Origin of the sequence: Rhodanobacter sp. MP1X3, assembly GCF_014207165.1 — a bacterium.
GTDB lineage: Bacteria > Pseudomonadota > Gammaproteobacteria > Xanthomonadales > Rhodanobacteraceae > Rhodanobacter.
On the sequence record NZ_JACHCO010000001.1, the window covers coordinates 1,187,774 to 1,303,116 of the forward strand.

At 61.1% G+C, this 115,343-nt stretch carries 94 protein-coding genes, 2 pseudogenes and 1 riboswitch (2 of these 97 running past the window's edge); of the genes and pseudogenes, 53 read left to right on the forward strand and 43 right to left on the reverse strand.

All coding sequences use genetic code 11. The annotated features are described in order from the left end of the window. Positions 1–45 carry the 5' end (the start) of a 1-deoxy-D-xylulose-5-phosphate synthase gene (gene dxs, locus HDE79_RS04895; protein WP_184600759.1) on the reverse strand. Its footprint begins 1,842 nt before the window's first position, so 45 of the gene's 1,887 nt are visible here — the first part of the coding sequence; the start codon lies at positions 43–45; the stop codon falls past the left edge of the window. 148 nt (positions 46–193) lie between these two features. On the opposite strand from dxs, the pseudogene HDE79_RS04900 reads away from it, so the two are divergent. Beyond that, a pseudogene (locus HDE79_RS04900) lies at positions 194–418 on the forward strand (low affinity iron permease family protein); the annotation flags it as partial. Positions 419–552: 134 nt separating this feature from the next. Here HDE79_RS04900 and HDE79_RS04905 read toward each other — a convergent pair. After that, positions 553–1,179 (reverse strand): HNH endonuclease, encoded by a 627-nt coding sequence (locus HDE79_RS04905; RefSeq protein WP_184600760.1) that lies wholly within the window; start codon positions 1,177–1,179, stop codon positions 553–555. Between the two features lie 283 nt (positions 1,180–1,462). Here HDE79_RS04905 and HDE79_RS04910 point away from each other — a divergent pair, with 283 nt between their 5' ends. Next, on the forward strand, positions 1,463–2,245 hold the full coding sequence (locus HDE79_RS04910; RefSeq protein WP_184600761.1) for a SapC family protein: 783 nt from the start codon (positions 1,463–1,465) through the stop codon (positions 2,243–2,245). A gap of 57 nt (positions 2,246–2,302) precedes the next feature. Here HDE79_RS04910 and HDE79_RS04915 read toward each other — a convergent pair whose 3' ends face one another. Further along, positions 2,303–2,776 (reverse strand): GNAT family N-acetyltransferase, encoded by a 474-nt coding sequence (locus HDE79_RS04915; RefSeq protein ID WP_184600762.1) that lies wholly within the window; start codon positions 2,774–2,776, stop codon positions 2,303–2,305. A 277-nt stretch (positions 2,777–3,053) separates the two neighbouring features. Here HDE79_RS04915 and HDE79_RS04920 point away from each other — a divergent pair, with 277 nt between their 5' ends. Further along, positions 3,054–3,284: a hypothetical protein gene (locus HDE79_RS04920; RefSeq protein WP_184600763.1), complete on the forward strand. Its 231-nt coding sequence runs from the start codon at positions 3,054–3,056 to the stop codon at positions 3,282–3,284. A 247-nt stretch (positions 3,285–3,531) separates the two neighbouring features. Here HDE79_RS04920 and HDE79_RS04925 read toward each other — a convergent pair whose 3' ends face one another. From HDE79_RS04925 to HDE79_RS04935, 3 genes are all read right to left on the reverse strand, one after another. Continuing rightward, positions 3,532–5,505, reverse strand: a complete 1,974-nt coding sequence (locus HDE79_RS04925) for a CocE/NonD family hydrolase (RefSeq protein ID WP_184600764.1) — start codon at positions 5,503–5,505, stop codon at positions 3,532–3,534. Positions 5,506–5,659: 154 nt separating this feature from the next. Further along, positions 5,660–7,447 (reverse strand): acyl-CoA dehydrogenase C-terminal domain-containing protein, encoded by a 1,788-nt coding sequence (locus HDE79_RS04930; protein WP_184600765.1) that lies wholly within the window; start codon positions 7,445–7,447, stop codon positions 5,660–5,662. 88 nt (positions 7,448–7,535) lie between these two features. Beyond that, entirely contained in the window at positions 7,536–8,018 is a 483-nt protein-coding gene (locus HDE79_RS04935; protein ID WP_184600766.1) for a hypothetical protein, read from the reverse strand. Positions 8,019–8,180: 162 nt separating this feature from the next. Here HDE79_RS04935 and HDE79_RS04940 point away from each other — a divergent pair, with 162 nt between their 5' ends. After that, on the forward strand, positions 8,181–8,657 hold the full coding sequence (locus tag HDE79_RS04940) for an SET domain-containing protein-lysine N-methyltransferase (protein ID WP_184600767.1): 477 nt from the start codon (positions 8,181–8,183) through the stop codon (positions 8,655–8,657). A 240-nt stretch (positions 8,658–8,897) separates the two neighbouring features. Here HDE79_RS04940 and HDE79_RS04945 read toward each other — a convergent pair. Then, positions 8,898–10,295: pseudogene (locus HDE79_RS04945) on the reverse strand (GTP-binding protein); the annotation flags it as partial. Between the two features lie 471 nt (positions 10,296–10,766). Here HDE79_RS04945 and HDE79_RS04950 point away from each other — a divergent pair. The 9 genes from HDE79_RS04950 (at position 10,767) to HDE79_RS04990 (ending at position 18,324) form a co-directional block, all read left to right on the forward strand. Continuing rightward, entirely contained in the window at positions 10,767–11,672 is a 906-nt protein-coding gene (locus tag HDE79_RS04950; RefSeq protein WP_184600769.1) for a hypothetical protein, read from the forward strand. A gap of 53 nt (positions 11,673–11,725) precedes the next feature. Beyond that, positions 11,726–13,768: a hypothetical protein gene (locus HDE79_RS04955; protein WP_255488243.1), complete on the forward strand. Its 2,043-nt coding sequence runs from the start codon at positions 11,726–11,728 to the stop codon at positions 13,766–13,768. Positions 13,769–14,222: 454 nt separating this feature from the next. Beyond that, a complete protein-coding gene (locus tag HDE79_RS04960; RefSeq protein ID WP_184600770.1) occupies positions 14,223–14,648 on the forward strand; it encodes a hypothetical protein in 426 nt (141 codons plus the stop codon). A gap of 56 nt (positions 14,649–14,704) precedes the next feature. Then, positions 14,705–15,115, forward strand: coding sequence for a DUF4304 domain-containing protein (locus HDE79_RS04965; protein WP_184600771.1), 411 nt, complete (start codon positions 14,705–14,707; stop codon positions 15,113–15,115). Positions 15,116–15,550: 435 nt separating this feature from the next. Continuing rightward, positions 15,551–15,943 carry a transposase gene (locus HDE79_RS04970; RefSeq protein ID WP_184600772.1) on the forward strand — a complete coding sequence of 131 codons (393 nt, stop codon included), beginning with the start codon at positions 15,551–15,553 and terminating at the stop codon, positions 15,941–15,943. Then, entirely contained in the window at positions 15,913–16,749 is an 837-nt protein-coding gene (locus tag HDE79_RS04975) for an IS3 family transposase (RefSeq protein ID WP_343205914.1), read from the forward strand. The genes HDE79_RS04970 and HDE79_RS04975 overlap by 31 nt, the downstream gene beginning before the upstream one ends. A 72-nt stretch (positions 16,750–16,821) precedes the next feature. Then, positions 16,822–17,310, forward strand: coding sequence for a hypothetical protein (locus HDE79_RS04980; protein ID WP_184600773.1), 489 nt, complete (start codon positions 16,822–16,824; stop codon positions 17,308–17,310). Positions 17,311–17,365: 55 nt separating this feature from the next. Further along, a complete protein-coding gene (locus tag HDE79_RS04985; protein ID WP_184600774.1) occupies positions 17,366–17,788 on the forward strand; it encodes a hypothetical protein in 423 nt (140 codons plus the stop codon). A gap of 59 nt (positions 17,789–17,847) precedes the next feature. Beyond that, the gene (locus tag HDE79_RS04990) at positions 17,848–18,324 is read left to right on the forward strand and encodes a hypothetical protein (protein WP_184600775.1); all 477 of its coding nucleotides are present in this window, start codon (positions 17,848–17,850) and stop codon (positions 18,322–18,324) included. A 109-nt stretch (positions 18,325–18,433) separates the two neighbouring features. Here the strand turns inward: HDE79_RS04990 and HDE79_RS04995 are convergent, their stop codons facing one another. From HDE79_RS04995 to HDE79_RS05005, 3 genes are all read right to left on the reverse strand, one after another. Beyond that, positions 18,434–19,852, reverse strand: a complete 1,419-nt coding sequence (locus HDE79_RS04995; protein ID WP_221440006.1) for a PepSY domain-containing protein — start codon at positions 19,850–19,852, stop codon at positions 18,434–18,436. Further along, on the reverse strand, positions 19,849–22,176 hold the full coding sequence (locus HDE79_RS05000) for a TonB-dependent receptor (RefSeq protein WP_184600776.1): 2,328 nt from the start codon (positions 22,174–22,176) through the stop codon (positions 19,849–19,851). Before HDE79_RS05000 ends, HDE79_RS04995 begins: the two co-directional genes overlap by 4 nt. A 175-nt stretch (positions 22,177–22,351) precedes the next feature. Further along, on the reverse strand, positions 22,352–22,729 hold the full coding sequence (locus HDE79_RS05005) for a DUF2946 domain-containing protein (RefSeq protein WP_184600777.1): 378 nt from the start codon (positions 22,727–22,729) through the stop codon (positions 22,352–22,354). A 267-nt stretch (positions 22,730–22,996) separates the two neighbouring features. Then, a riboswitch (cobalamin riboswitch) is annotated at positions 22,997–23,217 on the forward strand. 129 nt (positions 23,218–23,346) lie between these two features. Here HDE79_RS05005 and HDE79_RS05010 point away from each other — a divergent pair. The 6 genes from HDE79_RS05010 to HDE79_RS05035 are packed head-to-tail and all read left to right on the forward strand — an operon-like array spanning position 23,347 to position 29,579. Next, positions 23,347–24,870 carry a CoA-acylating methylmalonate-semialdehyde dehydrogenase gene (locus HDE79_RS05010; protein ID WP_184600778.1) on the forward strand — a complete coding sequence of 508 codons (1,524 nt, stop codon included), beginning with the start codon at positions 23,347–23,349 and terminating at the stop codon, positions 24,868–24,870. A gap of 11 nt (positions 24,871–24,881) precedes the next feature. Next, positions 24,882–26,060 carry an acyl-CoA dehydrogenase family protein gene (locus HDE79_RS05015; RefSeq protein WP_184600779.1) on the forward strand — a complete coding sequence of 393 codons (1,179 nt, stop codon included), beginning with the start codon at positions 24,882–24,884 and terminating at the stop codon, positions 26,058–26,060. Continuing rightward, positions 26,057–26,851 carry an enoyl-CoA hydratase gene (locus HDE79_RS05020; RefSeq protein WP_184600780.1) on the forward strand — a complete coding sequence of 265 codons (795 nt, stop codon included), beginning with the start codon at positions 26,057–26,059 and terminating at the stop codon, positions 26,849–26,851. Before HDE79_RS05015 ends, HDE79_RS05020 begins: the two co-directional genes overlap by 4 nt. Next, positions 26,848–28,020 (forward strand): enoyl-CoA hydratase/isomerase family protein, encoded by a 1,173-nt coding sequence (locus HDE79_RS05025; protein WP_184600781.1) that lies wholly within the window; start codon positions 26,848–26,850, stop codon positions 28,018–28,020. The genes HDE79_RS05020 and HDE79_RS05025 overlap by 4 nt, the downstream gene beginning before the upstream one ends. Positions 28,021–28,023: 3 nt before the next feature. Further along, complete coding sequence (mmsB, locus tag HDE79_RS05030) at positions 28,024–28,917, forward strand: 3-hydroxyisobutyrate dehydrogenase (protein ID WP_184600782.1); 894 nt, start codon at positions 28,024–28,026, stop codon at positions 28,915–28,917. Next, the gene (locus HDE79_RS05035; protein ID WP_184600783.1) at positions 28,914–29,579 is read left to right on the forward strand and encodes an epoxyqueuosine reductase QueH; all 666 of its coding nucleotides are present in this window, start codon (positions 28,914–28,916) and stop codon (positions 29,577–29,579) included. The genes mmsB and HDE79_RS05035 overlap by 4 nt, the downstream gene beginning before the upstream one ends. Before the next feature lie 15 nt (positions 29,580–29,594). On the opposite strand, the gene HDE79_RS05040 is transcribed toward HDE79_RS05035, so the two are convergent. The 7 genes from HDE79_RS05040 to HDE79_RS05070 all read right to left on the reverse strand — a co-directional run bounded on the left by HDE79_RS05040 (position 29,595) and on the right by HDE79_RS05070 (position 40,098). Continuing rightward, entirely contained in the window at positions 29,595–29,789 is a 195-nt protein-coding gene (locus tag HDE79_RS05040) for a hypothetical protein (RefSeq protein ID WP_184600784.1), read from the reverse strand. Beyond that, entirely contained in the window at positions 29,786–30,976 is a 1,191-nt protein-coding gene (locus HDE79_RS05045; RefSeq protein ID WP_184600785.1) for a PepSY-associated TM helix domain-containing protein, read from the reverse strand. The genes HDE79_RS05040 and HDE79_RS05045 overlap by 4 nt, the downstream gene beginning before the upstream one ends. Before the next feature lie 6 nt (positions 30,977–30,982). After that, entirely contained in the window at positions 30,983–33,157 is a 2,175-nt protein-coding gene (locus HDE79_RS05050; protein WP_184600786.1) for a TonB-dependent siderophore receptor, read from the reverse strand. A gap of 515 nt (positions 33,158–33,672) precedes the next feature. Next, positions 33,673–35,967: a molybdopterin cofactor-binding domain-containing protein gene (locus tag HDE79_RS05055; RefSeq protein WP_221440007.1), complete on the reverse strand. Its 2,295-nt coding sequence runs from the start codon at positions 35,965–35,967 to the stop codon at positions 33,673–33,675. Next, complete coding sequence (locus HDE79_RS05060) at positions 35,964–36,497, reverse strand: (2Fe-2S)-binding protein (protein WP_184600787.1); 534 nt, start codon at positions 36,495–36,497, stop codon at positions 35,964–35,966. Before HDE79_RS05060 ends, HDE79_RS05055 begins: the two co-directional genes overlap by 4 nt. A 161-nt stretch (positions 36,498–36,658) precedes the next feature. Further along, positions 36,659–37,984 carry an amino acid permease gene (locus tag HDE79_RS05065; RefSeq protein WP_184600788.1) on the reverse strand — a complete coding sequence of 442 codons (1,326 nt, stop codon included), beginning with the start codon at positions 37,982–37,984 and terminating at the stop codon, positions 36,659–36,661. Positions 37,985–38,142: 158 nt separating this feature from the next. After that, positions 38,143–40,098, reverse strand: coding sequence for a S53 family peptidase (locus HDE79_RS05070; RefSeq protein WP_184600789.1), 1,956 nt, complete (start codon positions 40,096–40,098; stop codon positions 38,143–38,145). A 424-nt stretch (positions 40,099–40,522) separates the two neighbouring features. Between HDE79_RS05070 and HDE79_RS05075 the strand changes: the two genes are divergently transcribed. Beyond that, a complete protein-coding gene (locus HDE79_RS05075) occupies positions 40,523–41,107 on the forward strand; it encodes an outer membrane beta-barrel protein (protein WP_255488244.1) in 585 nt (194 codons plus the stop codon). A gap of 80 nt (positions 41,108–41,187) precedes the next feature. On the opposite strand, the gene HDE79_RS05080 is transcribed toward HDE79_RS05075, so the two are convergent. Then, on the reverse strand, positions 41,188–42,069 hold the full coding sequence (locus HDE79_RS05080) for a PhzF family phenazine biosynthesis protein (protein ID WP_184600791.1): 882 nt from the start codon (positions 42,067–42,069) through the stop codon (positions 41,188–41,190). Positions 42,070–42,274: 205 nt separating this feature from the next. On the opposite strand from HDE79_RS05080, the gene HDE79_RS05085 reads away from it, so the two are divergent. The 4 genes from HDE79_RS05085 (at position 42,275) to murD (ending at position 49,285) form a co-directional block, all read left to right on the forward strand. Beyond that, positions 42,275–43,789, forward strand: a complete 1,515-nt coding sequence (locus tag HDE79_RS05085; protein WP_184600792.1) for a fumarate hydratase — start codon at positions 42,275–42,277, stop codon at positions 43,787–43,789. Positions 43,790–43,928: 139 nt separating this feature from the next. Next, entirely contained in the window at positions 43,929–46,553 is a 2,625-nt protein-coding gene (locus HDE79_RS05090) for a bifunctional aspartate kinase/diaminopimelate decarboxylase (protein ID WP_343205905.1), read from the forward strand. A gap of 30 nt (positions 46,554–46,583) precedes the next feature. Then, entirely contained in the window at positions 46,584–47,927 is a 1,344-nt protein-coding gene (murL, locus tag HDE79_RS05095) for a UDP-N-acetyl-alpha-D-muramoyl-L-alanyl-L-glutamate epimerase (RefSeq protein WP_184600793.1), read from the forward strand. Continuing rightward, a complete protein-coding gene (gene murD, locus HDE79_RS05100; protein WP_184601123.1) occupies positions 47,927–49,285 on the forward strand; it encodes a UDP-N-acetylmuramoyl-L-alanine--D-glutamate ligase in 1,359 nt (452 codons plus the stop codon). Before murL ends, murD begins: the two co-directional genes overlap by 1 nt. Positions 49,286–49,341: 56 nt before the next feature. Here the strand turns inward: murD and HDE79_RS05105 are convergent, their stop codons facing one another. From HDE79_RS05105 to HDE79_RS05115, 3 genes are all read right to left on the reverse strand, one after another. After that, positions 49,342–49,857, reverse strand: a complete 516-nt coding sequence (locus HDE79_RS05105; protein WP_184600794.1) for a DUF4019 domain-containing protein — start codon at positions 49,855–49,857, stop codon at positions 49,342–49,344. A 576-nt stretch (positions 49,858–50,433) separates the two neighbouring features. Further along, entirely contained in the window at positions 50,434–52,494 is a 2,061-nt protein-coding gene (locus tag HDE79_RS05110) for a M13 family metallopeptidase (protein WP_184600795.1), read from the reverse strand. A 98-nt stretch (positions 52,495–52,592) separates the two neighbouring features. After that, positions 52,593–54,170, reverse strand: coding sequence for a DHA2 family efflux MFS transporter permease subunit (locus tag HDE79_RS05115; RefSeq protein ID WP_184600796.1), 1,578 nt, complete (start codon positions 54,168–54,170; stop codon positions 52,593–52,595). A 65-nt stretch (positions 54,171–54,235) separates the two neighbouring features. Between HDE79_RS05115 and HDE79_RS05120 the strand changes: the two genes are divergently transcribed. The 4 genes from HDE79_RS05120 to HDE79_RS05135 all read left to right on the forward strand — a co-directional run bounded on the left by HDE79_RS05120 (position 54,236) and on the right by HDE79_RS05135 (position 57,262). Continuing rightward, positions 54,236–54,859 (forward strand): TetR/AcrR family transcriptional regulator, encoded by a 624-nt coding sequence (locus HDE79_RS05120; protein ID WP_184600797.1) that lies wholly within the window; start codon positions 54,236–54,238, stop codon positions 54,857–54,859. Then, positions 54,856–55,305, forward strand: a complete 450-nt coding sequence (locus tag HDE79_RS05125) for a PaaI family thioesterase (RefSeq protein ID WP_184600798.1) — start codon at positions 54,856–54,858, stop codon at positions 55,303–55,305. The genes HDE79_RS05120 and HDE79_RS05125 overlap by 4 nt, the downstream gene beginning before the upstream one ends. Continuing rightward, a complete protein-coding gene (locus tag HDE79_RS05130; protein ID WP_184600799.1) occupies positions 55,302–56,432 on the forward strand; it encodes an HlyD family secretion protein in 1,131 nt (376 codons plus the stop codon). The genes HDE79_RS05125 and HDE79_RS05130 overlap by 4 nt, the downstream gene beginning before the upstream one ends. Positions 56,433–56,542: 110 nt before the next feature. Next, positions 56,543–57,262 (forward strand): SDR family oxidoreductase, encoded by a 720-nt coding sequence (locus tag HDE79_RS05135; protein ID WP_184600800.1) that lies wholly within the window; start codon positions 56,543–56,545, stop codon positions 57,260–57,262. 171 nt (positions 57,263–57,433) lie between these two features. On the opposite strand, the gene HDE79_RS05140 is transcribed toward HDE79_RS05135, so the two are convergent. The 5 genes from HDE79_RS05140 to HDE79_RS05160 form a co-directional block, all read right to left on the reverse strand. Next, the gene (locus HDE79_RS05140; protein WP_184600801.1) at positions 57,434–59,149 is read right to left on the reverse strand and encodes a DUF3300 domain-containing protein; all 1,716 of its coding nucleotides are present in this window, start codon (positions 59,147–59,149) and stop codon (positions 57,434–57,436) included. A 226-nt stretch (positions 59,150–59,375) separates the two neighbouring features. Beyond that, positions 59,376–63,176 carry a translocation/assembly module TamB domain-containing protein gene (locus HDE79_RS05145; RefSeq protein ID WP_255488245.1) on the reverse strand — a complete coding sequence of 1,267 codons (3,801 nt, stop codon included), beginning with the start codon at positions 63,174–63,176 and terminating at the stop codon, positions 59,376–59,378. Positions 63,177–63,190: 14 nt separating this feature from the next. Continuing rightward, entirely contained in the window at positions 63,191–64,969 is a 1,779-nt protein-coding gene (locus HDE79_RS05150; RefSeq protein ID WP_184600803.1) for an autotransporter assembly complex family protein, read from the reverse strand. Positions 64,970–65,172: 203 nt separating this feature from the next. Continuing rightward, positions 65,173–67,794 (reverse strand): glycosyltransferase, encoded by a 2,622-nt coding sequence (locus HDE79_RS05155; protein ID WP_184600804.1) that lies wholly within the window; start codon positions 67,792–67,794, stop codon positions 65,173–65,175. Positions 67,795–68,035: 241 nt separating this feature from the next. Next, on the reverse strand, positions 68,036–68,503 hold the full coding sequence (locus tag HDE79_RS05160; RefSeq protein WP_184600805.1) for a Dps family protein: 468 nt from the start codon (positions 68,501–68,503) through the stop codon (positions 68,036–68,038). 130 nt (positions 68,504–68,633) lie between these two features. On the opposite strand from HDE79_RS05160, the gene hrpA reads away from it, so the two are divergent. Continuing rightward, positions 68,634–72,788, forward strand: coding sequence for an ATP-dependent RNA helicase HrpA (gene hrpA / locus HDE79_RS05165; RefSeq protein WP_184601124.1), 4,155 nt, complete (start codon positions 68,634–68,636; stop codon positions 72,786–72,788). Between the two features lie 11 nt (positions 72,789–72,799). On the opposite strand, the gene HDE79_RS05170 is transcribed toward hrpA, so the two are convergent. Next, positions 72,800–73,285, reverse strand: coding sequence for a hypothetical protein (locus HDE79_RS05170; protein WP_184600806.1), 486 nt, complete (start codon positions 73,283–73,285; stop codon positions 72,800–72,802). A gap of 167 nt (positions 73,286–73,452) precedes the next feature. On the opposite strand from HDE79_RS05170, the gene HDE79_RS05175 reads away from it, so the two are divergent. The 8 genes from HDE79_RS05175 (at position 73,453) to HDE79_RS05210 (ending at position 85,676) form a co-directional block, all read left to right on the forward strand. Beyond that, a complete protein-coding gene (locus tag HDE79_RS05175; RefSeq protein ID WP_184600807.1) occupies positions 73,453–75,612 on the forward strand; it encodes a bifunctional (p)ppGpp synthetase/guanosine-3',5'-bis(diphosphate) 3'-pyrophosphohydrolase in 2,160 nt (719 codons plus the stop codon). Between the two features lie 147 nt (positions 75,613–75,759). Then, positions 75,760–77,493: a tetratricopeptide repeat protein gene (locus tag HDE79_RS05180; RefSeq protein ID WP_184600808.1), complete on the forward strand. Its 1,734-nt coding sequence runs from the start codon at positions 75,760–75,762 to the stop codon at positions 77,491–77,493. A 237-nt stretch (positions 77,494–77,730) separates the two neighbouring features. Further along, positions 77,731–78,573 (forward strand): NAD-dependent epimerase/dehydratase family protein, encoded by an 843-nt coding sequence (locus HDE79_RS05185; protein WP_184600809.1) that lies wholly within the window; start codon positions 77,731–77,733, stop codon positions 78,571–78,573. 166 nt (positions 78,574–78,739) lie between these two features. Beyond that, positions 78,740–81,100: a penicillin-binding protein 1B gene (gene mrcB / locus HDE79_RS05190; protein WP_255488246.1), complete on the forward strand. Its 2,361-nt coding sequence runs from the start codon at positions 78,740–78,742 to the stop codon at positions 81,098–81,100. 2 nt (positions 81,101–81,102) lie between these two features. Then, positions 81,103–81,639 carry a tetratricopeptide repeat protein gene (locus HDE79_RS05195; RefSeq protein ID WP_184600810.1) on the forward strand — a complete coding sequence of 179 codons (537 nt, stop codon included), beginning with the start codon at positions 81,103–81,105 and terminating at the stop codon, positions 81,637–81,639. 57 nt (positions 81,640–81,696) lie between these two features. Further along, complete coding sequence (locus HDE79_RS05200) at positions 81,697–83,652, forward strand: ATP-dependent DNA helicase (protein WP_184600811.1); 1,956 nt, start codon at positions 81,697–81,699, stop codon at positions 83,650–83,652. Positions 83,653–84,001: 349 nt separating this feature from the next. Then, entirely contained in the window at positions 84,002–84,694 is a 693-nt protein-coding gene (gene tsaB / locus HDE79_RS05205) for a tRNA (adenosine(37)-N6)-threonylcarbamoyltransferase complex dimerization subunit type 1 TsaB (protein ID WP_184600812.1), read from the forward strand. 142 nt (positions 84,695–84,836) lie between these two features. After that, entirely contained in the window at positions 84,837–85,676 is an 840-nt protein-coding gene (locus HDE79_RS05210; RefSeq protein ID WP_184600813.1) for a hypothetical protein, read from the forward strand. 102 nt (positions 85,677–85,778) lie between these two features. On the opposite strand, the gene HDE79_RS05215 is transcribed toward HDE79_RS05210, so the two are convergent. Then, positions 85,779–86,816: a YeiH family protein gene (locus tag HDE79_RS05215; RefSeq protein WP_184600814.1), complete on the reverse strand. Its 1,038-nt coding sequence runs from the start codon at positions 86,814–86,816 to the stop codon at positions 85,779–85,781. Between the two features lie 86 nt (positions 86,817–86,902). On the opposite strand from HDE79_RS05215, the gene HDE79_RS05220 reads away from it, so the two are divergent. Further along, a complete protein-coding gene (locus HDE79_RS05220) occupies positions 86,903–87,784 on the forward strand; it encodes a LysR family transcriptional regulator (protein WP_184600815.1) in 882 nt (293 codons plus the stop codon). 84 nt (positions 87,785–87,868) lie between these two features. Here the strand turns inward: HDE79_RS05220 and ptsP are convergent, their stop codons facing one another. The 12 genes from ptsP to HDE79_RS05280 all read right to left on the reverse strand — a co-directional run bounded on the left by ptsP (position 87,869) and on the right by HDE79_RS05280 (position 98,238). Continuing rightward, positions 87,869–89,614 carry a phosphoenolpyruvate--protein phosphotransferase gene (gene ptsP, locus HDE79_RS05225; protein ID WP_184600816.1) on the reverse strand — a complete coding sequence of 582 codons (1,746 nt, stop codon included), beginning with the start codon at positions 89,612–89,614 and terminating at the stop codon, positions 87,869–87,871. A gap of 139 nt (positions 89,615–89,753) precedes the next feature. Next, the gene (locus HDE79_RS05230) at positions 89,754–90,023 is read right to left on the reverse strand and encodes an HPr family phosphocarrier protein (RefSeq protein ID WP_184600817.1); all 270 of its coding nucleotides are present in this window, start codon (positions 90,021–90,023) and stop codon (positions 89,754–89,756) included. Between the two features lie 8 nt (positions 90,024–90,031). Continuing rightward, the gene (locus HDE79_RS05235) at positions 90,032–90,424 is read right to left on the reverse strand and encodes a PTS fructose IIA subunit family protein (protein WP_184600818.1); all 393 of its coding nucleotides are present in this window, start codon (positions 90,422–90,424) and stop codon (positions 90,032–90,034) included. A 37-nt stretch (positions 90,425–90,461) separates the two neighbouring features. Further along, complete coding sequence (gene rapZ, locus HDE79_RS05240) at positions 90,462–91,367, reverse strand: RNase adapter RapZ (protein ID WP_184600819.1); 906 nt, start codon at positions 91,365–91,367, stop codon at positions 90,462–90,464. Between the two features lie 4 nt (positions 91,368–91,371). Beyond that, positions 91,372–92,322, reverse strand: a complete 951-nt coding sequence (gene hprK / locus HDE79_RS05245) for an HPr(Ser) kinase/phosphatase (protein ID WP_184600820.1) — start codon at positions 92,320–92,322, stop codon at positions 91,372–91,374. A gap of 184 nt (positions 92,323–92,506) precedes the next feature. After that, entirely contained in the window at positions 92,507–92,830 is a 324-nt protein-coding gene (gene raiA, locus HDE79_RS05250; protein ID WP_184600821.1) for a ribosome-associated translation inhibitor RaiA, read from the reverse strand. 150 nt (positions 92,831–92,980) lie between these two features. Next, positions 92,981–94,453, reverse strand: coding sequence for an RNA polymerase factor sigma-54 (locus HDE79_RS05255; protein ID WP_184600822.1), 1,473 nt, complete (start codon positions 94,451–94,453; stop codon positions 92,981–92,983). Positions 94,454–94,553: 100 nt separating this feature from the next. Further along, complete coding sequence (gene lptB, locus HDE79_RS05260; RefSeq protein WP_184600823.1) at positions 94,554–95,273, reverse strand: LPS export ABC transporter ATP-binding protein; 720 nt, start codon at positions 95,271–95,273, stop codon at positions 94,554–94,556. A gap of 3 nt (positions 95,274–95,276) precedes the next feature. Next, positions 95,277–95,930: a lipopolysaccharide transport periplasmic protein LptA gene (lptA, locus tag HDE79_RS05265; protein WP_255488247.1), complete on the reverse strand. Its 654-nt coding sequence runs from the start codon at positions 95,928–95,930 to the stop codon at positions 95,277–95,279. A gap of 22 nt (positions 95,931–95,952) precedes the next feature. After that, a complete protein-coding gene (gene lptC / locus HDE79_RS05270) occupies positions 95,953–96,570 on the reverse strand; it encodes an LPS export ABC transporter periplasmic protein LptC (RefSeq protein WP_184600825.1) in 618 nt (205 codons plus the stop codon). Further along, positions 96,567–97,112 (reverse strand): HAD hydrolase family protein, encoded by a 546-nt coding sequence (locus HDE79_RS05275; protein ID WP_184674284.1) that lies wholly within the window; start codon positions 97,110–97,112, stop codon positions 96,567–96,569. Before HDE79_RS05275 ends, lptC begins: the two co-directional genes overlap by 4 nt. Before the next feature lie 115 nt (positions 97,113–97,227). Beyond that, on the reverse strand, positions 97,228–98,238 hold the full coding sequence (locus HDE79_RS05280; RefSeq protein ID WP_184600827.1) for a KpsF/GutQ family sugar-phosphate isomerase: 1,011 nt from the start codon (positions 98,236–98,238) through the stop codon (positions 97,228–97,230). Positions 98,239–98,479: 241 nt separating this feature from the next. On the opposite strand from HDE79_RS05280, the gene HDE79_RS05285 reads away from it, so the two are divergent. Together HDE79_RS05285 and murA are read left to right on the forward strand one after the other, a co-directional pair. Beyond that, positions 98,480–98,737: a BolA/IbaG family iron-sulfur metabolism protein gene (locus tag HDE79_RS05285; protein ID WP_184600828.1), complete on the forward strand. Its 258-nt coding sequence runs from the start codon at positions 98,480–98,482 to the stop codon at positions 98,735–98,737. Positions 98,738–98,778: 41 nt separating this feature from the next. Beyond that, positions 98,779–100,038 carry a UDP-N-acetylglucosamine 1-carboxyvinyltransferase gene (gene murA, locus HDE79_RS05290; RefSeq protein WP_184600829.1) on the forward strand — a complete coding sequence of 420 codons (1,260 nt, stop codon included), beginning with the start codon at positions 98,779–98,781 and terminating at the stop codon, positions 100,036–100,038. A gap of 111 nt (positions 100,039–100,149) precedes the next feature. Here murA and HDE79_RS05295 read toward each other — a convergent pair whose 3' ends face one another. Genes HDE79_RS05295 through purM form a run of 3 tightly spaced genes read right to left on the reverse strand, consistent with a single transcriptional unit; the run spans position 100,150 to position 102,640 of the window. Continuing rightward, positions 100,150–100,863 carry a DUF3108 domain-containing protein gene (locus tag HDE79_RS05295; RefSeq protein ID WP_184600830.1) on the reverse strand — a complete coding sequence of 238 codons (714 nt, stop codon included), beginning with the start codon at positions 100,861–100,863 and terminating at the stop codon, positions 100,150–100,152. Between the two features lie 42 nt (positions 100,864–100,905). After that, on the reverse strand, positions 100,906–101,574 hold the full coding sequence (gene purN, locus HDE79_RS05300; protein ID WP_184600831.1) for a phosphoribosylglycinamide formyltransferase: 669 nt from the start codon (positions 101,572–101,574) through the stop codon (positions 100,906–100,908). Positions 101,575–101,596: 22 nt separating this feature from the next. Further along, positions 101,597–102,640, reverse strand: a complete 1,044-nt coding sequence (purM, locus tag HDE79_RS05305; RefSeq protein WP_184600832.1) for a phosphoribosylformylglycinamidine cyclo-ligase — start codon at positions 102,638–102,640, stop codon at positions 101,597–101,599. 49 nt (positions 102,641–102,689) lie between these two features. Here purM and HDE79_RS05310 point away from each other — a divergent pair, with 49 nt between their 5' ends. The 13 genes from HDE79_RS05310 to HDE79_RS05370 all read left to right on the forward strand — a co-directional run. Beyond that, on the forward strand, positions 102,690–103,772 hold the full coding sequence (locus HDE79_RS05310; RefSeq protein WP_255488306.1) for a DUF2066 domain-containing protein: 1,083 nt from the start codon (positions 102,690–102,692) through the stop codon (positions 103,770–103,772). 139 nt (positions 103,773–103,911) lie between these two features. Continuing rightward, positions 103,912–105,099, forward strand: a complete 1,188-nt coding sequence (locus HDE79_RS05315) for an AI-2E family transporter (protein WP_255488307.1) — start codon at positions 103,912–103,914, stop codon at positions 105,097–105,099. Further along, positions 105,096–105,803: a DnaA regulatory inactivator Hda gene (gene hda, locus HDE79_RS05320; RefSeq protein ID WP_184600833.1), complete on the forward strand. Its 708-nt coding sequence runs from the start codon at positions 105,096–105,098 to the stop codon at positions 105,801–105,803. The genes HDE79_RS05315 and hda overlap by 4 nt, the downstream gene beginning before the upstream one ends. 845 nt (positions 105,804–106,648) lie before the next feature. Continuing rightward, positions 106,649–106,837 (forward strand): Flp family type IVb pilin, encoded by a 189-nt coding sequence (locus HDE79_RS05325; RefSeq protein ID WP_184600834.1) that lies wholly within the window; start codon positions 106,649–106,651, stop codon positions 106,835–106,837. Positions 106,838–106,949: 112 nt separating this feature from the next. Continuing rightward, complete coding sequence (locus HDE79_RS05330) at positions 106,950–107,486, forward strand: prepilin peptidase (protein ID WP_184600835.1); 537 nt, start codon at positions 106,950–106,952, stop codon at positions 107,484–107,486. 5 nt (positions 107,487–107,491) lie between these two features. Then, positions 107,492–108,004 (forward strand): TadE/TadG family type IV pilus assembly protein, encoded by a 513-nt coding sequence (locus tag HDE79_RS05335; RefSeq protein ID WP_343205906.1) that lies wholly within the window; start codon positions 107,492–107,494, stop codon positions 108,002–108,004. A 30-nt stretch (positions 108,005–108,034) separates the two neighbouring features. Further along, positions 108,035–109,099 carry a Flp pilus assembly protein CpaB gene (gene cpaB, locus HDE79_RS05340; protein ID WP_184600836.1) on the forward strand — a complete coding sequence of 355 codons (1,065 nt, stop codon included), beginning with the start codon at positions 108,035–108,037 and terminating at the stop codon, positions 109,097–109,099. A 22-nt stretch (positions 109,100–109,121) separates the two neighbouring features. Then, positions 109,122–110,444, forward strand: coding sequence for a type II and III secretion system protein family protein (locus HDE79_RS05345; protein ID WP_184601129.1), 1,323 nt, complete (start codon positions 109,122–109,124; stop codon positions 110,442–110,444). Between the two features lie 18 nt (positions 110,445–110,462). Continuing rightward, the gene (locus tag HDE79_RS05350) at positions 110,463–111,752 is read left to right on the forward strand and encodes a fimbrial protein (protein ID WP_184600837.1); all 1,290 of its coding nucleotides are present in this window, start codon (positions 110,463–110,465) and stop codon (positions 111,750–111,752) included. Then, entirely contained in the window at positions 111,752–113,047 is a 1,296-nt protein-coding gene (locus HDE79_RS05355) for a CpaF family protein (protein ID WP_255484070.1), read from the forward strand. Before HDE79_RS05350 ends, HDE79_RS05355 begins: the two co-directional genes overlap by 1 nt. Then, on the forward strand, positions 113,044–113,973 hold the full coding sequence (locus tag HDE79_RS05360) for a type II secretion system F family protein (RefSeq protein WP_184600839.1): 930 nt from the start codon (positions 113,044–113,046) through the stop codon (positions 113,971–113,973). Before HDE79_RS05355 ends, HDE79_RS05360 begins: the two co-directional genes overlap by 4 nt. Before the next feature lie 34 nt (positions 113,974–114,007). Then, a complete protein-coding gene (locus HDE79_RS05365) occupies positions 114,008–114,967 on the forward strand; it encodes a type II secretion system F family protein (RefSeq protein ID WP_343205907.1) in 960 nt (319 codons plus the stop codon). A gap of 86 nt (positions 114,968–115,053) precedes the next feature. Further along, positions 115,054–115,343, forward strand: the start of a protein-coding gene (locus HDE79_RS05370) for a Flp pilus assembly protein TadD (RefSeq protein WP_184600840.1). The gene runs 544 nt beyond the window's last position; 290 of the gene's 834 nt are visible here — the first part of the coding sequence; the start codon lies at positions 115,054–115,056; its stop codon lies beyond the right edge, outside the window.

Below are 115,343 nucleotides of genomic sequence, written 5' to 3' on the forward strand. Positions count from 1 at the left end.
CGTGTCGATTTTGTCGAGATGGGGGTAGCGGGAAAGCTCAGTCATCTGCGTATTGTTGGTCCAGCGGCATGGCGGAGCAAGGGCGGGACGGGGTAAATGCCCGGGCAGGCACTATGTGAGGCCTGAACCTCGACGGCCCCAATGACCGTTGGCTACCCGGTTATCGGGTTTTACCACTTTTAAAGAACCCAGCATGAGCGCTTCGTCAATGTTCCGCCGGTTTGCCGCCGTCACCGGTCTCCCATTCCACTTTGCTGATACGTGGCAGCTGGTTATCAATACTGCCACCACCAAATCACTTTCCTGATGATGTTTCTGATCCAGAACGACGCAGAGCCGCGACGGCGCGGCGGTGCAAATCAAGCTTGATGAGCTGATTCGCAGCAGCCGGGCGCACAACGTCCTGCTCAACCTGGAATAACTCGACGACGAGATGCTGGCGCGAATTCGGCAGCATTACTGCCGGCTGGCGGACATGGGACGCGGCGAACTGGGCAATCTGGAAGAGGCTTTGGCGGCAGATTCTGACTAATCCGGGGCGCAGATCAGGTTTTACGCAAATGCCTCAGCCGTCGCCGGTCGCCGATTCCTCGGCAGGTGGTTGACCAGAAACTCCATCTGATCGGCCAGGATGTTGCGGTTGGACAGGATCAGGTGTTCGACCCAGCTCGGGCGATACGGTACGGCCAGCAGCGGCATATTGGCCTGTTGCGGGGTACGGTTGCTCTTTTTCAGGTTGCAGTGGAGGCAGGCACTGACCACATTTTCCCATGCATCCGCGCCGTGCTTGGAGATCGGCAACACATGGTCGCGGGTGAGTTCGCCGCGGGTGAAGTGGTTGCCGCAGTAGAGGCACAGATGGCGGTCGCGGGCGAACAATGCGGTATTGGTCAGCGCAGGCGCAGGATCGATCGCATGGTCGCGGCAGTGACCGGTACTGGCGATGATCGGATGCAGGTGCATCAGGCTCTGTTCGCCGTGCAGGCGGTTGATGCCGCCATGGACGGTGAGACAGGGATCGCCCAGGGTCCAGGCCACCGCGTCGCGCACGTAGAGGCAAACCGCCTCCTGCCAGCTGATCCAGTCCAGGATGCGACCGCTGGCGTCAAGCGACAGCATTCGGGTCGCGTTGATATCGGCCCGGGTTGGAACTTCCGTCAGCGGGACTTCCATAAGCATGCAGATCGTCCTTCAGCCAAAGCGTCAGAGAGCGTTAAACAATGCACGGTGCGTCATTCCCGCCAGCATAGAACACTTTGATTGCAATTCGCATGCTAGCGATCGGGGGCTCTTGCCGGGCTTCCTGGGCCGTGCGGATTATTGCGATGGAGCCCAGTCACCGAAGGCGAGTCGCCCACCCGCTGCGGCGCTGATATAGTTGCCAATCACATAGACCCGACGCCGGGTTCTGAGAGGGGACGCTTCGGTGGCGACCCCGGCACGGCGGGGCAGAGGTATCAACGTGGCTGAAGTCCTTTTTTACGAGCGCCCGGTGCCGCTCAATCGTATCGACCACAAAGATATGCGCCTGAAAGGCGTGCCGAATCTGAAGTATGCGATGAAGGCGCACTCGGTGCCGCTCACCGGCACGGAATTCGCCATCGCTGCGCGCGATCTGTTGATCGTGTTTGCGGGCAATGAGGCGAAAGATGCCGGCCCCGTGGCGCTGCTCGGCCTTCGTCAGGACGAGAACCTGTACATCGATGCAGAGGGCCAGTGGGCGCCCGACATCTACGTTCCTGCGTTTGTCCGTCGGTATCCGTTTGTCTTGGCCGAAAAGCCGGATGGTCAACCGGGTGAAGAGCTGACCGTGTTTCTCGACGAGGATTATGTCGGTTTCAACAAGACCGAAGGCGAGCGTCTGTTCAAGGAAGACGGCACCGATACCGAGCTGTTGACCAAGGCAGTGGGCTTTCTTGGCGAGTTCCAGCAGAACATTGCCCGGACGCGCTGGTTCCTTGAGCAACTCAACAAGCATGACCTGCTGCAGCCGCGCAATATCCGCCTGCAGCGTGGCGCGCCCGACAGCGCAGATAGTCGCTCGATCAACCTCAACGGCTTGTTTGTGGTCAACGAGGAAAAGCTGCGCACGCTGGACGAAAAAACCACGCAAGAGTTTGCGAAGGAAGGCGTGTTCGGCTGGATCTACGCGCACTTGCTGTCGCTCTCGAATATCGACCGCCTGGCCCGTCGGCTGGAGCTGCGTGAGCTGGCTGAAACCCCGGCAAGCGACACGCGAAACTGAGGTAAGCACGCCAGAGGCCGGCGCGACGCCTAGGGCGTTGCGCCGGCCTCTGGTTTTTCAGCGCACCGGTTTGGCCAGTCGCAGCAGGTCCGGTGCATAGCCGCTCGCTTCATATAGCGCCCGCGCACCCTCGTTCCCCGGAAATACCGCCAGCGTCACCAGCTGGCAGTGGTGTTCGCGTGCCCATGCTTCGGCATGCGCCAACAGGGCTTTGCCGACGCCGCCGCGCTCGTGTTGCGGCATCACGGCCAGATCGGAGATATGGCAATTGCTGCGTCCGGTAAAAAAATCCGCCGTGCGCTGCAGGTGGATAAAACCGACCCTCTCGCCATCGGCATTCTCGGCCACAAACAGGTAGCTGTTCGCCGGCTGATCCTCCAGATGCTTCAGCAGATCGTTACGAATGCCCTCGATGCATTCGTGTCGTCGTCGCCACGGCGGCAGCGTGAAGTCCACGAAACGGGGTACCAGCGCGAGAATGAAATCGTCATCGTCTTCGGCAAGACGGATCAGCAAGGTTGGTTCGGTCATCGGGCAGTTGCGTAGCGGAGATTCCGATATCTTTTCTACACCTTGCGCCAAGATGACGGAAGGCCTAGGGCATCCATTTTCACTGAATATCGCTCGCGCTGGTCTTATTGGTGACTGCGCATCAGGTTCGGCAGGTCGATCTGCCCACTGCGTGTTTGGCCGCCGGTGTCAGCGTTTCGATCAACGGGTTGCCCCGTGCCACACAATAACGCACTGAAAAAGTCGTCAGATGTACTGGCCAGGTGGTGGTTGGCAAGCCTATTGCTTTGCTTGTCACATGAACGAATCAGCCTACGACATCACCTATCTGCTTGAGGCCGAGCTGGCCCAATTCAGTGCGCCGGCTGCGCCGGCAACTCGAACGGAAAAGGCGGCGGCAGCGTCCGCTGTGACTGAACCCGACGCGGTGGCGATACAAGCCGCTACGGCCAGGGAACTGCTGGACCTGGACGGCGCGCATGAGGCATTGATCCAGCAATACATGCAGATCAGCAACCGTTTTTCGTAAGGCTGTCCTTGGTGACAAGTGGTGTCCGTTGTCAGTACGTTGCCACTCCGGAACCAGAACTGACCAAGTTCGGCACTTTGGTTCATGGCGGAGTCTCCGCTGACAATTTGTGACGCAGGTTCCTGGAATGGTCCTGCGGACTCAGTGAAAAAAGCCCGGGCTAATAATGCCGGGCTTTTTTGCTGGGCGGTTCGGTAATGCCTCATGCGATGGCAGATGCCGAACCAAAGAAGACTTTTCCTTGTTTTCAGCCCCCGACCACCGGCAAAGCGATATAGCTGGCTTGTTCGGGTGAGTGGTAAATCCGTTGGGTGGCCTTCTGATAGTCCGTGGGCTTCGCCTCGAAGATGCTGGGCACGAAGGTTTGCGGATTGCGGTCGTACAGCGGAAACCAGCTGGACTGCACCTGCACCATGATGCGATGGCCGGGCAGGAACACGTGGTTAGTCGCGGGCAGGGCAAACTGATACGCCAGCGGCTGATTAGCGACAAGGGCTTTCGGTGCGGCGAAGCTCTCGCGGTAGCGGCCACGGAAAATGTCCATCGCCACGGCCAGCTGATAGCCGCCCAGATCGGGCCGTTCGGCCACCTGGTCGGGATACACGTCAATCAATTTGACGACCCAGTCGCTGTCCGTACCGCTGGTGGAGGCGGCCAGGTGCACCTCGGGTACGCCACTGATCTTCAGCGGGGCGGTGAGCACTTCGCCGGTATAGGTCAGCACGTCGGTGCGGCCCGAGGCTTCGCGCTGGTCATCGACAAGCCACTGCGACCACGTCTGGCCGGGGTCATAGCCGACCGGCTGAATCGGCCGCGCGCGGAACGGCACAGGATGCGCCGGGTCGGAAACGTATTCGTCATAGGCCGCACCAGTGGCGGGTGCGTTGAAGCCAAGCTTTTGTCCGGGTTCGAGGTAGAGCGGGCGGCTCTTGGTCGAACAATCGCTCTCGCAGGCCAGCGGCCAGCGGTCGAGTCGGCGCCACTGGTTGGTGCCGGTTTCGAACGCGGAGACCGGTGCGAGATCGGCCCTGGGTGCGCCATCTTTCAAATACTGCGCAAGGAACGGGCGCAGGATGTGTTCGCGAAAATACTGGCCGGTGTCGCTGCCGAAGTTGATCGCGCCAAGCGAGCTGGCTTCCTCGATTTCCTGGCCGTGATGCCAGGGGCCCATCACGAGTTTGACCATGTCGCCGCGGCTGTCCTTGGGCTTGATCGCGCGGTAGACGGCCAGTGCGCCGTAGCTGTCCTCCTGATCCCACAGGCTGTGCACCAGCATCACCGGCACCTTCAGCGGCAACGTGCCCAGCAGCTTGTCAACGGCCTGGTCGCTCCAGAACGCATCGTACGCAGGATGCGCCAATACCTTGTTCCAGAAGCCCAGCTGAGTCATGCCGTACTGGCGGCCCAGCTCGCCTGCCGAGCCGGCCTGCATGAAAAGGTCGTACTCATCGTGGTAACTGCTCCACCATTTGATGGTGTTGTCGCGGCTGGCAGTCTGTTCGTAGATGTAGCTCATGTTCTGTTGGCGGAATGCGCCGTTGTGGAACCAATCGTCGCCTATCCAGCCATCGACCATCGGGTTCATCGGCACCGAGACTTTCAACGCGGGATGCGGATTGACCAACGCCATCAGCGGCTCGAAGCCATCGTACGAAATACCCAGCGTGCCGACCTTGCCGTTGGACTCGTGGACATTCTTCACGAGCCAGTCGATGGTGTCGTAAGTGTCGGTGGCATCGTCGACCGGCGTCGGATTCTGCGGGCCATGCACCGGGCGGTTCATCACGTAGTCGCCCTCCGAGCCGTACTTGCCGCGCACGTCTTGAACTACGCGGATATAGCCGTCCTCGATGATCACGTCGGTGGCGTTGTCGTAGCCTTCCAGCATCGGACCGAGATGGCCACTCGGGCTGTGGGTAGTCAGTTCCTTGGCATCGTAGGGTGTGCGCGTGAGCAGCATGCCGGCATGAGCCGCGCCTTTGGGAATCAGGATGATCGTGTGCAGCTTCACGCCGTCACGCATCGGGATCATCACCTCGCGTCGCGTGTAGTCGTAGCTGTCGGTAGCGGGCGTAAAGTTGGTCGGCGTCTCGCTCGGGTATTTCGGATATTTTGCGGTCGGCGGGTCCGTGGCCAGCAAGGCACCACTCATCGTGAGCAGCAAGGTAAACAGTGCAGGCTTCAGCCCGCACCACGCAATAGCGGCACGACTCGACTTCATGGCAACTCCCCGTTGGATAAGCTCGCCTAGAGTAGCCTCTTGTTGCGGCGGCGGATCAGGTCAACGCCAAGACCTTCATGAGCTGAACGTCGTGCATAAAAAAAGCCCGGGTATGACCCCGGGCTTTTGGGTTCAGCAGTTATGTCGCAATGACTCAGGCGATTTCGGGCACCGACGCAATGCCTGCTTCGATCACGGCCTGATGCATCAGGCAACGCGGCAGCAGGCGGGCGAAGTAGAAGCTGGCGGTGTCGCGCTTGGCCTGCTTGAAGGCTTCGGACTGCGTGCTGGTTTCCGCAGCGGCCACACCTTTGGCCAGTAGATAGGCGATGGCCACGTAGCCGGAGTAGTAGAGGTAGTCGTTCGCCGCGGCGCCGAGTTCTTCCGGATTGGCCTGCACGCGCTGGGCGAGTTTCATGGTGAGATCGCCCCACTGCTTGGTGGCAATGGCGAGCGGGCCGATCAGCGAGCGCAGTGCTTCGTTGCCACTCTGCTTTTGGCAGAACGCGCTGATCTCTTCGAGGAAGTGCTTCAAGCCCACACCCTGCAGTTGGAGAATCTTGCGACCGAGCAGGTCCGCCGCCTGGATGCCGGTGGTGCCTTCGTACAAGGTGATGATGCGTGCGTCGCGGACGAACTGCTCCATGCCGTTCTCGGCGATGAAACCGTGGCCGCCATACACCTGCAGCGCTTCCTTGGTGCATTCCTGCGCCAGTTCGGTAACCACACCCTTGGCGATCGGAATCAGGAAAGCCACCAGCTCGCCGGCCTTCTTGCGCACGGCCTCATCGGTGGCACGTGCCTCGACGTCGGTCTGCAATGCGGTGTACAGCAGTAGCGTACGCGAGCCTTCCACGAAGGCGCGCTGGGTCAGCAGCATGCGGCGCACGTCCGGCTGCACCAGCAGGTTGTCAGCGACCTTGTCGGGGAACTTGGGGCCGGACAGCGCGCGCGACTGCAGGCGCTCGCGCGCATAGTTGAGGCTGTTTTGCAGTGCACGTTCGGCCAGTGCCAGGCCCTGCACGCCGACGGAGAGGCGTGCAGCATTCATCATGGTGAACATGGCCGCCAGGCCCTTGTGCGGCTTGCCGATCAAGAAACCTTCGGCATTGTCGAAGTTCATCACACAGGTGGAGCACGCGTGGATGCCCATCTTGTGTTCGATCGAGCCGGCGGCCACGGCGTTGCGCTCGCCGAGGGAACCGTCCGCGTTGACCTTGAATTTCGGCACGATGAACATCGAGATGCCGCGGCTGCCGGCCGGTGCGTCGGGCAGGCGAGCCAGCACCAGATGCACGATGTTCTCAGTGAGATCGTGCTCGCCGGCGCTGATGAAGATCTTGGTGCCGCTGATCTTGTACGTATCGTGTTCGCCGGATTTTTCGCCCGGCTCGGCGCGCGTCTTGATCATGCCCAGGTCGGAACCGGCCTGCGGTTCGGTCAGGCACATGGTGCCGGTCCAGCGACCTTCGACGATCGGCTTCATGTACAGCTGGCGCTGCCACTCTTCACCGTGCATTTCCATCGCGTGGGTCGAGCCCTCCGACAGCAGCGGATACAGGCTCCAAGCCAGGTTGCCGGACTGGAAAATCTCGGTGGTAGCGGTGCCCAGCACGGCAGGCAGCGCTTGGCCGCCGTATTCCTCAGGGTTGGTCAGTCCAGTCCAGCCGCCGTCGGCGAACTGCTTGAACGCTTCCTTGAAGCCCTTTGGCGTGGTCACTGTCTGGGTGGCCTTGTCGAAGTGGCAGCCTTCCTGGTCGGCGGGCCCGTTGGTGGGCGCCAGCAGCTGTTCGCTGAGGCGGCCCGCTTCTTCCAGCACGGCGTCGAACAGATCGCGGCTGTGCGCTTCGCCGCCGCTCAGAGCGGTAAGCGTCTTCTCGGCGTCCAGCACGTCGAAGAGGGTGAAACGCAGATCGTCGAGCGGAGCCTTGTAAGCAGTCATGGTGATTCCTTGGTCGAAAGGGCGTCGTGTGAAAGTGTTTTATGAGAGCGAGGTTTTATGAAAGCGGTGTCGTAATGAAAGAAGACGATCAGCGAAAAGTGTTGGGTATGCCTGGTGCAGGCGAGAGAAAGTCGTTGCCGGAGAAATCGAAATCGCGCGTCTGCTTTTCCTGTTCGGGCTTGGCATTGGCGCTGCCGTTGACGCGATAAGCCAGCGAGCCGGCGCTGCCTTTGGCATTGACCGCTTGCAGCGTCTTCACCATTTGCGCTGTGGGCAGCACCTCGATCGTGATCACATCGCCAACCAGTGCGGGGACGTCCAGCTCGAACGCTGCATGCAGTCGAACCGGAACCAGTTCTGCGACTTGCAGCTGGCCGTCGAGCGACTTGAAGTCCATCTCGCCATAGCTGTTGTTCTGGATGCGCACAGTCAACTGCCACTCACCGTCGGGCAACACCTTGAGCTGCTGAATGCTTACCGTAGGCGGGAACACACTCTTCTTCGGCGGCCCGCAGGCAACCAGCCCGGCCGTCAACAAAAGCAGAAAAGAACCGCGTAGCAGTCGTTTCATCGGAATCATCTCAAACGATTGTTTGAATATTAGCAGGAACTCGGAAAAGTGCTGTGTAGCTTTGCGCGAACGTTTTGGCGCAACCGAGACGCTCACCGGTGGTTCCCATGGCGCGATGCAGCAGGCATCATCGCCATTTTCCCCATTATCGGCAGACCCTTCATGACACGTCGCATCATCGCCCGTCGCTCGCCCATCCATGGCAACGGTGTTTTCGCCGTCGAAACCCTGGCCAAGGGCGAGGAAGTGATCCAGTACAAGGGCAAGTTGCTGACCAATGACGAGGCCGACGATCTGTACGGTGATGGTGGCGAGACCGGCCACACGTTTCTGTTTACGCTCAACGACGAATACATCATCGACGCTAATCAGAACGGCAACGGCGCGCGCTGGATCAACCACAGCTGCGAGCCGAACTGCCGCGCGCTGGTCGAGGAAAGCCCCGGCGGCAATCCGCGCAGGGACAAGGTGGTGATCGAAACTATCCGTCGCATCAAGCCCGGCGAAGAGTTGACCTACGACTACGGCATCGTGCTGGAAGTGGTACACACGGCGCGGCTGAAAAAATTGTGGAAGTGTCTGTGCGGTTCACCCAAGTGCACCGGCACCTTGCTCAAGTCGAAAACGCAGCCGGCTTGAACAGACCTTCGTTGACGCTCACACATAGCGTATGCAGGGCTCGTCATAGCTGATGTTCGTCCCTTTGGAGACGGTCATGAGCAAACGGGATTTGAACGACCGTCGTTGCCACTGACGTCTTTGAGCAGTGGCAATTGAAAGAGCTCGTTTCGCCGCGCTGTTCCATGCGGCGCTTTTCCTTCAACATCCAGCCATCCAAACGCCTGTGAGGCTACGCTTTCAAGCCGTGCTCATGTCCAACGGATGCGTCGTTACCTCGACGCCGTAGCGTTCCCGCACGCGCTCCAGCATCACGCGCAGATGCAATTCCGAAAGACCGCGTACCACCGTGGCGTTGGGTGCCTTGTGATGTTCGACGCTGAAACAAGGCTCCTCCTCGATCAACCGTGCGAGCGCAACGGCCAGTTTCTGTTCTTGCCCCCTGGGTTTGGTCTCCAGTGCCAGGCAATAGGTCGGCGATGGAAACGTCGGCGGCGCCAATGTGATGCGGTCTTCGTCGTGCGAGTCGTGCAGCACCGCATCGAAGTGGATGTCCTCGACCTTGGCCACGGCGGCAATATCGCCAGGCATGGCCATGTCGATTTCCGTATACGTTTTGCCCTGTACGCGAAACAGATGGTTGACCTTGAACGGCTTGCGACCGTCATCGATCAGCAACTGGCTATCGCGGCGGATCGTGCCCTGCCACACGCGGAAGATGCCGAGCTTGCCCATGAATGGATCGTTGACGATCTTGAACACGTCGGCGATCACATGGCTGGACGGGTTGGCATCGATCACCAGCGGTTCGTCATTGCCGTTAACAAAAGGCGGTGGATTCCCCTCGGCTGGATTCGGCAGCAGTCGAGCCGCCAGCTCCAGTAGTTCGTGTATGCCTGCACCGGTTCGTGCGCTGACGAAACAGATCGGCACCAGATGGCCTTCGCGCAGGCACTGCTCGAACGCATCGTGTAACTGCCGTGGTGTGAGTGCCGCTTCGCCCGATTCGAGGTACTGGCCCATCGTGGTTTCGTTGATCTCCACCACTTGATCGAGGATGCGTTGATGCGCCTCGGCCAGCGACGAAAAGTCGGTGTTGCCTTCACTGTGAAAGAAGCAGTCCAGTACACGCTTGCCGTGGCCAGCGGGCAGGTTCACCGGCAGGCATTCGCTGCCAAACTCCTCGCGGAGTGCCTCGACCAATGCACGCAGATCGGCACCGTCGAAATCGATCTTGTTGATCACCAGCAGTCGGGCCAGTCCGCGTTCGCGCGCATGTTTCATCAGCTCGCGGGTACCGTGCTCGATACCGTTGATGGCATTGACCACCACCGCCACGGTTTCCACGGCAGCCAGTGCGGACAGCGTGGCGCCGAAAAATTCGGCATGGCCGGCGGTATCGATCAGGTTGAGATGGCAGCCGCCGTGATCGAGGTGTGCGACGCAGCTGTCGATCGAATGGGCGCGCGCTTTTTCCTGGCTGTCGGTATCGGACACCGTGTTGCCGCGATCGATGCTACCTGCCGTCTGGATCGCGCCACCGGCCAGCAATAACGCTTCAAGCAACAGGGTCTTGCCCGCGCCGGCGTGACCGGCGAGCGCGATATTGCGGATCTGTTCGGTGCGGGTGCCTTTGGCATCTGCGGTCTTGCCAGTGATATTTTCGGTACGGATGTGTTCTGAAGTGTGCGGCACGATGCAGCCCTCCTTGAGATGATGCGGCGGCGTGTCGGCATGAGGCCATGCCGCACGGGGTCGCATCAGGCGACGAATGGCGGGCCGTCACGGCCGTCCCCCTGAACACGCATGGAAAGATGCGCTGAGGGCGGTCATGGCGGGGCGGCGAGATACGCCGCTACCCAGCCTTGAGCCAACGCCTGTTGGGGTCAAGCTGCAGTGCGGGGAACCGTGGCCATATCCCGTGGTCTGCAATGGGCGCCCGAATCTTTCAGGCCACACGCATGGTCAGTCCCCCACGGTTCAAGCGCCATGCAGCATGCTTTGCCGTCAACTCATTCTTGAGGCACCGTCATCGTTCATCCGCCGCAGGTCGAGCATCATCGCTGGACGTCGCCCGCCGCCGATCAGCCCGTTCACGGACTGACCCTGCTGGACGAGCCAACGCGCGCGATGTTGCGACAATTGCGCTGGCGCGAACCGCCACGCGATCCCCGACGGCTATGGCTGGCGGTGACTGTCGCCATGCTCCTGCACGTGCTGTTCGGTTGGGTGATCTGGCGCCAGATGCGTCCCGCGTACGTGGCTCTGGTCACGCCGCAACGGCAAGACGACGCCATCGAAATCCGCTTTATTCCACGCAGCTCGCCAATCGCCGCGCCGCCACCACCCACCATGCCGGCACCACCACCGCCGCCGCAAAAAACGGCTGCGCCGCGTCCGCGTGTCATCGCTCCACGTGTCATCGCAGCACCGGAGCCAGTGTCGAAGGATGCGATGACCGTGCAGCTGCCTGAGACCAAGCCTGCCGATGCGCCGCCGCCGAAGCTTTTCGATAATAACGGCCAGCCGCTATTGCCCGCCGCGGCAACCAGTACGCCACCGGCGCCCGCCGCGGACTATGTGCAGCGCATGCCGACGGATAGCGACAAGGTCATGCAGCACACCACGCCGATCAAATACACGCCAACGCGCTTCGACAAGTACTGGCACAAGGGCAGCACGGTGGATGACGGTCTGCAGAAAGCCGTCGATGCCACCACCGTGTCGCATACCATCAACTTGCCCAGGGGGGTACGCATCCACTGCAGCATTTCGCTGGCCATGCTGGCCGGTGGCTGCGGTGGTGATCCGCCGCCGCCGCCGTCCAAGAAAGATGGTGACGAGCGCCTGAGCATGGCGCCGTCGCAGCCGCTGGCGAAAGATCCGCGCCCACCAACGCCGCCGACCATCGAAGCGTGTATCGCGATGTACCGCGCCGAGAAACCACTGGCCTACGGCTGCCCGGTCGACACGCCCAATCGTTCGATCGATGCGGAGAAGAGTGATCGTGCCAAGGCGGCAGCGGGCAAGCCTTGAGACGTAAGCCCTGAGCTATCGGCGAAAGCCTGGGTCGCCGCTACACTGGCCCCATGCCTTTGCCGCCCACCGATTCCTCTGCCGCCGGCGATCCCGCCAGTCGTCCTGCGCGGGTCTTGATGGATTCGCCGCTGGCCATGTCCACCCGCGTCATTTTTCGCCGCCGGCTCACCCGCCAGTCGCCGCGCGAACGCTGGCGGCGCGTACTCGGCCTCGTTGGTGCGCTGCTGGTACATATTTTGTTTTTGCTGAGCTTCGTGCTGGGGCCAGTGTATGAACCCTTGTTGCCGCCCGAGCCCAAAGTGGTGGCGCTGCATGTCCGCCTGATCGACGCGCCCGAACCGCCACCGCCGCCGCCCGTGCGTGGTACGCCGCCCAGGGAAAAAGGCCCAAGGCACAAAGGTCATGCCAGCCAGCTTGCCAACATCGCTCAACGCACCAGCGAGCCGTCGACGATGGCCGTCGCGCAGGCGAGCCCCGCCACGGCGCCACCGGTCATGGCACAGGTCGCAAGAACCAGCGCGCCCAAACCCAAGCCGGTTGCCGCGCCAAAGCCACCGGTGAGCTTGCCCAAGCCTGCGCCAACGCCACAGCTGCAGCCGATTCCGGTGTCTGGTGTGCCGCCGGTGGTGGTTCTCGCCACACCTACCATGCAGCCGCCGGTGCCGCCCAAATTCCAGCCCGAGCCGGTGCGCGCGCCGCAGGCCGAAGGCAATCAGCCGATGCCGCCACCCGCCTCGCTGGCGCTGCCGGATGTGCCGGCACAGGCCATGCCGGCTATCGACAAACCTGTTATTGCCCTGACCAGCGTGATGCCCAAATCTAGCGCGCCGCCCAGCGTGACGCCGGTTCGCGCCGAGGTGCCTGCCGCACCGCCCGTACCCGAGTTGCAAGCCGTCCCGTTACCGGCGCAGCCCGCACCGACAGTGAACCTCAAGTCATCCGTGAGCGTGCCTGCCCCCAGCGTGCCGCGCGAGCTGCCGCAGGTGCAGGCGCCCACCGTCGAACCAGTTGAAGCCCAACTCGAAGCCGTGCCTGTGTCACCCATGACAAAGCCGAACGTGCCTTCGATCGCACCGACGGTGAAAATCAACGTCGCCGACAAGGCATCGGCATCAGCCGTCCAGACGTCCATACAAAGGCCTGAGCTAAACACGCAGCCGGCAGTTACTGATGCAACCCAGGCGACTGCTCAGCCATCCAGTAGCAGCCAGACTGCCGAATCGCCGAGCAAGTCGGACACGACGACAAAATCAGCCGATACAAAATCAGCCAGCACCAGTCCGAGCGCAAGTTCGAATCAGCTCAGCAGCGATCGCGATGTCAGCACTGCGCCGAACGCCACGCCGCAGGGCAGCGACACCGCTACCCCAGGGGAGCCCAATGGTGTCGCCAATGCACCGGATAGCAACGGCAAGCAGGGCTCGCCGCTGTCGTCAGCGCAGGGGCACGGTGCCGACCAGTCAGCCAAGGCCAGCGGCAAGGGCAACGAGGGCGGCAAATCCGATACCGGCCAGATCGGCACCACGGCTCAGGCGGGCGCAGCACAAGGCGACAAGCAGGGCGAGATCGGCAGCTATGTGCAGGTGACGCCGCACGGGGATACCAAGATCATGGATCACGGCACACCCAATATCGGCTACAAGGCCACACGTTTCGACAAGGACTGGACCCCGCTCGGCGAAAGCTCAGTCGACACGGCGCTGCGTCATGCAGTGGAAAAAACCACCGCTACGCACACCTTCAATCTGCCACGCGGTCTGCGCATCAAGTGCGCACTCACGCCACTGCTGCCGATGGCGCTCCTGAGCTGCGGGAATGGCGATCCACCGCCTGCACCGGTCGCCGACAAGGTTTACGACCGCATGCACCTGGCGCCAGCCAATCCAGTCGCGCCCCCGGCGCCATCAAGCAGCACGGCATCCGTCGCCAGCGCGCCCATCCAACTGAATAACGACGCCGAATGCGCCACCGCCCGCGTCAGCGGTGGCCCACCACCGCCCGGCTGTGCGTCGATCATTCTGCCGGTGAAGCTGGCGCATCCCGCGTCATCGTCATCCAGTTCATGGGTGCCGGCGAGTGATCAGTTTCATTGAGTTCTGCGGCGCTGAACAGACGCAGGCCGCATCGCGCCGCCTTCGAATAGACGGCACTTGATATGGACGGCTTCAACATCGATCCAGCGGACTGAGTACGTCGTGTCCACCACAATCGACTACGTGCGTGTAGATCTGTGCCGCACACGGATGTGCCAATGCCACAGGCGCATGGGTGTGGAAGAGCAGCGATGGCGGACATCAAGCAACTTTGGCGGCTGTAGCGGCGAATCACTTGCTCCGTATCGGGCTTCATGGAAGGCCGGCACCGGCATCCTCGCCTCAATTCGATATGGCGAGATTAGGCTGCAGGATTAGATGGCAAAAGATTGCACAAGTCATTGATTCATATAGTCCGATGGCGCAATGAAGAAATTGAGAAGACGATGATAGGCTGCAGGATTAGACTGCATTTTGAAATCTATATTTGGTTAGACGTTTCTTGGAGGCTTCCGTGAAATCTGACAATTTTTTCCTGGCGGCCCCAATTGCGCTTGCCTTGGGCGCTTTGCAAACGATTCTTCTGCTCTATTCGTGGAACTACTTGGCAGTCTATTCGCCAATTCCTTCCTGGCTAGCCACGCATGGCATTACGGGCTTTTCATGGAAAGCGATCCTGTACGCTCAGGATTGGCTAATCAACATTACGCTCTGCCTGCCAGCTGCCTACGTTCTATGCAAATTGCGTCCGCGCAAGATATTCGTCTACGCGGTTCTTGCAGTTGTGCCCAGCTTTCTGTGGCAATACCGTCTCGTCTTCGTTGACCGTGCAGCGTTTAGCAATACCATGGCTTTTCTTCCCGGCATCCTATCAACAGCGTTCATGCTGCCAGCAGCAGTAGCGCTCGTTCGTTTAGCCCAACGCCGCAGAAACGTCTAACTACTCGTTCAAGGCGGACGGCTACGCCGCCGCTTAACTCCAGCGTTAGGCAGCGCATGTCCCCACCCTCAGATTCCAAAGTAGACATCCGTGCGATGCTCAAGGAGCACGTAGCTCCATCCCTTCGTTTGCGTGGCTTTACCGGATCGTTCCCTCATTTTCGCCGTACGGCTGATTCATCGGTTTATCTCATTACTTTCCAACTGGACAAGTGGGGCAGCGGCAACTTCGTGGTCGAGCTAGCTAAAGCTCCATACGGACCTTTCTCAATGCCTTGGGGCGAGCTGGTCCCACCAAACAAGTTGACCGCGCAGCACATCAATAAGCGCTATCGTCTTGGAGCCACATCCAGTAGTCATGACTACTGGTTTCAGTCTCAAGATTTCGTCACTGACGCAGCCAAAGCATCAAATCGCCTTCTGGCACTACTAGACTCACAGGGCGCGCGTTGGTGGGCGGACGCCTAACAATTCGTTCAAGGCGGACGCCTTTGGCGCCGCTTAACTCCAGCGTTAGGCCCAATGAGCAACCACATGACACATGAGGAATATGTGCTGTCTTGCCGCCAGCGAGCGGCCGAATTGGCCACGGGCATCCTCACCGGCAGTGTGCAGGTTCTAGAAGGGTGTCATGAGCTTGCGTCACTTCGCTGGGAAGTCGAAGTGGACGAGTGGGACAAAGATTTTGTTACTTTTGCAGCCATTTCTTCCGAGACCGATTCTTTGCCTGTTGGGCAAGTTAGAGCTCATTGGTCGTCGGAGGCGTTAGCGAGGCTTGAGCCACAAATACAATCCGCTGTAGCGTGGGCAACAGCGCAAGCCACAGCGGCCTGTCGGTCCGTCGTCCAGCGGTTCGGGGCCTAACAATTCGTTCAAGGCGGACGGGAGACTTCCTACGCTTTAGTGGACACCCTGAACTATCACTTCAGGAGTGTTCTCATGCCCAGACCTGGTCCGCGCACGACGTACCGATATACCCAGGAATTCAAGGCGACAGCCGTCCGTTTAAGTGAGTTGCCTGGCGTGGCCGTGCAAGACGTGGCCGCATCGCTTTACATCCATCCTTTCATGTTGTCTCGTTGGCGCAAACAAGCGCGCGAGGGATTGATCATGACAAAGGGTGTGGCTGTCGACAAAGCGATGGCAGCGGAGCTCAAGGAACTGCGTCGGGTGAAAAAGGCCTACGAGCAACTGAAGATCGAGCATGACCTTTTAAAAAAAGCGATCGCGTTCACTTCGGCTCGAAAAGCGAACGCTTTGCCTTCATCGAGCAGCAGCAAGCGCACTACCCGGTGAGGCCACTGTGCCGCCTGCTCGGTGTCAGTGCCAGTGGCTATTATGCTTGGCGAGATCGCCCCGCCAGTATCCGCGCGCAGAACGATGTGCACCTGCTTGAACGCATTCGCCAGCTGCACAACGACAGCCAACAGACCTATGGCAGCCCGCGCGTGCACGCTGAGCTACGGCGCCAGGATGGCTCGGTCGGCCGCCGTCGGATCGAGCGGCTGATGCGAGACCACGCCATCCGCGGGTGCTCGACTGATCTGTATCGACGGTGTCCCGGCGTGGATCGTTTCTTTTCCAGCGTCGACAATCAGATCCATGAGTTGACGGTAGACAGGATCGATCAGGTGTGGGTCACCGATGTGACGTATTTGAAGGTATCGGGACAGTGGCGGTATCTGGCCACGGTGATGGATCGCTATTCACGCCGATTGCTGGGGTGGTCGCTGGGTTTGGACAGAACGGTTCGCCTGACCCGACGAGCACTGACCGCCGCCTTGCGCCAACGCAAGCCAGCGCCGGGCACGTTGCTGCACAGCGATCGCGGCGTGGAATTTCTGGCCAGTGACTTCAAGAAGGCCCTGGCGAAAGCCGGGCTGATACAGAGCGTGAATCGCCCGCGCCGAGTGACCGATAACGCGCATATGGAGTCGTGGAACAAATCCATGAAATCAGATATGTATCACCGGCGGGGTTTCGCCAGCGACAGCGCGCTGCGAAACGCTGTGCGCGGCTACATCGATTTCTACAACAGCAAGCGCTTACACTGCGCCCTGAGCTATCGTTCTCCTATCGAATTCGAAGCCCAGTGCGGCTAACCAGTCGGTGTCCACTTTTTCGTAGGAACTCTCCGCCTCCGCCGCCGCTCAATTCCAGCGTTAGGCCGTAAAATGAAAGTGGGAAAGCCTCCTTTTTTGTATCGTTTTCGCCGCGCGTCTTTCACTGCGCTCGCAAAAGCTGGAAGAATTTTTGCAATCTTTTTCCGCCTTTTATCGGCCGCGATCTTGTGTGCTTTTGCGTTCGCTCCGGGATGGGTTGCTTTCGGCATCCTGTCCCAAGTAGTAGCTAAGCCAAGCGAGCTCGACCTATCGACCATTGTTGTTCTAGCAGTCTGCCTTGCGCTACTGTACTTTTTGCTAATGCTGGCCTATCGCGGATTCACCGGCAGCGGACGCAAGGCAGATGGTGGCTTGCTTCCACCGTGGGCAATGAAAGTGTTCGTGGCATCATTTGGTGTCATAGCGATTTTTACGGTTGCCTCTGGCATCTATTCGGGCAAATGGTTCCCTGTACTCGGTGGACTCACGTATCTTTTCACTGCATTGTCAGTTTACGGAGCTTTAAAAAAGCGGCAGATGCGCGGCAAGCTTGTCGCCTAACATTTCGTTCAAGGCGGACGGCTACGCCGCCGCTTAACTCCAGCGTTAGGCACCCATGTTAATCATCGCACTATGCATCGCTATCGTTCTGTTCCTTGCTTTGCTTGTCATTGCGGTCCGTGCTTTCGCAGCCCTGCGTCGTGAGTCATCCGTTCGGCGCGAGTTTGGTCAATCATCCCTTTTGGACGGCTTGGTGTTGTTGTATCCACTAGGTCCGCTCTGTCTTCTTATTGGGCGACGCTTTATGCCTATTCCTTTAGCTTTCCTGTTCGTTGCTGCGTTCTTTCTCAGCACGCTATTAGTCGCCTCGAAGCAACGGAATGCGCTGGAACGTGCAGGCACTGACAGAGTTAGCAGGGCCTTGGAGGCGACCTCGTTCGCGACATTGGAGGCAATTGTGGGCATCATTTATCTAGTGCTCGCCGGCATGTTTGTGTTACTTACTCAGGCGCTCAGCTCTCAGGAGCTGGGTGCCTAACTACTCGTTCAAGGCGGACGGCTATGCCGCCGCTTAACTCCAGCGTTCGGGCGCATATCATGCAACTCATCTTTACGAAAGGATCCGGAAAACACGACAAGATGGAAGTGATCAGAGATGACTCCCTTACCGATCTTGCTGAAAGTATTGAATGCCCCAAGCAAGGCATCATTCCTCATGACATGGTTCACTACGCTGTCGAGCATACGCTCCACAAGAGGGGCTTTGTCGGTCGCGTTCTTGATGGTGAGACAGCCTCATTCCATATGGAGGCCGAGTCTGAGAGCGATGGAGTGGAGCGCCTCGTCGAGGTATTTCAAGCTGACGGCTGGTCAGGCTGGAGCAGCTCTTCGACAGACATGCTCGACTTGTATCAAGTCACTTGTAGAGCTCGTCAATGCGAACCTTTGGCATTAGAAGCTGATGACATTGATGCCGTGCGCAAGAGAATCTTGGAGCTTACGGAACAATGGCAGTCAACTCCTGTGGGCAAGTCGCTGGCTTTGCAGTTCGAGCATAGCCAGCATGCGCCCTGACATTTCGTCCGTGGAAGTGGTCATCATTTTTCATGCGACATATGTCCCAGTCACTCGATCTGCATCGGGTGGCATCAAAGGTCGTCCAGTGTCTTTTTACTTAAGCTCCTCAGTCAGCAGGCAGGTTTGACGCCGAGGCGAGACCCAGGAACTGTCGTGCTGTCGCAAATCGATTGAGCACCAGGCGTTCGAGCAGGAGGACGATCAGCATGGTGGCTCCCAGCAGTGGCAGTAAGAGTCCAAGTAAGACCAGTAGGCCGATCATGACGAACGGATAGCGCACGCCAGCATGCGCAGGTGGGGCGCCGATCGAGCCGGTAGGTCGGCGCCGCCACCAGAGCACGACGGCGCTTGAGGACAACGTGAGCATGCCGAGCGCGGTGAACACGCCCAGGATCTGGTTGAGTGGCGGAAACAGCTGGCCTTCGTGGATGGCCACGCCGTAGCCAATGATCCGGTCGAGCAGTGGACGCTGTGAAAATGCGGTGCGACTGACCATGGTGCCGGTAGCGCCATCGAGCACAAGATCAACACGCAAGGGGCGATCACCCGCATCGGAACGCGCGGCCCAGGTGGGTGCGAATTTGGACGGTGGTGAAATCAGAATCGGTGGTGCCAGCTTTTGTGCAGTGACCGTCGGCACCAGGCGATCGAGTGCCGAGTAGTCCATACCGATAAGGCCTCCATCAGCATCGCCTGGCATGGTCATGCCCGGCATGGAAGGCGCTCGTGCAGGAGCATTTTGCAGGGCGGCGATCGCCCGGTCGTGTGCGCTGCCGATGCTCCAGTCCTGCGTGGTAACGGTGCTGGCATAAGTCTGCCGCAGTGTATGCAGCATGCCGCCCCAGGATTTGCTCCACGGTAGCCCCGACACCAGCAGAAACAGTGCGAAGCACGACACCCAGACGCCGGTTACCGCATGCATATCGCGCCAGAACGTGCGCGAGCCGTGGCGCAAACGTGGATACAGCACGCCGCCGAGGTGGCGCGTTCGAGGCCACCACAGATAGAGTCCACTCAACAGCATCAGGATGGTCCACGAGGCCGCCAGTTCCACCAGCATCGAACCTGCTGTGCCTAGAAGCAGCTCGCCATGCAAATAGAAAATCACTCGCATGAAGCGATCGCTCTCGCCTACAACATGCAACACGCGAAGGCTGGACGGATCGACAAACACGCGAATGATTTCCGGGCCTTTACCGACCAGGACGCGCGTCGCCGCGTCGCGTGAGGTAGGCAACTCGTAGGCGTTCAGCACCCCGCCGGGTACTGCTTTCAGTGCGGCGACGACCTGAGCAGATGCTGGCTGCGATGTGCCGGTGGTGACGTGGGCATACTGTCGTTCCAGCAGTGGTTCGATCTGCGGCTTGAACAGGTAGATCATCCCTGTGATCGATAGCCACACGATAAACGGCAGACAGAACAGACCAGCATAGAAATGCCAACGCCAGATCAGGCGGTAAATCTGCTGTCGCCGCGTCGTCGTGGTCGCCTTGGGAAGGTCGGCCATTGCAGGTATGGCATTCACAGATGCACCTCGGCTTTGACATAGATGGTGCGCGACGGATACGGGTAGTAAACGTAGTAGCGACGATTGGTGAGATTGTCCATGCCGACCCCGACATTCCAGTGCGCATTCACCGTCCAGTTGAAGCCGGTATCCCAAGTCAGAAAATCGCTGACGCCACCGAAAGTATCGGGGTTGATATCACTGTGGTTGAGCGTGTTGTATTGGCGGCTGGAATAACGTCCGGCCAGGGTCAGCGACGTACTCTCACTGCTGTGCCAGGTGCCAATCACATTGGCGCGCCATCGAGGCACGCGATAGAACTGCTTGCCCTCGGCGGTCGGGTTTTGCGGATCGCTCACGGTGGTGGCTTGCGTATACGCACCGTTGGCCGTCAGATCCAGACGGTCGAACAGCACGCCCTGGCCTTGATAACTGACTTCCGCACCGCGGGTGCGCACTAGTCCCACATTCTGCACATTGGTGACCGTGGGAAATACGCTGTAGTCAGTCTGATTGAAAAGCGTATCGCGGGTGTCGCTGCGGTAGAGGGAAAAGCGGGTCAGGCCGCGCGCGGTCGTCCATTCGGCAGAAAGTTCTCGGGAGAGATCGTTTTCCGGTTTGAGGTAGGGATTGTTGTTGACCAGACTCAAGCCACTGAACGATCCCTGGAACAATTCGCCTACCGTCGGAAAGCGATACGCGCGTGCACCAGACAATCGCAGCAGCCATGCATCGTCCAGTTGGAAGGCGAGCGAGGCCTTTGGCGACAGATGTTTCTCTTTGCGCGGAAGCAGCGCGGCGTAGCTCGTTGTCGCGCCGTTCGTTTTGCTGATGAAGCCATCGAAGGCTCGCCATTGCTCGTAGCGTGCTCCGTAAGTGAGCTGCCAACGGGCACTCAGCTGCCAGGCATCCTGCAGATAGATTGCCTGGGTTTGGGTGCTGCCCCCGGTTGCGCTGATTGGCGCACCGGCGGATCCGTCAAGCCACTGGCTCAGGGCAAAGGTGTTGTTGACCAGCGCATAGCCATCGTAGTGATAGCCCATGCTGACCCAGTGGCTGCCAGCGTCGATCTGATCGGGACGGTAGCTGCTGCGCAGGTCGAACGTACGCCAGCGGCTGCCGTCACCAAGGGTGATCTGACCTGGACCGTCGTTCGTCAGCGCACTGCTCGCGGAGCGATCCTGACTCTTGTCGCGATCGAAGTAGGATGCCTGCGCCTGTACGTTCCAGCCGCTCTCGCGGTGCGTACCCAGTGATATGCCGTAGAGATAGTTTTCACTGCGGCGCGTGCTCGGCGCAAAAAAGCTGGCCGGTATGACGTATTGCTGGCCATCGATCGCCACCGTTCCCGCCAGCACCGTCTGGCCGCTGGCATCGCGAAGATAGCTCTCTGTTCGATGGCTGAGATCCTGGCTCCAATAGCCGATGTCCAGCCCGCCTCGCAGGTCCGGGGTGAAGTCGTAGGTGAGTTTGAGATTGGCCTGATCCTGCGAGGTGGCTTCCTGTCCTTCGCTATTGATGCCCAAGGTGGTTCGCGGCTGACCATTCGGGCCGACATCGGTGAGCGCGCCGGTGACTGGAATCGCCGTGTTGCTGGCTACGGTGCCTGAGAGGTTCTGCGTGGCGAATACCAGTGGCTGACCGTTGCTTTGCAGATGCGCGAATCCGACCAGAAACGACAACTTGCCCACGCGATCACCTAGCGTGACGCTGTTGCGGCTACCGCCGTAGTTGCCGTCGACGCCGTCGTTGTCGACATGCTGGGTGAACAGTTGCGTTTGCGCAGACAGTTCCAGTTTGTCTGGCATGCGGGTGGTCATCAGTACCGTGGCGCCGATCGCGTTGCCTGGATACAGCGCCGAGTAGGCGCCATACAGCACATCGACCCGTGCCAGATGATCGGGAAACACCATCGACCAGCGTGGTGGCGTGCTGAACGCGTTGTTCGAAAAATCGCTCAGCAACAAACCATCCAGATACACCAGGCCACGGGCGCTTTGCGAATTGCTGGTGCCTCGCACCGCAAACGTGGCGTTTTCATCGCCGATGAAACGTTTGCGTATGCCCATAGCTGGCATGTATTTCAGTGAGTCCTCGGCATTGACGATGTTGAGATCGTGCAACTGCGCCGCGCTGATGGTTTCGACTACCACGGGTATGTTGGGATCGAACGGCGGCGAAGCTGGCTTCACCCCATTCACCTCAACGGCTTTGAGTGTCTTGGCGGTAGTCGATGGTGACGTGTATGCGTCATCCGTCGCGCCCTGCGCCGTCGCAAAGCAAGGAAAGAGCAAAACAAGCGGCAGTGCGATGAATGCACTGTTCGAAGGAGAAAATCGCATGAATAACTTCCGGTCTATGACGCGCCGCGGTGGCGGCAGCAATCAAGTTAGGCAGGCACCACGAGGCATAGACGGCCGACAGCGCGCGCACGATTTATGCGCACCTGTCTTGGCGAATGCCTTGTGGAGCAATAACGATCGACGCGTGCACGACGGCGACGCGCGATCCGCAGGATCAGCCGTGGCGAAGTGTCGGTGGACCGCGTGGATTGGCGCTGAGAACCGGCTCGACGTAAGTCGCGCCGGAAGCCCACAGGCGCGGCATAGAAGTTGCCGGCAGCACCGGTGTCGAAAAGACGATGGTATGGCTCGACAGCAGCGGGCTGTGGCCGAGCAGCGTGCAGTAACCGCAGTGGTCGACATGCAGCGCCGGATCAGATGGTGCGGACGGATGATGGGCGCCAAGCCCATGTCCGGTACACCACGCACCCAAGTCAGGCATGGATTGCGCATCAGGCAATGCTCGCGACACCATCGGTGTCACGATCGTCAGCCACATGGCGGCCATGGCCAGCCATGCGACGAACCGCTGATGCGTCAACTTACGAGACATGGCTTCCCAATCCTGCGTCAACGAGCGGCGCATAGTCGTAAATAATTGCACATCAACGTCGAGCGGAGTCCAACGTGTGATGCGGCAAAAAGTCTCGTGAACCGGATTTCTCGAACAGTCAGTCCGTGACCTCCATTGGCAGCGCTACGCGATCACCGTGAAACATGGCTGCAGGCAAGTGACAGCGCGTCACTCACTTTCCAACGGATGCCTGCATATCGATGCTGACGCTTGCGCACCGCAACATGTTCGAAAGATGCACCGCGCTACACTGACTGGGCTAAAGGTGTCCTGCCGCCGCCATTCCGGTGCGCAGGGTGAAACGGGAAGCCGGTGCGGATGAATTCATCCCAGGCCGGCGCTGCCCCCGCAACGGTAAGCGAGAAAACCCGACTCAGAACCACTGCGCTAGTCGCGGGAAGGTGTCGGGGTGATGCTTTGAGCATCGCTCGCAAGCCCGGAGACCGGCCTATGGCGGACATCCTTAGGGATGGCCTTCTCGGGCGTTGCGGTGGGCAACCAGACGAGCTGATTCGGCGCGGCTGTGTGCTGTCCTGATTGGTCTTGTCCTGCTCCTCAATGCCTCCTCGCGGGTGAGCGATATGGAGACAGGACACATGAATAAGCTGGACCACGCTGCGACTGATATCGCAACCGTCAAACTGCTGATCGATGGCGCATTCGTCGAATCGGCTTCCAAGCAATGGCGCGACGTCGTCAATCCGGCTACGCAAACGGTATTGGCACGCGTGCCCTTCGCCACCATCGATGAAGTAGATGCTGCCGTGGCCGCGGCGAAACAGGCATTCAAGAGCTGGCGCAAGACACCCATCGGCACGCGTGCTCGCATCTTCTTGAAGTACCAGCAGCTCATCCGCGAGCACATGCAGGAACTCGCCGCGATCCTCACGGCCGAACAGGGCAAGACCTTGCCAGACGCCGAAGGCGACGTGTTCCGCGGGCTGGAAGTGGTCGAGCACGCGGCCGCCATCGGCAACCTGCAGCTTGGCGAACTGGCCAACAATGTGGCTGGCGGTGTCGACACCTATACATTGCTGCAGCCAATCGGCGTTTGCGCAGGCATCACACCGTTCAACTTCCCCGCCATGATTCCGCTGTGGATGTTCCCGATGGCGATTGCCACCGGCAACACCTTCGTGTTGAAGCCTTCCGAACAAGATCCGATGGTGACCATGCGCTTGGTTGAACTGGCACTGGAAGCCGGGATTCCGAAGGGCGTGCTCAACGTCGTCCACGGCGGCGAAGAAGTCGTCAACGCCATTTGCGATCACTCGGATATCAAGGCCGTGTCGTTCGTGGGTTCCACCAAAGTCGGCACGCACGTCTATCACCGTGCATCGCAGGCGGGCAAGCGTGTGCAATGCATGATGGGTGCGAAGAATCATGCCGTGGTATTGCCGGACGCCAACAAGGAGCAGACGCTCAATGCCATGGCTGGTGCGGCGTTCGGTGCCGCTGGGCAGCGGTGCATGGCCGCTTCCACTGCTGTCTTGGTGGGTGAAGCGCAGTCGTGGATTCCCGAGCTGGTGGCCAAGGCAAAGACGCTCAAAGTCAACGCGGGCAACGTCAGCGGCACCGATGTCGGCCCGTTGATTTCCTGTGCGGCGCGCGAACGTGTCGAGGCGCTGATCGCATCAGGTATTGAACAGGGCGCGACACTGGAACTCGATGGCTGCCAGCCGCAGGTACCCGGCTATGAACAAGGTAACTTCGTCGGACCGACCATCTTTTCCGGCGTGAAGCCGGGCATGCGCATCTACGACGAGGAAATTTTCGGTCCAGTGTTGGTGATTCTGGCCGCCGATTCGCTTGCTGAAGCCATCGACATCGTCAACGCCAACCCGAACGGCAACGGCACGGCCGTATTCACGCAATCGGGTGCGGCGGCCCGGAAGTTTCAGGAAGAGATCGACGTCGGCCAGGTCGGTATCAATGTGCCGATCCCCGTGCCGGTGCCGCTGTTCTCCTTCACCGGCTCGCGCGCGTCCAAGCTCGGTGATCTCGGACCGTATGGCAAGCAAGTCGTTATGTTCTACACGCAGACCAAGACGGTGACACAGCGCTGGTTCGACGACGACAGCTTGCATGTCGGGGTCAATACCACGATCAGTCTGAAGTGACGGCGGCGGTCATGGATATCCATGCAACTCGGTCGTCACCGACGGATTTGAGCGAGGAGCAGCTGGCCTTTCGCGAAGCCGCACACGATTTCGCGCAGGCCGAGTTCGCTCCCCATGCGGCGCATTGGGATGCAGACAGCGAATTTCCGCGCGAGGCCATCAGCAAAGCCGGCGAGCTAGGCTTTTGCGGGTTGTACGTGGATGAAGCCGCTGGCGGATCGGGGTTGACGCGCCTGGATGCGGCTATCGTCTTCGAGGAACTGGCTGCCATCGATCCGTCCACCGCGGCATTCATCAGCATCCACAACATGGCGACCTGGATGCTCACCGCGCACGCGCAACCGGCGTTGCGCAATGCATGGGGGCCGGTACTCGCGTGCGGCGAAAAACTGGCGTCATACTGTCTGACCGAACCCGGTGCGGGTTCCGACGCCGCATCGCTGAAAACCCGAGCCGAACGCGATGGCGACAGCTACGTAGTGAACGGCAGCAAAGCTTTTATCTCAGGCGCAGGTGTCACCGACGTGCTGGTGGTGATGGCACGCACCGGCGAAGGCGGCGCACGCGGCATCAGTGCCTTTGCCGTGCCTTCCGATACGCCAGGCATCGGCTATGGGCGCAAGGAAGACAAACTCGGCTGGCATAGCCAACCGACGCGCGGCGTCAGCTTCGATGGCGTCCGTGTGCCCGCCGATCATCTTCTCGGCGAAGAGGGGGACGGTTTCAAGATAGCAATGAAGGGACTCGATGGCGGCCGTATCAACATTGCGGCCTGTTCGCTGGGCGCTGCGCAAGGTGCGCTCGATGCAGCTCGCCGCTACATGGGCGAACGCAAGCAATTCGGCAAGAAGCTGGCCGAGTTCCAGGCGTTGCAATTCAAGCTGGCGGATATGGCTACGCAACTGGTCGCCGCTCGGCAGATGGTGCATACCGCTGCGCGCAAGCTCGATGCGCACACCAGCGATGCCACCGTATGGTGCGCGATGGCCAAGCGGTTTGCCACCGATGCGGGCTTCGCCATCTGCAATGAAGCCCTGCAGATTCACGGAGGTTATGGTTACATTCGCGAATATCCCATTGAACGGCTGCTGCGCGATTGTCGTGTGCATCAGATTCTGGAAGGGACCAACGAAATCATGCGCGTGATCATTGCGCGCCACCTGCTCAACACCCATGAGGAATTGCGATGAGCCATGTAGGCAAGCTCTACACCGGATTGGCACTGGAAATCGACGGTCACGTCGCCGTGGTCACGCTAAGTAATCCGCCCGCCAATACCTGGACTCGCGACAGTCTCGCTGCGTTGCGCGATCTGGTTCGCGATCTGGATGCGGACCGCAGCGTCTATGCGTTGGTCATCACTGGTGAAGGCGAGAAGTTCTTTTCCGCGGGTGCGGACCTCAAGCAGTTCGCCGAGGGTGACAAGGCGCTAGCGCGCGAGACAGCCCGCCGGTTCGGTGAGGCGTTCGAAGCGCTATCGGCCTTCCGTGGCGTAAGCATTGCCGCGATCAATGGCTATGCCATGGGCGGCGGACTGGAATGCGCGCTGGCCTGCGATCTGCGCATCGTCGAAGAGCAGGCACAACTGGCGTTGCCGGAAGCCGGTGTTGGTCTGCTGCCCTGCGCCGGCGGCACGCAGAACCTGCCGCGCCTGGTTGGCGAGGGTTGGGCCAAACGCATGATTCTGCTGGGCGAGCGCGTCGATGCTGCGACGGCTCTACGCATTGGTCTGGTCGAAGATGTCGCGCCAAAAGGCGAAGCGAAGGCACGCGCGATCGCCTGGGCCCGCCAGGCCGAAAAGCAGAGCCCGACCAGCGTCGCCGCGTGCAAGAAAATGGTACAGGCCACGCGCATGCAAACGCATGCCACCGCGCTGGTTGCGGAGCGTGAGGCGTTTGTGGATCTGTTCGACAGCGCCGACCAGAAAGAAGGCGTCCAGGCGTTTCTCGAAAAACGCACGCCGCAATGGAAGAACGCATGAGCTCAGAAACCGCCCAAGCGATCGAGGCGCCCGTCCTTTTCGAGGAGCGCGCGACTGCCAATGGCCGACGCATTGGCATTGCCACCCTCAACGCACCCAAGACGCTCAATGGCCTCTCGTTGGAGATGGCGCGTTTGCTGGATGCGCAACTGCAGGCGTGGGCGTCGGATGCTGCCATCGTAATGGTGGTGCTGCAAGGGGCGGGGGAGAAGGCGTTCTGTGCCGGCGGTGATCTGCACGGTCTTTATCGCTCGATGCTCGATTACCGTGCCAGTGGCAGCCACGACATCCGTGGCAACAGCTACGCAAGCAACTTCTTCGCGGTCGAATATCGCCTCGATTATCGCATCCATACCTATCCGAAGCCGTTCTTGTGCTGGGGCCACGGCATCGTGATGGGTGGCGGCATCGGCCTGATGGCGGGCGCCAGTCACCGCGTGGTCACCGAGCGCTCGAAGCTGGCATTTCCGGAGATCACCATCGGCCTCTATCCGGATGTGGGCGGCAGCTGGCTGTTGAACCGCGTGCCAGACCGAGCCGGTCTGTTCCTGGCATTGACGGGAGCGCCGTTGAATGCCGGCGATGCGATCCATGCTGGCCTCGCGGATTGGTCTTTGCGTGAAGAACAACGCAGCGCCGTCTATGACGCCTTGATCGACATGCCATGGTCGGATGATGCCGCTGCCGCCCACAACCAACTTAGTGGTTTGCTGAAACACCATGCGAGCACGCCGGGCGACGGTCCGCTCCAGCGCCATCACACACTTGTCGCGCAGGTCTGTGCGCACGAGGCTCTTGAGCTGATTGCCGCAGCGCTTGCAAATATCGACCAGTATGATCCCTGGCTCGAGACAGCGAAGCAGACGCTGGCAGCCGGTGCGCCCAGTTCGGCGCGGCTGGCCTTCGAACTGCAACGACGCACGACTTCGATGTCGCTGGCCGACGTGTTCCGGCTTGAATACCTGGCGTCGCTGCAGTGTGCTGCTCACGGTGATTTCGCCGAAGGCATCCGTGCCTTGCTGATCGACAAAGACCGTCAGCCACATTGGCGCCCCGGAACGTTGGCCGAGGCATCGCATGCCTGGGTCGATGATTTCTTTTTGGCACCCTGGCCGGACAGCGAACATCCGCTGGCCAACCTGGGCGATGACACGGATTCAAGGAGATAGCGTATGAGCCGAATTGCTTTTATCGGCCTGGGAAACATGGGCGCGCCCATGGCCGCCAACCTTCTGAAGGCCGGCCACGCACTGCGTGTCTTCGATCTCACACCCGCGGCGGTCGACGCTGCTGTCGCAGCGGGCGGCGTGGCCGCCACCAGTGCGATCGATGCGGTGGTCGATGCCGACATCGTCATCTCGATGTTGCCGGCCAGCCGTCATGTCGAGGGTCTGTATCTGGACGCGAGCAGCGGTTTGCTCCCGCACATTCCGACCCATGCGCTGGTGATTGATTGCAGCACTATCGCTCCCGCTACTGCGCGCAAGGTCGCCGAAGCCGCGGCGAAACACGGTCTGGCAATGATCGATGCTCCCGTATCGGGCGGTACCGCGGGCGCGGCTGCAGGCACTCTGACTTTCATTGTCGGTGGCGAGGTCACAGCTCTGGAGCGCGCACGCCCGATTCTGGCGAATATGAGCAAGAACATCTTTCATGTGGGCAGCAGTGGCGCTGGCCAGGTTGCCAAACTGTGCAACAACATGGCGCTTGGCGTGATCATGGCAGTCACCGGCGAAGCCCTTGCATTGGGCGTCTCACATGGCCTGGATGCGAAGGTGTTGTCGCAGATGATGGCGGTGAGTACGGCTCGCAGCTGGGCCACCGAAGTATGCAATCCGTGGCCGGGTGTGCTGGAGAACGCACCGGCATCGCGGGGTTATACCGGTGGCTTCGGCAACGATCTCATGCTGAAGGATCTTGGCCTGGCGGCCGAAGCGGCGATGTCGGTGGGAGCTTCGATTCCGCTGGGCGAGTTGGCGCGGAATCTGTATGCGATGAATAGCCGTGCCGGCCATGGCGGCCTGGATTTCTCCAGCGTGGTGAAGCTGGTGGCGAAGGACGTATGAGCGAGTCTGTGCGTGAGACGTTGGTTTTACCGAATGGCGGCGACAAGCTGCTGATGCACTCGTGCTGCGCGCCGTGCTCGGGAGAGGTGATGGAGGCGTTCCTCGAATCAGGCATCGACTACACGATCTTTTTCTACAACCCCAATATTCATCCGTTGAAGGAATATCTGCTACGCAAGGAGGAAAACATCCGCTTTGTCAGCAATCACGGCGTCCCGTTCGTGGATGCCGATTACGACACCGACAACTGGTTTGCGCGTGCGAAAGGCATGGAGAACGAACCCGAACGTGGTATTCGCTGCACGATGTGCTTCGACATGCGCTTTGAGCGAACGGCGCTGTACGCCCATGAACATGGTTTTCCCGTCATTACCAGTTCGCTCGGCATTTCGCGCTGGAAAAACATGGCACAGATCACTGATAGCGGCGTCCGCGCCGCCGCACCTTACAGTGGCCTCGTCTACTGGGATTACAACTGGCGCAAGGGCGGTGGAAGTCAGCGCATGATCGAGATCAGCAAGCGCGAACACTTCTATCAGCAAGAATACTGTGGCTGCGTCTATTCGTTGCGTGACACCAATCGCCATCGACGTGATCAGGGACGCGAGCGCATCCACATGGGCGTCAAGTTCTATGGCGACGAGAGCGGTGGAACGACGTAAGCAAGAGATGATGGGCTACGTTCGCTTCCACCGCGCGTACCAGATCGACGTTGCGACCGGTACCATCAATGCAACCCATGCGACCACTTTCCAGCCGAGCTGTTCACCCAGTAACGCGGACAGCAACCCCAGCATCGTGATCACGGCAAGCAGCAAAGGAATCGTCCATGTGTGCCGCAAGCCACGTGTGGCAGATCGCGTAGGGTTCATACCAGCGACGCCGCAGGCTGTTGGTCGTCACCGTGATGCACAGCGATGATGCGCGCCAGGCGCGCCGACTGTGTCTTGCGCCGAGCAATCCACAGATACAGGCCGCTGATCAGGATCACGATGGTGATCACATCCAGCAGCGCCCAGAGAATCTTCAGCGGAAGGCCACCGTAATCACCGAAGTGAAGCGGCCGCGATACTTCCAGCGCGCGCAGATACCACGGCATCTTGACGACGGCACTCAGCCTGCCCGAACGCGCATCCACTAGAACGGGCGTGAGCAAACGCGAGGTCAGCGTGCTGGAGCCCTTGGCCCAGAACAGATAGTGATAAGGACTGCCGAACGGATTGCCGGGATAGACCGCACTGGTCACGGTCATCCCTGGCACCGCATGACTGGCCGTCTCCAACGCCGTCTGCAAGGATGGCAAAGCGATCTGCGGTGGCGCCGACGTACCCTGGTAGGACGCGAGCAGACTTTTGACGTCGGTCTGTTGCCACAGCGCGAACAGCGGCGTGGATAGTTCGTTCATCACGCCTGTTGCGCCGACCACCAGCGTCCACGCCATGACGGTGATGCCAAGCAGATTGTGCAGGTCCAGCCACTTCAAACGTGACGAGCGATCGGCTCTTACCGTGCCGAACGCCAGCTTCTTCATGAAGGGGCCATACAACACGACGCCGGACACGATCGCCAACACAAACAACAACGCCATCGAGCCAAGGAAGAGCTCGCCCGGCAAGTCCACGAATAGATCGGTATGCAGGGCCAGCATGATGTCGATGAAAGTCTTTGGCTGCTCAGCCGCGGACTTTGTTGTTTCCAGAACCTCCCCCGTGCGTGCGTCGAAGCGGACGAAATGCATCGTTTCGGGTTGCGCGCGCATCTGCGCAAACGAGGGTGCCATCCAGACATAGATTTGTGGTTCGTCATCGTCGGCGAACATGGAGGCGATCACTTCCCCTGGATACAAACGATGGCTTGCCGTGGCCAGGCGGTCGAGACTGACCTGGGGTGTGTCAGCGGGCAGCGTCACATAGTGATGTGGCTGCAGCCACTGATCGATCTCGTCGCGAAAGACCAAGGGCAAACCGGTCAGACAGATCAGCAACAGGAACCCCGTGCAAATCAGGCTGCTCCACTTGTGGATGAGATACCAGCGTTTGAGCGAATGCGAGGCGATCACGGTCGTTTACCAGTCGTAGGTTGCGCTGGCGTAGATGGTGCGGCGAACACCGAAATTGCAGGTGGTGCTGCTGTCGCACGCCGACACATAGGACTTGTCCAGCAGATTGGAAATATTGAGCTGCAGTTTCAACCCACGCAGCGCCGGATCAATCGCACCGACGTCATAGCGAATGGCGGCATCGAGCAGCGTGAAGGCTGGCACCTTGAACGAGTTGACATCGTCGCCGTAGGACGAGCCGACGTAGCGCACGCCGGCGGACATGCCCAGACCCTGCAACACATGGCCATGCAAGGTGTAATCAAGCCATAACGATGCGGTCTGTTTCGGCACCGCGTATTGGTAGTTGCCTTGCACCGCGGCCGAGACGCCGTTGTAACCTGTATCCGTAGCCGGAGTCTTGGTGTAGCGCGAATCGGTGTAAGCGTAGCTGGCGATCAGATTCAGATCATTGGTGAGGCTGGTGCGATCGGACAACTCCAGCCCGCGCGAACGGATCTCGCCGACCTGGATCACAAAACCCGGATCGAGCGGATCGGATTCGGGCACGTTCTGCTCGGTCAGGTTATAGACCGCCGCGGTAAGCAGACTGTTACTCCCCGCAGGCTGAAACTTCAGCCCCGCTTCGTATTGCTGGCCGGTGGTCGGCACCGCCGGCGCACCGCTCGTGGTGATCGAGCCAAATTGTGGCTGGAACGATGTGGCATAGCTCACGTAAGGTGCCAGGCCGTTATCGAACAGATAGACCAGGCCCGTGCGCCAGGTGAACTTGTTGCTGGGTTGATTGGGGATGACCAGACTGGGCTCATTGCTTGTCTGATCTTCCTTTACCCAGTCTTGGCGAACGCCGAGCAGCAAGCGCCAATGATCCAGGCTCATCTGATCTTGCAGATACACGCCCGTTTGGCTGGCGTGATTGTTCTCCGCGCTGAACGTGTCCGGATTGGGCCCTTGTACCGATACGCCGTACACCGGGTCGAAAATATTGATCGGTGGTACGTCCTCGCTGCTGCCGTAGACCCAGTTTTCGTTGAAGCGCGAATACGAGGCGCCCAGCAGCATGGTGTTCTGTATGGCACCCAGATCGAACTGCGCCGTGAGACGGTTATCGATAAGGTAGGAGCGTGCACTCATGTGCCGAACGAACGCGTAGCGATCGAGTGTCTCGCCATCGGCTTCCAGGCCATCTGGCCAGATCATGTTGGCTTCGTTGCGGTTATCGGTGAAGCGCGCGTTCTGCTGAAACGTCCAGGTGTCGTTGAAATGATGTTCGAACTGATAGCCGATCATGCCCATGCGCTGTTCGGCTTTGTTGAAACTCGGATCGCCGGGATTGAAGTCGGCGGAGACCTTGCCCAATGGACTGGGCAGCACCGATCCGACAGCGGGGCTATTGGAATAGTCGCCCATGTCCGGGCTGTAGGTGAAATTAGCCCGCAGGGTCAGTGAGGTGTTTTCGTCGGGGCGCCACGTGAGCGCAGGCGCAATGCCGTAACGCTTGTGTTTGATCCACGGCGTCTGCGTGGCCTGTGTGAGTCCGATGCCGGTTAGTCGGTAGAGCCAGTGATCGTCCTGGTCGAGCGGGCCACTGAAGTCGAAGCCAGCCTGGTAGCGATCGTAGTTGCTCAGGCCGAGCGTGATTTCGTGCAGCGGTGTCGCGGTGGGCTGCTTGCTGACGACATCGATGATGCCGCCCGGGCTGGCTTCCCCGTACAACACCGAAGGCGGTCCACTGAGCACCTCCACACTTTGGTAGAAATAGGGATCGACCATGTCATTGGTTGAGCTGTCGTCTTGCAGGCCATCCAGAAAGACGCCCGGTGTAAATCCGCGCAATTGCAGACTGTTGGCACCCCAGAAGTTGGAGGCGGTTCCTTGCGTTTCCGGCACTACGCCGGGGGAATAGCGCAGCGCCTCGTTGAGACTTTGCGGTTGCTGGTCGTCGATCTGTTGTCGCGTGACGATCGAAATGGACTGCGGTGTTTCGATGATCGGCGTATCGGTTTTTGTCGCTGCGCTGCCGTCATTGGCGATGTACCCCGTGGCGCTCTGCGCTGTCACGGTAACCTTGGAAAGTGTCTTTGCGTGTGCGCTGGCGCTGGTCTTTACGTCGGCTGGAGCGGCGTCGACAGTCGTTTGCGGTGCGGTGTCGCTGGCATGCCCTGCCATGGCGATCGTCATGGCAGCCGCCAATAGGCACATGCGGTGCGCGCGAGCGTGGGGAACGTAGCGGTTGTGGCGGTTGAACGAACAAGCAAACGGCGCAAAGCGACGCTGAGGCGTAGCGTTTTTCACGAGAGGAAATCCCTGGCAAGTCAGCACGGTTGATCGCCAGGCCCGTGGGGGTGGCCAAGGCGAGCAACGCCATCAGGCTGCTGGCGTTGGCTGGCCACCTGTTAATACGAATAAGTATCGTTTAGTTCCGTTCAGCTGACAAGTTGCCCGACTTCATCTACCGAGGCGGGCCAATCATCGGCAGGAAGTGTTTGCGGCTCCTGTAGCAGGGCGCGCTGCAGCGTCTGGAGGAACACGTACGTTGGCGCTGTCTTGCCTTTCACTGATCTGACTAAGCGGTATCGACAGCGGGAAAGGTACCTGTCGTAACGTCTCAATGCCGGCGTCGCAAAAAGAAAGCGGGTCTCCAAGACCCGCTTTCCCAAATGAAACTATCAACAGATTTATCGCGCTGACAGATATTACGACAGTCGCGACAGTTCCTTGGTCAGCGGCAATCGGCGGATGCGTACGGCGGTGGCGCGGAACACGGCGTTGGCGAGCGCCGGGGCGGCGGTGGGCATGGCCAGGAAGCTGGCGCCGGCGGGGTCGCGGTCACCGGGCACGGTAATCACTTCTACCGCATCGGGTAGCTGCGCCATGCTGGCAAGCGGGTAATCCTTGCCGCTGTGCTGCTGGATCTGGCCATCCTTGAAGGTGATGGAAAGATTCAGCGCAGTGGATAGCGCATCGAGCGTGGCGCCGGCGACCTGACCTTCCAGACCCATCGGGTTGATGATGCGGCCGACATCGACGGCGCAGACCACGCGCTGGATGACGAGCTTCTGATCTTTCGACGCCACTTCGATGGCGTGCGCCACATAGGCACCGTTGAAATGCCAGCAGGCGATACCGAGACCGTTGACGCTGTGCAGCCAGTTTTTCCATTCGATGCGATCGGCGACCAGCTTGAGCACATTGATCAGCCGGCCGGTATCGAACGTGCCGCCGCCGCTGAGCGGCACCTCGCGCGCTTCGCCGAGCAGGCGCAGATGTGTGTCGAGCGGATCCTCTTTCATGCTGTGCGCAATTTCGTCGATGAAGCTTTCCACCGCGAAGGCGTTGCTCAGGTGCGGCATGCTGCGGGCCGGTCCGCGAGGAATCGCCGAGGTTTGTCCGTACCAGTCGCTGCGGTAGTTGGGCACCAGTGCGGCGGGCAATTGATCGACGTCGACCTCGGATGTCCACAGCCGGCTGTCGGGCACGCCGCGGTTGACCAGTGTGGAGGCGCTGGCCATGCGTTGATTCCAGCCGGTGATCTGGCGCTTGTGATCGATCACGACGCTGAGTTGATGCACGCTGCCGGAGCGGTAGTAGTCGTGGTCCAGATCCTGCTCGTGCGTCCACATCAGCCGCACGGATTTATTGATGTCCTTGTTGGTTGCGAGCATGACCGCTTCGGCCACGTAATCGTGATCGAGTCGGCGACCGTAACCGCCGCCGACACGCGGTACGCTGATCTGGATCTGGTCTGGCGTAAGGCCGGTGAGGCGATGTACCACTGCCCATGCTTTTTGTGGTGCTTGCGTCGGCACGACCAGGGTGGCCTTGTCCTTTTCCACGCGGACCAGACAGTTCATGGGCTCGGCCGTGGCATGCGCCAGCCACGGCTGAAAATAAGTGGCTTCCAGCCGGCGTGCGGCCTTTTTGCCGGCGGCATCGACGTCGCCATCGTTGCGCACGCGGGTGGTTGGGTCGGTATTGCCGGCGAGTAGTGCACCAGCCTGTTGCTCCAGCGCATCGCTGCTTTCGCTGTTGCTCGCGCCGGGCTTCCATTTGAGCTTGAGCTTCTGGCGACCCTTCAGGGCGGACCAGGTGTCTTCGGCAACCACGGCCACGGTGATCGTGCTCAGTGTGGTGCCAGTCTGCTGGCCAGCCTCGGGATTGAGCTGCAGCACCTTCACCACGCCCTTGACCGCGAGCGTGTCGGTGAAGTCGATGCCCTCCAGCGTGCCGTCCGGCCAGGGGCAATGCACCACCACGGCGGTCAGCGTGTCGCCGTACTGCTGATCGATCGCAAAACGCGTCTGGCCGGTGACGATTTCGCGGGCGTCAACATCACCGGCCGGCTTGCCGATCAGCTGATAGCGCTCACCGGTTTTCAGCGGCGGTACGCTGTTGGGCATGTCGATCTTGCTGGCGTCTTCGATCAGGCTGCCGTAAGTAAAACGGCGGCCGTCCAGCGCGATCACGGTGCCCGATTCGCAGCGCAGTCGGTCGGCCGGTACGCCGAGTCGACGCGCGGCAGCTTGCAGCAGTAGCCAACGTGCCACTGCACCAGCCTGGCGCAGGTCGGCCCACGCAGCGGAAATCGATCCACCAGTGCCACCCACCTGGCGCCCGTAGATCCAGCTCGGCTCACCATTGTTGTTGGTTACGCCCAGGCCTAGCGACACCACGCTGACGCGGTTCCAGTCGGCGTCGAGTTCGTCGGCGATGATGCGTGGCAGTGAGGTGGCCACGCCGGTGCCGGTGTCCGGATCGCGTACACCGATCAGCACGTTGCCGTCGGTATCAATGCGCACGTAGGCACCGATGCCGTAAAAGGTGTCGCCGAGCAGCGATGGTGGCAGCGGTACGTCGACATCGGCCGCGTCAGCCATGCGGATGCCGATCATCAGCGCACCAGCGCCACCGGCCAGCACCTGAAGAAAGCGGCGGCGTGACAGTTGAATGCCGCGATTGCTGATGTGATTGCTCAGGAGATCGTCGCTCATGGCAGGCCCGCCTTGCCGGCGGCCACGCGCTTGATCGCGCGGCGCACGCGAGTCTGGCAGCCGCAGCGGCAGACGTTGGGTAGCGTGTCGATGTCATCGTCGCTGGGCTGCTTCTTGCGCTTGAGCAGATCGACCGAGGCAATGATCCAGCCTGGCGTGCAGTAGCCGCAGCCGATCGCATCCTCGTCGATGAAGGCCTGCTGCATGGGATGCAGGGTGCCGTCGTTGGCGGCGAGGCCTTCGATGGTGACGATATCCATACCGCTGGCTTTGGCGACGGTCACCGAAATCGCGGAGGTCGCCTTGCCCTTGAGCAGTATCAGGTCGGCGCCGTTCTCGCCGTGGTCGCCGCCGTACTTGGTGCCGGTGAGTCGCAGTACGTCACGCAGGTACCATAGCAGCGGCATCTGCGGATCACCCGTGTGGCGGTAGTTCTCGCCGTTGATCAGCAGGTCGATGCCGTCACGGATTTTGTCGGGCACGATGGTGCCGGTGGTTGCCGGCAGAGCCTGGGCTTGCGCAAGCGCCATTCAAAATCTCCTCAAAAGCTGTCCGCGCATTGTCGCATTGCTTAGGCGGCTACCGCTGAACAAACGGCACCACGTGTGGCAAGCATTGCGGAACAGCTGACGCCACTTGTGGCAAACACTACGACCTGAAGCCGAATAGACGACGCCACTTGTGGCAAGCATTACGGCTTGAGGCCGAATAGACGACGCCAGATGAAATACGCCGGCACGCCTGCGGCAATGATCGCCAGCCCGATGCCTGCGTTCATGGGGTTGTCGCGCATCGTCGCCAGTACCACCCATGCGATCACGGCAATGAATATCAGCGGCATCAAGGGATAGCCAGGCACTCGAAAGCGCGCTGTAGCATCGTCGTGGCGGCGATACCAGAACAGCGTGGACACACCCACTGCGCAGGCCAGCCAATCGCCGAAGGTGGCGTAATCGAGCAACTGGCCGTAGGTGCCCGAGAGGGTCAGTACGATGGACCATGCGATCAGCAGCAGCAGCGCGATGTTCGGCGTGTGATAGCGCGGATGCAGTCGTGCCACCGAGCGGAAAAACAGCCCGTCCTCGCCCATGACCTGCAGCACGCGCGCACCGGCAACCAAGGTGATGTTGCAGAAGCCCAGTGCGGAAATCGCTACGCCAAGCGCGATCACCCGAGCACCGATCGGGCCGAACACCTGTTGCATGACGTCCGCCGCGGGCGCGTGACTGGCGGCCAGTCCGGCATGTCCCAGCACGGCCAGATAAGCCACGTTGACCAGCACATAGGCCACGATCACCAGCAGCATGCCCAGCATCAGCGCGCGGGGCAGGGTACGCTGGGGATCGCGGATTTCGCCGGCCAGATTGTTGAGGTAGGTGAAACCCGAGTAGGCGAAGAGCACCGGCAGCGCCGCACCCATGAAGCCCACGCCGTGACGCGCAGGGTCCGCCGCCAGCACCTGGCCGTGACCCGCGCCAGCAAGAAACAGTCCGCACACCACCAGCGCAGCCACTGCCAGCAGCTTGAGTAAGGCGAATAGGTTCTGGATCTGCGCGCCCAACTTCAATCCAAATAGATTCAGGCCGGCCACGATAACCAATGCGCCAACCGTCAGCGGCAGTCCCCACGCCGCCGGAGGCAGGCCAAACAGGGCACACGCATAGCTGGCGAATATCGTCGCCACAGCGGCACTCGACCCCGAATAGATCACCAGCAGCATCGTCCAGCCAAACAGGAAGCCGGCCAGCGGGCCAAACGCCTCGCGCATATAGACATAGCTGCCGCCTGCCTGCGGTCGCCGTGCCCCCAGCTCGGCATAGCAGAGCGCACCAATTAGCGTGAGCACGCCGGCACCCACCCACATCAGTAAAAGCGTCAGCCCCGAATCAGTGCGCTGCGCGGCAATGCCGGGATTGAGAAAAATGCCGCCGCCGATAATGCCGCCCACCACAATCAGGGCGGCGTCCCACGGGCGCAGGCTGCGGAGATAACCGGTGGGTATCGGAGAGGAACTCATTCACCAGGCCATGGTTGAAAACAACGCAAGAGCATGGCGTTTCAATGGAGTGGCAGCAAGTCCCTGCAACGCCGTCGTTACGCACGAATCAGCGCACGTCCTGCAAGTCGCTGACGGCGGCGATATCACCACCGTCAGCGTCCCGCTTTCACGACTAATCAGCGACGAAAGCTGAAGAGCCCACTTTTCAGGTACAGATCCAGATTGGCGACGTCCAGCGTGCCGATGCCGGCGCCTGGCTCATAGCCATGTTTCCCCTGGTAGAACCAGTTGTCGCCTGCACGGATGTCAGTGAACGGTGTGTATTTGCCGTAGCCGAAGATGTTCTGCATTGCATAGACCTGCGGATTCCACAGACCGATGCGATGATGATTGCTCTGTGTCAGCAGGGCGCTGATACCGTTGAGCTGCGGCGCCACGAAGCTGGTGCCGCCTTCGGAAATCACGCCGCCGTCGTAGGTCGATACCACCGTGTAGCCGGTTTCCGGATCCGCGTTGAGCGCGATATCCGGCACGTTGCGGCCACGGAAGTGGGCGGGCAATTCCAGCAGCGTGGTGGGACCGGCGCTGGGGTCGTCATACACCAGCGACTGCTTGGTTTCGCTGGTACGGATGCCCGACGTGAACAGCTGATAGAACGGCGTGTGCCAGTAGACACTGACGCCGCCGCCGCCGCCGACCGAAAACAGGTCGATGGCCCCAGCCCCGAAGTTGGTGTCAAAGTAGTTTTGTATGTAATCCCAGCCCCAGACACTTTCCTGTGTGATCGAGGCGGTGGGTCCGCCGCTGAAGCTGTAGGTATAAGGGCGCGTGGTGCCACCGGCCGCGGTGATGTACGGATCGGAAGCGGGCGAGTCCACCGTCAGTGGCGCCGTGTAGGTACCTGGTGTGGTGCCCACGCCGAGGCCGCGCACGGTGTCATAGGCGCCGGAGTCACCGCTGGCAGCGAATACCGACTGCCCTTGCACGGCCGCCTCGAGGAAGATCTGGTGGAACGTCTGCAGGTCGCCTACGTCGCTGGTGTCGGTGACGCTGGCGCCGTCGACATTGAGTGCCGCGAAGTTGTAGATTTCCGGGCCGCCCCAGCTGGTAGAGATGCTATCGGCCTTGTTGTCAGAGACGGCCTGCGCGAATGCGTCGACAAAACCGTTGCCTGCGTTGGGCGCGTCATACACGATGATGTTGGCATCTGGTGCAAGGCCGCCAGACTGCTCCACGTCAAGCGCGGTTTCGCCGCTGCCATCGTCGATCACGCTGCCACCGTCGACATGCACCTGGGTGATGCGATTGGGCTTGGTGGTCAGGCCGATGCCGGTCCAGTATGTCTGCGCATCGGCCGGATAAAAGTTGGATAGCGTCACGATGGCGACGGTACTGCCCTTGCCGGTAACGCCATGCTTGTACAACGGATTGATGTTGTAAAAATTGGCGACATCGCCGACGGTGAAACTGCCGGGCTCGCCAGTGGCGGTGGGGTTGCCGGTGGAAGCGCTGGCGGTTTCTGTCAGTGCCGTGGTGGCAAGCTTCGATTTCAGGCTTGGCTTGGTGGGTACGCCGGATACGTTCAGTGCCTGGATCCGGTGCGACAGATATTTTTTCTCACTGTTCAGGCCGGACGTCGCCACGACCAGATTGGCCACCGCGGATGGCAGCAGGACAGTGGACGAAGGGCGATGAAACCGCTGCCCGGACGCCGTCGATACGTAGCTGTGGATCGGCGTACTGAACGCTGCACCAAACTGGGCGAGCGTGCCGGTGGCGCGGATCGTCATGTGGTTGTCCAGCACCTGGCTGGTCAATCCTTTCTGCTTGAGGAACGTCTGCACCTGCGCAATTTCCGCCGCAGTGGCGCCGTACTGGCTGGCAAACTGGCTGGTGGTCAGAAATTGCTGAAAATGGGCGCTTCCCGGTGTCACGGTGTCCTGGATGTATTGCTCCAGTGCCGGCTGGTTATGCAACTTGAGCGTCAGCGTGACGGTGGTCGTCTGGCTGCCGGAAGCCACTCCCATGTCGACATCGGGTTGTGCGTTGGCGGCAAGGGAGGCGCTGCTGAAACTGGCGAATGCCACTGCGAGGGAGGTTGCCAGGGCCGTGCGATGAAAATGGCGGGTCATCGGAGTTCCTTTCTTAGGATAGAAAACGCTGACACTTATCCACGACACCACCCTGGTTTATCGCTGCCAGGCGGCATCGCTTCCGGTCAGGCTGTAAGCGCTACATCAAGAAATACCCTATAAGCGGCGAAACACGTCCCCCCTGTCGTTCGGTGCCACGCCTCGTCGCAAATTACCGCAGTCCGATGTGAAAGTGGGTAAGGTTGAAGTCGAAAGTTCTTGCGAAATTGTCCGTGCCGGGAGAAGTCTGCGTTTTCAACGGGACAGAGAGTGATGGCGGCATCACGGCGTGATGCGCAATATCGTCGATGCCATCAGAACCCCTGCCATAAACATGAATTCCTTAATTTGACCCGAATTTGTAATATGCGTCGCCTGCATGCATGAGGCGGCGGGCTGGAAGCAACAACACAGGGGAAACATGATGAAGCAGATTCAAATCATCGCCGTTGCTGGCGTGCTGGCGGCTGTCTCGGGTAGCGCTTTGGCTACCGATCAGGGAGCATTTTTCATCAACGGCAATCTTGGCCAGTCGACCTATCACGAAAGCGGATTCAGCGACAACACGGACACCAGCGGTGCAATCCGCGCCGGCTACAGCTGGCAGAGCTACAAGGTCGATTTCGGCGTGGAAGCCGGCTATGTCGGTCTGGGTACGGCCACAACCAATCTGTCCACGGGTCTGCCGGGTGTGACCGAGAAATTCAGCGTGAAAGTCAGGGGGCCGCTGGTGGGTCTGAACATCAAGTACAAGTTCGAGAACCAGATGTTTGTCTCCGCGCGCGGAGGTCTTTTTCATTCATCGGTAGATGCCAACGTCGAAGACTTCGGTTCGGAGCGTTTCCATGGCAACGGCGGTTATGTCGGTGCCGCGGTGGGCTACGATTTCAACCAGCATTTCAGCCTGGGTCTGGCGTACGACGGCTATCACGCTCGTATCAATAGCGGCGAAGTGAAAGGCAACGAGAGCATTGGCGTGTATTCCGGTTTTGCTGAATACCGCTTCTAAGGCAGCGTCTTTGTACAAACAACAGCGGCCGCATTCGCGGCCGTTGTTGTTTTTAACCTGGTTGTGAATGCACGGCCGGTTCAGTTCAGCCGTAGTTCTCCGTGTACGCCGATCACACAGGCGCCGCCAATCGTGATCGCCGATGTGGCGATATCGACGTTGACTTCCACGAGGCCATTGCGGCCCACCTCGCGGCCCTGGCTTGCGCGATAGCGTTGGCCATAAGCGGCGAGTCCGTTCGTTTCCTGCAGATACGCCGCTATCGCAGCATTTGCGCTGCCGGTGACAGGATCTTCGGGCATGCCGTCAGCTGGGCAGAATGCGCGCACGGCCATCGCGGTATTACTGTTGCGCTCGCGCCCGAATACGCAGACACCGACAGCGGGCACGTGCTCGCAGATCGCTGCGATGGCACGTAAGTCTGGACTTAGCGTGCGCACGGCACCGGCCTCGTTGAGATCGCAAACGATCCATACAGGGCCGTTGTCGACTTTGCGCATCGCTGCTGCGTCCACTATGGTGTGCAGCGCACCAGCCACGCGATTCGCGAACGCCTCATCGCAGCGACCGATCGTTGCCGATGGCGCCTGTACATGGATGATGCGCGATGCGCTTTCGCCGTCGACCCACACGGGCAACAGCCCGGCCGTGCATTCCTGCACCAGCGAGCGCTTGCCGATCCGGACCTTGCCCGATTCGATCGCCACATACGCGCTGCCGACACTGGGATGCCCGGCGAAGGGCAGTTCCTGCCGGGTGGTAAAAATGCGCACGCGATAGTCTGCGTGTGGCTGTGTCGGAGTCAGCAGAAAGGCGGTTTCGGAGAGGTTGGTCCAGCGCGCGATGCGCTGCATGGTATCGGTATCCAGCCCGTCAGCATCGATCACCACGGCCAGCGGATTGCCGTCGAACAGTCGGTCGGAAAAGACGTCGAGCTGGGTGTATTGGAAACGACGGGGCATGGCGATGGCGGTTGCGGGGAAAGGCCCGGAACCATGCCACTGGCATGCCTTGAGTGGCAAGCGCCTCGCCCTTGCCACCACACAGTCAGATTCGCATGGCCCGCTTGCGGCACAATAGGCGGGTGGTGCGCGGCAGATCACGCCAGCGCATGGCACCTTTTCCATCAACGTTGGCCAGTACCGGCCAACCACCAAAAGCCGCCCCATGACCATCATCAAGCAAGACGATCTGATCCAGTCCGTTGCCGATGCGTTGCAGTACATCAGCTACTACCACCCGGTCGACTACATCAAGGGGCTCGCTGCTGCCTATGAGCGCGAAGAAAGCCCTGCCGCCAAAGACGCGATGGCGCAGATCCTGATCAACTCGCGCATGGCCGCCGAAGGGCATCGACCGTTGTGCCAGGACACCGGCATCGTGACGGTGTTCATCAAGCTCGGCATGAACGTGCAGTGGGACGCGACGATGTCGCTGGACGACATGATCAACGAGGGCGTGCGTCGTGCCTACAACGACCCGGACAATAAGCTGCGTGCCAGCATCCTGGCCGACCCGGCCGGCAAGCGCATCAACACGAAAGACAACACGCCGGCGGTGATCAACGTCAGCATCGTGCCGGGCGACAAGCTCGATGTCATCGTCGCGGCCAAGGGCGGTGGTTCCGAGGCGAAGTCGAAGTTCGCCATGCTCAACCCGTCCGACTCCATCGTTGACTGGGTGCTGAAGACGGTGCCGACGATGGGCGCGGGCTGGTGCCCGCCGGGCATGCTGGGCATCGGCATCGGCGGCACGGCCGAAAAGGCGATGCTGATGGCGAAAGAGGCGCTGATGGAGCCGATCGACATCCAGGAGCTGATTGCACGCGGTGCGAGCAATCGCGGCGAAGAGCTGCGCGTCGAACTGTACGACAAGGTCAACGCGCTGGGCATTGGCGCGCAGGGTCTGGGCGGACTCACCACCGTGCTCGATATCAAGGTGAAGGAATACCCGACCCATGCGGCGAACCTGCCCGTGGCGCTGATCCCAAACTGCGCGGCTACGCGCCATGCGCACTTCACGCTGGACGGTTCTGGTCCGGTGATGCTCGATCCGCCATCGCTGGAAGACTGGCCGAAGCTTACCTACGACACCTCGAAGGGTCGTCGCGTCGACCTGGACACCGTGACCAAGGAAGACGTCGCCAGCTGGAAACCCGGCGATGTGCTCCTGCTCAACGGCAAGCTGTTGACCGGTCGCGATGCGGCACACAAGCGCATGGTCGAGATGTTGAACAAGGGCGAGGCGTTGCCGGTCGATTTCAAGGGGCGCTTCATTTACTACGTCGGCCCGGTCGACCCGGTACGCGACGAAGTGGTCGGTCCCGCGGGTCCGACCACAGCGACGCGCATGGACAAGTTCACCGAACAGGTGCTTGCCGAAACCGGTTTGCTTGGCATGGTTGGCAAGGCCGAGCGTGGCCCGGCCGCCATCGAGGCGATCAAGAAACACCAGTCGGTGTATCTGATGGCGGTGGGTGGCGCGGCGTATCTCGTTTCCAAGGCAATCAAGGCCTCGCGGGTGGTCGGCTTTGCCGATCTCGGCATGGAGGCGATTTACGAGTTCACCGTGCAGGACATGCCGGTCACCGTGGCGGTCGATTCGCTCGGCAGCTCGGTGCACCAGACGGGGCCGAAGGAATGGCAGGCGAAGATCGGGCGAATTCCCGTCGCGGTGGTGTAAGCGTTTGGATGGATTTCCATGGCAGGGACCTATGGAAGTCTAAACGTCTAAACATCCAATAATCAAAGACCATTGCCATTTTTGTTCTGCAGCGCAACACTGGCTGGATGACTTTCCCCCTCGCTGACAACCAACGCCCGTGACCCAGACCAATCTTGTACCTTTGCCTGCGGGCGCCCCCTGGATCGTGATGAAGTTCGGGGGCACCAGCGTGGCGACGCTGCCACGCTGGCAGAACATTCTCGAACTGGTCGCCAGTCGTCGTGCCGAGGGCGCGCGTGTGCTGGTGGTGGTGTCCGCACTGACCGGCATCACCGATGCACTGAAGAATCTCTGTGTACAGACCACATCGGATGCGCGTATCGACTCAGCGCAGGCCATCGCGCAGCGCCATCACGATCTGCTGGAACACATGCAGTTGAGCCTGCCCGACACGCTGGCGGCGAGGCTGCATGATCTCGCGGGTCTTGCTGCTCACGGCAGTGGTGATCTGGCCTGGCAGGCGCAAGTGCAGGCGCATGGCGAGCTGATGTCCAGCGCGCTCGGCGCGGCCTTTCTCAGCGCGAATGGCTTGGCAACCGAGTGGCTGGACGCGCGTGAGTGTCTGGAGGCGGTCACTCTGCCGAACCAGAACGAACGCACGCGGTTGCTTTCAGCCATCGTCGATTCGCAGCCGGATCCGGTATTGGCAGCCCATCTCGCTGCACGCGGCGACGTGTTCATCACCCAGGGTTTCATTGCGCGTGAAGGCGTCGATCCGGACGATGCATCGAACAAGGGCGGTCGCACCGTGCTGCTGGGTCGCGGCGGCTCGGATACCTCGGCATCGTATTTCGGTGCGCTGCTCAAGGCCCTGCGGGTCGAAATCTGGACCGACGTAGCCGGCATGTTTACCGCCAACCCGCGGCAAGTGCCGGGTGCGCGCCTGCTGCGACGGCTCGATTACGAAGAGGCACAGGAAATCGCCACCACCGGTGCCAAGGTGCTGCATCCACGTTGCCTTTCGCCGTTGCGCCTGCCGCGTGTGCCGCTGCTGATCAAGGACACCAATCGACCGGAGCTGGCCGGCACGCGGATCGGGCCGGAGCTGCGCGAGGAAGCGGCGAGCATCAAGGCGATCAGCACGCGCAAAGGCATCACCCTGGTGTCGATGGAGTCGGTCGGCATGTGGCAGCAGGTCGGCTTTCTGGCCGACGTGTTCAACCAGTTCAAGCAGCACGGCCTGTCGGTGGACCTGATCGGCTCGGCCGAGACCAACGTGACCGTGTCGCTGGACCCTACGGAAAACCTGCTCGATTCCGATGTTCTGGCCGCGCTGGCCACCGATTTGGCCAAGGTCTGCCGGGTCAAGGTGATCGCGCCATGCGCAGCGGTGACCATGGTGGGACGCGGCATGCGCTCGATGCTGCATCGGTTGAATCCGGTAATGGCCGAATTCGGCCAGCATCGCGTACACATGATTTCGCAGTCGTCGAATAACCTCAACCTGACCTTCGTGGTCGATGAAAATGTCGTGGACGACTTGCTGCCGCAGTTGCACGAGCAACTGGTGCGCGCCGGCGCCATGCGCACCGACGATGCCGACCTGTTCGGTCCGACTTGGGAGCGGCTCTACGGTGCCGAGGCCGCAGCGCATGATGAAGCGTGGTGGTTGCACGCGCGCACGCAGCTGATGCAACTGGCCGAGCAGCGCAGCCCTCGCTATGTCTATCACCTCGGCACCGTACGGGAACGCGCTCGTGCTTTGAAGGCCAAGCTGCCAGTGGATCGCCTGTTCTATGCGATCAAGGCCAACTCGCATCCGGCGATCCTGCGCGTTCTGGCGGAGGAAGGGCTGGGGCTGGAGTGTGTGTCGCCAGGCGAACTGGCGCGTGTTGCTGAGACCGTGCCTGCCTCGACACCGAGGTTGTTCACGCCCAACTTCGCGCCGCGCAGCGACTACCGCGATGCGCTGGAGGCTGGTGTGATGGTGACGCTGGACTCGCTGCATCCGATGGAGCACTGGGTCGAAACGTTCGACGGCCATGACATCAGCCTGCGCATCGATCTGGGTCGCGGCTCCGGCCACCACGACAAGGTACGTACCGGCGGCAGTACCAGCAAGTTCGGTCTGCCACTGGATCAGCTCGATGCCTTCGTGCATCTGGCTACCGCACGTCACGCGCGCATCGTCGGCCTGCATGCACACCTGGGCTCGGGCGTGTTGGAGCCGGGCCATTGGGCCGAGGTTTACGCGCAGCTGGCCAGTCTCGCCGAGCGAATTCCTTCGGTGGAGTTTCTCAATATCGGCGGTGGCCTCGGGGTGCCATCGCATCCCGGCGAGCAGCCGCTGGATCTCGACGCTGTCGGTGAAGCGCTGGCCGAGGTGAAGCGGCTGTATCCGCGCTACCAGTTGTGGATGGAACCGGGCCGTTTTCTGGTGGCCGAGGCGGGCGTGCTGCTGGCCAAGGTCACCCAACTCAAGGGCAAGGGCAGCTGGCGCTATCTGGGCGTGGATGCGGGCATGCACAACCTGATCCGTCCCGCGCTGTACGACGCCTGGCACGAAATCGTCAATCTCACCCGCTTCAACGAGCCGGCCACGGCGATGTACCAGGTCGTGGGGCCAATCTGTGAATCCGGCGACGTGCTGGGCAATGATCGCCGCCTGCCGGAAAGTCATGAGGGTGATGTGGTGCTGATTGCCACCACCGGCGCCTACGGCCAAGTGATGTCCTCGCCATATAATCTGCGTGGTCCGGCAGAAGAGATCATTCTTGATTGATGTCGTACTCGGGCTAGGAAACAACAGCAGGTGATAAACGTGATTCAACCCCGCCTGACCCAGGTGTTTCGTTTCGTCCGTCACGCCTATGCCGATGGCGTGGTCGAGCTGGTCTATGCGTTCGATGACGGTGATGAGCTGATCGAGAAGATTTACTTTCCCGATGTGCCGGTGCTGCCGCCCGAGCGAGCCGAAGCCTTTGGACGTGCGCTGCGGCTGCTGCACCTGATCGCCGGCGTCAGCTACTACAAGGCAGGCGTGCCGCCAACGATCGAAGTGGCTGATGGCTCATTGGACGACGCAACCGCCGATGTACTTGATGCGCTGTACCTGCACGGGCTGGCCGAATTCGCGTATCGCAACGCTCTGGATCTGCGCGGACGCATCATCTTTCCGCGAGGTGGTTCCACACAGTCGGCAGCAGCATCTCTCGGCCTGCCGAAGCGCACCTTGGTGCCGATTGGCGGTGGCAAGGATTCGCTGGTGGCGGTTGAGGCGATCAAGGCCATCGGCGGCGAGGCGACCGCGGTATGGGTCGGCAACTCGCCGTTGATCGCGGCCTGCGCCGAGCGTACTGGCCTGCCCATGCTCAATATTCAGCGCGAACTTGCACCGGGCCTGTTCGAGTTGAACCGGCTCGGTGCATGGAACGGTCATATCCCGGTGACGGCGGTGAACTCGGCGATCCTCGCGGTGGCAGCGATTCTCTATGGCTACGATTCCATTGCGTTCGCCAACGAGCGTTCGGCTTCGGTGGCTACGCTGGAGTACGACGGTCTGCAGGTGAATCACCAGTGGAGCAAGGGCTACGCGTTCGAGCAGCTATTGGGCGACTGGCTGCACACGCACGTTGCTGCTGATCTGGATTACTGCTCGCTGCTGCGTCCGTATTCGGAGCTGGCAATCACGCGCGCGTTTGCCAAACTTACGCCGTATTTCGACACGTTTTCCAGCTGCAACCGCAACTTCAAGCTGCTCGGCCCCAAGCCGGCCGATCGCTGGTGCGGGCACTGCCCGAAGTGCCACTTCGTGTTTCTTGCACTGGCGCCGTTCCTTTCCAAGCCACGGCTACTGGGTATTTTTGGACGCAACCTGCTCGATGACGAAACGCAGTCGGCCGGCTTCGATGCGCTGATGGAGTACCAGGACCACAAGCCGTTCGAATGCGTGGGCGAAGGTGCCGAGGCGCGTGCCGCAATGTTCGCGCTGAGCCAGCGACCGGAGTGGCAGGAGGATGCACTGGTTGCACGCTTCCGCAGTGAAATTTTGCCGCAGCTCGATGCCTCACAGCTGGCTTTGGAATCATGGCTGCAGCCGGATACCGAGCATCGCGTGCCGGCACGTTTGCAGCCGGCGCTGGCAACCATCGGCTGATGCGTATTGCCGAACTGGCGGATCGGCGCGTCGCGGTCTGGGGTTTTGGTCGCGAGGGCCGGGCGACGATCGCCGCGGTGCGCGAGCAATTGCCTCACCTGCCGCTGACGCTGTATTGCAGTGAATCGGAAATCGACGCTGCGCATCGCTTCGACAATGCACTCATCGTCCGTGGCCAGGAGCCGGATGCCATCGCGTTGAGTGTTTTTGACGTAGTGGTGAAATCGCCGGGCATTTCCGCGTACAAGCCGGCCATCCTCGCCGCGCAGGCGCACGGTACGCAGTTCACCTCGGGTACCGCGCTGTGGTTTGCGGAAAACCCCGGTGCACACGTGATCGCCGTGACCGGTACCAAGGGCAAGAGCACCACCAGTGCGATGATCGCTCACCTCGCGCGATCGCTCGGCGTGCGTACGGCGTTGGCCGGCAATATCGGTTTGCCTCTGCTTGAGTTGCGCGGACAATCCGCCGAACTCTGGGTTATCGAGCTGTCCAGTTTCCAGACCGGCGAAGCCGCCTCGCTGGAGCTGGGCGTCATAACCAGCCTGTACGAAGAGCACCTCGACTGGCACGGCTCGCGCGAGCAGTACGTCATCGACAAGCTGCGACTCGTCGATGCCTCTCGCCAGCTATTGGTCAATGCGCTGCAGCCCGTGCTGATGGAGCGTACGCAGGAGCATCCGCACCGCCTGCTGTTCGGACAGCTATCCGGCTGGCATGTGGCCGATGGTTTTATCCGTCGCGGTGCCGACGAAGTTTTTCCGACCGCCCAGCTCGCTGCGCCCGGTTTGCACAATGCGCTGAACGCCTGCGCCGCGCTCGCGGCATTGGCTGATATCGGCATGGATGCGCTGGCGGCGGCGCCCTCGCTGGCGAATTTTCTTCCCTTGCCGCATCGCCTGCAGCCGCTGGGTGAACGCGGGGGATTTCACTGGATCAACGATTCCATCAGCACCACGCCACAAGCAACGCTGGCCGCTCTGGAAAGCCTGCGCGGTCAGTCGGTGACGGTACTTGTCGGCGGCTACGATCGCGGTGTCGACTGGACCGCTTTCGTCGAGGCAATGAGCGCCACGCCACCCCATGCGATTATCTGCATGGGCAGCAATGGCACGCGCATTGAAGCCGCGCTGCGTACCGTTGACGTCTGCTGTCCGATGGTGCGTGTCGATGATCTTGTCACTGCGATCACCGAGGCAAAAGCGCGAACCAGCAACGGTGGCGTGATTCTGCTCTCGCCCGGCGCACCAAGCTTTGATCAATTCCAGGATTACGCAGAGCGCGGCCGCCGTTTCACCGAGCTGGCCGGCTTCGATAGGGTGGCTATTACAGGCATCGACGGCTTGGGCATTGGCTAGCGTAGCGCGCAAACAATAGGTGCGCTTGTCTCGGCACTCTTATTGCGACGAGTGACTTAGCGCAGCGTATAGCCGGTCACTCGCCATCGCTGGTCGGTGTCGAGATGGAACGACACCCGTTCGCGTACAGGCTTTGGGTCGGTACCGAACTGGGTTGCAAAGGCTACGTTGATGTAAATGCCGGCCGGAGTGGTGGGTCCGCCCTTGGCGGCCACGCGACCGTCGGAGACGAGGCTTCCAAGTCCGCTGAGTTGCCGCAATTTGACCGCGCCGAGCGGCGCACGTTCTGCGGTGATCTGGCTCACGAAGACGTCTTTGGTAACGATGGCCTTGGTAATCCCGGATGCGTTGTCCCAAACCTCGTCGGCCTTGTTCTTGTCGATCAGTTCGGCGACCTGGGTAGCGAGAGCGACTAGCTGCGGACCTACATTGCTGAGCTCTGCCTGCAACGCCTTCTGTTGCGGCGTCAGTGTTTCAGCTGTTGGCGGTTTGATGGCCGGCGCTGGGTTTTGCGCCTGTGCTGCAGTGGCGACAATCAGCAGCATTGCAGGGAAAAAGAATTTGGCGAACATCAGACAATCTCCGTCAAGGACCATGTCGATTCAGCAGCCTGAGTTGACGTTAGCACGACCGCGTGCGTAGCGCAGTCTGCTGAATCGCTACTTGCGGATGGCTCGCGGTGAGCGCATTGATTCGTTTTTGCTGACTTGGTGCAAGGGGATTTCGCGATTCGAGAGTTGCCGAATGTCAGAAATCCACCGCATCAAACTCCGCAAACATGTGATGTGATTCCTTCAGTTGCGCCAGCGGCGTGTAATCACAGGTTTCGCCTAACTCGGCCATAGCACGCCTGCCGCGGCATTCGTGTGCGCTTGTGTGAGCGCTTCCGCTTAGCACCATTCAAACACTTCGACGATCGTGTCATCGCCAGCACGCATCACGTAGCCGTGTCGGTCGGTGATCAGATCCTCGGCGTCGAGTACATCAAGATGTTTTCACTGCGGCAAGCAGCTGCTTTTCCTTGCCGGGTTTGGACGTGTAGAGAACGAAGGCGAAGCGTTCCAAGTGATTCCTTAGCGGGTGATGTGCAACAAAGTCATGAACAACAATGTGAGGCACGACGGCATGCCTCACGTTGTCCATGATTTTTACCAGATGCGTACACGATCATCTGGCGCGAGATACAACTTCTCGTCGGGCTTGGGTGCAAACGCGTCGTACCACGCATCGATATTGCGCACGGTCTGCGCGCGAAAATTTCCCGGCGCGTGGCCATCGGAAATCACCTGCGCACGCATGGCCGCATCGCGGGTTTTTTCCCGCCACGATTGCGCGAACGCGAGAAAGAAACGCTGGTCGCCGGTGAGTCCGTCGATCACGGGTGCCGGCTTGCCGCGCAGCGACTTGTGATAGGCGATATAGGCGACCGTGAGACCGGAGACGTCGGCGATGTTCTCACCCAGCGTCTGCTGACCGTTGATATGCAGGCCGGGCAGCGCCTCGTAGGCACTGTATTGAGTCACCAGTTTCTGCGTGGCGGCCTTGAAGTGCGCCTGGTCGGCTGGCGTCCACCAGTTGGCCAGTTTGCCGTTAGCATCGAACTCGGCGCCGGTATTGTCGAAGCTGTGGCTGATCTCATGGCCAATCACTGCGCCGATCGAGCCGTAGTTGGCGGCGGGGTCGGCTTTGGGATCGAAGAACGGTGCCTCGAGAATCGCGGCCGGGAAGTTCAGTGCATTCTGTAGCGGCAGGTTGACCGCATTGACGGTCTGCGGCGTCATCCACCATTCGTTGCGATCGACCGGCGCGTCCAATTTGGCCTTCTGGTGCTGGTATTCGTGCTGCTCGGCACGCAGGTGGTTGCCGACCGGATCATCTGCCTTGATGGTGAGGTCGGCGTAATTGCGCCAGGTTTCCGGGTAGCCCACGCCGACATGGGTGGTGGCGATCTTGGCTTTGGCCTTGGCCTTGGTCGACGGCGTCATCCAGGTCAGTTCATCCACGCGGCTGTCGAACGCCGCCAGGATATTGTTGACCATCTGCTGCACTTCGATTTTGGACGAGGCAGGGAAGTACTGCTTGACGTAGAGCTGGCCGACAGCATCACCGAGATCGCGATTCACCGCGCCGAGCGCGCGCTTCCAGCGCTCGCTCTGCTTGGGAGTGCCCTGCAAGGCATGGCTGTAGAACTCGAAGCTGGCATCGGCATACGCCTTGGGCAGCAGGCTGGCGACATGGTTGATCGTGTGGAAGGTGAGATAGGCCTTCCAGGTATCCAGCGGTTCGCTGGCCACGAGCGCCGACTCGGCGGTGATCGCGGCGGGTTGCCAGACCACGATCTGCTTCTGGGTATCTAGACCGGCCGCTTTGAAATAGATCGCCCAGTCGAGGCCAGGCGCTTTGCTGGCGAAGTCGGTCAGCGCCCAGGGATTGTTGGCCTTGTGTACGTCCTCGCTGTCGACCAGGCTTTCCTGTGCCTTGGCGATCTTGATCTCCAGATCGAAGACGGCTTTAGCTTTCTCGTCTGCATCGGCGATGCCGGCGTTTTTCAGCTGAGTGGCGATATAGACCTGGTACTGGGAGCGAAAACCCGCCATGTCCTTGTCGGTGTCGAGGTAGTAGTCGCGGTTGGGCATGCCCAGGCCGCCTTGCAGCAGGTAAGGCATGCTGCGCGAGGGGTCTTCCAACCCCTGCGTCACGAACAGACCGAACAGGTGCTCGGTGCTGAAATTGGTTGCGTTGATCGGGTCCACGTCGGCGCGCAGTTCGGCGCCAAGCTGTGTCGCCAGCGCTGCTTTCGTGGTGATCGCGGCGATCGCGCCTAGCTGCGGCTGCAGCGGCGCCAGGCCGTGCTTCTCAATACTGGCGGTGTCCATGAAAGCGGCGTAATAGTCGGCGATCTTGCGCTGGCTGGTGCCAGCCGGCGCCTTGCTGGCCGCGATCGTCTTGATCAGTTCGGCGTTGCGCTTCTCCGCCTTCTCGAACACGTGCAAGAACACGCCGGTGCTGGAGCGGTCGGCGGGAATCACCGCGGTCTTGCGCCAGTTTTCGTTGGCATAGCCGTCAAAGTCATCGCCCGGCTTGATGCTGTGATCGATGCCGACCAGGTCGATACCCGAGGGGCTGCGTGGGGCATCCACGGCGCCGGTGGTCGTGACGCCGAGGCTGCAGAGAATTGCAGCAGCAAGAATCCATCGTTCGGTCGACATGGCTGAGTACACCTCGAAGAAAAGTACCCCACGATAAACCGCCCGGCGGTGTTTGTGTGCATGACGGATGGGCCACTGGTGCCATACGTCAAGTTGTTTCAATGGGCTTCGGCCGGGGGCGCTGCTGCGGCACTGGAGGCAGGCCGGCAGAACGGTACCATCACTAGTGCTGCGATGAAGATCCATGCCATCAGGCGAAACACGTCGTTGAAGGCCAGCGTCAACGATTCGCGGCCCACCACGCGGGCGATCTCGCCTTGCGCCATCAGCAGCGCGTGTGCCGAATCGCTGGTGACGTTACCGATGCGCGCGGCCAGCGCGGCCAGGAAATCCGGCGCGACGCGTCCGGATTCACCTAGGCTTTCGCCGATACGCAAGGCGTGGATCCGAGTTTGATCCTGCAGCCAAGTATTGACCAGTGCGATGCCGATCGCACCACCGAGATTGCGCATCAAGTTGAACAGGCCGGAGGCGTAGCGCAGTTCGGTCATGGCGAAGCCACCCAGGGCCATGTTCACACTGGGCACGATGCACAGCATGATTGCAAAACCGCGCAGCAGTTGCGGTGCCAACAGCGAAACGAAGCCCCACTCCGGCGTCATGTAGGAGGCAAGCCACAAGCTGGTAGCGAATAGCGGCAGGCCGGCGGAAATCATCCAACGTGGGTCGAACCGTTGCGACAGTCGCGCCGCCAGCACCGTGCTGAAAACCTGTGCCAGCCCGGTGACGAAAACCGTGGTGCCGATCTGCAGGCTGTTGAAATCACGCACTCTGCCGAGGAACACCGGTATCAGATACGTTGCCGAATACAGCCCGAAGCCGATTACCAGATTGAACAGGCAGGCAAAAGCGAAGGTGGGCTTGCGAAACGGCGACAGCTTCACTACTGGCATCGCCGAGCGGAATGAGCGCTCGAGAAAAAGCATGAAACCAACGAAAGACAGCCATGCCGCCGTGGCGATGGTAGGGTCGCCTAACCAGTCATGCCGTGGGCCTTCTTCCAGCACGTATTCCAGGCCACCAAGAAACGTTGCCATGGCCGCAAGGTGCACGTAGTCAATGCGCTTGAGCATCGACAGGTTGGGCTTGTCGACCTTGACGAACAGGATCGACATTCCGGTGACAATGATGCCGGGCACGATATTGATATAAAAAATCGAGCGCCAGCCGATCGCTGCGGTGAGCCATCCGCCTACCGTCGGTCCCAGCGTCGGCGCAAGCACCGAAACCATGCCCAGGATGGCGGGAATCATTGCGCGATCCTTGCCGGTAAATAGGTAAAAGCCGGTGGCAAACACGGTGGGCACCATCGCGCCACCGACGAAGCCCTGGATTACTCGGAAGGCAATCATCGACTGGATATCCCACGCCATGCCGCACAGGGCGCTTGCTGTCGTGAACAGGCCAGCCGAGAGCGCAAACAGCCAGCGCGTGGACAGCGCCTGCGCCAGAAACGCGGCGAATGGAATCATCACGAGTTCCGCCATCAGGTAACCGGTCTGTACCCAGCTGATTTCATCCGGCCCGGCTGAAAGCCCGGCCTGCACGTCGTTGAGCGAGGCAGCCACGATCTGGATATCGATCAGCGCCATGAACTGGCCGAACGCCAGGATCCCGAATATCAGGTATTTGCGCGCCAGCGGCAGGCTGGCTGGCGAAGTTGATGCAGTATTCATTAGGTGACTTGCATTGGTTGGCGTTTATTATATGATGATAATCATATAAACAGAGCGACAAGTCCATGCGCTATGACACCGAGCACAAGCAGCAGACCCGCATGAAGGTGCTGCAGGCCGCCGCCAAAGCCATTCGCGCTGAGGGCCCCCACCGCGTCGGCGTAGCCGGTGTGATGGCCGAGGCCGGACTGACGCACGGTGGTTTCTACGCGCACTTCGCCTCCAAGGATGAATTGGTCGCCGCGGCCATCGGCCAGATGTTCGACGACGCGCGCCACCGCGTGCAGCATGAGATGAAGGACCGCACACCTGCCGAAGGTCTGGTTGCCTATATCGATTTCTATCTTTCGAAAAGGCATCGCGACGCCCGAGGCGCGGGCTGCCCGATGGCCGCACTGGCATCGGACCTGCCGCGCCTGGACGATGCCGCTCGCGAACAGTTTGCGACCGGGGTACGTCGGCTCACGGTTGCCTTGGGCGAGAAGCTTGCCGCGCTGGATGGCGCCAACATCAAGCATACCGTTGCAAAGAATGCGGCCATCGGCGCACAGGCGCGCTCGATGATCGCCGAACTGATTGGCGCGCTGTCGCTGGCGCGCATCGAGCCCGAGGCGAAGTGTTCGGATGAAATCCTCGCCGCTTCGCGTCGGTCGCTCAAGCAGCGGCTCGGACTGGAGTCAGTGCAATGAGCATGGTCGAGGAGATCGGCAAGGGGCTAAGCGGGCTGGAGCAGTTGCGCGTGGTCATGGCATGTGGAAAACGGCCCGGTATTGCCGAATCGCTGGACTTCGATCTGGTCGAGGTAGACGAGGGGCGCGCGGTGTTCGCTGGCGTACCGGGGCCGCATGCGTACAACCCGATGGGCATGGTGCACGGCGGTTATTTCGCCACGCTGCTGGACTCGGCGCTGGGTTGTGCGGTGCATTCGCGGATGACCGCCCAGCAGACATACACCACGCTGGAACTGAAAGTGGCATACCACAAAGCGCTGACGGCACAGTCGGGTCTCGTACGCGCCGAGGGCCGGGTTATTTCAATGGGGCGTCGAGTGGCGTTCGTCGAGGGTAGCCTCACCGATGCCAATGGCAAACTTTACGCGACGGCTAGCTCCACCTTGCTGGTCATGGACCGATGAGCGCCGAAGCTTCGGCGGTCGAAGCATCACCACATCGACTGGCATGGTCACGTCGGCCGCTGCTGGTCGCAACGGTCGCCATCCTGATTGCTGTTGCTGGCGTGCTCTATATCGCTTCACCCAGGGGGAGCGAATCGACCGACAACGCCTATCTGCAGGCGGACAGCTCGATCGTCGCACCCAAGGTGCGCGGCTTGGTGGCCGCCGTATTGGTGCAGCACGATCAGCGCGTGCATCGTGGTGACCCGCTGGTGCACATCGATGCCGAGGAATTCGATGCGCGCGTTGCCTCTTCCACGGCCGCTTTGCAGAACGCGCAAGCTGCGGTGCAGGCGGCGCAGGCAGCACTGGTTGCGCTCGATGCGGAAGAAAAACTGGCCGGGTCCAACGTGCGCGTCGCGCAGTCGACAATCCGTTCCTTCGATGCGCAGCGCTCGCTGGCCGAAGCCGATCGCCGACGCTACGACCAGTTGATCGCCAGCGGCGCTGTGGCGAAACGCGATGCTGAGCAGTTCCGCACTGCAGAGGTGACCGCGCAGGCCAATGCCGATCACAGCCGCGCCGAATTTGCAGTGAGTCGCGATCAGGCCTTAGTGACTTATGCGAAGCGGCTCACGCTGCAGGCACAGTTGGCGCAGGCCGAGGCTGCCGTCGCCAGCGCAAAAGCGGCCATGGATCTGGCTCGACAGGATCAGACCAACACGCTGATCCGCTCGCCGATTGACGGCGTGGTCGGTGATCGCCAAGTCGAGCCAGGGGACTACGTACAGCCGGGTACGCGCTTGCTCAGCGTCGTGCCGTTGCAGGCGCTTTACGTGATCGCCAATTTCAAGGAGACACAGACCGCTCGTATGGTTGTCGGCCAATTGGCCAGCATCGAAGTGGATGCCTTGCCTGGCCACACGCTCACCGGTCATGTGGAAAGTTTTGCGCCCGGCTCGGGTTCGCAGTTCTCGCTGCTGCCGTTCGAGCCGGGTACCGGCAACTTCACCAAGATCGTGCAGCGGGTGCCCGTGCGCATTCGCTTCGATGCGAACCAATCGGCACTGGAACAGCTGCGTCCCGGGCTGTCCAGCACGGTGACCGTGCGATTGCGCAAGACAATTCCTCAGCAGGTATCGCGCTGAGCAGACTGCTCTTTTGCCACTCACTGAAATGCTTTAGCAGCCGGTTCAACACTTTCAGGCGCGATGAGAAACCGCGCCATCTTCCATAGCAACTCTTGAGGCGTGCATCTATGAAAATCAAAGGCAGTACGGCATTCGTGACCGGAGCCAATCGCGGACTCGGTCTGGCTTACGCCAAGGCGCTGCTGGCCGCTGGTGCGATAAAGGTCTACGCCAGCGCGCGTGATCCTTCATCGGTCACGCTGGATGGTGTCGTTCCGATAAAGCTCGACGTGACTAACGCCGATGATATTGCTGCAGCGGCCGCCCAGTGCAGTGATGTGGATCTGCTGATCAACAACGCAGGCATCACGGTGCGTGGCGAAGCGCTGTTGTCCGATCTCGGCGTGGATTCACTGCGCTTACTGATGGAAACCAACGTCTATGGTGTGCTGGCCGTGAGCCGCGCGTTCGCACCGGTGCTCGCCAGGAACGGTGGTGGTGTGCTGGTCAACATGCTTTCGGTGTTGAGCTGGATCAGTTTGCCCGGCACGAGTATTTACCCGGTGACCAAGGCCGCCGCGTGGGTGGTAACCAATGGCCTGCGCAATGAGCTCAGCAGGCAAGGCACTTTGGTGGTTGGTGTGCACGCGGGGCTGATCGAGACCGACATGATCAAGGGCATTGGGAACGCCACGTTGCCGAGGTCACGCCCCGAGGATATTGCCAAGGCTGTCATGAAAGGCATCGAGGCGGGGGACAGCGAAGTGATTGCCGACGACACCTCGCGGAACGTCAAAGCTGGCTTTGGAAAAACGCCAGCGGCTTATCTGGCGACCAGCGCGCAGTGAAATAAAAACGGCCGACGAGTCTGGATCCGATGCTTTCATGCATCGTCCGAACAGTCAGCCGTTTCAGGTAAATCGATCGCTGCTCAGGACAAGGCAGTGATCGTAGTTAAGCCGCGATGCCGTCCTTGGCGCCTCACTTGAGCGGTCGGTGAGCTGCTCAATCAAGAACGATCAGCGGTGCTTATCGTCATCCTTGTGCTTTGCGGCGGGATGTGGCGCAGGGTGAGCAGCACCGCTGTTGTGCGGCTGCGGACGCGGTGCGGCTTGCTCGTGGCGGGCCACTTCCTGCGGACGCGGCTGCGCCATTGGACGCGGCGCAGCCGTCTCGCGAGGAGCTACGGCCTGCCGTTGCTGCGGCGCTTGCTGCCGCTCCGGCTGATTGACATGTTGCGGCTGGTTGAAATGTTGTGCTTCGGCCGGTCGTGCGGCTGCGTGTTGCTGCGCTGATGCATTCACGTGCTGCTGGGGTGCAAATGCGGCATGAGTCTGTGCCGCCGTATGTTGTTCGGCACCGTTGGCGCGATTCACTGCCTCACGATTTTGCTGAGCGCCGGGCAAGCCGTGCTGCGTGTTTGCCACGTTGGAATGTGCGAGGTTGTTCGGCGCTGCATGTCCCACGGCGCGCTCGCTTTGCGCCGTGGTCACACCGCGTTGCGGTACGCCGTTGAAGTGCGGCATGCTCATCGGGGCGTGTGCTGCAGCGGCCACATTTGCATGAGCCACGGCCGGGTTGCCGGCGATGCCGCGCGCGCCCTGCTGACCCGGAAGAGCACGCTGGGCGGCGGCGTTAGCGCCGAAGTTAGGAGTTGCGGCTGCACCTGGGCGATTGTTGACCACGGTGTTGCCAACGTTCCGGTTGTTGTTGATGTTGTTGACCGTACGGTTGTTGCCGTAATTGTTATTGGTGACGTTGTTGTGATTGATCACCGTGGTGGAACGCGAGACGTAGGTGTTGTTGTTGTAGACCACAGCCGGACGGCCGCCACCGTAGCCGCCGCCATAGCCACCACCGCCGCCGCCGTGACCACCCCAGTTCATGCCCCAATTGTTCCAGCCATAACCACCACCGCCGCCATAACCACCATCATGGTGGTGACCGAATAGCGAGCCGACCAGGATCGCTGCGCCGAAACCGATGGCACCAGCGGCAATGAGATCGCCACCGCTGTATCCGCGCGGTTGCTCATAGACATAACCGGGATAATAGGGGACCTCTTCACCGTAGACGACCTGCGGGTTGTACTCCGGCACATAAACGGTGTCCGGATTGCTCGGCTGGATTTCGATCACCTGGGTCGGTGCGGGCACGACGGAATACACCGGCTGGCCGCCATCGCTCTGATAATCGACGGGCGTTGCCGTCTGTGTCTGCACAGTCAGCTGCGTGGAGCTGCGTAGGCTGCCGTGCGACGACGCACGCTGGCGCATGACCTGGATCGCATTCATCACGTCAGTCGGATCGTTGACGTACGCCTCACCGAGCGAAGTCGTCCAGTCAACGTTCTTCGCCATCTGATCGAGCACGCTGGGGAAAACGGTCAGGCCTTTGACGCTGGGATCCCATGGCTGCTGGGCGATGGCGGTCTGCAGCGCGTCACCTTTCAGGTTCGGATTCTGGTCGACCACGCCATCGGCGGCGGTGATCTGGTCAGGATAGGTCGAGCCGGCCAGCACCTGCGCCACGAGCTTGTCCGGGAACAGCGCGATCGGCGCGACCATTTGATAAAGCTGATCGGCGGACGGCGGTGTGTAGGCCGCCTGTTGGGCGCCGGCGGCTGTCTGTGCCGGTGCGGGGGCCGATGCGGAACTAGCAAGAGGCTGCGCCGGCGTGGCCGGCTGATTGCAGCCTGCTATCACTACGAAGCCTGCGCAGAGCAGGGTGTACATCGTGTTTCGTGCAAGCGGCATACGGGTCACGGGGCAACCTCTCAGGTAAATGGGTGAAAGTACGGAAATCCAAATCCTTCCTGCAATTCCTTTCGGAGACGTTCTGTTCGAAGACGCTTCCTGTCGAGAACTTGCAGCTTTCTTAGTCCGCACTCGTGATTTCAAGCGGAAGTGTGGCGTGAGGTGGATTATCAGGGCGTGATTTGAACGGTTGCTGTCGCGACAGTTACCGTTCGTAGCGATAGTTCAGGCTGGCGCGGTTGAAGTCGGTAGCGTTCTGCGCCTCGAAGTTCCAGCGTTGGGTGAGGCGATAACGCAGCGTAATTACCTGGCCGGATTCAAACAGGCCAACGCCATAGCTGAGATAAAGCCGCGGTGACAGATACTTACCCACGGTAAACGCGGAGTTGCCGTTCAGTGCGTCGCTGCTGCTGACGCCGATATCGTCCACACCCAAGCGCGATCCGATCCGCTTTGCCAGGAAATTACCGCCGGCCGAGCCCAGTGCCTGCGCAGCGGAACTGACGGCACTGCCTTCGCCACCTTTCACATCCGATAGCGGCTTGCCAGTGATCAGGTATGACAGTGCGTCGGATTGTTCCATCACCGGATTGGAGAACACGGTAACGCTCGGGCGCTGCGCGGTGCCGGCAATCAGCAATCCGACCACTTGCCCGTCATCGACGGTGGCGTTCGGGTTGATCTTGCGCACGGCGCGGATGTTGAGGCCGGGGTTGTCGATCGGCGTACTGGCGAACAGCAGCTGACCGCGCTCGATCTGCAGATTCTGACCGTAGGCTTTATAGGTGCCGTTCACACCGATCTGGCCGCGACCGGTAGTGGCGCGTCCGGGTATTTCGCTGACCGTGAGCTGGCCACTGAGGTGGCCATCCAGACCCTTGCCGATCAGGTGGGTCTTGGAGCCGAGATCAACTTTCACCTGCGCACTGATCGGCAGCCCTTTGGCAGCTTGCTCCGGCTGTTCCTGATCGACCACCACGATGTCTGGCGAGGCTTTGCTGGCACCGGTGCCGGGCAGCTTGTCGAGATTGACGTCAGCGCTGTCCAGCGTGACACCGCCGCCAACATCGATGCCCTTGGCATCCTGCTTGATGGTCAGATCCGGTGAGACCACAACCTTGGCGGCAGGAATGTCTGCGGCGGTGAACTGGCTTCCCTTGAGCGTGATCGTCGTTTGCGCGCTGGCACCAAGGTCACCGCTCCCATCGATCGCCAACGTGCCCTTGCCGGACTGCACGTTGCCCGTGATACGGAAGTGCTGCGCATCCAGCGCACTGACCACCACCTTGCCCTGCGTGAGCTTGAGACCGGCGGCGGGCACTTCGGCGGCAAAGTCGCTGAGGGTGGCGTTGCCGAGAACAGACGGCTGTTTCAACGTGCCGCCGATACGGAAACTGCCGCCTAGCGCGCCCTTCACGTTGGCTACCTGACTGGTCAGCAGCTCGATGAAACCGAGTTTGTTGAGGCGCAGATCGAGCTGGCCGTTGAGCGACTGCTGCGCACCGCTGACGATGATTTGGCCGTCCAGACGTCCACCGCCGTCGAGGCCGCCGTGCAGCTCGACGCGCTGGCTGTCCGGCGAGAGCGTAGCGTTGATGCCCAACTGGTTATAGGTCAGCAGCGGCTCGTCGGCGTGGTCGGTATAGGTCACGCTGCCGTTTGCCGAGGTGATTGATGCGGTGCCGCTCAGCGCTCCAGCCGCGTTGCGACGGATGTTGCCGCTGCCTTCCAGCGTACCGTCAGCGCGCACCGGCAGATTGGCTTCACCGGCAGCATTCATCAGCAGCGCGAGTGGCAGCTGGCGCAAGCGGTAGCTGGCATCGAGGTTGCCTGCCTTGTCCTGTTTGGCCTGCACGCATAGCAGCGGATCGCCAGCACTCAGGCACATTTCCGAAATGCTCATTGCACCGCCAACGTAGGCGAGCTGCGCCGGTTGCTGCAAGCGCAGTCCAGGCAAGCCTTGCGGCTCCAGTGTCAGCGTGGATAGCGTGCCGCGCCAGTCGGAGCCTTTCAGCGCACCGTTCAACACCAGCATTGCTGAAAGCTGCGTGCCGCGTGCATCGAGATTCAGACTGTGCTGCGCTGCTGTGCCGCTGGCCAGCAGGCTGATCTGCGAAAACAGCAGACCGCTGGCATTCACGTCGTGCAGCTGCAGGTTGAACTTGCCGCCGGGGTTGCTGATGTCCGGCACGTTGGCATCGAGCTGCAGGCTGGCGACGCGCTGCTGCTGGTAGGCGATAGACTGCCCCTGCAACTGGCCGTCGACGCTGAGCTTCGGCTGCCGGCCGCGCACATGGAACGCGCCATTCAATCGACCGCTGGCATCGGGCAGCCAATCCCCCAGCGAGGTGACGGCAAGATCCAGCGCAATATTGTTGGCAGCACTGTCGCCGCCGCCTGAACTTTTCGCGGCGACGCGCACGGTGCTGCCCCCCGAGGAGAGATTGAGTTGACCATCGACGACTTCGTTGGGCGAAAGGTGCAGCGTGCCATCACCCTTGATCGCGCGCTTGCGCAGCGTGCCGTTGAGTTTGCGGATTTCCAGCGTCACGTCGGGACGGTTCTGCGGCAGCGTGCCGTGGCTGGCGATGTCGAAGTTCAGCGCGCCGCTCCAGCCAGCTAGCAACTGGCCGGGATCGAGCTGATCGGCGGTGGCATCGACCTGCCAGGTCAGTGCGGGATGTAGGCTCAACGTGCCATTGACCTGCATTCCGCCGTGCACCTGCTTCAGCGCTAGCGTATGCAAAGCAATCTGCTGCGGTGTGCCGTCGAGATTCAGCGCCAGTGACGCCAGCTTGCCGGGTGGGCCGATCGCGACATCGCCTTCCGCGTGATAGTTGTTGGAACTGCCACTGGCTTTCAGTGTGCCGTGACTGGTCAGCGGCTGGCCGACCAACTCTGCCGGTAGTTGCAGGTCGTTCCACTGGATGGCCAGCTCGGCGCTTACTGGCTGCGCATCGAGTTGCACGGTGCCGCTGGCCGCCACACTCCCCTTGATCTGCGGTGAACCCAGGTTGAGCTGGCGCAGGGTCAGCGTCTTGAAGTCGTGATCGAACTGCACGCTGAGCGGTTGCAACAGCAGCTTGTAGTCGTTGAGGTTGAGCGTGCCATTGAGAACAGCGCTGTAGCGGTCGCCGTGGCCTTGCAGCGACAACGCGAGCGCCTTCAGCGAACTCTCGCCGAGCAGCGGTTTGGGATCGAAAGTTGGCGCATCGAGTTTGGCCGTCCAGACGTAGTCGCCGCTCTGGCTCAGATCGAGTTGCAACTGCGCGACCGTTGGCTGCTGAAGTTTTAAATCCACATGCGCGCGCTGGCCGTCGCTGTGCACGGTGAGGCTGCCGGCATAGTCCGTGGTGTCGACCTTCCACGCGAAGCTGGCGCTGCCGTTGCCCTGGTAATTCTTGCCCACGGCCAGCTTGCCGCCGAGCATGGCGTGGCCATCCGGTGCCTGCAGATCGAGCTGGCGCAGTTCGATGCCCTTGCTGGTCCAGCTGCCGGCGAGATCGAGCTTGTTCGAGGCGAACACGGTCTGCTTGGCCTGGGTGATTGTTACGGAACCGACATGCACGCGATCCAGCAACAGATCCAGCGGCGGTCTCAATGAAAAGGTCGAGTCGCTTTTTTCCGTTGGTGGTGCGTTCGACGGCAGGGCTACGTTGACGCCATCGACATCGAGGTCCAGCACGTGTAACCGTTTGCCCAACAGCGGCCAGATGCGCAGATCGAGATGGACGGTGGCGACCTGTGCATCAAGCCCGGTGCCGTCGCGATAGCGCACGCCGGAGAGATCGAGCGGTCCGATCAGACGTCCGTCGGCTTGTTGTACCTGCAGTGCACCATGAGTCATCGATTGCGCGTGTGCCAGCGCAAAGCGCAGACCGGATGAGGTGCCGAGCAGCCATGCGGCGGCCGCGACGATCAATACAAAGAGCAGCAATAAAATCGCGCCGATCCAACGCAGCCGGTGACGCAGTGGCGGCTTGGCAGAAGAAGCAGACGGGTTCATGGCATTCACATCACTCATAGATCCGGTCCGATCACGAGGTGCAATTCAAAGCCGCTTTCGCGCGAGTTGTGAATCGGTGTGCCGACATCAACGCGGATCATGCCCACCGGCGACAGCCAGCGTACGCCGAGACCGGCGCCGATGACCGGGCTGTAATTGGTGCCGGTGAACGCGTTGCCGGCGTCGACAAATGCCGCCATGCCCCAGGTGCGGGTGAAGTAATGCTCCACTTCGGTGCTGGCGACCAGCAGATTTTCGCCACCAATGACGCGACCGAAACTGTTGAGCGGACCGACTTCCTGAAACCCATAGCCTCGGATCGAGCGATCGCCACCAGCGAAAAAGCGCAGTTGCGGAGGCAGTGCAGTGAAGTCGTTGGTCCAGGTGACGCCAGCCGTGCCACGCAGGATCAGTCGGTTACGATCGTTGGCGCCAAACGCGTCGATCCATTTGGCATCGGCCATCAGCTGGCTGAAGCGCGCATCGGAGAGCAGTGTGCCGGCGGTGCTGCGTGCGGTCAGGCTCAGTGACCAGCCGTGATGGACGAAGTTGGGATTGTCGGCCTTCTTGCGCGACAGCGACGCTTCGCCAAATACCTCGGTACTGCGGCCGTGCTCGATGCCGGGCGTGCTGTCCGGCTCGTTGCCGATCTTGCCCACGGTGAACGTACCAGACAGCGCATGCACGCCGAGCGTTCGAGTCCAGCCGTGCCACAGTTCGGTTTCGTTGGCGACCAGCTCGAGCGTACGCGACTGCGAGGTATCGGTATTGGAGTCGCGATAAGTGGCGCCATAGTTGAGGCTACGCTGGTTGGTGCCGGGCAGGGGAACGGAATACAGCGTGGACACCGTTTTCAATCGTTGCGCCAGCACCACTTCGTTCTTCCACTTGTGCCCGCGGCGGTTGACCCAGCGACGCTCGATGCCGCCGCGTACGCCTACGCCGGTGTCTGTGCCAATGAACGGACCGCCGCTGTAGATCGTGCGCTTGGCCGGCGCCAGTTGCACACTGATATCGACGACACCATTTTTCGCGCTGTCCACATCGGGCAGCACGTTGACTACTGAAAAATAATCCGCGCCGTTCAAGGCTTGCTGCAGTTCCAGCAGCTGATCCTGTGAGAAATAATCGCCGGGTTTAAACGGTATATAGCGATCGAGGAAATCCTCGCGGAACTGCGAGTTGTCAAAGTGCACCTGACCGTAGCGGTAGCGTTCTCCAGCTTCCCATGCCAGCGTGATGACGGCGTGGTGCTCCGCCCGATTCACTTCGACACGATGAGTCACCAACCTGGCATCGAGAAAACCATTCGCAGTGAGCGCGCCGCTGACGCGATCACGCAGATCATCGTAGGCGCCATCGTTCAGTGGCTGGTCCTTGAGCTTTTCCAGTGCGCGCATGGCGCGACGGATCGGTGCGATGGCCGCGGCCTGCTTGTCCATGGTCAGATTGACGGTGGTGATTTTCACCGGCTCGCCCGCCGTCACGTGCAGGGTGACTTTCCAGTCCTTGCCGATCTGCTGAATGTCACCGGTGGTGGTGGCTTCGTAGTAACCGTAAGGTTGGAGCGCCGTTTTCACCTGATCCGGCGCGCGTTCGTAGAGACGGCGCGCTTGGGCCTCGCTCACGTCGCGTGCCGCGTATTGCGATAACTCCACGCTCGAGGTTACTGCGTTCTTGAGCGTGTCATCCACGCCATCCACCACCAGCTGCACACCAGCATGCGCCAGCGGCGTCAGCAGCAGAAAATTCAGCGTCAGCAGCAATCGCTGACGTTGGGCAAATCGGCGCATGCGTGGGGGTTCCGTCCTCAAGGGCGTGTGCACGTAACTAAGCCGGAAGCTTAATTCAGAGAAATGTTCGCGGAGTATGAAAGTACCGCACCGATGCAGCACTGATCAGTACAGTGTTATTGGCATCGTACCGATCAGCACCTGAAAAGTAGTGTTGTAGTGTTTCCAGGCAACGCACGAGTAGATCGCCACGGCCGGCTTTATCAGCCAGCCTTGTCACCCGCCCGGTGAGCGATCCATGCGCCGGCGACCGCTGAAAAATACGGAATCGACTGCGCGCAAAGGATGAATATCCACAGGCGGCCCTCGATGAGGTGCGAGGCGTAACCCATGGCGATGCCAACCACGCACATGCTGATGGCGAAGGCCATCATCATTTCCTCGCGCACCGGCGCGAAGGCGGCAAAGCTCGATTCGCCCAGGCGGCGGCTTTTTGCAGTCACCACGAACGAGGTCTTCTCGCGTGTCAGCCCGTGCAGGATGCCGCGCGCGATCGCATGGCTCAGACCCATGCTGGCCAACGAAGCCATCAGCGTGTCGTACCAGCTGCACGGCACGCGGGCGCGGTACAGCACGATGCCGAAGATCGCCTTGGCAAAAAAGAAGCCGATGATCGGAATCAGGAACAGCTGCATCGGCAGGCTGAAAAGTTCGGGGTAGGCCACCATGCCGGCGGTCCAGAAAATCGCCATCAGGCTGAATAGCAGATGCAGCGCGTCGGCGAACCAGCTGAACCAACCGGTGAGGAAGTGGAAGCGTTGGCCACCCGACAGCGGGCCGGCCTTGGTCATCCAGCGCCAGCGGCCCTTGAGGATCTGCATCGCGCCGAAGGCCCAGCGATAGCGCTGGCTCTTGTACGCCTTGAAGTCGGCTGGGGTCAGGCCCTTGCCCATCAGTTCGTCGACGTAGACCAGGTCGTAACCGGAGTGCATCAGGCGCAGGCCCAGCTCGGCGTCTTCGCAGATCGTCCACTCCGACCAGCCACCGGTGCCTTCCAGCGCCGAGCGCCGCACCATGGTCATGGTGCCGTGCTGGATGATCGCGTTGCGTTCGTTGCGATGATGCATGCCGATGCGGAAGAAGCCGTCGTATTCCCAGGCGGTCATGCGGCGGAACGTGTTGTTCTCGAATTCGCGATGCGCTTGCGGGCACTGCACCACGGCGACCTTCGGATCGTGGAAGTGGCCGGTCAGCGTGGAGAGCCAGTCGTGACGTACTTCGTAGTCGGCGTCGATCACTGCGACAACATCGGCACGCGGATCGGTTTCTTTCAAACCAAAATTCAGTGCGCCGGCCTTGAAGCCGGGCCACGGTTCGAGATGGAAAAAGCGGAAGCGCTTGCCGAGCTGTTCGCAATACGCCTGCACCGGTTTCCACACGTCCGGGTTCTTGGTGTTGTTGTCGATTACCAGCACTTCGTAGTTCTCGTAATCGAGTGCGGCCAGCGAATCGAGCGTGATGATCACCATCTCCGGCGGTTCGTTGTAGCAGGCCAGGTGGATCGATACGAACGGCTGCTTCTCCGGGCGGTCTGGCCGCAGCATGCCAGCATTACGCACCCAGCTTCGGCGCCATAGCACTTCGGTGAACTCGAAACCGTTGATCAGCAGGATGGCAAGAATCGCGATCTGCGCCGGGAACAACAGCACCAGCATGGTCCAGTCGATCCAGCTCAGATAGAAATTGAACGGCAAGGTGGCCGACCAGGTCAGCAGGCCACAGGCGAGCTGGATCAGCATGCAGAAAAACAGCCGGCCCATCGGTTTGAATCGGCTGAATCGGCGCGCAAACCAGATCATCGGCAGCAGCGCGAGCAGGCTGGCGGCGATCGCCTTCCACGGCCAGTTGGTGTCCTCGATGATCGGGCCGGTCAGCGGAAACTTCAGCTGGCGGTCGGCGTTGAATACGCCCCAGTAGGCGCCGGTGCGGCCTTCGCCGAGATCCTCTTTCCATGGCTGGTCGAAGGCTTCGAACAGGTAGTAATCGATATTTTCTTTTTTGGCCTCGTTCAGCCATACCCTGTCGAAGATCGCCTCGTTGGAGATCGACGGATAGGACTGTTTTTGACGGTCGCCGTTGGATGGCCAGCCAATTTCACCGACCACAATGTGCTTGTTCGGAAAACGATGTTGTATGGCATGGTAGGCGCCCAACGCCTGGCCAACGGCGTCGGACTTGCCGTCTTCTCCGCTGGATACGGTTACGCCGTTCCAGAAGGGGAACAGATGGATGGTGATGAAATCGACGTGGTCAGCCAGCTCGGGATACTTCAGCCAGATGTAGTCTGGCTCGGCAATCGATACCGGCTGATGCAGCGCGGCGCGCACCCGGTCGGCGTAAGCCATCATCTGTTCGGGCGAGAGGTCATTGCGGTATAGCACCTCGTTGCCCACGATCACGCGGTTGATGGTGCCCGGGTAGCGTCTGGCTTGGGCGATGAGCGCGTCGATTTCCTTTTCGTTGTTGTCCAGCCGCTTGTCGATCTCGGCGCCGGCCATTACTTTGAGGCCCTGCTTTTCCGCCAGGCGCAAGACCTGCGGGTTTACTTGCATTGAGTACGTGCTGATGCTGTCCGTGTACCGCCCGAGCAGCTTCAAATCTCCTGCGATCTGGTCATCGGTGGGAAAGTCGTGATTGAGCGGGTTCTGGTAGCGCTGAAACCCCGAGTAGGCAAAGCCGCCGATCTGGCCATGCCAGTCACCTGGCCCATTAGGCAGGTTGCCCCACCACCACAGTCCGATATTCAGCGCGGCCACGACCAGCGCAATCGCCAGGGCGGAGAGAAGCGGGTACTTGCTGTCTTGGTTTGCTGCCGTGGCGCTCAAAAAAATTCCCGGAAAAGCCTGCGTCGGAAGCGCAAAAGCTTAGGGAGCTTAACCAATGCAGGGCAACAGGCTCAACCAAAAGTCCATGCGATGGTCAGCGCGAGGTCAGGACCCGCAGGAAAAGGCATCGAAAAACCCGGCTCCCGTCTCCTTTGGATGTGCCGGCGGTGCTCAATGCAAAACGGCGCCATCGAGAGATGGCGCCGTTGATTTCAGCGGGGCCAAGCTTTGTCAGGGATGCTTATTTCAGCAACGAGCGCAGCATCCAAGCGGTTTTCTCGTGTTCCTTGAGGCGACCGGTCACCATATCGGCCGTACCCTCGTCGCCTGGGCCATCGGCGGCCTTGATGGTTTCGCGGGCGGTATGCGCGGCAATTTCATGGCCTTCGACCAACTGGGCGACCATTTCCTTCCACTCCGGTACGCCAGCCTCCTCCTTGATCGAGGTGAGCTTGCCGAACTGGCTGTAGGAGCCCGGAGCGGAGACATCGAGCGTGCGGATACGCTCGGCCACCTCGTCAGCGGCCAGCCACAGTTCGTTGTACTGCACTTCGAACATGGCGTGCAGCGAGTTGAACTGCGGGCCGGTGACGTTCCAATGGAAGCTGTGGGTTTTCAGGTACAGCGAGTACGTATCGGCCAGCAGCTTGGACAGGTGCTTGGCGATCGCTTCGCGATCTTTTTTATCGATACCGATGGAAATGGACATGTCGCGCTCCTTCCGATGGGGAAATCTGTGGCATTCACATTAGCCGTTACGCAAGTACGAAGGAAATGAATCGTGCCGATGTCGACGATAGTCACCGGCTATGATGTGCGGTCCCATGAATGACGCTTCCATGCCCTCTGCCAACGCCACTGTCGATAGCCGCTTGCGTGACCTGCGCCGGGTGCTGGATGGCGTATCCAGCCGTGATTTCGGTCGACTGCTTGGCCGCTGGCGGTCGTTGTCACGTCGCCTCGATGAGAGCAGGCTGGCCGCGCTGGCGGTCGATATTGAAGCTTCCGCGGCAAGACGACGCGCGCGCGTGGCGACCAAGCCGGCGATCCGGCTGGACGAGTCGCTGCCGATCAGCGCGCGCGCCGAGGACATCGTCGAGCTGATCCGCAAACATCAGGTCGTGGTGATCGCCGGTGAAACCGGCTCGGGCAAGACCACCCAGTTGCCCAAGCTGTGCCTGGCCGCTGGTCGTGGCGAGGCCGGCATGATCGGTTGCACCCAGCCGCGCCGCCTGGCAGCGCGATCGGTAGCGCGCCGCGTGGCGGAGGAACTGGGTACGCCGATCGGTGAGATCGTCGGCTTCCAGGTGCGCTTCAACGATCAGGTGTCCGAACGCAGCCTGATCAAGTTCATGACCGACGGCATCTTGCTCGCCGAGACGCAGGGCGACCCATGGCTCAGCGCCTACGACACCATCATCATCGACGAGGCGCACGAGCGCAGCCTCAATATCGACTTTCTGCTGGGCTATCTGAAGCGGCTGGCGAAAAAGCGGCCGGAGCTGAAGATCATCGTCACCTCGGCGACCATCGATACCGCACGTTTCGCCGAGCACTTCGATGGCGCGCCGGTGGTATCGGTGGAAGGGCGCGCGTTTCCGGTCGACGTGCGTTGGCGCTCGCTCGATCAGCTGGCCTCAGCCTCCGATCAGAAGCGTGGCACCCGCGATATGCAGCAGGGCAGTGCCGAACACATCGCCGCCGTGCTGGATGAAATCACGCATGACGACCCGCGCGGCGACGTGCTGGTGTTCCTGCCCGGCGAACGTGAAATCCGCGATGCGCACCTGCTGCTGTCGCGCCGTCAATACCGCGAGACCGAAATCATGCCGCTGTACGCGCGGCTGTCGGCCGGCGATCAGGATCGCGTGTTCAAGCCCGGCAGCAAACGCCGCGTGGTGCTGGCCACCAACGTGGCCGAGACCTCGCTCACCGTGCCGCGCATCCGCTATGTGATCGATACCGGCACCGCGCGGGTGAAGCGCTACAGCCAGCGCAGCCAGCTCGAGCGGCTGCATGTCGAACCGATCGCGCAGGCGGCGGCCGATCAGCGCAAGGGCCGCTGCGGTCGCGTGGCGGCAGGCATCTGCTATCGCCTGTATGACGAGGCCGACTACGCCAGCCGCGCAGCGTTCGCTGATCCCGAGCTGCTGCGTTCGTCGCTGGCCAACGTGATCCTGCGCATGCTGGCATTGCAGTTGGGCGAGGTGGAGGACTTCCCCTTTCTCGAAGCGCCCGATCCACGTGTGGTGGCCGACGGTTATCGGCGGCTTGCCGAAATTTCGGCCATCGACGAGGCGCGCAAGCTCACTGCCATCGGCCGCATGCTGGCGAAAATTCCGGTCGACGTGCAGCTGGCGCGCATGCTGGTCGAAAGCGAGAAGCTGCATAGCCTGCGCGAGGTGTTGACCATCGTCAGCTTTCTCAGCGTGCAGGATCCGCGCGAACGTCCCGCCGATGCACGCCAGCAGGCCGATGCTGCACACGCAGTGTTCGCCGACCCAAAGTCCGACTTCGTCGGCGTGCTGAATCTGTGGCGCGCCTATCACGAGGTGCACGAAGAGCTGACCCAATCGAAGCTGCGTGACTGGTGCTCGCGGCACTTTCTCAGCTTTATGCGCATGCGCGAGTGGCGTGAGTTGCATCGGCAGCTGTTGCTGGTGGTGCAGGAGCTGGGGTGGACGCGGGATGGGAGTGCTGCTTCGGCAGAGGGCGCCATCAATTCTCCCTCTTCTCGTTGGGGTGAGGGCCGGGGTGAGGGGCCGGGCTTGCGGGATAATGTAAACAGAGCCTCAGCGAGAGCGAAAAAGACGAACAACCTCTCGTCGCGCGAGCACCCACCCCTCACCTCAATCCTCTCCCCGCAGTGGAGAGGAGGCGAACGCGAGAAGCAATCTGTTGATGAAGAGGCGGCTGTCGCACGCCTCTTTGAATCCATCCATCGCAGCCTGCTCGCCGGCCTGCCGACTCAGGTCGGCCGCAAGGACGAGAAGGGTGTGTACCTGAGCACGCGTGAGCGCAAGTTCCAGGTGTTCCCTGGCTCGGCCTTGTCCAAGGTTCCGCCGAACTGGATTTTTTCCGCGCAGATTCTCGATGTGGGTGGGCGTGTCTGGGGCATGATGAATGCTCGTATCGAGCCGCTGTGGATCGAGCAGCAGGCAGCACACCTGTTACGCGCGAGCTGTCGCGACGCGCACTGGTCGAAGAAGCGTGGTTGCGTGGTGGCCTACGAGCAGGTCAGCCTGTTCGGGCTGGTGTTGGTGGAGAAACGGCCGGTGACGTTCCAGTTGCAGGATCCGCCGCTGGCGCACGCGATTTTCCTGCGTGAGGCATTGACGCGTGGCGACATCGACAGCCGTGCGGATTTCGTCCGTGCCAATCAGCGCGTGCTCGAGGATGCCTTGGGCATCGAAGCGAAGCAGCGACGTGAAGGGCTGATTCGCCATGAGGATGATCTGGTGGCCTTCTTCGAGGGAAAGCTGCCGGAAGACATTGCCAGCAGCCGCGCGCTGGATGCGTGGTATCGCAAGGCGCGTCCGGCTGAGCAGGCTGCGCTGCGTTGGTCGTTGGACGACGTAATGGTTGGTGGTGCCGGGCTGGATGCAAAGGCTTTTCCAGCGACCCTGGATATGGGCGCAAGGCGCTACCGCCTCGAATACCGTTTCACACCCGGCGACGAGGCCGATGGCGTGACCCTGCATCTGCCGCTGGCGATGTTGAATGCACTGCCGACGGCGCGCTGCGAGTGGCTGGTACCCGGCCTGCTGGGCGAGAAGGTGGCCGAGCTGATCCGTGGACTGCCCAAGCCGCTGCGGCGCAACTTTGTGCCAGCGCCGGATTTTGCGCGCGCTTTCATCGAAGCCGAATCACCACGCGACGAATCCTTGGTGAAGGTGCTCGTGGCATTTCTCAAGCGAACCACAGGCGTGGAGATCGCCGCGACCGAATTCGCAGCGGTCGAACTGTCGGCGCATTTCTCGATGCGCTATCGCCTGCACGAAGGTGATGACTCGAAAGGCCCTACGCTTGCGACCAGCCGTAATCTGGCCGCGTTGCGCCGACAGTGGGAAGGTCAGGCGCGCGAGGCGTTCTCGCGCAAGACCGATATCGAACTCACCCGCGAGGACGTCACCAGCTGGGATTTCGAAGAGATTCCTGCGCGGGTGCGTTCCGATGGCGGCCTTATGGCTTTCCCTGCGTTGGTGGATCTTGGCGAGACGGTGGCGCTGCGCGTGTTCGAACGCAGCGACGAGGCCAGTCAGGCACACCGGCAGGGTGTGGTGCGACTGCTGCGTAATGCACTTGCCAGCGATGCCAAGCAGGCGCGGCGCCGATTGCCGGTGGGTAATGCACTGGCATTGAAATATGCACCGCTGGGCAGTGTCGATCGACTGCGCGAGGATTTGCTCGAAGGCGGTTTCGATGACCTGCTGCAAAGGCATGACCTGGATGTGCGAACGGCCGGCGCATTTGAATCGCTGCGCGCGCAGTGCTCACGCGAACTGTTTGCCGCTGGCGTCGAGCGATTGAAACTCGCCGAACCGATCATCGAAGCGCAGGCCGAGCTGAAACCGTGGCTGCAGCCGCCGCTGCTGGGTTTTGCCAGGGCCAGCTACGACGACATGCACGAGCAGCTCGATAGTTTGCTCAGCGCCGGCTTTCTGCAGGAGCTGTTGCTGGCCCGACTTGCGCATTTCCCGCGTTACCTGAAAGCGATGCGGTTGCGTGCCGAACGGTTGCAGCAGGATCCGACCAAGGACCAGCAGCGCCTGCTGCAGGTCCTTCCGTATTGGCGCGAGTACCTGAAGCATCGCACCGAGAAAGGTGCAAGTACCGAGAAAGGTATAAGTGCCGCTCGCGCCAGGGACGCCGATCTGGCCGAGCTGCGCTGGTTGATCGAGGAGTGGCGTGTCTCGCTGTTCGCGCAGGAACTCAAAACCGCTGAGCCGGTATCGGCCAAGCGGTTGGCAAAGGCGTTGGCAGCGCTGGGCTGATTACGCGCGTGTCAGTTCACGCGTTCCACGTGGACGGTGTCGTTGCAGCCATCCACGAACATCAGCCAGCTGCCCATGAGCGAGGGTTTGATCTTCGCCGTGGGATTCTCGCCGCTCATGCAGCTGGGTTGCTCGTCACCCACGTGCTTCCATGTCTGGCCGTTGTCCAGCTTGATCACTTTGCCTTCGCTCCAGCCACTGAAATGTCCGGCCACATGGGCAATGATCTTGGTGCGTTTGCCCTGGTCTGGATAGAACATCGGTTTGCCTGTCTCAGTGACGACTTTTGTGACGACGCGTGTGGTCACTTTGCCGTGCGCACTCAACCATCCATCAAGGCTCTGCAGCTCCTGCGGTGAAAGCTTGTCGAGTCCGGCGGCCTTGAACTCGTCGCTGGTCATGCGCTGTTGCAGGCCGTCGGTCTGTTGGGCCTGTGCAGACAGGCAACACAGGGCGAGGGCGGCCGAAAGGAGTGAGTAGCGCAAGCGAATCATCATGGGGTGGGTCCTTGGATAGCGGGCAAGCGTGGACGGGATAATCGGAGCGATTACGGGAAGCTGATGCGCGATTCTGCGCGGTAAGCCGCTCCGAAGCCAAGCATTGCCATTGCCGGAGTCTGGGTGCCTGCCCAGATAGCCGTGAATCGACCCGGCCAGCAGCTAATATGGTCACCTGTTCAAGGACTATTTCTCTCGTGCCCCCAGCCGTCAAATCTTCCAGCTTGCAGCAATGGCGCGATCGCGCCGGCGTGCTGCCGCCGGTGATGGTGGCTGCGCTGGAGGCCTGTGCTCAGCAACGCCTGCCCGAGGCCGAATGCTGTGACGTGCTGGATTTGCTGGAGCTGCTGGGTTGCGACGCCCAGACCCAGGCGGCGGCGTTATGGTTTGAGCTGACGCGGGTCGCCCCCGATGTCTGGAAGACGCAAAGCGCGACGCTTCCGGCAGAACTGAAGCGGCTGGTAGATGGCCAGCAGGCCGCCGAACAGGTGTGGGCATTGCATGCCCAGCACGCGCCGGATGCAGCGACAGAAGGTTTGCGTCGATTGCTTCTCGCGATCGTGCGCGACCTTCGCGTGGTGTTTGTATTGCTGGCGCGGCAGCTGGCCAGGATGCGCGCCGCCATCTCGCTGCCGGGTGAGCAGAGCGCGGCACTGGCGCGCTTGACCCGTGATATCCATGCGCCGCTGGCCAACCGGCTCGGCATCTGGCAACTGAAATGGGAGCTGGAGGATCTGGCCTTCCGTTTTCTGCAGCCGGACGTCTACCGGCGCATCGCGAAACTGCTCGATGAGCGTCGCGGCGATCGCGAGTTGTTTATTCGCGAGGTGTTGATCGAACTTGGCCAGACGCTGGAGACCAACGGCATTCGTGCGGAACTGGCGGGGCGTCCCAAGCACATCTACTCGATCTGGAAAAAAATGCAGCGCAAGGCGCTGGATTTTTCCGATCTGTACGACATCCGCGCCGTGCGCATCCTGGTCGACAGCGTCGCCGATTGTTATGCCGCGTTGGGTCTTGTGCATGCGCGCTGGCCGCATCTGCCGGGCGAGTTCGATGATTACATTGCGCGACCCAAGGCCAACGGCTACCGCTCGTTGCACACAGCTGTACTCGGTCCGTCGGGTAAGACGCTGGAAGTGCAGATCCGCACCCACGAGATGCATCACGCCAACGAACTGGGTGTGGCGGCGCATTGGCGCTACAAGGAGGGCGGCAGCAGCGACGTCGAGTTCGAGGCGAAGATCGCCTGGATGCGCAAGCTGCTTGAACCGCGTGGCGAGGACGACAGCGCGCTGGCCGCCGATCTGCACAGCGAACTGCTGGAGGATCGTGTCTACCTGCTGACGCCGAAGGGCGAGATTTTCGATCTGGCGCACGGCGCGACGGTGCTGGATTTTGCCTACCTCGTACATACCGAGGTCGGTCATCGCTGCCGCGGTGCCAAGGTCAACGGCCGCATCGTCCCATTGACCTTTCAGCCGCAGAGTGGCGACCGGGTGGAGATTCTCACGACCAAGTTGGGTGAGCCGAGCCGCGACTGGTTGTCGCCGCATCATGGTTACCTCACCACGGCACGGGCAAAGGACAAGGTGCGCGCGTGGTTCCGGCGGATCGCTCACGATGCCAACGTCGCGGTGGGCCGCACGATGTTCGAGCGCGAACTGAAGCGACTGGCACTGCCCAGCATGGATGTGGCCAAACTGCCGGCGCATTTTCATCTGAAGAATCATGAGGAGCTGCTGGTCGCGCTGGCATTGGGTGAACTCGTGCCCGGCCAGATCTCGCGTGTGCTGCAGGAAGCCGCGCAGCCACCGGCCGCACCGGTTGCGCCGGCGCCGGCTTACGTCGCGCGCCCGGCGTCGCTGGATCACAGCGCGCTCAGCATCGAGGGCATTGGCAACCTGCTGACCACGCTGGCGCGCTGCTGCCAGCCATTGCCGGGCGACGCGGTGCGTGGCTTCGTCACCAAGGGGCGTGGCGTGTCCGTGCATCGCGCTGACTGCGTCAGCCTGGCGCGGCTGATGCGCACTGATCCGGATCGGGTGATCGAGGTGACCTGGGGCAACGCCGCCAACCAGGCCTACGAGATCGACATCGAAGTGCGCGGCTACGATCGCAAGGGTTTGCAGAAAGACGTGACCGGGATCATCAGCAACACCAGCGCCCATATCATTGCCTCGTCCAGCCGTCTGTTTGCGCGCACCGGCGAAGTGGAAATGCGCTACACCCTGCGTGTGCGCGATTTCGAACAATTGTCGACCCTGCTCAGCAAGCTGACCGTGCTGCCCAACGTGCTCGATGCGCGACGCGTCGGCGTGGCGTGAGCGATGCACTCGCGTCGATCGCGCGGACTTCGCAGACGCCGCGCGCCGGGAACCCCTGCGCCCCAAGCTGAACGCGCGACTTTGCGACCTGAAGCGCGCCGGCAGCCCGATGTTAAGCTGCGGCCATTGCCCTGAAGCCCCGGAATCATGAGCGGACGTCGAGACCAGCACGAAGCGGATCCCCATCGTCGCACCGAGCCCACGCTTGGTGATATCGATCATCTGGATTCGCCGCGTGCTCCGTCCAGCGATGGCCTGCCGCAAGTCAACGTCGAAGCGCGGAACGGGCGGCCAGGGATGCCATCGCAGCCCACCCGCAAAAAACCAGCCGGGAGTAAACGTGGCTGGCTGCTGCCGGTGCTGTTGCTCGTGCTGATCGCAGTGATCGCCACCGCATGGCTCAACCAGGGGTGGCTGCGTGGAAAGCTGCCGAACACCGAACTCAATGACGTGCTGAGTCGCGCGCAGCAGGCGCTGCAGGCTGGCCATCTGGACGGCCAGGACGGCACCAGTGCGCGTGAACTTTTCCAGGCGGCCGTGGCGCTGCAGCCGGATAACGATCGCGCTGCCGATGGGCTGCGCCAAGTGGGTCAGGCCGAGTTGGCGCAGGCGGATGCCTCGCTGCAGGCCGGCCATCTCGATCAGGCCGCGCAGCAGGCCGCATCGGCTCGTGATCTGCTGGGCGGCGGTACCGATGTCGATCGGCTCGATGCCCAGATCACCCAGGCGCGTGCGGCGCAGGGTTCATCGCAGGTCAAGACGGTCGACCTCGTTGATCAGGCGCAGCAGGCGCTGGCCGACGGCAAGCTCGAAGGCCCGCACGGCGCCGGCGCGCTCTACAAGCAGATGTTGCAGGCTGACCCGAACAATGCGGTCGCCGCGCATGGACTGGACCAGGTCGGTGACGCGCTGGCGGTGCAGGCGCACAAGGCGTTCGACGCCAACGACAGCACCTCCGCCAATGCCACGGTCGAGGAACTGGCCGCGCTGCAGCCGAACAACGGCGCGCTGCCGGCACTGCGCGCGCAGCAGGCGCAGACGCGCAAGCAGGACGATGGCGCACTCGATGCCGAACTCAAGCAGGGTATGGACGCTTTTCGTGCCGGCCGCATTGTGGGCCAGGGAGACGACACCGCGTTGAGTCACTTCAAGGCCGCACTGGCGATCGATCCAGACAATGCCGATGCCCGGGCCGGCCTCGGCAAGGTGGCGCAGGCGCTGACCGTGCAGGCCAGTGCGGCGATCGATGCCGGTGACACCGGACAGGCGACGCAGCTGCTTGATCAGGCCGCTGCACTGGCGCCGAAATCGGCCGACCTTGCCGCCGCGCGCGCCCGTCTCAACAGCACATCAGCCCAGGGCGCGGCATCACCCGCCGGCGATCCGAATTCGCAAGCGGACGACTCAGTGCAACCCTCCGCCCCGGTCGTGCTGTCGCCGCAACAGAGCGCCACAGTCGCGCGACTGGTGCAGCGCGCCCAGGTCGCCGCGGCACGTGGTGACATCATGTTGCCGCCAGGCAACAGCGCCTACGATCTGTACCGCAACGCGCTGGTCATCGATGGCAGCAATGCTGTCGCGCTGCAGGGTCTGCAGGCATTGCCGGTGCAGGTGGAAAAGCAGTTCAACCAGGCCTTGTCCAACGGCAATCTGGGGCAGGCCAGCGACATGCTGGAGAATCTCGCCGAGCTGGCACCCGGCGAAGCCTCGCAGAGCGCGCTGAGCGACCGACTCGCCGGCGCATGGCTGGATCAGGCCGAGCAGCAATTGAGTTCAGGCGATCGCATCGGTGCCAGCCAATCGCTTGATCGCGCGCGCAAGCTGTCGCCCAACCAGCCACGCGTACTCGATCTTGCCGCACGACTGCAGAGCAGTCCTTGAGCGTGGCATGAGGCTCGCTCCAGGCACAAGAGCCTGTTCACGATCTCCACGTAGCCCGCGTTGTGCCGTGGCGGTCGCCACGACTCAACCCTTCGGGCCGGGTCGGTTTGCCCCCATGCCAGCGTCATCACTCGGTCGTGTACCGACGTACACTCCCTCCTTCTTCCTTGGCCTGCGCGCAAACCGATCCCGGCGCGGGCCACGTGGAGATCGTGAACAGGCTCTAAGGAATTCGCTTTGACCGTATTGGTCCTCGGGGGAAGTAGCCAGATCGGTCATTTCCTGCTGCCGCGTTTGCTGATATGTGGCGAACCGGTCATCGCAGTGAGCCGGCACCCACCAAGCATGCCTTCCGAGGTGCAATGGCGTCTTGGCCATTTGCCCGATGCCATGCCGGAGCTGCCAGCGCTATCGGCCATCGTCAGCTTCGGTCCACTGCTGGCATTGGCCGAGTGGCTGGCGAGTCAATCGCTGTCGGGTGCGCCACGAGTAATCGCCACCAGTTCGATGAGCGCCGAAACCAAGCGCGATTCCAGCGTGCCCGCCGAGCGTGAAATATCCCGCCAGCTGCGTGATGGCGAAGCGGCGCTGGCCTCCGCCTGCGCCCGTCATGGTTGCAGCTGGACGGTGCTGCGACCCACGCTCATTTATGGCGCCGGCATGGATAAGAGCCTGACGCCGATGGCGCGCCGGGCCATGCGCCTGCGGCTGTTTCCATTGCCATCCGGTCGCGGTTTGCGCCAGCCGGTGCACGCCGACGATATCGCGCAGGCCGTGCTGGCGGCGCTGGATTGTCCCGCGTCAGTCGGCCGTATTCTACCGATCGGCGGCGGTGAACGACTGACCGCCGGCGAGATGTTTGCGCGCGTCCATCGCAGCCTGCCTTGCGCCACGCTGCCGCTGCCGCTGCCGGCGTGGCTGTTGCGCCTGGGCCGACATGGCGTGCCGCGATTGCGCGGCCCGTTGCACCGGCTCGATGCCGATCTGATAGCCGACAATGGCGAATTGCAGCGATTGCTCGGCATCAATCCGCGGCCGTTCCGCCCCGAGGCCTCGTCATGGGTGCCTGCCCATTTTTAAGTCTGCATAGCGTCGACCGAGCCGTATGCGCCGGAATTTCATGGCTCGCGTTGGTTGCCTGCGCTTGATTGCCCGCGAATCGCCTCGAAAGCGGCCGCTGCGTTCATGGGCGCGCCGGGAAGCAGGCTCTATGATCGACCCACTTGTTCGATAGGATTTCCCCACGTTGCCTTTTCTGACTCGTCTTGGTTCGTTCGCGCGCAGTTGCTGGCCCTGGGTGCGCATCCCTTTCTGGATTGGCATGGGCCTGCTGTTCGGCTTCGTGCTGCCGTACACGCTGATCCTCAACAAGCGCGTGCAGGATCGCTTCAACGATCTGGTTTTCGCCGTACCTACACGCGTCTATGCGCGTCCGCTGGCACTGGCGGCGGGTACACCGATGACGTCCGCTGCACTGGAGCTGGAGCTGACTTTTTCCGGCTACAGCCACGACGGGAATGGCGACATCGTTGGCAGCTGGGTGAAGCGGGGTACGACCTACACCATTTCCTCACGTGGCTATGCCGGCCCCGACGGCGGCGAGCTGCCCAAGCGGATCGAGGTCACGCTGGGCAACGGCACCGTGCAGCAGGTCAGGGATGCGGCGAGCAATAATGCGATTCCGCTTACGCATCTGGATCCGGCGCGTATCGCCACGCTTTACGGCGCCAAGCAGGAAGAGCGTCGCTTTGTGCGTCTGGCCGATGTGCCGCCGCTGCTGCTCAGTGGCTTGCAGGCGGTTGAGGACCGCGACTTCAAGCATCACATCGGTATCGATTTCGGTGCGATCTTGCGTGCCTCGTTCGCCAACTTGCGCGCCGGTCATACCGTGCAGGGTGGCTCAACGCTGACTCAGCAGCTGGTCCGTAATCTGTTCCTCACGCGCGATCAAAATTTCACCCGCAAATTCAACGAAGCGCTGATGTCGCTGTTACTCGAGGCGCACTACAGCAAGGGGCGGATTCTCGAGGCCTACGTCAACGACGTTTTCCTCGGCCAGCAGGGTGATCAGGCGGTGCACGGTTTCGCGGCTGCGGCGGAGTTCTACTTCGGTCGTCGGATGGAAGATCTGCGCCCACAGGAAATCGCCTTGCTGGTCGGCATGGTCAAGGGGCCGAGCTATTACGACCCTCGCCGCGCCCCCGATCGGGCACTGGCGCGGCGCAATCTGGTGATCCAGGAGTTTGCCAATACCGGCCTGCTGACTGCCGCGCAGACCAATGCGGCGCAGGCCTCACCGTTGGGCGTGATCAGTGACGGCCAGCTGCCGCACAATCGTTTTCCGGCCTTCATGGAGTTGGTGCGTTCGCAGATCACGACTGACTTCGACGAGCAGTCGCTGCGTGATGGCAATCTGTCGATCTTCACCACGCTTGATCCTACGGCGCAGCTCTACACCGAGCAGGCGATAACCACAGCGCTGAAGGGCCTGGGCAAACGTGCGAACGAAGTACAGGCGGCCGGCGTGGTCACCGATGCACCGACTGGCAGCGTACTCGCCGTCGTTGGCAGCCGCACGCCGGGCGAGCAAGGTTTCAATCGCGCGATCGATGCACGACGTCCGATTGGGTCGCTGGTCAAGCCGTTCGTTTATCTGGTGGCGTTGACCCAGCCCGAGCGCTGGAACCTGTCGACCCTGCTCGATGACAGCCCGGTTAGCCTGCGCCAGCCCGACGGCAGTTACTGGGAGCCGCACAACGACGACAACCAGAGCCACGGCCAACTGCCGATGGTCGATGCGCTGGCGCACTCGTGGAACCTGGCCACTATCCATCTCGGCCTTGCGGTGGGCCTGCCGCGGATTCAGGCGTTCCTGAAATCGTTCGGTCTGGAAAACGTGAGTCCGAGCCCGTCGCTGCTGATCGGTGCCCTTGATCTCGCACCGCTGCAGGTCGCGCAGATGTATCAATACCTGGCCGCCGATGGGCATGCGCTGCCGCTGGTTGCAGTGCGCGGTGTGGTCAATGGCAACGGTCAGACCATCAAGCGCTATCAGGTGCAGGCGGGCGAAGGTGAATACCAGAATGCGGTGCGCCTGATCACCTGGGCGTTGCAGCAGGTCACCCTGTTCGGCACGGCGCATTCGATCGGCGATTCCGACCTCGCGCGACTGGATGCGGCCGGCAAAACCGGTACCAGCAACGACATGCGCGACAGCTGGTTCGCCGGCTATACCGGTCAGCATCTGGCGGTGTTCTGGATGGGCCGCGACGACAACAAGCCGACCGTGCTGTTCGGCGCCACCGGCGCGCTGCGTGCGTGGCGCGAGCTGTTCGCCAAATTGCCGACCAAGCCGCTGTCGACCACACCGGCACCGGGGCTGGAGCTGGCCTGGATCAATCCAGCTGATGGCAAACCGACCCAGCCATCGTGCCAGGGCGCGCGGCAGTTCGAGGTGGTGTCGGGTAGCTTGCCTGCGGACACCGAGGGCTGTTTCTGGCAAGGTGTAAAGAGTCTGTTCGGTGGCGGCGAGCAGCCTGCTGCTGCAGGCAGCGCACAGCCCAATGCACCCAATCCAAGCACTACCGACACACCGATCCGGAATTGACCATGTTGCCTGTTTCCAAGCCCGCTTCTGTTTTGCTTCTGTTGCTAGCCGCCGCATCGCTCGGCGCATGCAGCCTGTTCGAGCCTGCTCCGACGCCTACCGCACCGGCTTACACGCCTCCCAGCTATGACTTGGTGGCCTCGATCCGCGCCGCAGGCGATCGTGAGCAGTCGGTGATCGCGGTCAATCCGTTGCGCGACGCGGGTGTTGCCGGTTTGCAGGACGCGGCGCAGGTGGACGAGAAGGCTGGTCGTTATGCCGACGCCGCCGGCAAGCTCGATCAGGCGATCAAGCTCAGCCCGAACTCACCGGACCTGCTGCAGGATCGCGCCGAAATCGCGGTACGTATGAAGGATTACCCGATGGCCGAAAAGCTTGCGCACCAGTCGTGGTCGATTGGTCCCAAGCTCGGCCCATTGTGCGCGCGCAACTGGCAGACCGTGGTCGAGATCCGCCTGCAGCAGAACGATCAGGCCGGCGCCGTCACCGCGCGCAAATGGGTGCAGCAGTGCCACAAGCCAGGCCAGCCGCGCTATTGAAGCCCACACCGGCGGTTATCGTTTCACCGCATGGGTGTGCTGGGCGATACTGCGTGAATGATTGAACACGATGACATCGGCGCCCTGCTTGGTGCCGACGGCCCGTTCGCCCGCGAGCTGCCGAACTTCGCGCCGCGCGAGGCGCAGCAGACGATGGCCATCGCCGTGCAGCAGGCCATTGCGGGTTGCGAAACGCTGATCGCCGAGGCCGGCACCGGCACCGGCAAAACCTACGCTTATCTCGTCCCGGCGCTACTGTCGGGCGAGCGGGTGATCATTTCCACCGGCACCAAGGCGCTGCAGGACCAGCTGTATTTTCGCGATCTGCCGAAAGTGCGTTCGGTGCTGGGTGCGCGCTTGAAGACAGCGCTGTTGAAAGGCCGCGCCAATTATCTCTGCCTGTACCGGCTCGACCAGACCGTGCGCGAGGGCGCCACCTTCGATCGCACGCAGGCTTCACAGCTGGCGACGATCCGCGCGTGGTCGGCACGCACGCGGCGTGGTGACCGGATGGAGCTTGCCGAAGTACCGGAGGAATCGCCGCTGTGGCCGCGGGTCACTTCCACGCCTGAAAACTGCCTTGGCGTGGAGTGTCCGTTCTTTGAAGACTGTCACGTGGTCAAGGCACGCCGCGAAGCGCAGGAAGCGGAAATCGTCGTGGTGAATCATCACCTGTTGTTCGCCGACCTTGCGTTGAAGCAGGAGGGCTTTGGCGAAATCCTGCCGGGAGCCGCGGCTTTCATTCTCGACGAGGCCCATCAGATTCCCGAACTCGCCGGCCAGTTCTTTTCGCAGAGCATCAGCGCGCGCCAGCTCACTGAACTGGCGCAGGACGCGTTGGCCGAATGCAATGGCATCACTGGCGCGATCGGCCTCATGCTGGAGCCGGTCGAGGCTTTGCAGAATGCCGTACGCCAGTTACGTCTGACGATGGATGCGCTGCCACAACGCGGCGCGTTCCAGCAGTTGGAAGATCAGCCCGGTGTCGATCTGGCGCTCAGCGACCTGCGCGATCTTCTTTCCACGCTGGCCGAACTGCTCGCCTCGCAGGCCGAGCGCTCGCGCGGCTTCGACAATCTGCACGAGCGGGCTTTGCTTTTGAGCGGACGACTCGACCGCATCATTGAGGATCACACCGACCGCGACGTGCGCTGGTACGAGCATTACCCGCGCGGCTTCGTGCTCTACGCCACGCCACTGGATCTGGCAGCGCCGATGCGCAATCTGCGCGAGCGGACGCAGGCCGCGTGGATACATACCTCGGCGACGCTGTCGGTGGCGGGCGACTTTGGCCATTTCGCCCGACAGCTTGGACTGGAGGATCCTCAGACGATGAGTCTGCAGAGTCCCTTCGACTATGCGCAGCAGGCGCTGTGCTATCTGCCGCCGCCACTGCCGGACCCCAACGCGCGCGACTATACCGACAAGGTGATCGAGGCTGTGCTGCCGGTGCTGCACGCTTCGAACGGTCGCGCGTTTCTGCTGTTCACCTCGCATCGCGCGCTGCGCCGCGCCGCCGAGCTGCTGCAGGACAAGTGCCCATGGCCACTGTTCGTGCAGGGCACTGCACCACGGCCACGCCTGCTGGAAGAGTTTCGTGCCAGTGGCCACGGCGTGCTGCTGGGTGCGGCGAGTTTTTGGGAAGGCGTGGACGTGGCGGGTGAGGCGCTTTCTGTCGTGGTGATCGACAAGCTGCCGTTCGCTGCGCCGGACGATCCAGTGCTGATGGCGCGCCTGCAGGCGCTGGAGCAATCCGGCATCAATCCGTTCATGGGCTGGCAGGTGCCCAACGCCGTGATCGCGTTGAAGCAAGGTGTGGGCCGACTGATCCGCGACATGCACGATCGCGGCGTACTGGTGCTGTGCGATCCGCGCTTGACCAGCAAGGGATATGGACGTCTATTTCTCGCGAGCCTGCCACCAATGCCGCGCACGCGCGAATTGGCCGACGTGCAGGCGTTCTTTGATGGTGCATCGGCGCCGCAGTTGGTCGCGAATGAAAGGTCGGCCTGACGGTTAACTCAAAATCGGGTGCACCACGAGTTCGACCTGGTGGATTGGATAAGAACCGAATTCCGTCACCGATCCCGTGCTGCAAGATGTGCTGGAAGAACTACGCCAGCGCCGACCCGCTAACATCGTTCGACGATATGGCGGCGCACAGATGGCCATTGGTAGATGGTGTTTCATCAGGACACGCTGGTAAGGGGTAGCTGACGCGGTAACAAGTCAGGCACCGCCTTCATCGCTACATTACCGTCTGGTCACCGACATCATCCCGCCTTGATTCGCCCGGTTCCCGCCCGCCGCGCGGCCGCCGGCTCGGCTGTCATGGATTTCCCGCGGGTGCGAGAATGACGCCATGAATCTGCTTGCCATCGAAACAGCTACCGAAGCGTGCTCCGTTGCCTTGATCCACGGCCAGGACATCATTGCCCGCAGCGAAATCGCGCCGCGTCGCCATACCGAGCTGGTGCTGCCAATGGCCGACGCCTTGCTGGCCGAGGCGGGCATCGGCCGGCATGCGCTGGATGCGATCGCGGTTGGTCGGGGCCCAGGCGCCTTCACCGGTGTACGCCTCGGCGTGTCGCTGGCGCAAGGCATGGCGCTGGCGCTCGATCTGCCAGTCATTACCATCTCTTCGCTGGCCGCGCTGGCACTGGAAGCACCGGAAGACGGCGACGCAACTATCCTCGCCGTGATCGACGCCCGCATGGGTGAAATCTATGCCGCCTGTTATCGACGCGACGAGAATGGCGGCTTGATCGCGCTGGATGACGAGCGCGTATGCAAGCCCGAATCCTTGCTGCTGCCCGATGCACCGACCTGGCAGGTCGTTGGTACCGGCTGGGCTGCTTACTCGACGGTACTTAGCGAGCACTTCACGGGAGTTCTTCGCTCAGCCGACGGCGCCCGCTACCCGCAAGCCGCCCACGTTGCCGAACTCGCCATGCAGGAGTTCAAGGCTGGCCGCGCGCAAGCGCCTGAACTCGCGCTGCCGGTTTATCTACGCGACAAGGTGGCACTGACTTTGGTGGAGCAGGGCAAGGCTTGAGTTGTTTTGGCGGATGAAAGGACGCAGTGGAAAAAATTTTCCGAGGGCTGAAATGGGTACTCGTAATGTCCGCTTCCGACCGCTTGAGACCGCCACCCGAAGCGGACGTTTCGGCCAAAGATGCATAGGTCACGGAGGGTAAATGGCACATCGAGCTTTTGGTAACTCAGCTAAATGGATTTACTTCATCGTTTTCGCTTTTCTCGCGAAAAACGCGCTGGCAGCCTGTACGACCAGCGATTGGCGCCATGGGCTGGGACGACCTGAGCATGGGGCCATCTATTTCGGTGTTATTGGAAGCCATGATGTGCGAATGATGCTGCATCTTGATCCGGCGACGGATCATCTTGACGGCGTCTATGGCTATAGTGACCAACCGGGTTTGCTGGAGCTGTCGGGAACTCTGCGAGCGGACGCAACTGGTGCAGACCTTGATGAGCGAGACTCTCAAGGACATCCAACCGGCCACATTAGCTTGAGTTTTGCTCAGCATTTGGAGCCTTGGCAAGATCCCGTGTCGGCAAAAGAATATCCTGCACGTTGCGATGCACCCCTTGGTACATGGCAGTCCTTGTCGACGAACAAGAGTCGGCGAATCGACCTGCATCGAGATGGCGAATGGGTCGCTGGCAATGAAGGCGAAGAGCAGATGGATGACATCGTGGCTCTCAAGCTACGACGAGCCATACTTGTAAACGATCGATCCGCTTTTGCTGCGCTTCTTCAATATCCTTTTTATACGGTCGGCTTTCGATCAGGATTTCATGCTTGGAACCGTCCGGAAGATGTCATCAAGTACTATGCAGAGATCATGCGTATTCCGGATATCTTCGTTCGTGAAGCCGTGCCTCATGTCTTGGCGGCCAATGCAACGGGAGCTGCCTTTATGCGTGGGTCAGTTTATTTGGCACATGGCAAGGTAACTATGGTGTGCGAAGGAAGGTGCCCGATAGTCGCCAACTTCGAGCATCCCGCTATGTAAAGCTCAGTCATAGGATTGAATGACAATCGAAATGTCGCTTTGACCCGAAGCAGTCATTGGGATTTACCCGGTGTCGTTAAAATAAATGGCGCGACCAGGTTTTTAAAGCTGCCCAATCATTCGCTGCACGAGCAAACTGCTGACGGCTACCGCGACCCAGACACCTAGCCCCAGCAAAATCGACCGCACGCCACTGGCTGCCATGCGGCGGAGGTTGGCGGACAGTCCGATGGCGGTAAGTGCCACGATGATCAGGAATTCGGCGGCGAAGTGAATGGACGGCTGGATGGCCAAAGGAATCAGGCTGGCGGTGCGTACGGCCGAGGCTGCCAGAAACCACAGGATGAACCAGGGGAAGATTTTGGCGAGGCTGAAGTTGCCGGCGCTGCCGTCCTTCGCCGCTTTGCGCTTTTCGCGCGCGGCGACGACGAAAGCCAATACGAGGCAGACGGGGACGATCAGCGTGGCGCGGGTCAGTTTGACGATGGTGGCGAAGTCACCGGCGGTCTTGCTGTAGCTGTAGCCGGCGGCGACCACGGACGAGGTGTCGTTGATCGCGGTACCGGCCCAGAGACCGAAGCCGAGGTCTGACAGGTGCATCAAGTGACCAAGCAGCGGGAACAGCAGCACGGCGACGAGATTGAACAGGAAGATGGTCGATATCGCGAAGGCGGTGTCGTGATCTTCGGGGCGGATGATCGGCGTGATGGCGGCGATGGCTGAGCCGCCGCAGATCGCGGTACCCACGCCGATCAGGATCTTCAGTTTGTCGTGTACGCCGAGCCAGCGGCCCAGCAGCCACGCCGAGAGAAAAGCCACGGTCATCGTCACGACGGTGACCGATAGCGACTGCAGCCCGGTCCTGGCGACTTGGCTCAGGCTCAGGCCAAAACCCAGCGCGATGATCGACCACTGCAGCACGTACTTGCCGGCGAAAGCTATGCCTGGCCGGAAGCGTTCGCCGGGCGATGCGAGGTTGCCGACGATAATGCCCAACACAATGCCGATGACTGGGCCGCCGACAAGCGGCAGCAGGTGGCCCAGCCAGAGCGCAACCAGTGCAATGCCGACAGCCAGGGCAAGGCCGGAGACAAGCGACCGCTGCTGCATGGGTTGCGCATGGATGACGTGGGCGTTCATGGTCTGGCTCCGTAGATGCACCATTGTCTGCGTCATTTTCCATCAATAAAATTTGGAATATCTGATAGAAGCGATAAGATTCACTGATGATCAATATCAGTCCACGCCAGCTCGATGTGTTTGTGCAGATCGCCTTGCACGGCAGCGTGCGTGCGGCGGCCGAGCGCCTGCACCTGACCCAGCCGGCTGCCAGCATGGCGCTGGCGGAAATGGAGCGGCAGCTGGATGCGCCGCTGTTTGCGCGCGAGCGTGGTCGCCTTCGCCTGAATGCGCGTGGTCGAGAACTTCTGCCGCTCGCACAGGAGCTGCTGGAGCGTCACGCGGAGTTTGGCCGTCGCGGTAGCGAAGGTGCGGCGACGCTGACGGGCGAGCTGCGCATCGGCGCCAGCAACACCGTTGGTAATTACCGTGTTGGTGAATTGCTCGGTGCCTTCGTGCGCAGCCACGCGCATGTCGTGATACGCCTGCGTGTGGCCAACACCGAAACCATCGCGGCCGGCGTACTCGATCACAGCCTCGATATCGGCTGTGTCGAAGGGCCGGTGACGCATCCGTTATTGGAAGTGCGGCCGTGGCGTGATGACTTGCTGGTGGTGTGTGCGCCGCCGGATCATCCGCTGGCGCGCAAGCGCAATTTGAAGCCGGCGGATTTTCTCGGCGCGCGCTGGGTGATGCGCGAACCGGGTTCGGCCACGCGCACGATCAGCGAGCGCGTGATGGCGCAACTGCCGCCCGGCGAAACCGTGTTGGAGCTCGACCAGATCGAGGCGATCAAGCAGAGCGTGGTGGCCGGGTTGGGTATTGCGTTTCTCCCCGCCGTGGCGGTGACCGATGCACTGGCCGCAGGGCGATTGAAGGCGTTGAAAACGCCGTTCCTCGATCTGCGGCGCAAGCTTTCCCTGCTGCTGCATCGGCAGAAATACCGCGGCATGCTGCTGGATGCGTTCCTGGAAAGCGCCGATCAGTAGAGTTTGGCTTCCTGGCGCGGGAACTTGTCGTGCTGACTTGTCGAGACCGCATGGGGCGCGTAATGCCAACAGCGACGCGACGCGTCATGACGCGATGCAGGCACCGAGAATTTCGTTCATCAGTGTCTCGGCCTGCTCATGCGTGTGGGCACGAAGCAGTCGCGAGGCCTGGCGACGTAAATGGGCGTGGTCGAGCGTGGCGAGTCGGTCGCGCACCAGCAGAATCTGCGTCGGATGCATGCTGAATTCGCACAAGCCCAGCACCAGCAGCAGCGCAGTGAAGTTCACATCGCCGGCGATTTCGCCGCACAGGCTTACTGGTTTTTTCGCGCGACGGCCGGCGCTGATGACGTGCGACAAGAGTCGCAGCAGCGCAGGCTGCAGTGGGTTGTAGATGTTTTCCAGCGCGTCGTTGCCGCGATCGGCGGCCAGTACGTACTGCGCGAGATCGTTGGTGCCGATGGCGAGAAAATCGGAATATTCCAGCAGCGCGCGCACGTTGATTGCCGCGGCCGGTACTTCGATCATCGCGCCCAGAGGCAGTTTCTCCGGCAGGTCGACGTTTTCGCGTTTCAGATCCTGTCGCGCCAGCCGGAACAGGGTGCGCACCGCGATCAATTCGTCCGGTTGCGTGACCATCGGCACCAGTACGCGGACCGGGCCGTAGCAGGCGGCGCGAAGGATCGCGCGGATCTGTGTGGTGAACACCGCCGGATAGCGCAGCGACAGGCGCACACCGCGTACGCCGAGCGCCGGATTTTCCTCGCCGCGCACCACCAGCCCAGCGGCGTCGGCCTTGTCGGCACCGAGGTCGAGTGTGCGAATGGTCACCGGCAGCCCGCCCATGCCCATGACCAGGTCACGATAAGCGATGAACTGCTCGTCTTCCGATGGCAAGCCCTTGTGCCGCAGGAACAGGAATTCAGTGCGATAGAGCCCCACGCCATCCGCACCGCGCGCGCGCGCGGCAGCGACGTCGTTGGCACTTTCGGCATTCGCGAGCAGGCAGATTTCGATGCCGTCGCGGGTACGTGTGGGCGCGTTGGCGAGCATGGCCAGGCGCCGGCCCTCGATCGCGGCATCGCGCTGCCAGGCACGGTATCGCGACAGGTCCTGCGCATTCGGATGGACCACCGCTTCGCCGCGTTCGGCGTCCAGCAAAATCAGATCGTCGTCGTGGATGTTCGACAGCGCATCGCGGGTGCCCACCAGCATTGGCAGGCCGAGGCTGCGGGCAAGAATCGCGCTGTGCGAATACGGACTACCGGAACTGCCGACGACGCCGAGCAAGCCGTTGCCGGCCAGCTGCGCCATATCGCCTGGCGCGATGCTGTCGGCGATCAGGATTTCGCCCACGCGTGCAGCCAGCTTGCGTTCTTCGGGGCTGGTCTGCCGCTGCAGTGCGGAGATCACCCGGTTGATCACCTGCTCGATGTCTTCCTTGCGGCTGCGCAGGTAGGGATCGTCCATCGCCTCGAACACGGCGGACAAACGATCCCGCTGTTTTTTCAGCGCGGCGCCGGGACGGTAGTGGCCGATGCGCACCATGTCGTCCAGCCCACGCAGCAGCTCGCCATCGTCCAGCAGCAGGCTGTGCGCGTCGATAAATTCGTTGACTTCGCGCGCCAGCGCGCCATGCAGCTTGCCGCGCAGTTCGCGCAACTCCTGCCGGGCGGTGTCGAGCGCGCGATGCATTAGCTCGATCTGCTCCTCGACTTCGTCCTCGGCCAGCGGGCGGGTGTCGACGCTGTAGCGGCTGGGCTGCACGAGACGCGCGCGCCCCAAGGCCATGCCGTGAGCGGCGATCGTGCCGCTGAGCACATGCCTCATGCGATGGCTCCGGCGGTGCGGGGAAGGTGGAATAGAGAGCCACCCAAGGTGGCCCGGCGGGGAGTGGAAAAAGCAGGCAAGTGCTGGCACAGCTTTCGCTGCGTTTCCTGATTCCTGTTTTCCATGCCCAGCTTCATCCTTAAGCTCCTTCGTCGAACTTGCGCGCAAATAAATCCGCGATCGCGGTTACCGCTGCCTGCTCATCCGCGCCATCCGCGCGAATGGTCAGCGGCGTGCCGATGCCGGCGGCCAGCATCATCACGCCCATGATGCTCTGGGCATTGACCTCGCGGCCACGGCTGACCAGCCATACAGTAGCTTTGAATCCCTGAACGAGCTGCACCAGCTTGGCCGATGCGCGGGCATGCAGGCCGAGCTTGTTGGAAACGACGATCTCTTGTTCAAGCATAAATAGGGTCAGGCATGATCGATGAAGATTCCTCCGCGGCCACCGCTGGCCGCGATTTCGGCTAGTTCGTCCAGCGGTTTGTCGGCGTAATTGAGTACACGTAAAAGCATGGGCAGATTGAGTCCGGAAACGCAGCGCAAACGTACGCCGAGCGCACCGAGCGACAGGCCGATGTTGCACGGTGTGGCTCCATACAAATCGGCCAGCACTAGGACACCATCGCCGTGGTCGAGTTCGCGAGCATGACGCGCGGTAAGCGTGCGCATCACGTCCGGGTCAGCTTGCGGCGGGATCTCTACCGCAGCAACTTGCAATGGCAGCTTGGGCATCACGTGATGCGCGGCGGCAATCAACGCATTGCCGACGGCTTCGTGGGTCATCAACAGCACGCTGACATTCATGCCCGTGACTCTATGGTGGTGTGGCGAGGCATGGTTGTCACTCGAGTTCGCGATGAAAGGTGAGTACGCCGTCGCGTTGTGCGCGGAAATGGGTGGCAAGTTTTTCGACCAGATAGACCGAGCGATGCCGGCCGCCAGTGCAACCGATGGCGATGGTCATGTAGCTGCGATCATCTTGCTCAAAGCGCGGCAGCCATGCATCCAGCCAGCGCGCGGTGTCGGTAAAGTATTCGCCGACCAGCGGTTCGATATCGAGAAAGTCACGCACCGGCGCATCCTTGCCCGACAGCGGCCGCAGATGTGGATGCCAGTGCGGGTTCGGCAGGCAGCGCGCGTCGAACACAAAGTCCGCATCCAGCGGCAGCCCGCGACGGAACGCGAACGACTGGAACATCAGGGTCAGCCCTTCGGTAGCCCGCGCGTAACCGGTCGCGATAAGGCGACGCAGCTGGTGAACGTTGAGTTCGCTGGAGTCGATCACCTTTTCGGCGATGGCCATCAGCGGGCGCAGCAGCCGGCGCTCTTCAGCGATCGCATCAGCCAGCGACACGCCACGCATGGCTAGCGGATGGCGCCGACGGCTTTCCGAATAGCGCTTGATCAGGACCTCGTCACGGCAGTCGAGAAAAACCAGCTGAACCTGTACGCCGGCCGCTGCCAGATCGGAAAGTACCTTCGGCATTTGTGCGAAATCCGTACCGCGATTGCGCACGTCCACGCCAACGGCAATGCGCCGATGCATGCCACCGTTACCTTGGATCACGGCATTGACCAGCTCGGGTAGCAGGGCCGAAGGCAGGTTGTCGACGCAGTAGAACTCGAGATCTTCCAGCGCGCGCAACGCCACCGTCTTGCCGCCGCCGGACAGGCCGGTAAGCACGATGAGATGGATCTCGCGCGCGTCGACGAGTGGCGTTATCAGGGGCTTGCTGTCGTCAGTCATGGCATTACCACGGCGGTAGCCGGTTCAGTTGATGCGCCTGGCGATCGATAAAGGTTTGTGCCGGGTCGATGCCTTTGCTCTTCAGCGCATGACTGCGCACGGCAGCCTCCACCAGCACGGAAAGGTTGCGTCCCGAGGCAACCGGAATGGTGATCATCGGTACGGCCACGTCGAAGATTTCACGATGGCCGATATCGCCGGTGAGCCGGGTCAGCGCATCGGTTTCCTCACCATCGCGCATCGGCTTCAGATGGATCACCAGGCGCAGGTATTTGGATGGCTTGACCGACATGTGGCCAAACATTTCACGGATATTGAGTACACCCAGTCCGCGCACTTCGAGCAGATCCTGCAGCAGCTCGGGGCAGTTGCCGTCGATCACGTCCGGTGCAATGAGGGTGAATTCGGTGGCATCGTCGGCGACCAGCCGATGGCCGCGGCTGATCAGTTCCAGCGCCAGCTCGCTCTTGCCAGAGCCCGCCTCGCCGGTGATCAGCACGCCGATCGAAAACACTTCCAGAAACACACCGTGCAAGGTGGTCTTGGCCGCCAGCAGCCGCGCCAGGTGATATTGCAGGTAGGTCAGCAGCTCGTGCCCGCGTTTGGGGCTGATCCATAGCGGCGTGTTGGTTTCTTCGGCGACTTCGCGAAGGTCAGAAGGAATGGTCTGATCCTTGCTGACGATCAACGCCACCGGCTGATAGGCCGCGACCTTGTGGATGACTTCCCAGCGCTGGCGCGAATCCAGCCCGTCGAGAAAATTCAGCTCCTCGGTACCGACGATCTGGATCTTGTTCGGATAAATGACGTTGAGATAGCCGATCAGCGACGGGCGACGGGATTGTGCAGCGCCGGGATCGAGCGCACGCGCCTCACCCCGCATGCCGGAAATCCAGCGCAGGCCCATGCGTTCGTGAACGCCGTCGTAAAGTTGTCGCGCGCTGATCCGATCCAAGTGCTGGTCCTTTGTGCCGCAATATCAGCCCGGTGGGCTTGTGCGGCAACGTGACCATTGTGCCAGCTTGGACGTGGAAGCGCTTTCATGATGGCGCCGTTGACCGGCGCCTTTGAGACGGATCGGCCCACCGCGCCATCAATCGTCGATCAATGGCAGGGCGGGCCGCAGGATCAGGCGTTATTTATCCGTACAGGCGCTCTTGGCGCGCCTCGCGCTGATGTTTATCGGAGATTTTCTCGCGGTGCTTGCGTAGCTGGCAGAGAAGTTTGTCGAACATGACATCGATGGATACGTACATATCGGTTTCAGCGGCTTCAGCATGGAGGGTGGCGCCGGTAGCTGCCAAGGTACCTTCAACAAACTGTTGCAGCTTGTCGACGGAAAGGACGACCGAGAGACTGATCAGCCTGTCGTCAAGTCGTGTGAGTTTGTCGAGCTTGGCAGTAACGTGGTCCCGTAAGGCCTGAGTGACTTCAATATGCTGACCGCTGAGTTGGAATTGCATGGGGCGCCTCCTCTGTTGGTGCATTGCCGCGTTTCGCGGCGGGTGCGATATGAAGCTGTCATGCGGCAGTCGACATATCGATGTATCACTCTCTACAGGTATAGGGACGCTTTGGGCATGGACAAGTTCCCGTGTGACATGCGCAACCGCTCAGTTGACACGCTGGCGTTCGCTGGAACTGGGGATGCGCAGACCTTCGCGATATTTGGCGACGGTACGGCGGGCAACCTGGATACCTTTGCGATGGAGTTCCTCGGCAATAGCCTGGTCGGATAGGGGTTTGCGGGTGTCTTCGGCATCGATCAGCTTGCGCAGCATGGCCTGGATCGCAGTGGCCGATGCGCTGCCGCCGTCTTCTGTCGATACGCCGCTGGAGAAAAAATATTTCAGCTCGAACGTGCCGCGCGGTGTATGCAGATATTTGCGCGTGGTTACGCGCGAAATGGTCGATTCGTGCATGCCGACTTCTTCGGCCACTTCGCGCAGCACCAGCGGATGCATGGCCTCCGGTCCGTAGTCGAGGAAGGCGCTTTGCCGGCGCACGATCACCTCAGCCACCTTGAGCAAGGTTTCGGCGCGTGATTCCAGGCTCTTGATCAGCCAGCGTGCCTCCTGCAGCTGGCCACGCATCCAGCTGGCGTCTTCGCCGCGGGCACGGGCGATCAGGCCGCAATAGTGCTGGTTCAGCCCCAGCTTGGGCTGGCAATCGGCATTGAGGCTGACACGCCAGCGGGTACCGTCACGCAAGGCGTAAGCATCAGGTGCGACGTATTCCACCGGCGTGGCGTCGAGCGCAGCGCCGGGACGCGGGTCAAGGCTGCGGATCAGTACGGCAGCGGAGATCACATCGTCCTCGGTGACGCGCAGGCGACGTGCCAGGCGCGCACTGTCGTTGCGCGCCAGCAGCTCCAGTTCGGTATCGACGATGCGCAGGGCCAGCTCGCGATGTGGTGTGTCAGGGGCAAACTGCTCCAGTTGCACGCGCAAGCAGTCACGCAGGTCCAGACTGCCCACGCCAGCGGGGTCGAAGCCCTGCAGTCGCCGACGTACGGTGTCCAATTCTTCAACACTGGCTTTGAAACCATCAGGCAAAGCCGTCAGCAGGATTTCAAGGCCTTCCGTGAGATAGCCGTCGGCATTCATCGCATCGATCAACACGGTGGCAATCACATGCTGGCGTGGATTGAACGACGCCATGTTGAGCTGCCACAGCAGATGCTGCTGCAGCGTTTCCGGTGCGGCGTTCTGTGGTTCGAAATCGCCGTCACCGCGCGTGGCGGTACTGCTGTTCTTGCTGCCCAGGCTGCTGCTGGAAAAATCAATCGGCGATTCGGCGGTGCCCCCGCCATCAGCCCATTCGCTGGTGTCGTCGTTACTGTTGTCGTTTTCGGTGCCGGCAGCGGCGCTGGTGCGCTCGGTATAGTCGGTGTCAGCTTCTTCGCCATCGGCCGGCTCGACGTCATCGCTTTCTTCGGCGAACTCGAGCAGTGGGTTGCTCTCGGCGATCTGACGCAGTTCCGCTTCCAGCTCCAGCTGCGACAGCTGCAAAAGGCGGATCGCCTGCTGCAGTTGCGGCGTCAGGGTCAGCTGTTGATGGAGACGAAACTGAAGAGCAGGTTTCATGCCAGCCCGATCGAAGGAACTCGCTGACATCCTAACGCTTGGCTGCCGATGCAGCCATAGGCGTGTGCGATCCGTGAAAGCGCGAACTGTGACCGCGGCATCAAAGGCGGAATTCGCGCCCCAGATATACCTCGCGGACCTTCTCGTCGGCCAGGATATGCGCCGGCGTGCCGCGCGACAGCACCTCGCCGTCGTTCAGGATATAGGCCCGATCGCAGATGCCCAACGTCTCACGTACGTTGTGATCGGTGATCAGTACGCCGATGCCGCGTTCCTTGAGATGCCGCACGATACGCTGGATTTCACCAACCGAAATCGGATCGACGCCGGCGAACGGCTCGTCCAGCAGCATGTAGCGCGGCTGCGCGGCCAGTGCACGGGCAATTTCCACCCGTCGGCGCTCGCCACCGGACAGGCTGATGCCCTTCTGGTCGGCGATATGACCGATCTTCAGCTCATCGAGCAGGCTTTCCAGCTCGCTGGCGCGCTGCTGCTGGCTCAGGCCGTCGCGCAATTCCAGCACGGCGAGGATGTTGTCCGACACACTGAGTCGACGGAATACCGACGCCTCCTGCGGCAGATAGCCGATACCCAGCTTGGCGCGCGAATGCATCGGCAGGCCGGTGATGTCCTGTTTGTCCAGCTTGATGCTGCCGGCGTCGGCCTCGATCAATCCGACCACCATGTAAAAGCAGGTGGTCTTGCCGGCCCCGTTGGGGCCGAGCAGGCCGACCACTTCGCCCTCACGGATCGAGAAAGCGAAATCGCGCACGACCTTGCGTGCCTTGAAACTCTTTTGCAGACCTTCGGCAGAAAGCATCAGTTATGGCTGCTTCGGTGAGGGGGCGGTGCTGGCGGGTGCCGGTGCTTTTGGCGCCTCAGCGGGTGCTGCGGGCTTGGCGGCGGGCTTGACGATCGGCAGTTTGCCTGCAACAGCCTCACCATCCGGCACCGGTTGCGCCGTAGGGGATTGGGCGCAGATGGCTGGTACGACGCCTGGCAAGGCCTTGGGCAGGATGACGCCATGTACCTGGCCATTGCTACCGGACTCGCCCACGACCAGTTCGGTAATGGTGTTGTAGGTCAGCTTGTCGCCATGGAACTCGCCGCGACATTGTTGATGCATGACACCCTGAGTGGTCAGTACGGCGATCTGGCTCACATTGTCGTAGTCGATCTGGAGAGCGTCGCCGGTCACCATGTTGTTGTTCTCGTCCAGCTCCTGGATGTGCGCAGGTTTGCCGGTGACAACGACGTGCGACATCTGCGAATCTCCATCCAGATATATCTTGGCCAGGTCACCCGTGAGCAGCAAGGTGCCCTGAGTGATCCTCACAGCACCCGTAAGCGTCGTGACCGAGTTCGGCACGTTGTACGCGTTGCTGGAGTTCGAGGTGTAGTTCATGATTTGCTGGCGATCCGCTTTCTTGGCGATCGCATGCAGCGGCAGCAGCGCAATTGAAAGAAGTGCGACCAACCGCAGCCCGGCGACGACGCGCCTAGGACTTGGGCTTGCGCGGCGGGAATGTGCCGTGGCTTTCATCGAGCAGCTCCAGATGGTTGTCGTTGAGGTTGGCACGCATGCCGACTCCGCTTATTGTACGTTGACCCTGCACGATATTCGCCGCTTCGGCGGTTTCCATGCGTTGCTCCTTCGGCCACGCCGTCACTTCCGACGTGTGCATGATCGTTTCCGCCTGCTCCACTCCCTTAGGATCAGTGTATGCCGGGCGATGCACGTAAACGGGTCCTTGCAGCTTGATCAGGGTGCCTTCCTTATTGACCCAGCCGTACAGCGAGTTGCCGTCCCAGTCGGGCAGGCCGGGTACCTTGGGAGGCAGTTGGAAGGTCGGCGTATTGAGATAGAGCGATTCGTCGTCCTCGCGCCGCTCGATGTGCGGTGATTGCAGGCGCATGCTCTGCTTGCCGAGCACATCGTATTCGGTGACGTGACTGTTGATCAGCGTGTAGCCCGAGCGCGGCGGACCCACAAAGTCATTGGGTGCCACGGAAGGCCCGATCCACCACAGTAGCAGCTGGCCAAGGCCGGCCAGCAGCGCTATCGCAAGAGTGGCGGCAAGCAGGCCGCGGTCGCGCAGGTAACGGCTTACGCTCACTGCGCGGGCACCGCGGCGGCGTCTTTGCCCTGGGCGTGCAGGATCAGATCGCATGCTTCACGGGCTGCGCCGAAGCCGCCGCTCTTGCTGGTCTGCCAATGCGCCTGCTCAGCCACCACGGGATGTGCATTGGCCACGGCCACAGCGAGCCCGGCAAGCTGCATGGGCGGCAGATCCGGCAGGTCGTCGCCAATGAAGGCAGCCTGTTCCGTCGAGAGGTTGAGTGCGTCCAGCAACTCGAGCAGACAGCTGGCCTTGTTGTCCTGCGCCTGATAGACGTGAGCGATGCCAAGTTCTTCGGCGCGCAACGCCACCGGGTGGCTGATCCGGGCACTGATGATCGCCACCACCACGCCGTTTTGCTGCAGCCGTTTCAGGCCGAGCCCATCATGTACGTGGAACACCTTGGTTTCCCGGCCGTCTTCGCCGTACCAGAGGCGGCCGTCAGTCAGCGTGCCGTCCACATCGAATACCGCAACGCGGATCTTGGCGGCACGGGCGAGGATGTCGGCGGGGATGTCGGCGAGATAGTTTGAATTCACGGTGGCGACTGCATGGAATGAGGGGCAAGGGATTAGTAGCGAAGGGTGAGGAAAGGAGTAAGGCGGAGCCGAACTTGCGGCCATCGTTACCCGTTACTCGTCTCTATCGATGGCATCACACCACGCGGGCACGGAGCAGATCATGAATATTGAGCGCACCCACCACATGTTGTTCATCATCGACGACCAGCAGGGCGTTGATCTTGAGCTTTTCCATCAGCTGCGCGGCTTCGGCTGCCAGCTTGCCGGCGCCAATGGTCTTGGGCGCCCGGGTCATCAACTCGCCCACCTTGGCGCCGCGCAGATCGATGTCGACATCATCGAGCGCGCGGCGCAGGTCACCGTCGGTAAATACGCCTAACAGGCGCTGCTCGGCATCCACCACGGCAGTCATTCCGAGGTGTTTGCGGGTCATTTCGACTAGCGCGGTGGTGATGCTGGCATCAGGCGATACGCGGGGTACGTCGGCACCACTGTGCATCACGTCGCTGATGTGCAGCAGCAGGCGCCGGCCAAGGCTGCCGGCCGGATGCGAACGGGCGAAGTCGTCCGAGGTAAAACCGCGTGCCTCGAGCAAGGCGATGGCCAGCGCATCGCCCATGACAAGAGCCACCGTGGTGCTGGTGGTCGGCGCCAGGCCAAGTGGGCATGCCTCGCTGGTGATGCTGCCGTCCAGGACGACATCGGCTTCGGTGGCCAGCGATGATTCGGACTTGCCGGTAATCACGATCAACGGGATGCCCTGGCGCTTGATCATCGGCAGGATGAACAGCAGTTCATCGGTTTCGCCCGAATAGGACAGCGCCAGCACAACGTCCTCGGGCAGAATCATGCCCAGATCGCCATGGCTGGCCTCACCCGGGTGCACGAAAAAGGCCGGCGTGCCGGTGGATGCAAGCGTGGCAGCGATCTTGCGTGCCACATGCCCTGACTTGCCCATGCCGCTGACCACGACGCGGCCCTTGCAGGCCAGGATAATGCGGCAGGCTTCGACAAATTCCGGCCCGATCCGTGGTTCTAGCGCCTGGATAGCCGACGCTTCGAGGCCGATGACCGACCGTGCGCTGCGCACGATGAGGTCCGGATCCATTGCGATGGCGACAGGCGGGGCAATGCGTGCGTTCATGAGGGCTCGGGTGGAAAGGGAATATCTGCGACCTGCGGTTCTAACCCCCTGGAATGATGACACCGAACTCCATTGGGCCAAGCCGATTGCCGCAGCCGTCATTTCTGCGCCAGCGTATTTCCATTACCATGGCACATTCGCATTTTAACGTCATAAGTCGGCGCATTGGATTCCAACGCCGGCGAAATCGACACATCGGCTGACGCCAGTTCATCCGCCCTTTCCGAGGAAATCCCCATTCATGGACCCAGCCAGCATCCAGGCAATGATCGAAAACGGCTTGGCCGGCGCGCAGGTTGACGTCAGCGGGGCAGACGGCGTGCATTTCGAGGCGACCGTGGTGTCCAGCCAGTTTGCCGGCAAGCTGCCGCTGGCGCGGCATCGTCTGGTTTACGCCACTCTGGGCGACTTGATGGGGGGCGCGATCCACGCGCTGGCACTGAAAACTCTTACTCCCGAGGAAGCCGCGGCGCTTGCGCCCTCTTCGGTGCGCCGTTGATGGTTGCAGCCGTACTCTCACCGTTTTACTGAAGGAACATGATGGCCAAGATTTTGATCAGTGGCGGCACGCCGCTCAATGGCGAGGTGGGCATTTCCGGCGCGAAGAACGCCGTGTTGCCGATTCTCGCGGGCTGCCTGCTGGCTGATGAGCCGGTCAGCATCGGCAACGTGCCGCATTTGCATGACGTCACTACGTTTATCGAACTGCTGGGTCAGATGGGCGTGCAGCTCGTGCTGGACGACCGCATGAAGATGCATGTCGACCCGCGTACCACCAGCACCTGCATAGCGCCGTACGACCTGGTGCGCACGATGCGCGCCTCGATCCTGGTGCTGGGTCCGCTGGTCGCGCGCTTCGGCCAGGCAGAAGTGTCGCTGCCGGGCGGTTGCGCCATCGGCTCCCGTCCAGTCGATCAGCACATTCGTGGCCTGCAGGCACTGGGTGCGGAGATCACCGTCGAGAACGGCTATATCAAGGCACGCGCGAAACGTCTGAAGGGCACGCGCATCCTGATGGATATGGTCACCGTCACCGGTACCGAAAACATCATGATGGCGGCCACGCTGGCGCAGGGCACCACGGTGATCGAGAACGCTGCGCAGGAACCTGAGGTGGTGGATCTGGCCAATTGCCTGATCGCCATGGGCGCGCAGATCGAAGGCGCGGGCACCTCCACCATGGTGATCCATGGTGTGGAGCGTCTGCACGGCGCCGAATACGAAGTGCTGCCCGATCGCATCGAGACTGGCACGTTCCTGGTCGGCGCCGCCATGACCGGCGGCAAGGTGCGTACACGTCATGCCCGTGCCGATACGCTGGATGCCGTGCTGTCCAAGCTGGAAGACGCTGGAGCACATATTTCCACCGGCCCGGACTGGATCGAGCTGGATATGCAGGGTCGCCGTCCGAAGGCAGTCAATATCAGTACGGCTCCTTACCCCGCGTTTCCGACCGACATGCAGGCGCAATTCACTGCGCTCAATTGTGTGGCCGAAGGCACCGGCGTGATCACCGAAACGGTGTTCGAGAACCGCTTCATGCATGCGCACGAACTGCAGCGGTTGGGCGCAGATATCCATCTCGAGGGCAATACCGCTGTGGTCAAGGGCGTGAGCGAGATGAGCGGCGCGCCAATCATGGCCACTGACCTGCGCGCTTCGGCGTGTCTAGTGCTAGCCGGTCTCGTGGCCAAGGGCGATACCGTGGTTGATCGCGTGTACCACATCGATCGCGGCTACGAAAATATCGAAGAGAAGCTGGGCGTGCTGGGTGCCAAGATTCGTCGCCTGCCGAACTGATTACGCACCCAATACGGGCAATTCAACGCAAGAGAAAGGCCGCGCAAGCGGCCTTTCTTTTTGGCATGAACAACGAGCTTTACGAACAACAGGCTTTACGAACAGCCGGCTTTACGGTCGGCTGAAACTTACCAGCTGCAGCGTGAGATCACCGCCATCGGCCTGGGTGATCTTTACCGGCACTGGATACTTCTGTGGCACGTACCAGGCATCGAAGCGGTTGCTGCCGTCATCGCTGCGCGCCACCTTTTCGGCATTGAACTTGCCTGCCGGTACCTGCACCGATTCGGAGCCGGTGACCTTGTATTGCTGCTGCTCCACGCCCTGGCGCACGCCTACGGGCACGGTCACTGTCTGCTTGCCGCTGGCCAGTGCCAGACCGATCGCCAGCGGCAGGCTGTTGCGGTCGGCCATGCCCGGTACGCCAGCGTAGCTGCCGGGGCCTTTGCCTTCGTCGACCGTGACCTTGCCCGATGCCGGGTCGACGCTCATGTGGCGCTGCTTGCTCTTGAACGAGCTCTGCATCTTGTAGTCGTAGCTCAGCGTCGCCGGCATGTCGTTCTGCCAGCGGAAACGCGTGGTTTCCTTCGAGCTGGCAGCAATGATGGCGGCCATGCCGCCGGTGCCGTTGCTGCTGCTGCTATAGGAGTACTCGCCGTTGCCGACAGCACTGAGTTTGATGGTCGCGTCGCCGAGCGGCTGGCCATCGCTGAGTACTTGATAGCGCGCGGTAAACGGCTGTGGTGCAGCGGCAAGCGCGGTACCGGTGGCCAGGGCCAGTGCAAGACCGGCAGCGAGAGCGGGGAGGCGGGTGAGTTTTTTCATGGCTGCCAGTTTTGCGCAGCGATCCTGAACGCGCCATGCAGATCAGTGATTTTTTACCAGCCGGCCATCGATCAGTTGCAGCGGCTGGGCGAGTGCTTCACCGTTGAATTGCACACGATCCGTGTCGAGAGCAATCCGTCCGCCCGCGATGCCAGCGACCACGGCGGTAAGCAGCCGATGTTCCAGCGGCAGTAGCCGCTGCGCCAGCCGATGTTCGTCCTCGCCGGACTCCACGGCGAGGCGTACCTGCGCGATGACCGGCCCGCCATCCAGCTCGGCGGTGACGTAATGAACACTTGCCCCGTGTTCACTATCGCCGGCCTCGAGCGCGCGGCGATGTGTGTGCAAGCCGCGATATTTCGGCAGCAGCGAGGGATGGATATTGATCATCCGGCCGATCCACGGCGTCAGCGCATCGCTGTCAATAATCCGCATAAAGCCGGCCAGCACGAGCAGTTCGGCGCCGCTGGCGGCGAGACGAGCAAACAGGTCGATGTCGAAGGCGCGGCGGTCCGGGTAATGGCGTGGATCAAGTGCCAGTGTCGGAACGCCGGCCGCTTGGGCCAGCTGCAAGGCGCCAGCGGCGGCTTTGTCGCTCGCGACCAGGACGAACTCGACCGGCAAGTCGCCGCAGTCGCGCGCCACCAACAGCGCAGCGAGATTACTGCCGCGTCCGGAGGCCAGCACAGCAATACGTAAGGGATTATTCAAAGCGGACACAATGTAGCGAGGGTTAGCCGATCCGCACGCGCTCGTCGCCCTGCGCCGGCACGACTTCGCCAATCAACGAGCTGGCCAGGCCGTGCTTCTGCAGCAGCGCGCTTGCCGCGGTCACCGCATCACGCGGCAGGATCACCGTGAAGCCGATGCCGCAGTTGAACGTGCGCCACATTTCCTCGCGCGCCACGTTGCCCTCGCGCATCAGCCAGTCGAACACCGGCGGCAGCACGATGGTGCTGGCATCCAGCGCAATGCCGAGATCATCGGGCACGACGCGGATGATATTTTCCTTCAGGCCGCCACCGGTGATGTGGGCCATGCCATGGACCGTTCCACTCTTCAACAAATCCAGGATGGCTTTGACGTAGATCGTCGTCGGTGCCATCAGCGCATCGGCCAGCTTCACGCCGCTTACGTCCAGGTCGAGTCTGCCGTTATCTGGCGTGCAGCCGGCACGCTCGAGGATCTTGCGGATCAGCGAATAGCCATTCGAGTGTGGGCCGGACGAGGCTACGCCGAGGATCACGTCGCCGGTGACGATGCCCTCGCCGCTGAGCATCTGCGATTTCTCGACCGCACCAACGGTGAAGCCGGCAAGGTCGTATTCGCCCGGCGGATACATGTCGGGCATTTCAGCCGTTTCGCCGCCGATCAGCGCGCAACCGGCCAGCTCGCAGCCTTTGGCGATGCCGCCGACGACGGCCACGGTGGTTTCCACATCGAGCTTGCCGGTGGCGAAGTAGTCGAGGAAAAACAGCGGCTCGGCGCCTTGTACCAGCACGTCGTTGACGCACATGCCGACTAGGTCGATGCCGATGGTGTCGTGGCGGCCGAGGATCTGTGCCAGCTTCAGCTTGGTGCCGACGCCGTCGGTACCTGAGACCAGTACCGGTTCCTTGTACTTGCCGGAGAGGTCGAAAAGCCCGCCAAAGCCGCCCAGCCCGCCCATCACTTCAGGGCGGAAGGTGCGCTTGACCAGCGGCTTGATGCGTTCGACCACGGCATTGCCGGCGTCGATATCAACGCCGGCGGCGCGGTAGGTGAGGGCGTCAGACATGGCGGAAACCGGCGTGGATTGAGCTCGCCAGTTTAGCAGTAGTGTGGCAATGCTGGCCGGCGTGCTGCGATCCGGTGTGGCGCCGATGGACGCTGGCGGCGCGATTGGGCAGACTTCCCCGGGGATTTCCCTGTTTGAAGATATCCATATGCGCCTGTCACGCCTGTCATTCGTCGCCCTGCTGTTTGGTCTCGCCGTGCTTTCGCCATGGCGCGCGCAGGCTCAGGGCTCGCCGTATTCGGTCATCGTGCCGGTTAACGATGTCAGCGATGCTCAGCGTAACGCGGCCTTCGTCACGGCGCTGGGGCAGGTGCTGACGCGAGTAGCTGGCGGTCAGGATTTGCGCAGCAACGCCGGTTACGGCGACGCGATGAAAAATGCGGCTTCGCTGGTGCGCAAATACCAGTACCAGCGGGCTGCCACTGGCCTGAGTCTGGAGGTGGATTTCGAGCCGGGCACCGTGCGTCGGCTGATATCGACGCTGGGCGTCGCCAGCGCAGGGGTCAAGCCGCCGGTGCTGTTGCTGGTGCAGGGGGCGGACGGCAAGCTGTTCGATCAATCCTCGTTGGCCAGTCTGGCTTCGTCGGCCAGCGCGCGTGGCACCAATGTGACGTATCCCGATGCATCCAACCCGCCGGATGCGACCCAGGCTGCTGCCGCCGATGCGGCCACACTGGCGGCGATCGATCAGCAATACCACACCGGTCTGGTGCTGGTCGGCAGCCTGCACAACGGCAGCGCCTCATGGACGCTGATTTCCGGTGGCCAGGCGCAAAAATGGACCAACAAGGGCACGACCGAAGACTCGCTGCTGAGCGACGCCGGCAACGGCATGGTCGATCGCATCGGCAAGCAGCTCAACGTCATCGGCGCTGGCGTCAGCGAAGGCAAGGTATGGGTGGGCGGGCTGAAATCGGCGATGGATTACGCCGACTTGCTGTCCGCGCTGCGGGCTGATCCGTCGATCAGTGATGTCAGCACCATCGGTGCGCAGAACGACGGCGTGCTGCTGGACGTCAAAGCTTCGGTCCCGCTGAGCGCGCTTGCCGCCAATCTCGCGGCCGGCGGTCGCCTGCTGCTGGACAAGGACGCGCACGATGGCGCCGATGCAACGCTGAGCTGGTTGCACTGAACGCGCGACAAGCGCCTTGGCTTGTGGATGGGCTACACGGTCTGCTCACGACGGTTCTTGAACGCTTCGACTTTATTAAACCCCATCGGCATCCGTCGATTCGGTCCGAGGTATCTGCAATGAGGTATGAGCAATGAATATGCCCGTGACGCATGACACCTCCCGTCGTTGGCAGATGTTGGCCATCGCCGTTGTCCTCATCTACCTGCTCTGGTTGCTCGCACCGGTACTGATGCCTTTTGCCGTAGCCGGCATGCTGGCCTATCTGGGGGATCCGCTCGCCGACCGGTTGGAGCGGCTGGGTCTGAGTCGGGCCTTGGCGGCGACTATCGTGTTTCTGGTACTGGTCATACTTTTTGTCGTGGTGCTGCTGCTGCTGATTCCGCTGGTGTCCCGCCAGATCGAAAACCTGATCGCCAATTTGCCGCGCTATGCCGACTGGGGACAGAACACCGCGTGGCCATGGATACAGGCCAAGCTGCATCTGGATCCGAAGATGTTCCAGAGCGATCAGCTGATGGCCGATATCAAGGCGCATATCGGCTCGATCGGCAGTATCGCGACGGAGGTGCTGGGCAAGGTGTCGCGTTCGGGCCTCGGCATCGTTCTGTGGCTGACCAACATGGTGCTGATTCCGGTAGTGGCGTTCTACCTGTTGCGTGACTGGGACCGCATGGTGGCCGCGATCGATCGCATGCTGCCTCGCTCGATCGAGCCGACGATCGCGTATCTCGCGCGGGAGTCGGACAAGGTGCTGGGGGCTTTCGTGCGTGGCCAGTTGTTGGTGATGCTGGCGCTGGGCGTCTTCTATGGCGGTGCGTTGTCGCTGGTCGGCCTGTCGGTGGGTCTGCTGATCGGCATCGTGGCCGGTCTGCTGAGCTTCGTGCCTTACCTCGGCTTTATTGTCGGCTTCGGCGGCGCGGTGATTGCAGTGCTGGTGCAGTACGGCGACGTGACACATCTGCTGCTCGTCTGTGGCGTGTTTGTGGTCGGCCAGTTGCTGGAAGGTTACGTGCTGGTGCCGAAGCTGGTCGGCGACAAGATCGGCCTGCATCCGGTAGCGGTGATCTTTGCGGTGCTGGCCGGTGGCGAGTTGTTTGGTTTTCTTGGCGTGCTGCTGGCGCTGCCGGCAGCGTCGGTGATCATGGTGCTGCTGCGCTATCTCGTCGAACGTTACCGCCAGAGCGAGCTGTACACCGACGAAGGTGACGAGGATCCGGTCATTGCCGAGGTCGATATCGTCGTGCACAACGCCGACGGTAGCACGGTGGAAACGGACACCACCGTGCCGTTGAAACCCGGTCAGGCTCGCGCCGAGCAACCATGACGCAGCAGCTGCCGCTTGCGCTGCGCTGGCCACGCCGCCAGCGCTTCGAACATTTCCATCCCGGCGCCAATGCTGCTGCGTTCGCGGCGGTGCAGGCGTTGGCCGATGATGTAGTTGCGCCGTGGGTTTATCTGCACGGTTCTCCGGGCAGTGGCCGCAGCCATCTGCTGATGGCTGCGTGTCAGGCGGCAAATGCTGCAGGACGAGCTGTGCAATATCTGCCGTTGGCGACCTTGGACGATAGTGCGGCAGCACTGCGAGGCGTTGCCGGCAGCGGTCTGTTGGCGCTGGACGATCTGGGTGCCATCGCCGGTAATCGCGATGCGGAACATGCTCTTTTCGATCTGTACAATCAGGCGAAGGCCGAAGGCAGTGCGCTGCTCTTCGCTGCCGGCGCAACGCCGGCACAACTGGGTCTGGTACTGCCGGATCTGCGTTCGCGCCTCGGTGCCTGTACCCAGTTCGCCATCAAGCCTCTCGACGACGAAGAGCGCCGCACGGTGCTGAAAGCCCAGGCAACTTCGCGCGGCATCGAACTCGATGACAGCGTGCTCGATTGGCTGTTCGCCCGGTATGCGCGCGATCTGGGTGCCTTGCTTGAACTGCTGGATAAACTCGATCGGGCATCGCTGGCGGCGCAGCGCAAAATTACAGTGCCGTTCTTGCGTGGTTTTTTACGAGAGGCTGGGGACTCGGCATCGTGACTGAAAATACATGCCGGAGCGGTGAGCAATCCAGCCGGATAGGCGCGGCGCTCTTGATTTAACTCAGCATCGAGCAACACAAAAGAACAAGGGCGCCTACGGGCGCTTTTATTTTTCAGCGGCTCCCGTATAGACCGGCGACACCCGTTGCCGACTTCATGATCATGGTCTTGGCAGCCATGAGATTGTTGCCAAGACGCAGCGGTCGGTGCCAGGTCGATAGCCGGTGCAGTGGCTGCCGGCTCCATGCATTGGCGAGCACCAACCAGCACTTCCGATGCCTCTCATGCCGACCTCGAACGGCTTCCGTAGTGGTAGGAGGCGACGAGGGCTGTTTGGAGCATGGCTGCAAAACGCGTTATGTCACTAGCTGGCTCCAGAGCGGCCAGTGTTGCCCAAAAAGAGCACTGCAAACGGTGTGAAAACATGCCGATTTTGTGCATCGCCATTCAGGAAATTAGCAGAAAGTAAAACTCGAGAGGCGTGTAGATAGGAGAAAAGCTAACGCAGTTCACAGAAAAGGGTGTGTGAAGACAAAAAGGGCTATGTCAGGCACGCACGATGCATTCGTCATTATATGCAGGATTAATTTATTTTTGAAATGCGATCTGTAAACAGTGTCCTTAGTTCTTGATTTAAAGGTGGTGATAGATCTTTCGCTTAAATTCAGCAGTGATGAATACAAATAATCCATGCGTCTGAGTAAGTGATTCGATAAATAACCAGGCGAAAGGTACGGAGTGAGCCTCCTGCGGCAATCGCTGCAGGTTTACCGAACGGTGACAAAAAGTCATTCGTTTACAACTGTAATAGCTGAAGGAGCCTTGGGCTCTGGAGAAATCGACATGAACGCCTCAATCAGCAAATTTCTTCGCGAAGAAGACGGTATTACGGCGCTGGAGTACGGCATTCTGGCTGCGTTGGTAGCGACGGCGTTAGCTGGATTTTTCTATCCGGCGCTGAAGACCCTTTACCAGGATCTTTTCACCAACATGACTACGGCGGTAGGTAATGCGGCAAAAACGAGTGGATAAAATTCGCTATTTTCTATCATCAGCAACCTGTTGATAGAGTCGTCAGAGTGCTTCATGAAATGGCGGCATTGGTATTGGCTGCGGGGTTGGGGCTGGCCAAAAGGACTGCTGGATGCCAAATATTTTGCAGATCGTTACAACTGTTCTTTGTTTATTGGTTATTGCTGGGGACTTGTACGAGAGACGTGTACGGAACAAATGGCTAATTGTCGTGTTGTTGCTTGGTATCGCTTGGTATCTCGAATCCTTGTTGGCGCAGCGGACGTTCGTGTATTTAATAACAGCAGTAATCGGGTTATTGATCGGATTTTTCCTGCTGCTGCCTTTGTATCTTCTAGGTTGGATGGGGGCAGGTGACGTAAAGTTTTTTGCCACGCTCGGTTTTTTACTGGGTGGCAAGGCACTACTGCCGATATGGATTATCGCTAGCCTGCTTGGGGGAGTACATGCCGTCATTATCTTGGTGTTCCGCTTTCTGATGCGCTATTCCGGTTCGGGATTGGCTGCTCTGCAGGCGCAAGTCATCGAGTGGCATTTATGGCAGCGCGTGCTCATCGCCAGAAAGGGGCGCAAGGGTTTGCCTTATGCCGCTTATATGGCTATCGGCGCGCTTATCACGATGAAATTTACGACCTTGACGCACTGGTGACGCTGATGAAGATCGCGATCTCTCCGGTATCTGCCACACCTACCTCAAGCGCTAATCCCGCCGGAGCGAAGCGGGTGATGGCTGGCATTGGGCGATCCAGGCAGCAGGGCGTGGTCGCCATCGAATTCGCCTTGATCTTTCTATTCGGGTTGCTGCCATTGCTGCTGTTGATGATATCCGGCGTGCTGATTTTTGCGGCCAAGCAATCCCTCACGCTGGCTGCCGACAATGGCGCTCGGGCGGCGCTGCAATACAGTGCGAATCGTGAAGTAACAGCGTGTCAGGTCGCCGCACAGTCCATGCAGTGGCTGCTCACTTTTTCCGGTGTCACGGCGCCTGATTGCACGGATGGCCCGATTGTCGTTACGACCATCGCCTGTCCTGCAAATGCCAGCCTGAGCTGCGTGCAGGTGGTGACCTCCTTCGATTACAAGACATACCCCTTTATTCCGGGTACCCAGACCGTTTACGGATGGGTGCTGGGCCCCATCAGCAGCACCGCCATTGTTCAACTCTAAGGGTTGCACCTGCGATCCGGAGACTTACCGATGCCGAAATTCACCCACATAGCGGCTTTGTTACTGGTGGCGGTGGCCATCGTGCTGGCGATTATGGCTTTCAGTATCGGCCGGCGCGCCGTGAGGCCCGTCGCCGACGAAGTGGCGACGGCACACGCCGTGAACTTGTCGTCGGAGTCAGCGACGGTCCCTGTGGTGGTGGCGGCTACAGCGCTACCGGCAGGCATGCCACTCGCCGCATCGTCGCTGCAAGTGGTCAACTGGGCTCAGCGGCCGGCGGCTGGTTATGGCGACGTGGATGCCGTGGTCGGAGGTGTTCCATTGATCGATATTCCGGCGGGCACGCCGGTGACCGCGAGCGTACTCGCCCGTGGTGTGGCGATGGCGCTGAAGCCAGGTGAGCGGGCGGTGGCCGTGCCGGTGGATGAGCAGGCCGGCGCGGGTAACCGCGTGTTGCCCGGCGACTATGTCGATGTCTTTGTGAGCCTGAAGGCACCGCAGACGGCAACCTATAACCCAGCTTCGCATGTGGATACGCGGGATGCTTCGCAGACACGCCTTCTGCTGTCGCGCCTGCGGGTGCTGGCTTATGGCAGTGACGATTTGCCGTCATCGCCCGAAAAAAAATCGCCAGCGGCAGTCGCTGATGGCAGCAAGGCCAAGCCGGTCACCGACGGTGATTCCCGGCAGGTGTCGAACAACCCGCAGAGCCAGCCGACGACCCAGTCGGTACCGCATACCGCGGTGCTTGCTGTGCCGGTTGACGATGCGAATCAGCTGCTGCTGGCCGTGCAAAACGGCAAATTGTCTCTGGGTGTGCGGCCGCCGAATGATGAGGGCCAACCCGACGATGCGCTGTTTGGCCAGCCGCGGCCAGTGCTCCTGGCGCGCGCCGATCTGAGCCCGGACCAGAAGCAGCAACTGCTGCAACCGGAAAACCAGGCCTATGCCGGCATCGATGGCACGGGTCTGGCTGGTCACGATCAGGGGGCTGGGAAAGTGGTCCGCTCTGATCGTGCCCGGACTTACCAAAGCATCCAGATCATTCGCGGCTCATCAGACGAAAGCGCGCGCCCCGCCCGGACCTACCCATGATGCGATGGATCTCTCCATGACCATGTTTTCGCGCTATGCCTCTGCATCCCGTCGGCAAGTCATCGCATATGCTTGTCTCGTCGCTCTGCTGATGACGCTGCCTGCACTGACCATGGCAGCGTCTGCGGCAAGTCTTGATCTGCAGGCACATGAACAACGTCCACTGCGGTTGCCGAGTGATCTTGAACGAGTGGCCATTGCCGATCCGGCCGTGGCCGATCTGATCATGCTGAAGAGCCGGTCCGAGGCATTACTGGTCGGCAAGAAGCCCGGGCAGACCACCTTGCTTCTTTGGCGCCGCGGAGCGGCTTCTCCCGAGCGGCTGGTGGTGAGCGTGCACAGTGTGCTGCAGGCGCAACTGCAAGATGGCGTCGGAACGGATCTGTCGGTACAGGACGATGGCGCGCTTCTGCAGGGCAGTGCCCCGACGATGCTCGACCATGAGCAGGCGCACGAGGCCGCATCGGCAGCGGTCGGAAGCAAGGGCACGATTGTCGATACGTCTACCGTGGCCAGCGGCGGCGTGGTGCAGGTCGATGTGAAAGTGGTGGAGTTCGACAAGACGGCGTTGAAGCAGCTCGGGCTGAATTTCACCAACGCCAATGGCGGTTTCAGCTACGGCGTCACCAGTCCGACCGCTTCCGCCAACACCACCAGTACCAGCAGCACGCTCTCCTCGGCCTTCAATCTGGTAGCGGCCTCGACAACAGGGAAATGGAATGCCAGCCTCAATCTGCTCAAGAGCGATGGGCTGGCACGCGTACTGGCCGAGCCAAGCCTGGTGGCGCTTTCTGGTCAGAGTGCGAGTTTTCTGGCCGGTGGCGAGCTGCCGATTCCGGTGCCTCAGGGGCTGGGCACCACCACGATCACCTACAAGTCGTTCGGCATCGGGCTGACAGTGACACCGACGGTGCTCTCCGGTGATCGCATTGCGCTGAAGGTGGCGCCAGAGGCGAGCGACCTGGATTACTCCAATGCCATCATCCTCAGCGGCGTCTCGGTGCCCGCACTTACCACTCGCCGTGCCGATACCACGGTGGAGCTGGGTGACGGCGAAACCTTCGTCATTGGTGGACTGGTCAGCCAGTCGATCATGAGCAAGGTCAACAAGATTCCGCTGCTTGGCGATCTTCCGATCATCGGCGTGTTTTTCCGCGATCTCACTTACAGCCGCGAGGACAAGGAGCTGGTGATCATCGTTACGCCGCATCTGATCAAGCCGTTTGCCCGCGGCACCACCTTGCCCTTGCCGGGCGAACGCGAAGCAAATCCGAATCTGCCCGTATGGGGATCGTTCCTGCTCAATCCGGCAGGTTCGGATCAGCTGCCGGGGTTCTCGCGTTGAGGCGGGGGAGTATCGATCATGCACACACGACCTACGCTGTATTCGATCACCAAGCCGGAACCCAAGGTGGATCTGCAATTCTATTCTTCTGATGAAAGGCAGGCGCAGCGTCTTACTGCCCGGTTGAAGCACGTTGCGGTCGTGCATTGGGTCGACACGCGCGACATCAGTGGCACGCGGGAGCCGATCTATCTGGCCGGATTGCCACTCATCCTGCTGGATTATTCGCCAACGGAAGCCGAGCGCTCCTCCATGCTGGCGCGCCGACTGATGATGGGGGCGCCAGGTATTTCACTGGTGGGAGTCGGTTCGATTGGTGCCGATAAAGCGGGTGGTGTGCTGGCGGCTCTGCGCGCTGGCGTGAGTGAATTCCTTGACATCGATGCGAAGGACGAAGACATCAGCGAACTGCTGATGCGCGTGCATGGCGATGCGCGGCCTGCGCCCGCTGCTTTGACGCCGGTGCCGCATTCGCATGGCCGGCTTGTGCTGTTGCTCGGGGTCAGGCCTGGTGTCGGCACCAGCACTCTGGCGGCACATTTGGGCGCACTGGTCAGCCCCGGCAGAACCTCGACGATGGGTGCGGATGAGGGTCCAAAAGAGGCGCAGGTGATCTTGCTGGACCTTGGGCGGCCAGCGGGCGACGCCACGCTTTACCTCAGCGTGCCGAATGAATTTCATTATGAAAACGCATTGCTGGGCGCACGGCGGATCGACGCCACCTTGATTCGTACGGCATTTACCAATCACGACAGTCGGCTGACCGTGTTGTCGCAGGCACCCGGAACCTTGGGAAAGCCTGCAGACACGGCCGATTTGCCCGTGTTGCTGGATCGTCTGCGCCATCATTTCGATCTGCTGCTGACCGACCTTGGTGGCCTGCCAGTCTCGGAAGTGCCGCTGCCGCTGTTACGCGAAGCCGATGAGATCTGGTTGATTGCCGACCAGAGCATCGGCTCGATGGTGTCGCTTGACGCCTGCCTGCGGCAGCTGGATGAGCTTGGATTCCGTGATGGACGGTTATTTCTGGTGATCAACCGGCATGACCCAGATGACGGTGTCAGCGCCGGGAAGATTGCCAAGCGTTTCAATCTGCGACTGGCGGGCCTGCTGCCGGATCGCTTCCGGGCACTGCGTGCCAGCGCGAATCAAGGCCTGTTGCTGCACCAGGTGGCACCGCGCGACCCTTATCTGCGCGCCCTGAAATTGCTGCTGGAAAAGCTGCGCCGGAATCTGCAGGTCGAAGAGAGTCCGGTGATCGTGCGCTCCTGGTGGAAACAGCTGTTCGACAGGGTGAGGAGGGGATGATGGACATAGATCTGATCCCCTTCGAGCACACCCAGCAGTTTCACGACACAGTGTCGGCGGCACACGAATTTCTGTTGAACCGTATTGAGGATCAGCGCCTCGATATCGCGTCGTGGTCTCATAGCACCGCGGTCACGTACGTCGGTATCGAAACCGCCACCTTTGTGCAGGAGTGGCGCATTCCGATTAACGAGAGCGAAGTGCAGAAGGTGGCTACGGCACTGCTCAAGGAGTTGACCGGATATGGCCCGCTGGATGACCTGCTTTCTGACCCGGAGGTGGAGGACATTCTGGTCAATGGCTATCAGGACGTCTACGTGTCGCGGCGTGGCGTACTGAAACGTGAGCCGGTCCGTTTCAGTGATAACCGCCATGTGCTGCGCACCGTGCGGCGTATCCTCGCACCGCTGGGGCGGCGGCTGGACGAAGCCAATCCGATGGTCGATGCACGGATGGCGAATGGCGGACGCCTCAACGCGATTATCGAACCGCTGGCGGTCAGCGGTCCAAGCGTATCGATTCGAAAATTCCGCCAGGATCCATTCACGCCCGATGAGCTGATGGCCAACGGCGCGTTCGATCATTGCATGCGTGCGCTGCTGCAGGCGGCCGTCGAGAGTCGCTGCAATATTCTGATCTCGGGGGGCACCAGTTCGGGCAAGACCTCGTTGCTGAACGCACTGGCCAGCTACATTCCGCTGAATGAGCGAGTCATTACCATCGAGGATACCGCCGAGCTGTCGCTCAACCATCCGCATGTGGTGAGGTTGGAAAGCCGCGTCGGCGGTTTTGACGGTAGTGGCGCCGTGAGCACGCGCGATCTTTTGCGCAACAGCCTGCGGATGCGTCCCGATCGGATCGTGGTCGGTGAGGTGCGCGGCGCGGAAGTGCTGGAAATGCTGCAAGCGATGAACACCGGGCACGATGGCTCCATGTCCACGATCCACGCCAATTCGCCTCGTGATGCTTTGAGCCGGCTAGAGATGCTGGCTGGCTTTGCGGGCTTCAAGGGCACCGAGGACAGCCTGCGTCGGCAGGTCGCCAGCGCGATTGATTTCGTTATCCAGATCGCCCGGCTGAGTAATGGTCATCGGGTCATCTCCTCAGTGACGGAAATAACCGGGCTGACTGACAAGATCATCACCACGCAGGAAATGTTCCGGCACGAAACGTTTATCGACGTCAACGGCAGCGAACGTAACCGTTGGCCGGCGCTGGGCTTTCATCCGCATACGCGCAAGCTGGAGCCGTTTCGCGAATTTCTGCAGCGTGCCTCGCTGGAGGCGATAGGATGATTCTCGCCCTTGCCCTGTTCAGCGTGGTCGCGTTTTTGATGGCCGGTGCCATCGAATTGTGGTGGGGTAGCCCCGCGCGACAGCAGCGGCGTCGCAGCCTGGAATACATCGACAGGAGTCTGGCCAACCAGGCGCACGGCATGCCGCCGCCGTTACTGGGTAGAGGGAAGGAAACGCCGCGCAGTTCCGGCGGTCTTGTCACTGACACGCTATGCCTGCGCGCGGGTCTGCCGACGGGATGGCGACTGCCGATTCAGTTGGCTGTGTTGGGCCTGGTGTTGGCGGAGCTCGGTGCATGGCGTATCGGCACGCCCTGGGCGCTGCCGGTGTTGTTGGTCGCGTATGCGGTACTGGTATGGCTGTGGCTGCGCGCGCGGATCGAGAAGCAGCGCCAGCAGCTGATTCGCCAGACGCCCGACTTTCTGGACTCCGTCGTGCGCCAGGCCGCCATCGGCAACAGTTTGCCGATGGCCTTCCTGGCGGCATCGACAACGGTGTCGATGCCGCTGCGCCAGCTGCTTGATCGGACCATGGTGTCGGTTCGTAGCGGTATGGAGCTCGACCAGGCGCTGCAGGTGGCTTCGCAACCCTATCGGCTTGAAGCATTCGAGCTACTGCATGTAGTGCTGGGTACTGCGGTGCGCATGGGCGGTCGCGCCGATCACATCCTGCAGCGCATGAGCGATTTCATGCGTGATCTCGATCAGGCCCAGCACGAGCTGCGCGCAATCACCGCGGAGACACGATTGTCGGCCTGGGTACTGGGTTTTCTGCCGGTGGTTGTGGCCATCATCATGTCGCTGCTCAACCCGACTTTTTTCCATCCGATGTTTACCGAGGCGCTGGGCCAGAAAATTCTGTTGATTGCCCTGGTGATGGAGTTGTTCGGCGGCTTTTTGCTGTATCGCCTGGCGAAGTCGCTATGACGTCGTTCGCCATTACTTCAGGAGAGTGTGTCCCGTGATCGCCGGACTGCTTCTTGCATCAGCGGCACTCGTCCTGGCACTCGGTCTGGTGTTGCTGGCCTGGAGCCTGTTGTATCAGGTGCGGCAGAGTGATCAGCGCGAGCAGGTGATCAATGACGCCCTGGCACGTGTGCTTCGTCAGGGCCCGGATGGCAAGCCGGTCACTGGCGGTGCGGCAAACCTTTGGCGTACTTGTCGGCATTGGTTGGAGTCGATCGGGGCCCACTTTGAAGATGGACGTCTGGGCAAGGCTCTGCTGGCAAAGGAAGACCTGTTATTGCTGGATCAGACCAACCACAACACCACCTCGGGTCGCGCGCTTTTTCTCGGTCTGCGGTTGGTGATGGCGTTGCTGCTGCCGATCATGGTGATGGCACTACTGCGGCCTACCGGTGCGAAGGCCTTCGCCGAGTTGCTGGCTGCGCTGGCGGCTGGTGTGCTGTTGCCAAAGATTTTTCTGAGTTCGTGGGCCGCCCGTTTGCGCAAGCGGGTCGAGGGCGAACTGCCGCTATTGGTCGACTTGTTGCGACTGCTGCAAGGTATCGGTTTCAGCATGGACCAAAGCCTGCAGACGATCGCCGAGTGCTTCCATATTGTGATCCCGGTATTGGGGCGGGAGATTCATGAGGCCAACATTTCCTATATGCATGGTCGTCCGCGGGATCAATCCTTGCGGCGTCTGGCCGAATCGTTCGACAACCAGGATCTGAAAAGCCTGGTGCAGATGATCCTGCAGGTTCATCTGCACGGCGGTGCGGTGCAGGAGCCGTTACGTGAATTCGCCGAGCGGCTACGCGAGCAGCGCAAGCTGCGCATGAAAGAAAAGACCGGCAAGCTCTCGGTAAAAATGACTCTGGTGATGATGCTGACCCTGCTACCCGCGCTGATGGCGGTGCTTGCCGGCCCTGCCATCGTCTCGCTGATCAGCACCATGGCCAAGCTGAAAGGACATTGATCATGACCCTATCGCCATCTCGACGTTCAACGTTTGCCCGCACTCTTCTCCGCCGGCCCTTTATCAGGGCATGCTCGATTACGTTGTTGGGTAGCTCGCTGTTGCTGAGCGCATGCGCCAATCATGGCGGATACCTCAACCACGTTCAGCCCGAGCTTGTATCCGAGCCGTCACAGCAGAGCGACAAGAACAGCAAGCCGATGTATCTGGATTTGATCCGCCAGATGCAGCAGCAGGGTGCCTATTACGCTTCTCTGGCGAATATCGAAGCTTTCCGTCAGCGCTACGGCAGCCCGCCAGAATTGAGTCGTCTGCAGGCTGACGCACTGCGTGAAACCGGACAGATCGATGCGGCGAAAAAACTCTATGCAGACCT

Bases quoted from the DNA above. Each gene is read 5' to 3' on its own strand.
- HDE79_RS04905 (WP_184600760.1), bottom strand. From the start codon at position 1,179: ATGCTTATGGAAGTCCCGCTGACGGAAGTTCCAACCCGGGCCGATATC.
- HDE79_RS04915 (WP_184600762.1), bottom strand. From the start codon at position 2,776: ATGACCGAACCAACCTTGCTGATCCGTCTTGCCGAAGACGATGACGAT.
- HDE79_RS04920 (WP_184600763.1), top strand. From the start codon at position 3,054: ATGAACGAATCAGCCTACGACATCACCTATCTGCTTGAGGCCGAGCTG.
- HDE79_RS04925 (WP_184600764.1), bottom strand. From the start codon at position 5,505: ATGAAGTCGAGTCGTGCCGCTATTGCGTGGTGCGGGCTGAAGCCTGCA.
- HDE79_RS04930 (WP_184600765.1), bottom strand. From the start codon at position 7,447: ATGACTGCTTACAAGGCTCCGCTCGACGATCTGCGTTTCACCCTCTTC.
- HDE79_RS04935 (WP_184600766.1), bottom strand. From the start codon at position 8,018: ATGAAACGACTGCTACGCGGTTCTTTTCTGCTTTTGTTGACGGCCGGG.
- HDE79_RS04940 (WP_184600767.1), top strand. From the start codon at position 8,181: ATGACACGTCGCATCATCGCCCGTCGCTCGCCCATCCATGGCAACGGT.
- HDE79_RS04950 (WP_184600769.1), top strand. From the start codon at position 10,767: ATGTTGCGACAATTGCGCTGGCGCGAACCGCCACGCGATCCCCGACGG.
- HDE79_RS04955 (WP_255488243.1), top strand. From the start codon at position 11,726: ATGCCTTTGCCGCCCACCGATTCCTCTGCCGCCGGCGATCCCGCCAGT.
- HDE79_RS04965 (WP_184600771.1), top strand. From the start codon at position 14,705: ATGTCCCCACCCTCAGATTCCAAAGTAGACATCCGTGCGATGCTCAAG.
- HDE79_RS04980 (WP_184600773.1), top strand. From the start codon at position 16,822: ATGAAAGTGGGAAAGCCTCCTTTTTTGTATCGTTTTCGCCGCGCGTCT.
- HDE79_RS04985 (WP_184600774.1), top strand. From the start codon at position 17,366: ATGTTAATCATCGCACTATGCATCGCTATCGTTCTGTTCCTTGCTTTG.
- HDE79_RS04990 (WP_184600775.1), top strand. From the start codon at position 17,848: ATGCAACTCATCTTTACGAAAGGATCCGGAAAACACGACAAGATGGAA.
- HDE79_RS05000 (WP_184600776.1), bottom strand. From the start codon at position 22,176: ATGCGATTTTCTCCTTCGAACAGTGCATTCATCGCACTGCCGCTTGTT.
- HDE79_RS05005 (WP_184600777.1), bottom strand. From the start codon at position 22,729: ATGTCTCGTAAGTTGACGCATCAGCGGTTCGTCGCATGGCTGGCCATG.
- HDE79_RS05010 (WP_184600778.1), top strand. From the start codon at position 23,347: ATGAATAAGCTGGACCACGCTGCGACTGATATCGCAACCGTCAAACTG.
- HDE79_RS05015 (WP_184600779.1), top strand. From the start codon at position 24,882: ATGGATATCCATGCAACTCGGTCGTCACCGACGGATTTGAGCGAGGAG.
- HDE79_RS05020 (WP_184600780.1), top strand. From the start codon at position 26,057: ATGAGCCATGTAGGCAAGCTCTACACCGGATTGGCACTGGAAATCGAC.
- HDE79_RS05025 (WP_184600781.1), top strand. From the start codon at position 26,848: ATGAGCTCAGAAACCGCCCAAGCGATCGAGGCGCCCGTCCTTTTCGAG.
- mmsB (WP_184600782.1), top strand. From the start codon at position 28,024: ATGAGCCGAATTGCTTTTATCGGCCTGGGAAACATGGGCGCGCCCATG.
- HDE79_RS05035 (WP_184600783.1), top strand. From the start codon at position 28,914: ATGAGCGAGTCTGTGCGTGAGACGTTGGTTTTACCGAATGGCGGCGAC.
- HDE79_RS05040 (WP_184600784.1), bottom strand. From the start codon at position 29,789: ATGAACCCTACGCGATCTGCCACACGTGGCTTGCGGCACACATGGACG.
- HDE79_RS05050 (WP_184600786.1), bottom strand. From the start codon at position 33,157: ATGACGATCGCCATGGCAGGGCATGCCAGCGACACCGCACCGCAAACG.
- HDE79_RS05055 (WP_221440007.1), bottom strand. From the start codon at position 35,967: ATGAGCGACGATCTCCTGAGCAATCACATCAGCAATCGCGGCATTCAA.
- HDE79_RS05060 (WP_184600787.1), bottom strand. From the start codon at position 36,497: ATGGCGCTTGCGCAAGCCCAGGCTCTGCCGGCAACCACCGGCACCATC.
- HDE79_RS05065 (WP_184600788.1), bottom strand. From the start codon at position 37,984: ATGAGTTCCTCTCCGATACCCACCGGTTATCTCCGCAGCCTGCGCCCG.
- HDE79_RS05070 (WP_184600789.1), bottom strand. From the start codon at position 40,098: ATGACCCGCCATTTTCATCGCACGGCCCTGGCAACCTCCCTCGCAGTG.
- HDE79_RS05075 (WP_255488244.1), top strand. From the start codon at position 40,523: ATGAAGCAGATTCAAATCATCGCCGTTGCTGGCGTGCTGGCGGCTGTC.
- HDE79_RS05080 (WP_184600791.1), bottom strand. From the start codon at position 42,069: ATGCCCCGTCGTTTCCAATACACCCAGCTCGACGTCTTTTCCGACCGA.
- HDE79_RS05085 (WP_184600792.1), top strand. From the start codon at position 42,275: ATGACCATCATCAAGCAAGACGATCTGATCCAGTCCGTTGCCGATGCG.
- murD (WP_184601123.1), top strand. From the start codon at position 47,927: ATGCGTATTGCCGAACTGGCGGATCGGCGCGTCGCGGTCTGGGGTTTT.
- HDE79_RS05105 (WP_184600794.1), bottom strand. From the start codon at position 49,857: ATGTTCGCCAAATTCTTTTTCCCTGCAATGCTGCTGATTGTCGCCACT.
- HDE79_RS05110 (WP_184600795.1), bottom strand. From the start codon at position 52,494: ATGTCGACCGAACGATGGATTCTTGCTGCTGCAATTCTCTGCAGCCTC.
- HDE79_RS05115 (WP_184600796.1), bottom strand. From the start codon at position 54,170: ATGAATACTGCATCAACTTCGCCAGCCAGCCTGCCGCTGGCGCGCAAA.
- HDE79_RS05120 (WP_184600797.1), top strand. From the start codon at position 54,236: ATGCGCTATGACACCGAGCACAAGCAGCAGACCCGCATGAAGGTGCTG.
- HDE79_RS05125 (WP_184600798.1), top strand. From the start codon at position 54,856: ATGAGCATGGTCGAGGAGATCGGCAAGGGGCTAAGCGGGCTGGAGCAG.
- HDE79_RS05130 (WP_184600799.1), top strand. From the start codon at position 55,302: ATGAGCGCCGAAGCTTCGGCGGTCGAAGCATCACCACATCGACTGGCA.
- HDE79_RS05135 (WP_184600800.1), top strand. From the start codon at position 56,543: ATGAAAATCAAAGGCAGTACGGCATTCGTGACCGGAGCCAATCGCGGA.
- HDE79_RS05140 (WP_184600801.1), bottom strand. From the start codon at position 59,149: ATGTACACCCTGCTCTGCGCAGGCTTCGTAGTGATAGCAGGCTGCAAT.
- HDE79_RS05145 (WP_255488245.1), bottom strand. From the start codon at position 63,176: ATGAACCCGTCTGCTTCTTCTGCCAAGCCGCCACTGCGTCACCGGCTG.
- HDE79_RS05150 (WP_184600803.1), bottom strand. From the start codon at position 64,969: ATGCGCCGATTTGCCCAACGTCAGCGATTGCTGCTGACGCTGAATTTT.
- HDE79_RS05160 (WP_184600805.1), bottom strand. From the start codon at position 68,503: ATGTCCATTTCCATCGGTATCGATAAAAAAGATCGCGAAGCGATCGCC.
- hrpA (WP_184601124.1), top strand. From the start codon at position 68,634: ATGCCCTCTGCCAACGCCACTGTCGATAGCCGCTTGCGTGACCTGCGC.
- HDE79_RS05170 (WP_184600806.1), bottom strand. From the start codon at position 73,285: ATGATGATTCGCTTGCGCTACTCACTCCTTTCGGCCGCCCTCGCCCTG.
- HDE79_RS05175 (WP_184600807.1), top strand. From the start codon at position 73,453: ATGGTCACCTGTTCAAGGACTATTTCTCTCGTGCCCCCAGCCGTCAAA.
- HDE79_RS05180 (WP_184600808.1), top strand. From the start codon at position 75,760: ATGAGCGGACGTCGAGACCAGCACGAAGCGGATCCCCATCGTCGCACC.
- HDE79_RS05195 (WP_184600810.1), top strand. From the start codon at position 81,103: ATGTTGCCTGTTTCCAAGCCCGCTTCTGTTTTGCTTCTGTTGCTAGCC.
- HDE79_RS05200 (WP_184600811.1), top strand. From the start codon at position 81,697: ATGATTGAACACGATGACATCGGCGCCCTGCTTGGTGCCGACGGCCCG.
- tsaB (WP_184600812.1), top strand. From the start codon at position 84,002: ATGAATCTGCTTGCCATCGAAACAGCTACCGAAGCGTGCTCCGTTGCC.
- HDE79_RS05210 (WP_184600813.1), top strand. From the start codon at position 84,837: ATGGCACATCGAGCTTTTGGTAACTCAGCTAAATGGATTTACTTCATC.
- HDE79_RS05215 (WP_184600814.1), bottom strand. From the start codon at position 86,816: ATGAACGCCCACGTCATCCATGCGCAACCCATGCAGCAGCGGTCGCTT.
- HDE79_RS05220 (WP_184600815.1), top strand. From the start codon at position 86,903: ATGATCAATATCAGTCCACGCCAGCTCGATGTGTTTGTGCAGATCGCC.
- ptsP (WP_184600816.1), bottom strand. From the start codon at position 89,614: ATGAGGCATGTGCTCAGCGGCACGATCGCCGCTCACGGCATGGCCTTG.
- HDE79_RS05230 (WP_184600817.1), bottom strand. From the start codon at position 90,023: ATGCTTGAACAAGAGATCGTCGTTTCCAACAAGCTCGGCCTGCATGCC.
- HDE79_RS05235 (WP_184600818.1), bottom strand. From the start codon at position 90,424: ATGAATGTCAGCGTGCTGTTGATGACCCACGAAGCCGTCGGCAATGCG.
- rapZ (WP_184600819.1), bottom strand. From the start codon at position 91,367: ATGACTGACGACAGCAAGCCCCTGATAACGCCACTCGTCGACGCGCGC.
- raiA (WP_184600821.1), bottom strand. From the start codon at position 92,830: ATGCAATTCCAACTCAGCGGTCAGCATATTGAAGTCACTCAGGCCTTA.
- HDE79_RS05255 (WP_184600822.1), bottom strand. From the start codon at position 94,453: ATGAAACCTGCTCTTCAGTTTCGTCTCCATCAACAGCTGACCCTGACG.
- lptB (WP_184600823.1), bottom strand. From the start codon at position 95,273: ATGCTTTCTGCCGAAGGTCTGCAAAAGAGTTTCAAGGCACGCAAGGTC.
- HDE79_RS05280 (WP_184600827.1), bottom strand. From the start codon at position 98,238: ATGAACGCACGCATTGCCCCGCCTGTCGCCATCGCAATGGATCCGGAC.
- HDE79_RS05285 (WP_184600828.1), top strand. From the start codon at position 98,480: ATGGACCCAGCCAGCATCCAGGCAATGATCGAAAACGGCTTGGCCGGC.
- murA (WP_184600829.1), top strand. From the start codon at position 98,779: ATGGCCAAGATTTTGATCAGTGGCGGCACGCCGCTCAATGGCGAGGTG.
- HDE79_RS05295 (WP_184600830.1), bottom strand. From the start codon at position 100,863: ATGAAAAAACTCACCCGCCTCCCCGCTCTCGCTGCCGGTCTTGCACTG.
- purM (WP_184600832.1), bottom strand. From the start codon at position 102,640: ATGTCTGACGCCCTCACCTACCGCGCCGCCGGCGTTGATATCGACGCC.
- HDE79_RS05310 (WP_255488306.1), top strand. From the start codon at position 102,690: ATGCTGGCCGGCGTGCTGCGATCCGGTGTGGCGCCGATGGACGCTGGC.
- HDE79_RS05315 (WP_255488307.1), top strand. From the start codon at position 103,912: ATGCCCGTGACGCATGACACCTCCCGTCGTTGGCAGATGTTGGCCATC.
- hda (WP_184600833.1), top strand. From the start codon at position 105,096: ATGACGCAGCAGCTGCCGCTTGCGCTGCGCTGGCCACGCCGCCAGCGC.
- HDE79_RS05325 (WP_184600834.1), top strand. From the start codon at position 106,649: ATGAACGCCTCAATCAGCAAATTTCTTCGCGAAGAAGACGGTATTACG.
- HDE79_RS05330 (WP_184600835.1), top strand. From the start codon at position 106,950: ATGCCAAATATTTTGCAGATCGTTACAACTGTTCTTTGTTTATTGGTT.
- HDE79_RS05335 (WP_343205906.1), top strand. From the start codon at position 107,492: ATGAAGATCGCGATCTCTCCGGTATCTGCCACACCTACCTCAAGCGCT.
- cpaB (WP_184600836.1), top strand. From the start codon at position 108,035: ATGCCGAAATTCACCCACATAGCGGCTTTGTTACTGGTGGCGGTGGCC.
- HDE79_RS05345 (WP_184601129.1), top strand. From the start codon at position 109,122: ATGTTTTCGCGCTATGCCTCTGCATCCCGTCGGCAAGTCATCGCATAT.
- HDE79_RS05350 (WP_184600837.1), top strand. From the start codon at position 110,463: ATGCACACACGACCTACGCTGTATTCGATCACCAAGCCGGAACCCAAG.
- HDE79_RS05355 (WP_255484070.1), top strand. From the start codon at position 111,752: ATGGACATAGATCTGATCCCCTTCGAGCACACCCAGCAGTTTCACGAC.
- HDE79_RS05360 (WP_184600839.1), top strand. From the start codon at position 113,044: ATGATTCTCGCCCTTGCCCTGTTCAGCGTGGTCGCGTTTTTGATGGCC.